The 115,343-nt window shown below is 48.6% G+C and carries 106 protein-coding genes and 3 tRNA genes (1 of these 109 only partly in view); 53 read left to right on the top strand and 56 right to left on the bottom strand.

From position 1 onward, the window contains the following. Positions 1 to 542 carry the 5' portion of a LacI family DNA-binding transcriptional regulator gene (locus BFP76_RS05075; protein WP_099592112.1) on the bottom strand. It extends 466 nt beyond the left edge of the window, so 542 of the gene's 1,008 nt are visible here — the first part of the coding sequence; the start codon lies at positions 540 to 542; its stop codon lies off the left edge, out of view. Positions 543 to 677: 135 nt separating this feature from the next. Between BFP76_RS05075 and BFP76_RS05070 the strand changes: the two genes are divergently transcribed. The 5 genes from BFP76_RS05070 to BFP76_RS05050 are packed head-to-tail and all read left to right on the top strand — an operon-like array spanning position 678 to position 6,373. After that, entirely contained in the window at positions 678 to 1,733 is a 1,056-nt protein-coding gene (locus BFP76_RS05070; RefSeq protein WP_099592111.1) for a sugar phosphate isomerase/epimerase family protein, read from the top strand. After that, entirely contained in the window at positions 1,733 to 2,893 is a 1,161-nt protein-coding gene (locus tag BFP76_RS05065) for a Gfo/Idh/MocA family protein (protein ID WP_099592091.1), read from the top strand. The genes BFP76_RS05070 and BFP76_RS05065 overlap by 1 nt, the downstream gene beginning before the upstream one ends. Further along, positions 2,890 to 4,392 (top strand): sugar ABC transporter ATP-binding protein, encoded by a 1,503-nt coding sequence (locus BFP76_RS05060; protein ID WP_099592090.1) that lies wholly within the window; start codon positions 2,890 to 2,892, stop codon positions 4,390 to 4,392. Before BFP76_RS05065 ends, BFP76_RS05060 begins: the two co-directional genes overlap by 4 nt. Then, on the top strand, positions 4,389 to 5,390 hold the full coding sequence (locus tag BFP76_RS05055; protein ID WP_099592089.1) for an ABC transporter permease: 1,002 nt from the start codon (positions 4,389 to 4,391) through the stop codon (positions 5,388 to 5,390). Before BFP76_RS05060 ends, BFP76_RS05055 begins: the two co-directional genes overlap by 4 nt. 23 nt (positions 5,391 to 5,413) lie before the next feature. After that, positions 5,414 to 6,373 (top strand): ABC transporter substrate-binding protein, encoded by a 960-nt coding sequence (locus tag BFP76_RS05050; RefSeq protein WP_099592088.1) that lies wholly within the window; start codon positions 5,414 to 5,416, stop codon positions 6,371 to 6,373. Positions 6,374 to 6,412: 39 nt separating this feature from the next. Here BFP76_RS05050 and choV read toward each other — a convergent pair whose 3' ends face one another. The 3 genes from choV to BFP76_RS05035 all read right to left on the bottom strand — a co-directional run bounded on the left by choV (position 6,413) and on the right by BFP76_RS05035 (position 9,283). Then, positions 6,413 to 7,447 carry a choline ABC transporter ATP-binding protein gene (gene choV / locus BFP76_RS05045; RefSeq protein WP_099592087.1) on the bottom strand — a complete coding sequence of 345 codons (1,035 nt, stop codon included), beginning with the start codon at positions 7,445 to 7,447 and terminating at the stop codon, positions 6,413 to 6,415. Continuing rightward, a complete protein-coding gene (choW, locus tag BFP76_RS05040) occupies positions 7,444 to 8,283 on the bottom strand; it encodes a choline ABC transporter permease subunit (RefSeq protein ID WP_099592110.1) in 840 nt (279 codons plus the stop codon). The genes choV and choW overlap by 4 nt, the downstream gene beginning before the upstream one ends. A 73-nt stretch (positions 8,284 to 8,356) precedes the next feature. Then, positions 8,357 to 9,283 carry a choline ABC transporter substrate-binding protein gene (locus BFP76_RS05035; RefSeq protein WP_099592086.1) on the bottom strand — a complete coding sequence of 309 codons (927 nt, stop codon included), beginning with the start codon at positions 9,281 to 9,283 and terminating at the stop codon, positions 8,357 to 8,359. 276 nt (positions 9,284 to 9,559) lie between these two features. On the opposite strand from BFP76_RS05035, the gene BFP76_RS05025 reads away from it, so the two are divergent. From BFP76_RS05025 to BFP76_RS05010, 4 genes are all read left to right on the top strand, one after another. Then, positions 9,560 to 9,838 (top strand): hypothetical protein, encoded by a 279-nt coding sequence (locus BFP76_RS05025; RefSeq protein ID WP_133117390.1) that lies wholly within the window; start codon positions 9,560 to 9,562, stop codon positions 9,836 to 9,838. Between the two features lie 348 nt (positions 9,839 to 10,186). After that, the gene (locus BFP76_RS05020) at positions 10,187 to 11,146 is read left to right on the top strand and encodes a glycosyltransferase family 2 protein (RefSeq protein WP_165775665.1); all 960 of its coding nucleotides are present in this window, start codon (positions 10,187 to 10,189) and stop codon (positions 11,144 to 11,146) included. Beyond that, complete coding sequence (locus BFP76_RS05015) at positions 11,147 to 11,878, top strand: class I SAM-dependent methyltransferase (protein ID WP_099592082.1); 732 nt, start codon at positions 11,147 to 11,149, stop codon at positions 11,876 to 11,878. A 4-nt stretch (positions 11,879 to 11,882) separates the two neighbouring features. Continuing rightward, complete coding sequence (locus BFP76_RS05010; protein ID WP_099592081.1) at positions 11,883 to 13,754, top strand: GtrA family protein; 1,872 nt, start codon at positions 11,883 to 11,885, stop codon at positions 13,752 to 13,754. Positions 13,755 to 13,891: 137 nt separating this feature from the next. Here BFP76_RS05010 and BFP76_RS05005 read toward each other — a convergent pair whose 3' ends face one another. The 6 genes from BFP76_RS05005 to BFP76_RS04980 form a co-directional block, all read right to left on the bottom strand. Further along, on the bottom strand, positions 13,892 to 14,797 hold the full coding sequence (locus tag BFP76_RS05005) for a hypothetical protein (RefSeq protein ID WP_099592080.1): 906 nt from the start codon (positions 14,795 to 14,797) through the stop codon (positions 13,892 to 13,894). Then, on the bottom strand, positions 14,787 to 15,278 hold the full coding sequence (locus BFP76_RS05000) for an RNase H family protein (RefSeq protein ID WP_099592079.1): 492 nt from the start codon (positions 15,276 to 15,278) through the stop codon (positions 14,787 to 14,789). The genes BFP76_RS05005 and BFP76_RS05000 overlap by 11 nt, the downstream gene beginning before the upstream one ends. Positions 15,279 to 15,520: 242 nt before the next feature. Then, positions 15,521 to 16,153 (bottom strand): recombinase family protein, encoded by a 633-nt coding sequence (locus BFP76_RS04995; RefSeq protein ID WP_099592078.1) that lies wholly within the window; start codon positions 16,151 to 16,153, stop codon positions 15,521 to 15,523. 721 nt (positions 16,154 to 16,874) lie between these two features. Beyond that, positions 16,875 to 18,716 carry a site-specific integrase gene (locus tag BFP76_RS04990; RefSeq protein WP_133117389.1) on the bottom strand — a complete coding sequence of 614 codons (1,842 nt, stop codon included), beginning with the start codon at positions 18,714 to 18,716 and terminating at the stop codon, positions 16,875 to 16,877. An 81-nt stretch (positions 18,717 to 18,797) separates the two neighbouring features. Further along, positions 18,798 to 18,873, bottom strand: a tRNA-Ala gene (locus tag BFP76_RS04985). A gap of 73 nt (positions 18,874 to 18,946) precedes the next feature. Continuing rightward, positions 18,947 to 19,285: a TIGR02300 family protein gene (locus tag BFP76_RS04980; RefSeq protein ID WP_099592109.1), complete on the bottom strand. Its 339-nt coding sequence runs from the start codon at positions 19,283 to 19,285 to the stop codon at positions 18,947 to 18,949. Between the two features lie 139 nt (positions 19,286 to 19,424). Between BFP76_RS04980 and BFP76_RS04975 the strand changes: the two genes are divergently transcribed. Together BFP76_RS04975 and BFP76_RS04970 are read left to right on the top strand one after the other, a co-directional pair. After that, complete coding sequence (locus tag BFP76_RS04975; protein WP_240513982.1) at positions 19,425 to 20,120, top strand: M48 family metallopeptidase; 696 nt, start codon at positions 19,425 to 19,427, stop codon at positions 20,118 to 20,120. Positions 20,121 to 20,156: 36 nt separating this feature from the next. After that, positions 20,157 to 20,810 carry a GntR family transcriptional regulator gene (locus BFP76_RS04970; RefSeq protein WP_099592076.1) on the top strand — a complete coding sequence of 218 codons (654 nt, stop codon included), beginning with the start codon at positions 20,157 to 20,159 and terminating at the stop codon, positions 20,808 to 20,810. 172 nt (positions 20,811 to 20,982) lie between these two features. Here the strand turns inward: BFP76_RS04970 and lpdA are convergent, their stop codons facing one another. From lpdA to BFP76_RS04925, 8 genes are all read right to left on the bottom strand, one after another. Beyond that, positions 20,983 to 22,371: a dihydrolipoyl dehydrogenase gene (gene lpdA, locus BFP76_RS04965; protein WP_099592075.1), complete on the bottom strand. Its 1,389-nt coding sequence runs from the start codon at positions 22,369 to 22,371 to the stop codon at positions 20,983 to 20,985. A gap of 121 nt (positions 22,372 to 22,492) precedes the next feature. After that, complete coding sequence (locus BFP76_RS04960) at positions 22,493 to 22,888, bottom strand: MAPEG family protein (protein WP_099592074.1); 396 nt, start codon at positions 22,886 to 22,888, stop codon at positions 22,493 to 22,495. Positions 22,889 to 22,946: 58 nt separating this feature from the next. Beyond that, a complete protein-coding gene (gene odhB, locus BFP76_RS04955) occupies positions 22,947 to 24,155 on the bottom strand; it encodes a 2-oxoglutarate dehydrogenase complex dihydrolipoyllysine-residue succinyltransferase (RefSeq protein ID WP_099592073.1) in 1,209 nt (402 codons plus the stop codon). 4 nt (positions 24,156 to 24,159) lie between these two features. Then, a complete protein-coding gene (locus BFP76_RS04950; protein WP_099592072.1) occupies positions 24,160 to 27,111 on the bottom strand; it encodes a 2-oxoglutarate dehydrogenase E1 component in 2,952 nt (983 codons plus the stop codon). A 200-nt stretch (positions 27,112 to 27,311) separates the two neighbouring features. Continuing rightward, on the bottom strand, positions 27,312 to 28,211 hold the full coding sequence (gene sucD / locus BFP76_RS04940) for a succinate--CoA ligase subunit alpha (RefSeq protein ID WP_099592070.1): 900 nt from the start codon (positions 28,209 to 28,211) through the stop codon (positions 27,312 to 27,314). A 6-nt stretch (positions 28,212 to 28,217) separates the two neighbouring features. Further along, a complete protein-coding gene (sucC, locus tag BFP76_RS04935) occupies positions 28,218 to 29,411 on the bottom strand; it encodes an ADP-forming succinate--CoA ligase subunit beta (RefSeq protein WP_099592069.1) in 1,194 nt (397 codons plus the stop codon). A gap of 199 nt (positions 29,412 to 29,610) precedes the next feature. Continuing rightward, positions 29,611 to 30,573 (bottom strand): malate dehydrogenase, encoded by a 963-nt coding sequence (gene mdh, locus BFP76_RS04930; protein WP_099592068.1) that lies wholly within the window; start codon positions 30,571 to 30,573, stop codon positions 29,611 to 29,613. Positions 30,574 to 30,828: 255 nt separating this feature from the next. Further along, complete coding sequence (locus BFP76_RS04925; RefSeq protein WP_099592067.1) at positions 30,829 to 31,140, bottom strand: hypothetical protein; 312 nt, start codon at positions 31,138 to 31,140, stop codon at positions 30,829 to 30,831. Between the two features lie 174 nt (positions 31,141 to 31,314). Between BFP76_RS04925 and BFP76_RS04920 the strand changes: the two genes are divergently transcribed. The 14 genes from BFP76_RS04920 to BFP76_RS04855 all read left to right on the top strand — a co-directional run bounded on the left by BFP76_RS04920 (position 31,315) and on the right by BFP76_RS04855 (position 42,317). After that, positions 31,315 to 32,172: an HpcH/HpaI aldolase/citrate lyase family protein gene (locus BFP76_RS04920; RefSeq protein ID WP_099592066.1), complete on the top strand. Its 858-nt coding sequence runs from the start codon at positions 31,315 to 31,317 to the stop codon at positions 32,170 to 32,172. Further along, the gene (locus BFP76_RS04915; RefSeq protein ID WP_099592065.1) at positions 32,173 to 32,745 is read left to right on the top strand and encodes an NnrU family protein; all 573 of its coding nucleotides are present in this window, start codon (positions 32,173 to 32,175) and stop codon (positions 32,743 to 32,745) included. Next, the gene (locus BFP76_RS04910) at positions 32,745 to 32,948 is read left to right on the top strand and encodes a DUF1737 domain-containing protein (protein ID WP_099592064.1); all 204 of its coding nucleotides are present in this window, start codon (positions 32,745 to 32,747) and stop codon (positions 32,946 to 32,948) included. Before BFP76_RS04915 ends, BFP76_RS04910 begins: the two co-directional genes overlap by 1 nt. A 28-nt stretch (positions 32,949 to 32,976) precedes the next feature. After that, positions 32,977 to 34,362: an aspartate aminotransferase family protein gene (locus tag BFP76_RS04905; RefSeq protein WP_099592063.1), complete on the top strand. Its 1,386-nt coding sequence runs from the start codon at positions 32,977 to 32,979 to the stop codon at positions 34,360 to 34,362. Between the two features lie 203 nt (positions 34,363 to 34,565). After that, positions 34,566 to 34,961 (top strand): succinate dehydrogenase, cytochrome b556 subunit, encoded by a 396-nt coding sequence (gene sdhC / locus BFP76_RS04900; RefSeq protein WP_099592062.1) that lies wholly within the window; start codon positions 34,566 to 34,568, stop codon positions 34,959 to 34,961. Further along, the gene (gene sdhD / locus BFP76_RS04895; RefSeq protein WP_099592061.1) at positions 34,958 to 35,338 is read left to right on the top strand and encodes a succinate dehydrogenase, hydrophobic membrane anchor protein; all 381 of its coding nucleotides are present in this window, start codon (positions 34,958 to 34,960) and stop codon (positions 35,336 to 35,338) included. The genes sdhC and sdhD overlap by 4 nt, the downstream gene beginning before the upstream one ends. A 16-nt stretch (positions 35,339 to 35,354) precedes the next feature. Continuing rightward, the gene (gene sdhA / locus BFP76_RS04890) at positions 35,355 to 37,175 is read left to right on the top strand and encodes a succinate dehydrogenase flavoprotein subunit (RefSeq protein WP_099592060.1); all 1,821 of its coding nucleotides are present in this window, start codon (positions 35,355 to 35,357) and stop codon (positions 37,173 to 37,175) included. A 52-nt stretch (positions 37,176 to 37,227) separates the two neighbouring features. After that, on the top strand, positions 37,228 to 37,593 hold the full coding sequence (locus tag BFP76_RS04885) for a hypothetical protein (RefSeq protein ID WP_099592059.1): 366 nt from the start codon (positions 37,228 to 37,230) through the stop codon (positions 37,591 to 37,593). A gap of 8 nt (positions 37,594 to 37,601) precedes the next feature. Further along, positions 37,602 to 37,901: a hypothetical protein gene (locus tag BFP76_RS04880; RefSeq protein ID WP_099592058.1), complete on the top strand. Its 300-nt coding sequence runs from the start codon at positions 37,602 to 37,604 to the stop codon at positions 37,899 to 37,901. Then, complete coding sequence (locus BFP76_RS04875) at positions 37,898 to 38,377, top strand: hypothetical protein (RefSeq protein ID WP_099592057.1); 480 nt, start codon at positions 37,898 to 37,900, stop codon at positions 38,375 to 38,377. Before BFP76_RS04880 ends, BFP76_RS04875 begins: the two co-directional genes overlap by 4 nt. A 33-nt stretch (positions 38,378 to 38,410) precedes the next feature. Continuing rightward, on the top strand, positions 38,411 to 39,190 hold the full coding sequence (locus BFP76_RS04870; protein WP_099592056.1) for a succinate dehydrogenase iron-sulfur subunit: 780 nt from the start codon (positions 38,411 to 38,413) through the stop codon (positions 39,188 to 39,190). A 144-nt stretch (positions 39,191 to 39,334) separates the two neighbouring features. Further along, complete coding sequence (gene creD / locus BFP76_RS04865; protein ID WP_099592055.1) at positions 39,335 to 40,738, top strand: cell envelope integrity protein CreD; 1,404 nt, start codon at positions 39,335 to 39,337, stop codon at positions 40,736 to 40,738. A 32-nt stretch (positions 40,739 to 40,770) separates the two neighbouring features. After that, complete coding sequence (locus BFP76_RS04860; RefSeq protein WP_165775664.1) at positions 40,771 to 41,514, top strand: hypothetical protein; 744 nt, start codon at positions 40,771 to 40,773, stop codon at positions 41,512 to 41,514. A 44-nt stretch (positions 41,515 to 41,558) separates the two neighbouring features. Beyond that, on the top strand, positions 41,559 to 42,317 hold the full coding sequence (locus BFP76_RS04855; protein ID WP_099592053.1) for a hypothetical protein: 759 nt from the start codon (positions 41,559 to 41,561) through the stop codon (positions 42,315 to 42,317). Here the strand turns inward: BFP76_RS04855 and BFP76_RS04850 are convergent. Both BFP76_RS04850 and BFP76_RS04845 read right to left on the bottom strand, forming a co-directional pair. Beyond that, on the bottom strand, positions 42,314 to 43,144 hold the full coding sequence (locus BFP76_RS04850; RefSeq protein WP_165775663.1) for a sulfotransferase: 831 nt from the start codon (positions 43,142 to 43,144) through the stop codon (positions 42,314 to 42,316). The two genes, BFP76_RS04855 and BFP76_RS04850, sit on opposite strands and share 4 nt — an antisense overlap. Positions 43,145 to 43,187: 43 nt before the next feature. Beyond that, positions 43,188 to 44,171 (bottom strand): aldo/keto reductase, encoded by a 984-nt coding sequence (locus BFP76_RS04845; RefSeq protein ID WP_099592051.1) that lies wholly within the window; start codon positions 44,169 to 44,171, stop codon positions 43,188 to 43,190. 103 nt (positions 44,172 to 44,274) lie between these two features. Here BFP76_RS04845 and BFP76_RS04840 point away from each other — a divergent pair, with 103 nt between their 5' ends. The 5 genes from BFP76_RS04840 to BFP76_RS04820 all read left to right on the top strand — a co-directional run bounded on the left by BFP76_RS04840 (position 44,275) and on the right by BFP76_RS04820 (position 50,038). After that, positions 44,275 to 45,654: a 1-acyl-sn-glycerol-3-phosphate acyltransferase gene (locus tag BFP76_RS04840; RefSeq protein ID WP_099592050.1), complete on the top strand. Its 1,380-nt coding sequence runs from the start codon at positions 44,275 to 44,277 to the stop codon at positions 45,652 to 45,654. 89 nt (positions 45,655 to 45,743) lie between these two features. Beyond that, positions 45,744 to 46,658 carry a manganese-dependent inorganic pyrophosphatase gene (locus tag BFP76_RS04835; protein WP_099592049.1) on the top strand — a complete coding sequence of 305 codons (915 nt, stop codon included), beginning with the start codon at positions 45,744 to 45,746 and terminating at the stop codon, positions 46,656 to 46,658. A gap of 289 nt (positions 46,659 to 46,947) precedes the next feature. Next, positions 46,948 to 47,718, top strand: coding sequence for a helix-turn-helix transcriptional regulator (locus tag BFP76_RS04830; RefSeq protein WP_099592048.1), 771 nt, complete (start codon positions 46,948 to 46,950; stop codon positions 47,716 to 47,718). 106 nt (positions 47,719 to 47,824) lie between these two features. After that, positions 47,825 to 48,457 carry an acyl-homoserine-lactone synthase gene (locus BFP76_RS04825; protein ID WP_099592047.1) on the top strand — a complete coding sequence of 211 codons (633 nt, stop codon included), beginning with the start codon at positions 47,825 to 47,827 and terminating at the stop codon, positions 48,455 to 48,457. Positions 48,458 to 48,520: 63 nt separating this feature from the next. Next, positions 48,521 to 50,038 (top strand): ATP-dependent DNA helicase, encoded by a 1,518-nt coding sequence (locus tag BFP76_RS04820; RefSeq protein WP_099592046.1) that lies wholly within the window; start codon positions 48,521 to 48,523, stop codon positions 50,036 to 50,038. 232 nt (positions 50,039 to 50,270) lie between these two features. On the opposite strand, the gene BFP76_RS04815 is transcribed toward BFP76_RS04820, so the two are convergent. The 13 genes from BFP76_RS04815 to trpA all read right to left on the bottom strand — a co-directional run bounded on the left by BFP76_RS04815 (position 50,271) and on the right by trpA (position 61,090). After that, a complete protein-coding gene (locus tag BFP76_RS04815; protein WP_099592045.1) occupies positions 50,271 to 52,154 on the bottom strand; it encodes an SLC13 family permease in 1,884 nt (627 codons plus the stop codon). A gap of 168 nt (positions 52,155 to 52,322) precedes the next feature. Further along, entirely contained in the window at positions 52,323 to 52,739 is a 417-nt protein-coding gene (rimI, locus tag BFP76_RS04810; RefSeq protein ID WP_099592044.1) for a ribosomal protein S18-alanine N-acetyltransferase, read from the bottom strand. Further along, positions 52,739 to 53,380 (bottom strand): tRNA (adenosine(37)-N6)-threonylcarbamoyltransferase complex dimerization subunit type 1 TsaB, encoded by a 642-nt coding sequence (tsaB, locus tag BFP76_RS04805; RefSeq protein WP_099592043.1) that lies wholly within the window; start codon positions 53,378 to 53,380, stop codon positions 52,739 to 52,741. The genes rimI and tsaB overlap by 1 nt, the downstream gene beginning before the upstream one ends. Continuing rightward, complete coding sequence (locus BFP76_RS04800) at positions 53,370 to 53,936, bottom strand: NifU family protein (protein WP_099592042.1); 567 nt, start codon at positions 53,934 to 53,936, stop codon at positions 53,370 to 53,372. The genes tsaB and BFP76_RS04800 overlap by 11 nt, the downstream gene beginning before the upstream one ends. 108 nt (positions 53,937 to 54,044) lie before the next feature. Further along, the gene (locus BFP76_RS04795) at positions 54,045 to 54,734 is read right to left on the bottom strand and encodes a DUF4336 domain-containing protein (RefSeq protein ID WP_099592041.1); all 690 of its coding nucleotides are present in this window, start codon (positions 54,732 to 54,734) and stop codon (positions 54,045 to 54,047) included. Then, positions 54,724 to 55,941, bottom strand: a complete 1,218-nt coding sequence (locus tag BFP76_RS04790) for a serine hydrolase domain-containing protein (RefSeq protein ID WP_099592040.1) — start codon at positions 55,939 to 55,941, stop codon at positions 54,724 to 54,726. Before BFP76_RS04790 ends, BFP76_RS04795 begins: the two co-directional genes overlap by 11 nt. Before the next feature lie 5 nt (positions 55,942 to 55,946). Further along, positions 55,947 to 56,645 carry an aminoacyl-tRNA hydrolase gene (gene pth, locus BFP76_RS04785; protein ID WP_099592039.1) on the bottom strand — a complete coding sequence of 233 codons (699 nt, stop codon included), beginning with the start codon at positions 56,643 to 56,645 and terminating at the stop codon, positions 55,947 to 55,949. A 74-nt stretch (positions 56,646 to 56,719) separates the two neighbouring features. Then, positions 56,720 to 57,385 carry a 50S ribosomal protein L25/general stress protein Ctc gene (locus BFP76_RS04780; RefSeq protein WP_099592038.1) on the bottom strand — a complete coding sequence of 222 codons (666 nt, stop codon included), beginning with the start codon at positions 57,383 to 57,385 and terminating at the stop codon, positions 56,720 to 56,722. A 92-nt stretch (positions 57,386 to 57,477) separates the two neighbouring features. Next, entirely contained in the window at positions 57,478 to 57,666 is a 189-nt protein-coding gene (locus BFP76_RS04775; protein WP_099592037.1) for a hypothetical protein, read from the bottom strand. 82 nt (positions 57,667 to 57,748) lie between these two features. Next, positions 57,749 to 58,507: a hypothetical protein gene (locus BFP76_RS04770; RefSeq protein WP_099592036.1), complete on the bottom strand. Its 759-nt coding sequence runs from the start codon at positions 58,505 to 58,507 to the stop codon at positions 57,749 to 57,751. Continuing rightward, entirely contained in the window at positions 58,491 to 59,657 is a 1,167-nt protein-coding gene (locus tag BFP76_RS04765) for an alpha-hydroxy acid oxidase (RefSeq protein ID WP_099592035.1), read from the bottom strand. The genes BFP76_RS04770 and BFP76_RS04765 overlap by 17 nt, the downstream gene beginning before the upstream one ends. A gap of 169 nt (positions 59,658 to 59,826) precedes the next feature. Then, positions 59,827 to 60,141: a hypothetical protein gene (locus tag BFP76_RS04760; RefSeq protein ID WP_099592034.1), complete on the bottom strand. Its 315-nt coding sequence runs from the start codon at positions 60,139 to 60,141 to the stop codon at positions 59,827 to 59,829. A 157-nt stretch (positions 60,142 to 60,298) separates the two neighbouring features. Beyond that, positions 60,299 to 61,090, bottom strand: a complete 792-nt coding sequence (gene trpA, locus BFP76_RS04755) for a tryptophan synthase subunit alpha (protein WP_099592033.1) — start codon at positions 61,088 to 61,090, stop codon at positions 60,299 to 60,301. A 283-nt stretch (positions 61,091 to 61,373) separates the two neighbouring features. On the opposite strand from trpA, the gene BFP76_RS04750 reads away from it, so the two are divergent. From BFP76_RS04750 to BFP76_RS14630, 3 genes are all read left to right on the top strand, one after another. Continuing rightward, a complete protein-coding gene (locus BFP76_RS04750; RefSeq protein WP_099592107.1) occupies positions 61,374 to 63,206 on the top strand; it encodes an ABC transporter ATP-binding protein in 1,833 nt (610 codons plus the stop codon). 85 nt (positions 63,207 to 63,291) lie between these two features. Then, a complete protein-coding gene (gene ychF, locus BFP76_RS04745) occupies positions 63,292 to 64,389 on the top strand; it encodes a redox-regulated ATPase YchF (RefSeq protein WP_099592106.1) in 1,098 nt (365 codons plus the stop codon). A 103-nt stretch (positions 64,390 to 64,492) separates the two neighbouring features. Then, positions 64,493 to 65,989, top strand: a complete 1,497-nt coding sequence (locus BFP76_RS14630) for a calcium-binding protein (protein ID WP_165775662.1) — start codon at positions 64,493 to 64,495, stop codon at positions 65,987 to 65,989. Here the strand turns inward: BFP76_RS14630 and BFP76_RS04735 are convergent. Then, positions 65,986 to 67,275 (bottom strand): cytochrome-c peroxidase, encoded by a 1,290-nt coding sequence (locus BFP76_RS04735; RefSeq protein ID WP_240513983.1) that lies wholly within the window; start codon positions 67,273 to 67,275, stop codon positions 65,986 to 65,988. The two genes, BFP76_RS14630 and BFP76_RS04735, sit on opposite strands and share 4 nt — an antisense overlap. 6 nt (positions 67,276 to 67,281) lie before the next feature. On the opposite strand from BFP76_RS04735, the gene BFP76_RS04730 reads away from it, so the two are divergent. Next, positions 67,282 to 67,767, top strand: a complete 486-nt coding sequence (locus BFP76_RS04730) for a tetratricopeptide repeat protein (RefSeq protein ID WP_099592032.1) — start codon at positions 67,282 to 67,284, stop codon at positions 67,765 to 67,767. A 47-nt stretch (positions 67,768 to 67,814) separates the two neighbouring features. Here BFP76_RS04730 and BFP76_RS04725 read toward each other — a convergent pair whose 3' ends face one another. The 6 genes from BFP76_RS04725 to BFP76_RS04700 are packed head-to-tail and all read right to left on the bottom strand — an operon-like array spanning position 67,815 to position 73,389. Then, on the bottom strand, positions 67,815 to 68,873 hold the full coding sequence (locus tag BFP76_RS04725) for a TRAP transporter substrate-binding protein (protein WP_099592031.1): 1,059 nt from the start codon (positions 68,871 to 68,873) through the stop codon (positions 67,815 to 67,817). Between the two features lie 30 nt (positions 68,874 to 68,903). Further along, entirely contained in the window at positions 68,904 to 70,193 is a 1,290-nt protein-coding gene (locus BFP76_RS04720) for a TRAP transporter large permease (RefSeq protein ID WP_099592030.1), read from the bottom strand. Beyond that, entirely contained in the window at positions 70,193 to 70,783 is a 591-nt protein-coding gene (locus BFP76_RS04715; protein WP_099592029.1) for a TRAP transporter small permease, read from the bottom strand. Before BFP76_RS04715 ends, BFP76_RS04720 begins: the two co-directional genes overlap by 1 nt. A gap of 41 nt (positions 70,784 to 70,824) precedes the next feature. Continuing rightward, on the bottom strand, positions 70,825 to 71,343 hold the full coding sequence (locus tag BFP76_RS04710; protein WP_099592028.1) for a flavin reductase family protein: 519 nt from the start codon (positions 71,341 to 71,343) through the stop codon (positions 70,825 to 70,827). Then, positions 71,343 to 72,233, bottom strand: coding sequence for an aldo/keto reductase (locus BFP76_RS04705; protein WP_099592027.1), 891 nt, complete (start codon positions 72,231 to 72,233; stop codon positions 71,343 to 71,345). The genes BFP76_RS04710 and BFP76_RS04705 overlap by 1 nt, the downstream gene beginning before the upstream one ends. A 1-nt stretch (position 72,234) precedes the next feature. Beyond that, positions 72,235 to 73,389, bottom strand: coding sequence for an LLM class flavin-dependent oxidoreductase (locus BFP76_RS04700; protein ID WP_099592026.1), 1,155 nt, complete (start codon positions 73,387 to 73,389; stop codon positions 72,235 to 72,237). Between the two features lie 101 nt (positions 73,390 to 73,490). Here BFP76_RS04700 and BFP76_RS04695 point away from each other — a divergent pair, with 101 nt between their 5' ends. The 4 genes from BFP76_RS04695 (at position 73,491) to BFP76_RS04680 (ending at position 76,599) form a co-directional block, all read left to right on the top strand. Beyond that, on the top strand, positions 73,491 to 74,201 hold the full coding sequence (locus tag BFP76_RS04695) for a GntR family transcriptional regulator (RefSeq protein WP_099592025.1): 711 nt from the start codon (positions 73,491 to 73,493) through the stop codon (positions 74,199 to 74,201). A gap of 8 nt (positions 74,202 to 74,209) precedes the next feature. After that, complete coding sequence (locus BFP76_RS04690; RefSeq protein ID WP_099592104.1) at positions 74,210 to 75,331, top strand: Gfo/Idh/MocA family protein; 1,122 nt, start codon at positions 74,210 to 74,212, stop codon at positions 75,329 to 75,331. Positions 75,332 to 75,395: 64 nt separating this feature from the next. Then, a complete protein-coding gene (locus tag BFP76_RS04685) occupies positions 75,396 to 76,037 on the top strand; it encodes a PEBP family protein (RefSeq protein ID WP_099592024.1) in 642 nt (213 codons plus the stop codon). A gap of 34 nt (positions 76,038 to 76,071) precedes the next feature. Beyond that, on the top strand, positions 76,072 to 76,599 hold the full coding sequence (locus tag BFP76_RS04680) for a ricin-type beta-trefoil lectin domain protein (RefSeq protein WP_099592023.1): 528 nt from the start codon (positions 76,072 to 76,074) through the stop codon (positions 76,597 to 76,599). 73 nt (positions 76,600 to 76,672) lie between these two features. Here BFP76_RS04680 and BFP76_RS04675 read toward each other — a convergent pair whose 3' ends face one another. Beyond that, positions 76,673 to 78,448: an acyl-CoA dehydrogenase C-terminal domain-containing protein gene (locus BFP76_RS04675; protein ID WP_099592022.1), complete on the bottom strand. Its 1,776-nt coding sequence runs from the start codon at positions 78,446 to 78,448 to the stop codon at positions 76,673 to 76,675. Between the two features lie 297 nt (positions 78,449 to 78,745). Between BFP76_RS04675 and BFP76_RS04670 the strand changes: the two genes are divergently transcribed. Beyond that, positions 78,746 to 79,180, top strand: coding sequence for a hypothetical protein (locus BFP76_RS04670; RefSeq protein ID WP_099592021.1), 435 nt, complete (start codon positions 78,746 to 78,748; stop codon positions 79,178 to 79,180). 25 nt (positions 79,181 to 79,205) lie between these two features. On the opposite strand, the gene BFP76_RS04665 is transcribed toward BFP76_RS04670, so the two are convergent. Both BFP76_RS04665 and BFP76_RS04660 read right to left on the bottom strand, forming a co-directional pair. Then, positions 79,206 to 79,282 (bottom strand) — tRNA-Arg (locus BFP76_RS04665). Between the two features lie 48 nt (positions 79,283 to 79,330). Beyond that, on the bottom strand, positions 79,331 to 80,083 hold the full coding sequence (locus tag BFP76_RS04660) for a FadR/GntR family transcriptional regulator (RefSeq protein ID WP_099592020.1): 753 nt from the start codon (positions 80,081 to 80,083) through the stop codon (positions 79,331 to 79,333). Between the two features lie 117 nt (positions 80,084 to 80,200). Here BFP76_RS04660 and acuI point away from each other — a divergent pair, with 117 nt between their 5' ends. Further along, positions 80,201 to 81,193, top strand: coding sequence for an acryloyl-CoA reductase (gene acuI, locus BFP76_RS04655; RefSeq protein ID WP_099592019.1), 993 nt, complete (start codon positions 80,201 to 80,203; stop codon positions 81,191 to 81,193). A 61-nt stretch (positions 81,194 to 81,254) separates the two neighbouring features. On the opposite strand, the gene BFP76_RS04650 is transcribed toward acuI, so the two are convergent. Further along, positions 81,255 to 83,063: a BCCT family transporter gene (locus BFP76_RS04650; RefSeq protein WP_099592018.1), complete on the bottom strand. Its 1,809-nt coding sequence runs from the start codon at positions 83,061 to 83,063 to the stop codon at positions 81,255 to 81,257. A gap of 269 nt (positions 83,064 to 83,332) precedes the next feature. Here BFP76_RS04650 and BFP76_RS04640 point away from each other — a divergent pair, with 269 nt between their 5' ends. From BFP76_RS04640 to BFP76_RS04585, 12 genes are all read left to right on the top strand, one after another. Then, positions 83,333 to 84,553 carry an aminotransferase class V-fold PLP-dependent enzyme gene (locus BFP76_RS04640; RefSeq protein WP_099592016.1) on the top strand — a complete coding sequence of 407 codons (1,221 nt, stop codon included), beginning with the start codon at positions 83,333 to 83,335 and terminating at the stop codon, positions 84,551 to 84,553. A gap of 30 nt (positions 84,554 to 84,583) precedes the next feature. Beyond that, entirely contained in the window at positions 84,584 to 85,999 is a 1,416-nt protein-coding gene (locus tag BFP76_RS04635; RefSeq protein ID WP_099592015.1) for a cryptochrome/photolyase family protein, read from the top strand. 58 nt (positions 86,000 to 86,057) lie between these two features. After that, on the top strand, positions 86,058 to 87,272 hold the full coding sequence (locus tag BFP76_RS04630) for an SAM-dependent methyltransferase (protein ID WP_099592014.1): 1,215 nt from the start codon (positions 86,058 to 86,060) through the stop codon (positions 87,270 to 87,272). A gap of 4 nt (positions 87,273 to 87,276) precedes the next feature. Further along, on the top strand, positions 87,277 to 87,720 hold the full coding sequence (locus BFP76_RS04625; protein WP_099592013.1) for a TrgA family protein: 444 nt from the start codon (positions 87,277 to 87,279) through the stop codon (positions 87,718 to 87,720). A gap of 78 nt (positions 87,721 to 87,798) precedes the next feature. Next, the gene (locus BFP76_RS04620; protein WP_099592012.1) at positions 87,799 to 88,833 is read left to right on the top strand and encodes a cysteine synthase A; all 1,035 of its coding nucleotides are present in this window, start codon (positions 87,799 to 87,801) and stop codon (positions 88,831 to 88,833) included. 9 nt (positions 88,834 to 88,842) lie between these two features. Then, positions 88,843 to 91,239 carry a DUF3772 domain-containing protein gene (locus BFP76_RS04615; RefSeq protein ID WP_099592011.1) on the top strand — a complete coding sequence of 799 codons (2,397 nt, stop codon included), beginning with the start codon at positions 88,843 to 88,845 and terminating at the stop codon, positions 91,237 to 91,239. A gap of 56 nt (positions 91,240 to 91,295) precedes the next feature. Then, a tRNA-Ser gene (locus BFP76_RS04610) sits at positions 91,296 to 91,385 on the top strand. A gap of 253 nt (positions 91,386 to 91,638) precedes the next feature. Continuing rightward, positions 91,639 to 91,989 (top strand): helix-turn-helix transcriptional regulator, encoded by a 351-nt coding sequence (locus tag BFP76_RS14570; protein ID WP_114365321.1) that lies wholly within the window; start codon positions 91,639 to 91,641, stop codon positions 91,987 to 91,989. Beyond that, entirely contained in the window at positions 91,982 to 93,595 is a 1,614-nt protein-coding gene (locus BFP76_RS04600; RefSeq protein ID WP_165775661.1) for a tyrosine-type recombinase/integrase, read from the top strand. Before BFP76_RS14570 ends, BFP76_RS04600 begins: the two co-directional genes overlap by 8 nt. Positions 93,596 to 93,913: 318 nt before the next feature. Then, positions 93,914 to 95,470, top strand: coding sequence for a type I restriction-modification system subunit M (locus BFP76_RS04595; protein ID WP_099592009.1), 1,557 nt, complete (start codon positions 93,914 to 93,916; stop codon positions 95,468 to 95,470). Beyond that, the gene (locus tag BFP76_RS04590; RefSeq protein ID WP_099592008.1) at positions 95,467 to 96,678 is read left to right on the top strand and encodes a restriction endonuclease subunit S; all 1,212 of its coding nucleotides are present in this window, start codon (positions 95,467 to 95,469) and stop codon (positions 96,676 to 96,678) included. Before BFP76_RS04595 ends, BFP76_RS04590 begins: the two co-directional genes overlap by 4 nt. A gap of 45 nt (positions 96,679 to 96,723) precedes the next feature. Then, positions 96,724 to 99,591 (top strand): type I restriction endonuclease subunit R, encoded by a 2,868-nt coding sequence (locus tag BFP76_RS04585; RefSeq protein WP_099592007.1) that lies wholly within the window; start codon positions 96,724 to 96,726, stop codon positions 99,589 to 99,591. 203 nt (positions 99,592 to 99,794) lie between these two features. On the opposite strand, the gene BFP76_RS04580 is transcribed toward BFP76_RS04585, so the two are convergent. From BFP76_RS04580 to chvE, 7 genes are all read right to left on the bottom strand, one after another. After that, positions 99,795 to 101,324: an aldehyde dehydrogenase (NADP(+)) gene (locus tag BFP76_RS04580; RefSeq protein ID WP_099592006.1), complete on the bottom strand. Its 1,530-nt coding sequence runs from the start codon at positions 101,322 to 101,324 to the stop codon at positions 99,795 to 99,797. A gap of 22 nt (positions 101,325 to 101,346) precedes the next feature. Then, positions 101,347 to 102,282, bottom strand: a complete 936-nt coding sequence (locus tag BFP76_RS04575; RefSeq protein ID WP_099592005.1) for a Gfo/Idh/MocA family protein — start codon at positions 102,280 to 102,282, stop codon at positions 101,347 to 101,349. After that, a complete protein-coding gene (araD, locus tag BFP76_RS04570; protein WP_099592004.1) occupies positions 102,282 to 104,024 on the bottom strand; it encodes an L-arabinonate dehydratase in 1,743 nt (580 codons plus the stop codon). The genes BFP76_RS04575 and araD overlap by 1 nt, the downstream gene beginning before the upstream one ends. A gap of 9 nt (positions 104,025 to 104,033) precedes the next feature. After that, positions 104,034 to 105,029, bottom strand: coding sequence for an AraD1 family protein (gene araD1, locus BFP76_RS04565; RefSeq protein WP_099592003.1), 996 nt, complete (start codon positions 105,027 to 105,029; stop codon positions 104,034 to 104,036). A 5-nt stretch (positions 105,030 to 105,034) separates the two neighbouring features. Then, positions 105,035 to 106,222 (bottom strand): multiple monosaccharide ABC transporter permease, encoded by a 1,188-nt coding sequence (gene mmsB, locus BFP76_RS04560; protein ID WP_099592002.1) that lies wholly within the window; start codon positions 106,220 to 106,222, stop codon positions 105,035 to 105,037. Between the two features lie 10 nt (positions 106,223 to 106,232). Further along, a complete protein-coding gene (mmsA, locus tag BFP76_RS04555; RefSeq protein ID WP_099592001.1) occupies positions 106,233 to 107,753 on the bottom strand; it encodes a multiple monosaccharide ABC transporter ATP-binding protein in 1,521 nt (506 codons plus the stop codon). 75 nt (positions 107,754 to 107,828) lie between these two features. Continuing rightward, complete coding sequence (gene chvE / locus BFP76_RS04550) at positions 107,829 to 108,854, bottom strand: multiple monosaccharide ABC transporter substrate-binding protein (RefSeq protein ID WP_420818655.1); 1,026 nt, start codon at positions 108,852 to 108,854, stop codon at positions 107,829 to 107,831. 159 nt (positions 108,855 to 109,013) lie between these two features. On the opposite strand from chvE, the gene BFP76_RS04545 reads away from it, so the two are divergent. Then, positions 109,014 to 109,967: a LysR family transcriptional regulator gene (locus BFP76_RS04545; protein WP_099591999.1), complete on the top strand. Its 954-nt coding sequence runs from the start codon at positions 109,014 to 109,016 to the stop codon at positions 109,965 to 109,967. Positions 109,968 to 109,976: 9 nt separating this feature from the next. On the opposite strand, the gene BFP76_RS04540 is transcribed toward BFP76_RS04545, so the two are convergent. From BFP76_RS04540 to ytfQ, 5 genes are all read right to left on the bottom strand, one after another. Further along, the gene (locus BFP76_RS04540) at positions 109,977 to 110,708 is read right to left on the bottom strand and encodes a FadR/GntR family transcriptional regulator (RefSeq protein ID WP_099591998.1); all 732 of its coding nucleotides are present in this window, start codon (positions 110,706 to 110,708) and stop codon (positions 109,977 to 109,979) included. Further along, positions 110,705 to 111,697: a galactofuranose ABC transporter, permease protein YjfF gene (gene yjfF / locus BFP76_RS04535; protein WP_205661377.1), complete on the bottom strand. Its 993-nt coding sequence runs from the start codon at positions 111,695 to 111,697 to the stop codon at positions 110,705 to 110,707. Before yjfF ends, BFP76_RS04540 begins: the two co-directional genes overlap by 4 nt. Further along, positions 111,694 to 112,728: an ABC transporter permease gene (locus BFP76_RS04530; RefSeq protein WP_099591997.1), complete on the bottom strand. Its 1,035-nt coding sequence runs from the start codon at positions 112,726 to 112,728 to the stop codon at positions 111,694 to 111,696. Before BFP76_RS04530 ends, yjfF begins: the two co-directional genes overlap by 4 nt. Next, positions 112,725 to 114,164: a sugar ABC transporter ATP-binding protein gene (locus tag BFP76_RS04525; protein WP_240513981.1), complete on the bottom strand. Its 1,440-nt coding sequence runs from the start codon at positions 114,162 to 114,164 to the stop codon at positions 112,725 to 112,727. Before BFP76_RS04525 ends, BFP76_RS04530 begins: the two co-directional genes overlap by 4 nt. A gap of 176 nt (positions 114,165 to 114,340) precedes the next feature. Then, positions 114,341 to 115,294: a galactofuranose ABC transporter, galactofuranose-binding protein YtfQ gene (gene ytfQ, locus BFP76_RS04520; RefSeq protein ID WP_099591995.1), complete on the bottom strand. Its 954-nt coding sequence runs from the start codon at positions 115,292 to 115,294 to the stop codon at positions 114,341 to 114,343. Positions 115,295 to 115,343: the final 49 nt, after the last annotated feature.

The raw sequence follows: 115,343 nt of genomic DNA, 5'->3' as shown, positions 1-115,343 counted from the left end.
CCGATTTGGCGATGCCCAAGATCATAGAGATGTTGAATGGCGATTTGTGCACCTTTGGCGTTATCAACGCGCACAGATGGCAAATCAAAGTCAACCCATTCACAGGCCAGCACAATGGGTGGATGTTGTGCTGGTAACAACTCTTGTTTGGGCAAGTTGCCGTCAAAAATCACGATCCCGTCCGCCAAACCATTTTGAATGAAATGGCGCAACCGTTCCTGTGGATCATTGTCGGTCTGTGTATCTGCAATTAACAGACCATATCCAGCGGGTGACAAAACGGATGAAAGCCCTGCCAAGATTTGTGAAAAGAATGGATTGGCCAAATTGGGGACAAGCGCGAGGATACTGCCGCTGCGTTGACGGCGTAAATTTCGCGCGGTGTGATTGATGCGATAACCCGATTCTGCAACGGCATCCATCACAGCATTGCGTGTTGATTCCGCGACAAGATCGGGATTGGATAACGCACGGCTAACGGTGGCAGTTGACACACCCGCAATACGCGCAACGTCTTGAATTTTCGCTGTTTTTGCCTGCACGAACCCGTCCAATTTAATTGCATTCTTTTGCCATATCAAAAAATGCTTGTAAACGATTACATTTGAATTATGGTTCCATGTAAACGATTACATTGCAAGTTTTCGCAACGTTTTTGTGTCTTGGAGGAGACCACATTGAAAAAAATTAAAGGTCCTGCGCTATTCTTGGCGCAATTTGCGGGTGATGACGCGCCGTTCAATTCTTGGGATGATATTACCAAATGGGCGGCGGATTGCGGTTATGCGGGCGTACAGGTTCCATCGTGGGATGCACGCTTGATTGATCTTGATTTGGCGGCATCGTCCAAAGATTATTGCGATACATTTGTTGGCCAAGCACTGGACAATGGTGTGGATGTGACCGAGCTTTCCACCCATCTACAAGGGCAGTTGGTTGCAGTGCATCCTGCCTATGATTTGCAAATGGATGGGTTCGCCGCACCAAGTGTGCATGGTGATCCAAAGGCGCGCCAAGAATGGGCCGTCGATCAGGTGAAAAAGGCGCTAAAAGCATCGCAAAACATGGGAATCGGTGCCATGGCATCTTTTTCTGGTGCGTTGGCTTGGCCTTATGTTTACCCATGGCCACAACGCCCCGCCGGACTGGTTGAGGCGGCGTTTGACGAATTGGCAAAACGCTGGCGCCCAATTTTGGATTACGCAGATGATTGCGGGGTTGATATTTGTTACGAAATTCACCCGGGCGAAGATTTGCACGATGGTGTCACCTTTGAAATGTTCTTGGAACGCGTTGATAATCACGCGCGGTGCAACATGTTGTACGATCCATCGCATTACGTTCTGCAATGTCTGGATTATCTGGACAATATCGACATTTACGCCGATCGCATTCGCATGTTCCATGTGAAAGATGCGGAATTCAATCCAACAGGACGCCAAGGCGTTTATGGCGGATATCAATCTTGGGTCAATCGCGCAGGTCGGTTCCGAAGCCTTGGCGATGGTCAGGTTGATTTTGGCGCCGTGTTTTCAAAATTAACTGCAAATGATTTTGACGGCTGGGCGGTTGTTGAATGGGAATGTGCGTTGAAACATCCCGAAGATGGCGCACGCGAAGGTTCCGCATTTGTGCGCGATCACATCATTCGCGTGACCGACAAAGCATTCGATGATTTTGCCGATGGCGGTACGGATGATGTTCAAAACCGCAAAATGTTGGGGTTGGATTGATGGGCAAGTTCGAAAACCGCACGGGTAAAATCCGTCTTGGCATGGTTGGCGGGGGCAGTGGTGCCTTTATCGGTGGCGTGCATCGCATCGCCAGCCGTATTGACGATAAATATGAATTGGTCGCGGGCGCATTGTCATCAACACCTGAAAAAGCAGCAGCATCAGCCCAAGAAATTGGATTACCTGCTGATCGCAGCTATGCCAGTTATGTGGAAATGGCCAAACGTGAAGCACGCCTAAAAGATGGAATCGAGGCGGTTTCAATCGTCACGCCCAACCACATGCATTTCCCCGTGGCGCGCGAATTTTTAAAACGCGGCATCCATGTGATTTGTGACAAACCGCTTACGTCTACTTTGGCTGATGCCAAAAAAATGGCGGCGGTGGTTGATAAATCCAATGCACTGTTTGTGCTGACACATAATTACACCGCATATCCAATGATGCGCCAAGCGCGTGCAATGGTGCGTGATGGAACGCTTGGGAAAATTCGTGTGGTACAGGTGGAATATCCCCAAGATTGGATGACCGAACCCGCCGATGCCGATAACAAACAGGCCGATTGGCGCAACGATCCCGAACGAAGCGGCGCAGGTGGTGCAACAGGTGACATCGGCACCCATGCATATAACCTTGCGCGGTTTGTCACGGGGTTGGAACTGGAAAGTCTTGCCGCCGATTTGCAATATTTCGTTGAAGGGCGTCTGACCGATGACAATGCGCATGTGATGCTACGATTTAATGGCGGTGCGCGGGGCATGTTATGGTGTAGCCAGGTTGCCCCTGGCAATGAAAACGGGTTGCGCATTCGTGTGTTTGGCGAAAAGGGCGGGTTGGAATGGGCGCAAGAAAACCCAACCAATTTGTGGTTCACGCCAAATGGTGATCATAAACGCCTGATCACGCGAAATGGCGTTGGTAATCATGGTGATGCAATGCGTGTTTCACGCACACCTGCGGGCCACCCCGAAGGATTTTTCGAAGCTTTCGCCACGATTTATAGCGAGGCCGCACGTGCCATCATCGCCCATCGCACAGGTGATACCCCGCCCAGCGATGTGACATACCCAACCATTCATGACGGAGTCGAAGGTATGGCATTTATTGATGCCTGTGTGCGTTCATCCAAACGTAATGCCGCGTGGGTTTCAATCAAATGACCTCCCCCGTATTAGAAATACAAAATGTTTCGCGCAGCTTTGGACCAGTTCAGGTGCTGCATAACATAGATTTTGCGCTTCACGCTGGACAAGTCCACGCATTAATCGGTGAAAACGGTGCGGGAAAATCCACGACGATGAAAATTCTGGCGGGATATTTGCAGCCAAGCGCGGGGCAGGTGTTGTTGGATGGAATGCCTGTGCATTTTGCATCATCACAAGTCGCAGAAGATGCAGGCGTGATTATGATTCATCAGGAATTTAATCTGGCTCAACAACTTAGCGTGGCAGAAAATATATTCCTTGGGCGTGAAATTAAACGCGGGTTGTTGCTGGATCACACCGCCATGCATGATCAAAGCAAGGCATTGTTGGAACGCCTCAACTGTCCCGTTGATCCACGTGCGAAAATTTCGGAAATTTCAGTACCTAATCGTCAAATGGTCGAAATAGCCAAGGCATTGGGGCGTAAGGCGCGTGTGTTGATTATGGATGAACCCACCGCCGTACTAACCAGCCGAGAAACCGATATATTGTTGGAACAAATTGATCGGCTTCGCGAACAAGGCACTGCGATTTTATATACATCGCATAAGCTGGATGAAATCGCGCATATCGCCGATTACGTTACCGTTTTGCGCGATGGACATCAGGTGTTCGCAGATATCGCGGATGGGTTAAGCGAAGACCAAATGGCCGAAACAATGGTTGGGCGTGAACTGTCAAATCTGTTCCCTCCGTTACAAACACCCCAAGATGAAACCGTGTTAAGCGTTGATAATCTGTCCGTTGATGGCTGGGTTGAAAACGTTTCCTTTACCCTGAAAAAGGGCGAGGTTTTGGGCATCGCGGGGTTGGTTGGATCTGGGCGCACCGAAATGATGGAAGGTGTGGTTGGATTGCGCGCCGCCACAGGGCGGGTTGCAATTAACAACAATCCCCTAAAATCCAATTCCGTTTTGGCGGCACGTCAGGCGGGCATGGTTTATTTGACCGAAGATCGCAAAGAAAAGGGTTTGTTGCTACAGAAAAATCTGCGCGAAAACCTCACGCTTTTGGCGCTGGATAAATTGTCAGGTGTGTTCATCAATCGTCTTGGCGAAGAACAGGCACTGGACAACGCCATTGCCGAATTTGATATTCGCGCAGGGGATCGCGAAATGAATGCGGGCAACCTATCGGGTGGGAACCAGCAAAAATTATTGCTGGCAAAAACCATGCTGGCGGAACCTGATATTGTCATCATCGATGAACCCACGCGTGGCATCGATATTGGTACCAAGCAACAAATTTACGAATTCATCAATCAACTGGCCGCCAGCGGTAAATCCGTGATCGTGATTTCATCCGAAATGTCAGAGGTGATCGGTTTATCCAACCGCGTGATCGTGATGGCATCGGGGCGCGTCGCAGGTGAATTAACAGGCAAAGACATAAACGAGGGCACGATTGTACGTCTTGCCATGGGCATGACACAAAACAAGGCAACAGCAGCATGACAGATATAACAACCAGCGCACCACAGGCACAAAAACGCAAATTGAATTTTCATCTGCTTGGCCCCTTATTTGCGCTAATCGCGTTGATCATTTTGGGTGCATGTTTGAATTCAAACTTCTTAAGCTATGGCAATGTCACCAATGTTTTGGCGCGCTCTGCATTCATTGGCATCATCGCGGTTGGCATGACATTCGTGATTACATCGGGGGGCATTGATTTGTCCGTTGGATCAATGGCCGCGTTTATTGCGGGTGTGATGATCCTATCGATGAATTCATTAATCCCGATCATGGGGGTTGGGGTGCCGGTGATTATCATGGGCATGTTGATTGCCGCAATTTCAGGGTTTGCTGCAGGTTGGTTGAATGGATTTCTGATTGCAAAGGTCAGGATCGAGGCATTCATTGTTACCCTTGGCACTATGGGGATTTATCGATCATTGGTGACATGGCTTGCCGATGGTGGCACGCTATCGCTCAGCTTTGATTTGCGCGGTATTTACCGCCCCGTATATTACGATGGAATTTTTGGCATCAGTTGGCCGATCATCGTTTTTGCCGCGGTGGCGATTATCGGTGAAATCACCATGCGCCACACTCGTTTTGGCCGCCATTGTTCTGCCATTGGTGCAAACCAACAAGTCGCCGTTTATTCCGCGATCAAGGTAAACCGTGTACGCATCGCAACCTACGCCTTGCTGGGTGTTTTGGTTGGTCTTGCCACGATCATGTATGTGCCACGCCTTGGTTCAGCATCAGGATCAACGGGTGTTCTTTGGGAACTAGAGGCCATCGCCGCCGTGATCATCGGGGGCACTGCGCTCAAGGGTGGCACAGGGCGCGTTTGGGGCACCGTGATTGGTGTTCTGATCCTTAGCCTCATTGATAATATTTTAAACCTCGCGTCGATCGTATCCCCGTATTTGAACGGCACGATCCAAGGCGTGATTGTCATTCTCGCTGTTGTTTTACAGCGCGAAAAAAAGACCGCTGACTAGCGGTAAACCATGGGAGAAGAAAAATGAAACGCAGAGAATTCCTGACAACGGCTGCTGTTGCGGGTGCGGTTGGCACAGTTGCCAAAACCGCGAGCGCACAAGAGGTAACGCATCGCATCGGTGTGGCGATCCCTTCGGCCACACACGGGTTTATGGGTGGGTTGAATTTCCACGCCCAAGACACAATCAACCGTGTCAAAGAAACCTATCCACAGCTTGATTTTGTACTGGCCACGGCGGGTGATGCATCCAAAATGGTGAATGACATCGAAGATATGGTTGCCACGCGCGACATTGATGCGCTGGTTGTTTTGCCATTTGAAAGCGAACCACTAACATCACCGGTTCAGGCCGTGGCGGAACAAGGTATCTGGGTTACGGTTGTTGATCGTGGCCTGTCTGTTCCAGGCATCGAGGATTTATACGTTGCTGGTGACAATCCTGGATTTGGCCGTGTCGCGGGTGAATATTTCCGCGAAAATCTAACGTCGGGTCAAAAAATCGTTGTTTTGCGCGGCATTCCAACCACGCTTGATAATGAGCGCGTGGATGCATTCACCGCCGCGCTGGATGGGTCTGGTGTTGAAATTTTGGACATGCAGCACGGCAATTGGAACCGCGATGATGCGTTCAACGTGATGCAAGATTTCTTGTCGAAATACAGCGAAATCGACGCGGTCTGGGCAGCGGATGATGATATGGCCATTGGCGTGATGGAGGCCATCGCACAAGCCGGACGCACCGAAGAAATGTGGATTGTTGGCGGTGCCGGCATGAAAGAGATCATTGGGCGCATCCGTGATGGTGATCCACAGTTGCCTGTGAACGTGACATACCCACCTGCGCAAATTTCATCGGCGATTGAAATGACCGCACTTGGGTTGGTTTCAGCGACACCGGTTTCAGGGCGGTTTATTATCGGGTCACAATTGGTGACACCTGAAAATGCTGCGGATTTCTATTTCCCAGACAGCCCGTTTTAATTTGAAAAAGGGTGTGGCGGTTTTCGCCACACCCGTTCACTATCCGTTGCTTTTGGGATCAAGCAATGCGCCAAGCGCGTCTTGTGCGGTTATCTCACCAATCAATTCCGACCCATCACTGACACAAACACAATCAACACCGCTGGATAATTGCGCCATCACATCGCGCACGGGGGTTTTGCTATCTACTGTATCTTTGGACGTTTTGCGTTTTGTCGGTTGCATAATATCCGACGCACGCAACACACCCATTGGGTTCATATGGGCCACAAAATCGGCCACATATTCATCCGCAGGATTGGCGACGATTTCTTGGGGTGTGCCACATTGCACGATGCGCCCACCTTCCATAATCGCGATGCGATCACCGATTTTGAAGGCTTCGTCCAAATCATGGCTAACAAATATAATCGTGCGTTTCAGTGTTGCTTGCAATTCCAGCAATTCATCCTGCAACCGTGTGCGGATCAATGGATCAAGCGCGGAAAACGGTTCGTCCATCAATAAAATCGGTGCCTCGGTTGCGAATGCACGGGCCAGACCAACACGTTGTTGCATACCACCAGATAATTCGCCAACCTTGCGATCGGCCCAATCCGACAGGCCAACCAGATCAAGCTGGTTTTTCACCCTCGTTGCCATTTCGGATTTATCCATCCCGTCCATTTCCAAGCCAAAACCAACGTTTTGCGCAACCGTGCGCCATGGCAACAGACCAAATTGTTGAAACACCATCGCCACACGATGCAAACGGATTTGGCGCAATGTCGCCTTGTCGGTTTTTGTGACATCGATCATTTCATCACCGTTGTTCACATGCACCGCACCGCGCACCACAGGATTCAACCCATTCACTGCGCGCAACAACGTGGATTTACCAGAACCCGACAAACCCATCAGAACCAAAATTTCACCTGTTCCAACGGTCAGCGAACAGTTGTGCACACCCAACACTTGGGCGGTTTGGTCTTGGATTTCAGAACGTGATAATCCTTGATCCATCAATGGAAGGGCCGTTTTTGGTTTGCCACCAAACACGATATTTACATTGTCGAAAATGACTGCATCGCTCATTTTTTCGGCTCCTCTACGCGCAACATACGATCAAGCATGATTGCGACCACAACAATGATAAATCCGCTTTCAAATCCAAGTGCGGTGTTTACCGTGTTCAATGCACGCACCACTGGCACGCCCAATCCATCGGCACCAACCAATGCAGCAATAACAACCATCGAAAGCGAGAGCATAATCGTTTGGTTCAACCCCGCCATGATCTGGGGCAGGGCATAGGGCAATTCAACTTTGAACAGCTTTTGTCGCGGCGTTGCGCCAAAACTTTCGGCGGATTCCAATAATGCAGCGGGGGTTGATGAAACACCAAGATGGGTCAAACGGATGGGGGCGGGCAGAACAAAAATCACCGTTGCCATTAATCCGGGCACCATGCCGATGCCAAAAAACACAATCGCAGGGATTAGGTAAACGAACGTGGGAAGGGTCTGCATCAAATCCAAAACGGGGCGTGCCCATGCGTATAATTTGGGACGATGCGCCATGGCGATCCCAATGGGAACACCAACAGCCATACAGACCACACATGCCGAGAGAACCAAGGTTAAACTCTCGGTGGTTTCTTCCCAATAATCTTGGTTCAAGATGAATAGAAAACCCAGCAAAACCAATAAACAAGTTTTCCAAGATCGCTGAAAAACCCATGTCAGCCCCACAAATGCCAATACCACCAACAACGGGTGGGGCGTTTGTAAAACCCATAAAATACCGTCAATCAATCCTTCGAGCGTGATTGATAAGAAATCGAAAAACCATTCAAGGTTTACCTGCAACCAGTCGAAAACCGCGCTGGCGGTTTTTCCAACTGGGATTTTATTGTCTGTAAGCCATTCCATGGCGCCACCCCCGCGTGGTTTGCCAAAAACAAACCCCGCCAACATGGGCGGGGTTTGAAATTAGTGTGGTCAATTATTGAAGCGCTGCTTTCACCGCTGCCATCGCATCGCCACCGTCCATGGTGGTAACACCGTCCAGCCAACCGTCCAACACGCCTGCATTCGCGCTTAGCCATGCTGTTGCAGCCTCAGCTGGGTCAGTGCCATCATTCAAAATCGCACCCATGATTTCGTTTTCCATGGCCAGCGTGAATGTCAGGTTGTTCAACAACGCGCCAACGTTTTTGCATTCATCAACGTAACCCGCACGTGTGTTTGTAAACACATTCGCACCACCCAAATTCGGGCCAAAGAAATCATCACCACCTGTCAGGTATGACATATCAAAATTGGCGTTCATTGGGTGTGGTTCCCAACCCAAAAATACGATTGGCTCGTCTTTTTTATCTGCCCGTGCAACCTGTGCCAACATGCCTTGCTCAGAGCTTTCTGCAACTTCGAAATCTTTCAGATCGAACGCGTTGTCATCGATCATGGATTGGATCAAACGGTTGCCGTCATTCCCTGGTTCGATCCCGTAAATTTTGCCACCCAACGCATCGGCATGTGCCGCGATATCGCCAAACCCTTTGATGCCCAGATCAGATGCAGCCTTGTTCACCGCCAATGTATATTTTGCACCCTCAAGGTTCATACCAACCGTATCAACGGTGCCGGCCTCGCGATATGATGCGATATCGCCTTCCATTGTTGGCATCCAGTTGCCAAGGAAAATATCGATGTCACCCTTAGCCAATGACGCATAGGTCACAGGAACGGACAAAACCTTGATATCCGTGTCATAACCAAGCGCATCCAACACAACCGTTGTCGCCGCCGTTGTTGCAGTGATGTCGGTCCAGCCAACGTCGGAAAATGAAACGCTGCCACAATCGGCCTGTGCCATGCTTGCCGTAGCTGTCAGTGCAACCGCACTGATGGATGTTTTGAATAGATTCATGATGATCTCCCTGTTTGTTATATTTGCCTTATGTGAACACAGGCAAAATTTTCATGCCATAACAAAACATGTGCAGCGGATGAATGATAGGGGGAAATTCGGCACAATTGCGCCCGTGGCGACATTTGCTGCTACCTAGGGGTGAATCGAATGGATGAATTAGGATAATTAGAAAACCGAGCCACCCTTGGGTGTAAAGATTTTTCAACGGGTTTTTGTTGCAATTGGGCTCGTGCTTGATCATGCTCAAACGTGAAAGATCTGAAAGGATGCCGCGTGTTCCAAAAAACCATTTTGACCGGATTGATTTGCGGTCTTGCTGCTTGTGCCGCTGATACTGGTGTCGTGGGTTCGGGTAAAAACCTATATTTCATCGAGAAACAACAAGCCACTGGTTTCCCCGGATTGGGCAATCTAAAGGCCGAAGTTTTTAACGAAGCCAATTCTTTTTGCACAAAAAAGGGAGGTCAATTCGAAGTATCAAAATCCTCAGAAACACAACCACCATACTTGCTTGGTAACTATCCAAGAGTATCACTAGAATTTCGTTGTTAGGATATTTTGGTGGAGCCTAGGAGGAACACGATACAAGAGTTGGTTTCTTTTAAAATCAATAGCTTAGGTTGTGATAGTTTTCAAGGCTGTAACAGCTCACTGTAACACTTTTTGTTCATTTTGATGAGTAAAGTATTGGTCTACATGTAGAAATTGCTCAATGTTTCTTATAGTTGATTTTGTACGATCAAACGTTGGTATAACTATTAGAGCTTCGTTAGACCGGGGGCGTCAGGAGATACTTTGATGGAAAGTCAAAATTCTCGGTCTTCGAGGTAAACGTTTCTTTTCGTGTTTTTTTGTCCTATTGAATTGCGAGAAGAATAAACTTTTTTTGTGGAGAATGTGTTGAAAGCGAATACGATAACACTGGTGGTTCCTGTTTTTAATGAAGAGAAGGCGATACCATTGTTTGTCGAACAATTGGAAACCTCGCTGTTCGAAATCAACTTAAAGAACTCTCGCAAATTTAAGTTTCAAATTTTGTTTGTTAATGACGGCTCCACAGATGCGAGCGAGTTTATTATTCGCAATGCAAAGATGACTAACGCAGAAATACAATTAGTAAGTTTATCCCGAAATTTTGGTAAGGAACGAGCCTTGTTTGCAGGGTTAACCTACGCACTTGGGGATGCTGTCATACCAATGGATGTTGATTTACAAGACCCACCAGAAGTTATCGAACAAATGTTAAACAAGTGGTCAGATGGTGCTTCGATTGTGAACGCAAAGAGAATATCACGTTCAGAAGATAGTTGGATGAAACGAACAACGGCGACAGCATTCTATCGTATTTTTAACTTTTTTGCTGAGCGGCCGATTCCTGAAAATGTTGGTGATTTTAGATTGCTTGATCGTCAAGTTGTTGATGCTGTTGTTCAAGTCGGGGATAAAATGCGTTTCAACAAAGAAGTGTTCTCTTGGGTTGGGTTTACGTCTGAACAGGTTGAATTTGAACGCCCGAAAAGATCGGACGGCACTGGCAAGTGGTCGGTCTGGAAATTGTGGAACTTGGCATTGGACGGAATCTTTTCATCAAGCACCATGCCGCTTCGATTGTGGGGGTACTTGGGTTTTTTGTTTTCTCTACTCGCGTTTGTTTATGTGATTTTCGTCATCGTTTTTACGGTCGTTTTTGGTCGCTCTGTTCCTGGTTATAGTTCAACTATTGTAATGATCCTGTTCTTTGGCGGTTTGAATCTGTTGTCCTTGGGTGTCTTGGGGGAATATATCGGACGCATATTTACCGAAGTGCGCGAACGACCCACGTTTATCGTTAAGTCAACGTTTGGTTTAGAGGAAGAGTAAATGGATACAGCAGCATATGCTCGTATGGGAGAGCAAGAGCACAAACATTGGTGGTTCGCTGCACGAAGAGAAATCATCGCCAAACTGATTACTTCTTCATGCGACTTACCAAAAAATGCTCGCTTGCTCGAAGCTGGATGTGGTACGGGTGGAAATTTATCGCTTCTTAGCGGATTTGGAAAGTTGGATGCTTTTGAATTTGACGAAACGTCGCGAACCACAGCACAGCTTAAGTCAGGCATGGATATTCCATTTGGTGCCCTCCCTGATGATGCGCCTTTTGCAGGAGAGGCATATGATTTGATTGCGCTATTAGATGTGCTGGAACACATCGAACATGATACAGCGTCGCTGACAGCTCTGGGCGAGAGATTGGATAAAAACGGGAGGATTTTGATTACTGTTCCCGCAATGCCGTGGCTTTGGTCAAAACACGATGTCGTTCACCATCATTTCCGCCGATATACACGTAATTCATTAAAACGCGCAGTCGAAAATGCAGGTTTAGAAGTTGAGGCTATTAGTTATTTCAACTGCTTTCTGTTTCCCTTTGCGTTGATGAAACGAGGGTTTGATAAACTTACGGGTTCATCTGCACCAGATGATGAAATTCCATCAGACTGGATGAACAAATTATTCTTTAGAATTTTTAGGGCTGAGCGCCACTTGGTAAGCCGCACATCATTGCCTTGGGGGCTGTCCCTGTACGCAATCGTCAAATTGAAAAAATAAAAATATGATCGGACAAATTGGGCGCTTTGGTGTGGTTGGGATTGTTGCTACACTTTTACACATTAGCGCGGCACTCATTTCTAAAGAAGTTTTTGGCCTTATTGCACAAACTGCAAATTTGATCGGCTTTGGCGTCGCATTCCTTTTTTCATTTGCAGGACACTTTCGTTTTACTTTTGCGGCTACCGGCTCTATTGAAGCTCACTTTACCAGATTTGCTTGCCTATCCATAGTTGCGTTTTTTCTGAGTTCCACAATCGTCTATTCGACCACATCGCATTTAAATTGGCCGTTTTGGGCATCAATATTAGTTGTTGGTTTAACCATACCCTTCGTTTCGTTTTTTATCTCAAAATATTGGGCTTTTGAAGATGCCGCACATCTGGAAAAAAGCACAATTTCTTATCAGGTGGTTATCCTTCTCGGCGTTCAATTGATTGCATATTATTATTGGATGTCTCTTGGGGATGTTAATCATGATACTGGTTGGTATCTGGTTGCGACACAAAAATGGCTTTCTGGTGCACAACTTTATGTGGATATAGTAGAGGTTAATCCTCCTTGGAATTTCTATCTAACGGTCCCCGTTATTTGGCTTTCAAAGCTTACAGGGCTGACTCCATCCAGTTCACATTTTGCATTTACGGGTTTCCTAACTTTAGTAAGTTTGACGTGGGTAAATAAGCTCCTGAGGCGATCAGGCGGTATGGCTAAAATCCCCGCGCTGATCACCACCCAATGCGCATTGATGGCGATACTTATCACTACGATTAACCAGCCAGGACAAAGAGAGCACATTTTTGTGCTATTCATTTTGCCATTGTTGTTTGGCGTTTACTGTCAAGTCTCGGGCGATTTAGTATCAAGAAAGGAACGCATATATCTCGCAATCTTTGCGGTGTTGGGAATTTGTATCAAACCGCATTTTACTTTGGTTCCGCTGTTCATTGCGATTTCAAATTCACTGATTCAAAAATCGTTTCGACCAATTTTCCAGATCGAAAACTGGATCATGTTTGCGGGCTGTTTATTTTATCTCATATTTGCGCGCTTGGTTCATCCTGAATTTTTTGCGGAATTGTTACCTGTAACTTTTGCTGTTTATGGAGAGTTCGGTTTCGGGATAAGCAGAGTTATAAGTCGAATACCTATTTACATCATCCTTTTACTATTTCTGTGTTGTATTAGCGTCGCTAGAAATGGCAAAATCTCGCAGGGGCCATTGATATTTGCTGCCGCTGTATTCTCAAGCTACGTAATTTATTGGGTGCAGGCGACTGGTTTCAATTATCAATCGTACCCGTTTTTTATATTTTCACTGATTTTTTGTGTCGTTGCTGTATTAAATGGGGCCAGCAACGCGCAAAAAATACTGTTTGCTTTGGCTGCCTTAGTTATGGCTTGGTCAATCCCCATAAAAGTTCGCTATAGCAACGGCTTTAAGTTTGAAGTTCGTCAACACCTAACGGGTATTCCCCAAGCTAGTTCAGTTTTATTTTTGTCCACCAATGTTAGCGCAGGCTTTCCCATCGTTATGCAAGAAAATTTAAACTGGGCGAGTCGTTTTCCTGCACAATGGTTCTTGCCTGGAGCTTTGAGCAAACTTGTTGGTGTCGACTGCACAAAAGAAACGGATCACTGTGCACAAATGAATGCGATTTTGGATCAAAACCGAGAGGCGAATACCAATGATCTGATAAACTCAAACGCAGAAATAATCATTGTAGATAATCGACAACGTAAGAGCTACATCAAAGGAACGAACTTTGATTATATCGATTTTATGTCTGCGGATAAAAGGTTCGTCAAAGAGTTCCAGAATTTTGAATTATTTCTTGAAACCAAACGTCTAAAATCATGGCGACGTAAGCATTAAATGAAGAGATTAACGGGGAAGTCTCAATCGGCTTCTTGGATATGGGGATTTCATGAGTTGTTATGGGGTATCCATATTAGACACTATAGTTATGGATACCCCTAAACGTTATCTTGAACGGTGATTTAACAGCTGTCTCAGTCCTCCCATTCTTCGACAAAACCTCCGTGATCATTAAGAATGCGTTCGATAATCTGATTATGCAGCTGAGAAGAATACCGATCCAATCCCAAGAGAAAGGTTTCAGGGTCAGACACAAGGCTCTTGCCAAAAGTAGCACCCATCCGCTTAGCAATGTCGATAGCCTTAATCTCTTGCTCATCGGGGGTAAAATCTCTTACCACTCTTCCTCCATTTGCGAACTCTAATGCTTCCGTCCAAGTTAGATCGATGGGCTTTGAGTTAAAAAGGATATTGGCGTTTGAAATCTTAAGATAAGCACTCCTCATTTTTGCAACTTGAGCCTCGCTTACTGTCACCCGCTTGGCCAACTCCTTCTTGGATATCTGCCATGAATTATCCTCAAGCGCATCAAGGCAAACTCGTCGCCAAGCAGCATTACTTCGTTCACTAGCGGTGAGAGGTTCAGAGATTTTCTTATTTGCTGATAAAGAGAGATCGAAGGCATCCTCAAAAGTACCCATGAAGACCTTAACAGGGACATAGAAGTTATCTGCTGTTTCACCTTCTTCTCCTATGTATCGTAGGTAGGCGGCGTATCGATGATGTCCATCTAGAATTGTCCACCGTCTGCCCGTAAACCAGATGATAATCGGGTCTAACCTACAATCTGTTTCAGCCCTCAAGTTCCTTAAAAGATTGTCAACGTGATACGTTACAGTTCCCGCGAGGTCTCGCCCTGCAAGCTCCCTTTGTTGAAATACTTGATATTCTATCGCGAGTTCACTTAAGGGCAACTTTCGGGGTTTGCGGAGTGGGGTAATACCAGAGGACAGCTCTCGCTTAATTCGCTCAAATGCTTCGTCTTTAGTTTCCGATATTTCATCAAAATCGAAGTGATCTATCGGTGTATTATCTCGCATTGTTTAGCTCCTCTTCGCTAGTGACACCGTTCTCGAACTTTCCGCTAACGGCGTTTTTTGCCAACTCGCTTGTTTGATCAAAAAGGCCGCCTTTGACGTGCTTAGTTTCACAAGTCATTTGTACCGTTCTGTTTTCACTCAATGCGTTTAGATTTTTCCATTGCTCCTTGTTGGTTATTGGCTTCCCATCTGTCTTCTTCCAGCCATTCATCCGCCACCGAGAGAGGAGTTTACTAAAACTCTCATGGAGGCTCTTGTTGTTTGTGATTATTGTTATCTCGCTTCCCTCTGGGACGCTTTGAAGACCATAGATAACGGCGTTTAGTAATCCTTCGTGTATACTTGAGGTTTTGTACCGTGCGGATTTACGTGTTTCGTTTAGTAAACTGCCTTCGTTGTGATCTTGACGGATTAGTGCAACACCACATTTACGGGCATCTACATTACATGATGCGGCAACAAAGAGTTTAGTAGATTTCATTGGTTTTGTTCTTTCTAATATTTTGATTGAACAAACGAAAAGAACCCACAGAGTGACCTGAGAGTTCTTTGATTACGTTTGCGATTTGGGTCGTATTTAAGAACTTGAGGCGTTCTAATAATACTCCTGTGCAACCTAATTATTATTGTAGAAATTGGATTGTTTGTCGTACTTAACGCTCATCAAAATTTTGCGGCTCGATAGTTAGCAATCAAAAAAACAAATAAGAAACACGACCCCAACTACATCCCCCATCTTAGTAAAGCAGCCTCACATCCTTGAGGGTCTCCCACAATCCTCAACACGGTCTGTCGGGTCAATCCTGTAGCCTTAGCAATCTGTGAAGTTCCTGCACCTGTACCATTCATATCCTGAACCTTTGTAAAAGCCTCACGGTTATAGCTGGGCTTCTTCCCTCGGTATTTGCTCACATCACCCTTAGCAGCCTCTATACCCGCTCTCTGAGCTTCTTTGGTGGCTTCTGCTTGCGCCTGTGCTGTTGCAGCCATAAAGGCGATCAGTGCGTCTCTAACGGCCTCTTGCATGGGGTCTTTGGTGGCTCCGTCAAAGGTCATGTTGTTGATCACGGTGCGGATGATTACACCTTGGCGCATGAAGTGCCTGATGGTGTCTGTTACGTCCTGATAATTACGCCCTAGGCGATCCACCCAACGCACCACAAGGGTATCCCCTGATCTAAGCTTATCAAACAACCTCTTGCCCTCTGTACGGTCTTTGAGCTTCGTGCCAATGCCAGAGATACCATGATCGGCAACCACGTCATCAATCGTAAACCCTGCATTCTCTGCTTGGGTCTTTTGATGAGCGATATTCTGATCGGTAGTTGAAACACGTGCGTAGAGTATGGTTGCCATTTGATCTTCCTTTGGGTGTCCGTTAGGGTATTGACCATTTGATATAGTGTACGATTAAAAATGTAAACCCTTACGGATAAAAAATAGAATACCTTTTCAGTGACCATTGAAGTATACCCTAATGGACAAAAGCTAAATGCGCTGGGCTTGTTCTAGTTGTACCCCACGGTCATTCTAAATCTCAGTTTTAAACCCCTAGGCTACTCACGAAGTTCTTTCGGGATGTTGTGAATGAAGGGCTAGGGGGACGGGGGGGATTTGTGGAAGGCTGCTAACCATATACCATTTCAAATTTATGACCCAAAAATACTCTGACCCTATTTCATAAAAGGGATGATGAAGATGAGATCAGGTCAAAAGGGCTTGGCAATGAACTTCATCCCTAAGTAAACTTAACAGTGTCTAAGTGAGTTTCTATGTTCAATTGACCATGAGCCTAGACAATTAGCTGATCATCTTTCATCTGATTAAATTAAATGAACTGAGGTTCGCTTCAAGTGCTAACTGATAAGTATAAGTTAAAGAGAACTTATAAGTTAGGGGGAATAGGATGAGGATAGGTAATACTTTAAAGCTAACTCTTAGAGTAACTCTTAAAGTAACTTTGAGAGTTTCATTTCCTTCTCCTGTGCAACTTAATTATTTCACCTTTATTAGATGACAATGACTGCCTGTAACTTGATGCAGCTTCGAGATGATTTTGTTGGTCAATTGGGTCTACTCAGTCAAGTTTTCCTGAAAAGAGGTGACGTAAGTTCAGCCCTTCATATTCAATTGCGTGTATTGCTTTTTGTAGCGTTTTTAGCTGGATATCACGTGAACCATACCTTGCTCTCATTCCTGTCGAGCTACGCCCAGTGATCGCGTCTTTCGTGTCAATGTGTAGCTGTGCATTGCCACACGCATCTTCGAAGTTGTGTCTAAAGCTATGAAAGTTAGTTTTTGCGGTCTTGGCATCACATAGCTTCAAGAACCTGCTAAAGTGCTTTGAGAAATGATCAGAGTAACTACCATCCGCGCCAATCTTGATGGATGGGAAAAGCCGTGTTTCTCCTGATTGTTTCATTTCTCTTACAAATTTCAAAAAACCGATGTCGATCAATGTCGGGTGGATCGGAATCTTTCGTTGGGCATTTGGTGACTTAATTCCTTTATCACCCACGTTGCGCTCGTTCGCTAATTTACCATTGATGTCGAGGTAGGGAATTTTATCTGCTTCTTTGATGTCATCAATTTCAAGTTGGCATAGTTCGCTTAAACGTCCACCTGAAAATAACCCGAGTAGGGGTATCCAGAACTTAGGACTCCCTTTTATCAGTTGCGTTCCTGACCGTGACCAGTGCGTTTCTGAAAGGCACCCTGTGAATACTGGCGCGTTAAATATCTTTTCGAGTTGTTCATTGGAAAACGGGTCTCGGGCTTCGCGAGGGTTGCTTCGAATGTTGTATTTGAGACCTCTCAATGGTTGAGGCGCATTATCATCGAAGTAATGGGCATCTACCCAATTCCAAAACAAGCTAACTTTGCCGATTCCTTTGTTGATGTTTTCGAAACTCATCGGCTCAAGCTGCAATTCGGACGCCCTTGCAGAAGCCTTGTGAATATCAAGATGTTTGAGTTCTTTTCGAATGCGCCAGCTTGGAGGAAGGCGACTAAAGGTTTCCTTGAACAGCCGCCCATCAGCTTTGTTGTACTGATCTAGATGTTTGTCACCACAAACCTCAAGGAAGTTATTTACCCAAGATAAATTGCTCCGTTTCGTTTTGTCACTCCAGCCATGTTCTACGGCTTTAACCCACTGAGCCACGGCTTCACTTAGGTTGGGATGCTCAGAGGCCGTCAGCGCTTCAACCTGAGTCAGTGAGTCCACCTTGGGGGTATCGACTATGTTCCCCTCATTTCTAGCTTGTTTCGCCTTGGAGACCCTTAGGGATGCCTTGTTCAATTCGTGGTAAAGTAGCTTTCGGCTTGGAGAATCTGGAGCTAACCGATGTTCTAGTCCTGCTCGCTTAAGTAAATCTTCTGCTTCTTCGATAATGTGCTCGTCAAAAATACCTCTTGCGAGATCGTGTTTGATCATGTCTTCGACGCATTTTTCAATTTCAACGCTTTCTTCAAAAGATAAGCGCGTTAGATATTTAAAACTTGTGCTGTCGTAAGGCGCATTTTCGGCCTCTTGGAATTCTGCGTATGTCATCGTTGACGGCGTTTCTTCGGTGTCCACGCGAAAACCTTCTATTCGGTAGTCCTCATCTCGTGCTAATCGGGTAGCAGCATAGACTTGTCCCAAGTGGTTTATTTGTTCTTCTGAAAGTTCCTCAAAATCCTGAATGGTGTTTCTAGAAAGTGCTCTGCGATGAGCGTCAAAACGTTCGTCAACTTCGACAGCTTTGATCCTGACTAACCTTAAGGCTTCGGCGCTGTCTTTTGTTCTAAGCGAGAAGGTTTCTTCTTTTTTACCATAGGTCTTTGCGATGTCCTTGGGGACAGTTGCACGGTGATAATAAGTCGCGTTTCTGCGGTAGAGTCGGGTATGTCCAGTCATCTTTTCAAGGTTGCTCACTGTAACACTCCAATGTAGCAGTTCTCTCAAAAAGCACTTATTTTACAGTAACTTGCTGATATGTCAGAAGAAAAAATAAGTTGGTGGAGCCTAGGAGGATCGAACTCCTGACCTCTTCGCTGCCAGCGAAGCGCTCTCCCAGCTGAGCTAAGGCCCCACGATGTTCGGTTCAAACCACCGAACAAGGGTTATCTATGAAACTGCGCTTGGGCTTGCAAGCGCAAAATCAATTATTCGTCGTCGCCTGTAGAAACGTCTTTGATTTCTTCGAGCGGAACGGTGTCATCGTCATCGTCTTCCAACACGTCATCGCCCAAATCTACATCGATATCTGTATCGTCATCATCCAATACATCGACATCATCTGCCAGATCATCCTCGGTGGCTGCCTTAACGGATTCTTTATCCGCTTTGTCCGTCATGGATGTTTTGGATTTGTCATAGGCAAAAAATGACACGGGGTATTCTTCGCCTGTGTATGGGCTTACGATTGGGTCTTTGCCCAAATCATAGAATCGTTTTCCAGTTTCTGGGCAAACGCGCTTTACGCCCCATTCTTCTTTGGCCATTGGGTTATCCTTGGGTGAATTTTGCAAATTTCTGACGCCAATTGCCATAACACGGGGGGCTTGTCAAAGGGGATTCGATCACAGTTTGCACAAGCACCGTGTGATTTCGCCAATTGCGCTTGGGCTTGGATTTGATAAAATGCGGTTAATGACAGAAACCATCCGCATTGGCGATCCGCCGATTACTATATTTTTGCGTCACAACACGCGTGCGAAACGCTATTCGCTGCGCATCGCGAACAAGGATGGCAAGGTGAGTCTGACCATGCCACGTTGGTCCAATCTGCGCGATGCAACCAAATTCGCCCAAGAACAAGAAGGCTGGCTTCGCAAGCATCTTTCAAAGCGTGTGCAACCCATTGTGCCGGTATTTGGCGGCAAGATCATGTTTGATGGGTTTAATGCGCCAATCGAACACGGGAGCGGGCGCTCTGTGCGGTTTGAGGATGGTATTTTATATGTGCCCGGGCGCGACGAACAATTGATTGGCAAGCTTAAAGGTTATTTCAAAACCGTGGCGCGTGAACGTCTTGTTCATGCATCGGAATATTACGCTGGCAAGCTTGGGCGTACAATTGGGAGCGTTTCAATCCGCGATACTCGTTCGCGTTGGGGATCGTGTTCATCCGAGGGTAATTTGATGTATTCATGGCGCTTGGTCATGGCCCCGCGCGAGGTTCAGGTTTACGTTGCCGCGCACGAGGCTTGTCATTTGATCGAGATGAACCATTCGGATGCCTATTGGGCCTTGGTTGAAAAGGTTTACCCAGATTATAAGCCACAGCGCCAATGGCTTAAGCGCAATGGTGCCTTGCTGCATAGCTATCAGTTGTAGCTTGACGCGATGCTTAAACGTGATCACAAACATCACATGACAACACCAGAACCCCGCCGCGAAAACGTGACCCCATCCCATGAATTGGTTTATCGCAGTTTGCGATCATCCATCATGCACGGCGAAATGGCACCTGCGCAATCTGTCACGATCCGTGGCATTGCGGATACCTATGGGGTGAGCATGACGCCTGCACGCGAAGCGGTGCGTCGTCTAAGCGCCGAAGGAGCGTTGCAAATATCGTCAACAGGGCGGGTGTCCACGCCCGCGCTCACCAACGAGCGGATCGAAGAACTCGCATCCATTCGCGCGCTAATGGAACCCGAAATGGCCAGCCGTGCCTTGCCCCGTGTGCATCTGAATTTGATTGAACGTTTAGGGCGGATCAACAATCTGATTGATCAGGCGATTGTTAAGGATGACGCGATCACATATGTGCGCACCAATTTGGAATTTCACCGCACATTATATCTGCGCGCCCAAGCGCCTGCGATGCTGGCGATTGTGGAAACAGTTTGGTTGCAATTGGGGCCAACGATGCAGGCGCTTTATGCCCGTTTGCAACGGCGCGAGGCATCGAACCACCACCGCACCGCGCTGGCGGCGATGAAGGCGGGGGATGAACCATCGCTGCGCCTTGCCATCCGTGCGGATGTGACACAAGGGTTGCGCATGTTGGCCAACGAATAAATTTCGAAAATCTGCGACGGAATGGTTTTGCTGGTGCGTATTACTTGATGAATACGCTAACCCCTTGGCGTATTTATCTGCCTCTCTTACCCCTTGCGAGGCAAAAATAACTCCCTCTGGCGATGGATGAGCAAGCGTCGCCAGAGGGTTTTTTATTGCATTAAATCAACGCCTAAGCGTGGATTGCCCCATCGCCACAGGCCAATGCTGCTTCGCGCATGGCTTCTGAAAATGTGGGGTGGGCGTGGCATGTCATGGCAACGTCTTGGGCGGATGCGCCAAATTCCATTGCGACACAAATTTCATGGATTAAATCACCCGCAGATGGGCCGATCAAATGACAGCCCAAAATCCGGTCTGTTTTGGCGTCCACCAACAGTTTTACAAAACCTTCGCCTTGGAACACGGCCTTGGCGCGGCCATTGCCCATGAATGTGAATTTTCCGACCTTGAAATCAACGCCTTCGTCTTTCAATTCTTCTTGGGTTTTGCCCACGGATGCGACCTCTGGCGTGGTGTAGATCACACCGGGGATCACGCCGTAATTCACATGGCCATGTTTGCCTGCGATCACCTCGGCGACGGCCATGCCTTCGTCCTCTGCCTTATGCGCCAACATGGGGCCTTCGATTACGTCACCAATTGCGAAAATGCCATCAACATTTGTGCGCCATTGATCGTCGGTTTTGATTTGCCCACGTTCGGTCAATTCACCGCCCAGACCATCAAAGCCAAGGTTATCCATGAATGGTTTGCGCCCCGTTGCCACCAAAACAACATCGGCATCAATGCTGGCATCTGATTCATCTTTGCGCAGTTTGTAATTCACTGTGGCCTTGGTTTTCTTCGCGTCAACCGATTGCACGGCCGCGCCCAAAACAAAGTTAAGTCCTTGTTTTTTCAGGGTTCGTTGCAAGGTTTTCGCAACCTCTGCGTCCATGCCAGGGGTGATGTGATCCAAGAATTCAACAACCGTCACCTCTGTGCCAAGGCGGGCATATACGCTGCCCATTTCAAGGCCAATGACGCCTGCGCCAATCACAACCATTGATTTTGGAACCTTTGGCAATTCCAATGCGCCCGTGGATGTCACAACGACCTTTTCGTCGATTTCGATACCGGGCAATGACGATGGTTCGGACCCTGATGCGATGACGATATTTTTCGCTTTATGCACGTCTTTGCCAACGGTGACTTCGCCTTTGGCGGTGATTTTTCCCCAGCCTTTCAGCCAGTCAATTTTATTTTTCTTCATCAAGAATTCAACGCCAGATGTGTTCTGTGCGATCACGCCTGATTTATATTCTTGCATGGTTTTAAAATCGACGGATGGGGATTTGCCCATCAGACCCATTTTGGTGAAATTATGGGTGGCTTCGTGATACATATGTGATGCATGAAGCAATGCTTTGGATGGGATACAGCCCACGTTCAAACAGGTGCCGCCAAGGGTTTCGCGCCCCTCGACAATTGCGGTTTTCAGCCCCAGTTGCGCACAGCGAATTGCACAGACATAGCCGCCCGGGCCTGAACCGATTACGATGACATCATATTCTGACATGGATGTTAACCTTTCGTCGAATTGCCGCAAATACGGCGTATGGAATCCGTGTGACATGTGGCGGACAAGCGTAGGACACGCGTCGGACACATTCGGATTGTGGTGTTTAGTGTAAGTTTAATCATACCAATGCTGCGATCAACATGATTGTGGTGGCAATAACCCCTGTCAGCCAAATGTATGACCGCCATGGTGTCAGCCCGTAAACATAGGCGGGGATATATAAAACTCGCGCGGCCAAGAATACCCAAGCACAGGTCGCCGTCAGCGGTGTTGATTGTCCGCTGATTGCAATGATGCCTGCGGCAATGCCAAACAACATCAGATTTTCAAGCGAGTTGTTATAGGTGCGATAAACCCGCGCCGTTTTCCCCGTGATCTGATCGGAAAAATCCGTATCCCGTTTGCCCATGGTCATATAGCGGGGCAATTGCACATTGGCACAAATCACCAAAAGGGTCAGCGTGCCAACGTGTAGCAATGCAGCAAGGGTAAGGGCGGTGATTTCTGGGGTCATTTACGCGGCCTTAAAACGGGCGCGGCCCGACGTTGCCGTCGAGCGTTGCGTTATTTGATTACAGATCCATCAACAAACGGCGGGGATCTTCCAATGCTTCTTTGACGCGCACAAGGAATGTGACCGCACCTTTGCCATCAACGATGCGGTGATCGTATGACAGGGCCAGATACATCATCGGGCGGATCACGATTTCATCGTTCACCACAACTGCGCGTTTTTGGATGCTGTGCATGCCCAAGATACCCGATTGTGGCGGGTTCAAAATTGGCGATGACATCAGGCTGCCGTAAACACCACCATTTGAAATGGTGAATGAACCACCTTGCATTTCATCCATGCCCAATTTGCCATCGCGCGCGCGTGCACCTTTTTCGGCAATTGCTTTTTCGATTTGTGCAAATGACAGGCTGTCTGCATCACGGATCACGGGCACAACCAAACCTGTTGGCGTACCTGTGGCGATGCCCATGTTGACGTAGTTTTTATACACAACATCGGTGCCATCGATTTCGGCGTTTACCTCTGGAATTTCCTTGAGCGCGTGGCAACATGCCTTGGTGAAAAAGGACATAAAGCCCAATTTCACGCCGTGCTTTTTCATGAACAACTCTTTGTATTCATTGCGCAAATCCATCACCGCTGACATGTCCACCTCGTTATAGGTGGTCAACATTGCGGCGGTGTTTTGGCTTTCTTTTAGGCGGCGCGCAATGGTTTGGCGCAGACGTGTCATTTTCACTCGTTCTTCGCGATCCGCATTGTCATCGCTGCGCGGTGCGCTAGCGGCTTTGGGTGCGGATGCGACAACGGGTTGTGGGTTGTTCATGGCGGACAAAACATCGCCCTTCATCACGCGCCCATCGCGCCCTGATCCCGCAACGTTCGCGATATCAACATTGTTGTCGGCGGCCAGTTTTTCCGCAGATGGTGCGTTTTTCGCATCTGTTTCTGGCGCTTGTTCAGATGGTTTTTCTGGCGTTGGTTTTTCCGCGGTCGGTGCAGGGCCAGCGGCGGGGGCGTCTGCGGTTGCACCTTCGGTTATGGATGCAAGCAGGGCATCAACGCCAACGGTTTCGCCTTCTGCTGCGACGATTTCGGACAGAACACCAGCAACGGGCGAGGGGACCTCTACCGTGACCTTGTCTGTTTCCAATTCGCACAGCATTTCATCAACTGCCACAGCATCGCCTGGTTGTTTGAACCATGTTGCGACGGTTGCTTCGGTAACACTTTCGCCAAGTGTGGGGACGCGTACTTCGGTCATTGAATTATCCTTTGAGCGTTAGCGCATCGTTCACGAGTGCGGCTTGTTGTTTTTTGTGTTGGCTGGCCAAACCTGTGGCCGGTGCAGCGGCAGATGGACGGCCAACATATTTTGGTCGGTTGTTTTTCATGCCAAGGTCGACCAAGGTTTCTTCGATCCGTGGATTGATGAAATCCCAATAGCCTTGGTTTTTCGGTTCTTCCTGACACCAGATGAATTCTGCGTTTTTAAACCGTTTCAATTCCACCTTTGCGGCGGCATCGTGATAGGGGTACAGCTGTTCAAAACGCAGCAGATAAATATCATCAATCCCGCGTGCATCGCGTTCTTCTAACAGGTCATAATAAACCTTGCCCGAACAGATCACGACGCGTTTGATGTCTTTGTCCGCTTTCAGTTTGGTATCGGAATTGCCCAACTGCGCATCATCCCACAACACACGGTGAAAGCTGCTATCACCCGTAAAGTCATCAATCGTTGATACGGCCAATTTATGGCGCAGCAATGATTTTGGCGTCATAATCACCAATGGTTTGCGATAGGTACGGTGCAATTGGCGGCGCAGGATGTGGAAATAGTTTGCCGGCGTTGTCACATTGGCAATCACCCAGTTATCCTCGGCGCACATTTGCAAGAAACGCTCTGGGCGTGCAGATGAATGTTCTGGCCCTTGGCCTTCCATGCCGTGGGGCAGCAACATCACAAGACCCGACATGCGCAACCATTTGCTTTCGCCTGATGAAATGAACTGATCAAACATGATCTGTGCACCATTGGCGAAATCGCCAAATTGCGCTTCCCATAATGTCAGCGCATTTGGTTCGGCCAGTGAATAGCCGTATTCATAACCCAGCACCGCATATTCGGATAACATGCTGTCGATGACTTCGTAATGGCCTTCTTGATCATCGCGGATGTTGTTCAGCGGGTAAAATTTTTCACCCGTGTTTTGATCCAAAATGCCCGAATGGCGGTGGCTGAATGTGCCGCGGGTACAATCCTGACCAGACAGGCGCACGGGGAAACCTTCGACCTGAAGCGTGCCAAATGCGAGCGCTTCGCCAGTGGCCCAATCAATGCCTTTGCCCGATTTAATCATTTCCGCCTTGGCATCCAAAATTCGCTGGATCGTGCGATGCGGCGTCCATTTTTCGGGCAGGCGGGTTAAAGCCTCGCCCACCTCTTTGAAGCGTTTTTTGGAAATATGGGTTTTGCCACGCTGATATTCGGGGTCTTTGCTTTTCATATGTGACCAGCGCCCATCAAGCCAATCAGCCTTGTTGGGTTTGTAAACTTTGCCTGCCTCGAATTCTTCGTTCAGACGCATCTGAAACGCAGTTTTCATATCCTCGATTTCACCCTCTGGGATCAAACCTTCGCGCACCAGTCGTTCGGTATAGATCGTCAGCGAAGTTTTATGCGCCTTGATCTTTTTATACATGGTTGGCTGGGTGAACATCGGCTCATCGCCTTCGTTATGGCCAAAGCGGCGATAACAGAAAATGTCCAACACAACATCCTTGCGGAATTTTTGACGGAATTCGGTGGCGATTTTGGCGGCATGTACCACGGCCTCTGGATCGTCACCGTTCACATGGAAAATCGGCGCTTCGACCATCATCGCGATATCGGTGGGATAGGGCGATGAACGGCTGTCATGAGGGGATGTAGTGAATCCGATTTGGTTATTCACAACGATATGCATCGTGCCACCCGTGATATGCCCCTTCAGACCTGAAAGGCCAAAACATTCCGCAACCACACCTTGGCCCGCGAATGCTGCATCACCGTGTAACAATACGGGCAATACCGCACCACGATCGCGCCCCAATTGATCACCCTTGGCGCGTGCTTTGCCCAAGACAACTGGGTTTACAGCCTCTAGGTGTGACGGGTTGGCGGTGAGCGAGAGGTGAACAGAATTTCCGTCAAATTCACGATCTGCGGATGCGCCAAGGTGATATTTCACATCGCCCGAACCTTCGACATCGTCTGGTTTGTATGACCCGCCCAAAAATTCGTTGAAAATCGCGCGATATGGTTTTGACATCACGTTACACAATACGTTCAAACGGCCACGGTGGGGCATGCCAACGATGATGTCTTTTACACCCAACGCACCACCGCGTTTGATGATTTGTTCCATGGCGGGGATCAATGCCTCGCCACCATCAAGACCAAAACGTTTGGTGCCCGAATATTTCACGTGACAGAATTTTTCAAACCCTTCGGCCTCGACCATTTTGTTCAAAATGGCGCGGCGCCCTTGGGTGGTGAAAAAACTTTCGTGCTCGTACCCTTCGATGCGTTCTTTGAGCCAGCCTGCCTCTTCTGGATCGGACAGGTGCATGTATTGCAGAGCAAATGTCCCGCAATAGGTTTTGCGCAGTTTCGCCAAAATTTGGCGCATGGATGCGGTTTCCATCCCCAACACTTTATCAAGGAAAATAGGGCGATCCATGTCGGTTTCTTGGAAACCATAAAATTTTGGATCAAGCTCTGGGTGGGGTTCTTTGGATCGCATATCCAATGGATCAAGTGCTGCGATCAAATGGCCACGGATACGATAGGCACGGATAATCATCAGCGCGCGCATGGAATCCAACACGGCCTTTTGTACATCGGCATCAGACAAGGTTACACCCTTGCCAGCCGCCGCTGATTTGATCTTTTCACCTGCCTTTTGCGGGTCTTCGCCCCATTGCCCATCGAGGGCTGCGATCAATTCATCGTTTGGTGCTGGTGGCCAATCGGGGCGTTTCCATGTGGCACCTGTTGCCTCTGCGGTGACGGCATCAACATCATCGCCAAGTTCGGCAAAGAACGCCTGCCAACTGGCATCAACCGACGATGGGTTGGCCACATATTGCGCATAAAGCTGTTCAATATATTCCGCGTTATGCCCTTGTAAAAATGACAGCGCGTGGAACTGATCGTTGGATGGTTGTTCGTTCATGATGTTACCTCATGCGTTGGAAAGAGCGCGGACAAATGGGCAGTGTCTGGATTTGTCGGCATGGTTGAGGTCAATTGGCGAAACGCATCGCCAATTGAAGTGTTAGACTTGGATATGGGCGAGGAGGGCGCATTCATTCCCATGCCAGATGCCAATGGCATCGACATTTTTGGATATGTATATCGCCCATCTGCCATCAATTATCCAATCGCCTGTACGACAGCTTCGCCAAGTTTTGCTGGGCTTTCAGCCACAACAATACCAGCAGATTTCATCGCTTCGATTTTAGAGCCAGCGTCACCTTTGCCGCCCGCAACAATCGCACCCGCATGGCCCATACGACGACCCGGAGGTGCTGTTACACCCGCGATAAAGCCAGCAACTGGTTTTTTGCGGCCTTTTTTCGCTTCATCAATCAAGAATTGCGCGGCGTCTTCTTCGGCACTTCCGCCGATTTCACCGATCATGATGATGGATTGTGTTTCATCGTCGGCAAGGAACAATTCCAACACATCGATGAATTCTGTACCCTTGATCGGATCACCACCGATACCCACGGCGGTGGATTGGCCAAGACCCGCATTTGTTGTTTGGAACACGGCCTCATATGTCAATGTACCTGAACGCGATAACACGCCAACGGAACCTTTTTTGAAAATCGAACCGGGCATAATGCCGATTTTACATTCATCGGGTGTCAACAAACCAGGGCAGTTACCACCGATCAAACGTGATGATGAATTGTCCAATTTATGTTTCACGCGCACCATATCCATCACTGGGATACCCTCGGTGATACATGTGATCAGATCAATGCCCGCATCGATTGCTTCTTCGATTGCGGCGGCCGCACCTGCTGGTGGGACGTAGATCACGGATGCGGTTGCACCTGTTGCGTCTTTCGCCTCTGCAACGGATGCAAAGATTGGCAATTCCTGCCCGCTGGCCGCGGCCCAATTTGTGCCACCCTTTTTGGGATGTGTACCCGCAACCATTTGTGTGCCGTGATATGCAAGCGCTTGTTCGGTGTGGAAAGTACCTGTTTTACCTGTCAGGCCCTGCACGATGATTTTAGTGTCTTTGTTAATAAGAATTGACATGGGGGCTTAACCTTTCACCGCTTTAACGATTTTTTCTGCGGCATCATCCAGATCATCCGCAGCGATCACATCCAGCGGGCTGTTGTTGATGATGTCTTTACCTTCTTGAACTTTGGTGCCTTCTAGGCGGACAACCAATGGCACTTGCAGGCCGACTTCTTTCACCGCTTGCACAACGCCCTCGGCGATCACATCACAACGCATGATGCCACCAAAGATGTTGACCAAGATGCCTTTGACATTTGGATCGGACGTGATGATTTTAAACGCTGCTGTCACCTTTTCGGTTGTCGCGCCACCACCAACATCAAGGAAGTTGGCAGGTTCTGCACCCTTCAATTTGATGATGTCCATTGTGGCCATCGCCAGACCCGCGCCATTCACCATACAGCCGATTTCGCCATCAAGCGCGATATAGCTCAGATCATATTTTGATGCTTCCAGCTCTTTGTCGTCTTCTTCTGTTTCATCGCGAAGTGCGAGGATATCAGGCTGGCGGAACAATGCGTTCCCATCGAAACCCATTTTCGCATCCAGACATTTCAAACCACCGTTTTCCATTACGATCAATGGGTTGATTTCCAGCATGTCCATGTCTTTTTCAACGAACATACGATACAGGTTTGACGTCAGCTCAACACATTGATCAACCTCGGCACCTGTCAATTTCAACGCATCGGCAACGGCTTTGCCATTTTCGGGCGTGAAACCAGTCGCTGGGTCGATTGTCAGGGTGACGATTTTTTCTGGTGTTTCTTCGGCAACCGCTTCGATGTCCATGCCACCCTCGGTAGAGGCCACGAATGAAACGCGTGATGTGACGCGATCCAACAAAACCGCCAGATACAATTCGCGATCAATGTCGGAACCATCTTCGATATAGATACGGTTCACTTGTTTGCCATCAGGGCCTGTTTGATGAGTGACCAATGTGTTGCCCAGCATTGCTTTGGCTTCTGCGGCGGCTTCGGCCACGGATTTTGTCAAACGCACACCACCTTTTTCGCCGGCTGCGGCCTCTTTGAAGGTGCCTTTACCGCGACCACCAGCGTGGATTTGTGCTTTTACCACCCACAACGGGCCGTCCATTTCCGCTGCGGCGGCTTCGGCCTCTGATGCATTTAATACGGCGCGGCCATCTGATACGGGGCAGCCGTATTGCTTTAACAGCTGTTTGGCTTGGTATTCGTGGATGTTCATTGAAGACTCCCTTTAAGGTCAAACTTTGCAAGGAGACAATCACAGATTCGAAACCGTCAAAAGAGTATTTTGCGGAAAATGCGGATTCTAGCGATAAAAGTGACTTTTGTGATCACATGATTATTTTTTGTGATCACAACAAAGAAAGGCGCATCTTTCGACACGCCTTTTTCGATAATTTATGACAATTTAATGTGGCTTATGCCAATGAACCGTCAATCTCTTTACATGCTGCAACCAAACCAGCAACCGCTTCGACAGAGTTGTCGAACATCGCTTGCTCTTCTTTGTTCAGGCTGATTTCAACGATTTTTTCGATGCCATCTGCGCCAATCACGGTTGGTACGCCAACGTAAATGTCTTTCACGCCAAACGCATCTTCAACATATGCCGCACAAGGCAACACGCGTTTTTGGTCTTTCAAATATGCAATCGCCATTTCAATCGCAGATGATGCAGGTGCATAATATGCAGACCCCGTTTTCAACAAACCAACGATTTCAGCGCCGCCATCACGTGTCCGTTGAACAATCGCATCCAGCTTGTCTTGTGTTGTCCAGCCCATATCCACCAGATCAGGCAATGGAATACCTGCAACCGTTGAATAACGCTGCAATGGAACCATGGTATCGCCGTGGCCGCCCAATACGAATGTGTTGATATCTTTGACAGATACGTCGAATTCTTCGGCCAAGAAGTGGCTGAAACGTGCGCTGTCTAAAACGCCTGCCATGCCGCAAACTTTGTTTGCTGGCAGACCGCTGAATTTTTGCAATGCCCAAACCATCGCATCCAGCGGGTTTGTGATACAAATAACAAATGCGTTTGGCGCGTGTGCTTTGATGCCTTCGCCAACGGATTTCATAACCTTTAGGTTAATGCCCAACAAATCATCGCGGCTCATGCCAGGTTTACGTGCAACACCCGCGGTTACGATACAAACATCTGCATCTGCGATATCGGCGTAATCTGTTGTGCCTTTCAACTTGGCATCATATTTTTCAACGGGGCCAGCTTCGGCCATATCAAGGCTTTTACCTTGTGGAATACCATCTGCGATATCGAACAAAACAACATCACCCAATTCCTTTAATGCTGCCAAATGTGCCAGCGTGCCGCCGATCATGCCTGCGCCGATTAACGCGATTTTTGCCCTAGCCATGTTTTCTCTCCACATGAAATGAAACTCATGCAGTTGCTAGCGCTGTCGCAACCAAAGGGCAAGTGTCAAGCGCGGTAATTCACGAATAAGATTATATTTCAACGTGTTAAGGGGGCAATTCGCTGGTGCAAATCAGGGATGGAACGTGATCACGAATCTATGGTAGCGCAACCAAACAGGAACAATAACTGTTCCCGTGGCCATTTTCTCTATTCCAAATGTTTCAAATATCCTCGCCGAAGGCATTAAATCAAATTATGTCGGTGCCCCGCGTTGCAGGGCGTCGCTCGTAAATTCAAATGCATCACCCGCGGCCATTAAACAGGACATACCATTGGGCAACGTCACCAATATTGTCCAAGTCCCCGTATTGTCAGATGCAAAAAGCTCTACCACACCATTGTTTTGCCCAAGCCCAATGCTGCGCCGTGTTTCGCCATATTGATCGTTCAGGCTTTGAACAACCTTGCCCCGTGCCGCACAATTGGTGGGCTCTGCGTTGCCATGTTGTGCCATCATTATAATAACGCCAAACCCAAGCGATAGCGCGAAGAGAAATTTTTGCATGGTGGACCCTTTCCAAAGGTGTCAGATAAACAGGCTGCTCTCCGTTGGGGTAAACCCTTGTCCTGTGATAATGTCAGCTTGAACAAAATTTCCCAAAATCTGGTTAAGGTTGCGCACGGTTGTAAACGCGAAACTCCACTTGCTCAGCGTTCTGCCATGTGATTGGAATAACAAATGGATATTTCACCGCTTTATCGCTCGTTTCTGTTTGTTCCCGGTGCCAATGAACGCGCCGTGGCAAAGGCATCTCAACTACCAGCTGATCGCATTATTTTTGATCTCGAAGATGCTGTTGCATCAGATGCAAAACCTGCGGCGCTTACTCGTGTTTGCTCTGCCATATCCGATCCGGATCTGGCGTCACGCGCATTGGTGCGGGTCAATGGTTTGGACAGTGCTTATATCGCGGCCGATCTGCGTGCGCTAAACACTGCCACCCCCGCCGCATTGGTGTTCCCCAAGATCGAAAAAGTTGATCATGTGTTACAGATTGATGCGCTGTTGCAGGTGTTCAAAGGTTTTCAAAATACCCAAGTCTGGGTGATGATTGAAACACCGCTTGGTGTATTGAACGTCGCTCAGATCATGGCGCATCCACGCGTTACGGGCTTGATCTTTGGCCCCAATGATCTGCGCAAATCATTATCTGCGCAAACCAGCGAAAACCGGGATGCCTTGCAAACCAGCCTATCGCTTTGCGTTTTGGCGGTGCGTGCACATGATAAATACTGCATTGATGGTGTTTATAATAACTTCAACGACAACGACGGTTTGATGCGCGAATGTGAACAGGGGCGTATGCTTGGCTTTGATGGCAAAAGCTTGATCCACCCCAATCAAATTGCCACAACCAATCAGATTTTTGCACCGAGCATTGCCGAAATCACCCATGCAGAAAATGTCATCTCCGCATTTCAATCTGCAATCGATGGCTTGGCTACCTTGAATGGAGAAATGATCGAAGAATTACATGTGCAACAGGCCAAGGCGCTGTTAAAACAGGCGCAAATTATAAAACAACAGGAGAGTTAAATGTTCTGGTTAATCCTTGGAATTATCATCTGGTGCGATGTGCATTTTTTCAAACGCATTCTTCCCGCAGGACGCGTGGCGATGGATGAAAAACTGGGCGTTGGACCCGCCAAAGGCGTGATCGCATTGCTCTTGGTGATATCCGTTATCTTTATGATCATCGGTTATCGCAGCATGGATCACTTGCCCGTTTATACACCAATCGCAGGGATCGGACACCTTAATAACCTGTTGATGCTGATTGCCGTTGCGCTGATGGGGCTCGGCGCATCCAAAGGTCGCGCACGAAGCTGGCTGCGTCATCCGATGTTAACGGGTGTGATTGTTTGGGGCGTGGCGCATTTGCTGGTGAATGGTGATTTGGCCTCGATTTTTCTGTTTGGTGGCATGATTTTATGGGCCATTGGCGAAATGGTGTTGATTAACCGCAGCGAAGGTGCTTGGCTGCGACCAGAACCAGGCCCTGCATCTGGCGATATCAGATTGGCAATCATCACCATTGTGCTGTTTGCGATTATCGCGGGTGTTCACACGGCGCTGGGCTATAACCCATTTTTAGGAACTTATGGCTGATGCAAGCATATCGTTTTATTACCAATGATGACACATCTGAATTTTGCCACCGTGTAACCGAAGCCTTGTCAAAAGGCTGGGAATTGCATGGTGATCCGCAATATTCATATGATGAAAAGCGCGGCGTCATGCGCTGTGGTCAGGCCGTTACAAAACACAGCGATGAAACCTATTCCAAAGACTTAAAATTGGGCCAACTTTAATTCACCTTAAATTCAAACGGGGCACATCATGACCATTCGACCAAACTCGATCGAGGCACGCGACACAGCATTTCATCTGCATGGTTATACAAACCCTGCCGCGCATCTGGAAATCGGCCCACTGGTGATTGAACGCGGTGATGGTGTGCATGTGTTTGATAACCAAGGCAATAAATATATCGAGGCCATGGCGGGGCTTTGGTCTGCGGCCCTTGGGTTTTCCGAAACCCGATTGGTGGATGCCGCAACCAAACAAATGAAAGCGTTGCCATATTATCATTCGTTTGCACATCGTGGGCATACACCTGCGGCGGAATTGGCGGATACATTGGTGAACATGGCGCCGGGCAATATGTCCAAAGCATTCTTTACCAATTCCGGGTCAGAGGCGATTGATACCGCAATCAAATTGATTTGGTATCGTTCAAACGCGCTGGGCAAGCCCGAGAAAAAGAAAATCCTTGTGCGCAATCGCGCCTATCACGGGGTTACGGTCGCCGCCGCCGCGCTCACGGGATTGCCTGCCAACCACGCATCATTTGATCAGATTGTGCCGACATTACGCTTGACTTGCCCACATTACTGGCGCGAAGGGTTGGATGGCGAAACCGAAGAACAATTCACCAATCGCTTGGCCGAAGAATTGGAAAACATGATTGTGGCCGAGGGCCCCGAAACAATCGCGGCATTCTTTGGTGAACCTGTGCTTGGGGCAGGGGGTGTTGTAACCCCACCCAAAGGGTATTGGGCCGCTGTGCAAAAAATCTTGAAAAAATATGACATCCTTTTGGTCGCGGACGAGGTGATCTGTGGCTTTGGGCGCACGGGGCAAATGTTTGGCTGTAACACTTATGACATCACCCCAGATATGATGACGCTTTCAAAACAGCTTTCTTCATCCTACATGCCCTCATCGGCACTGTTGATGAACGAACGTGTCTTTGAGCCTTTGATGAACGAGGCAAACAAAATCGGCACGCTTGGTCATGGCTACACGGGGTCTGGGCATCCCGTTGCCTGTGCTGTGGCCAATGAAACCATCCGTATCATTCGCGAAGATAACCTTGTCGAACATGCAGCAGCGATGGGCGAACACCTGCGCGCAGGGTTGAATAATCTGTCTGACCATCCGCTGGTTGGCGAAGTGCGCGGCGTTGGCCTGATCGCGGCCGTGGAACTTGTGACAAACAAAGAAACCAAAACCGCGCTGGAAAAACCAGGCAAACTGGGTTTGCAAACCAATGCTCTGGCCATTGAAAATGGTTTCTTTAGCCGCCCGATGATGGATGCAATGGCATTTTGCCCGCCCTTAATCATTCAAACGCATGAAATCGACGATCTGTTGGGACGCTTTGAAAAAACGCTCGATCAATCGCTGGCTCAATTGCAAAAAGACGGGCATCAAATCGGTTAACCCGTTCTCCATTTTGTTCAAATATCCAAATCCCAGCATTCTTGCTGGGCGCTGAGCGCGATCTTTGGTCTAAAACGCGCAAAAAACAGCGACCGTTATCGCTAACTGCGGCGATTTATTTGCAAAAATCGACTTATCGCTCTGTGCCTTTGAAAAAATATGGTCTAATAAACAGTTAAACGACGACCACCATGGGGAGACACATGGCAGACCAAAATCGTGGCAACCGCCCATTATCACCGCATTTGACGATCTATCGTCCTCAAATGTCCTCAATGACCTCTATCTTTGTTCGCTTGACAGGTATCGCACTGACCCTTGGGTTTGTGATGATCATCTGGTGGCTGATCGCGGCGGCCTCGGGGCCGGCGTATTTTGATCGCATCAATGGGCTGATGACGGGATGGTTTTCCATGCTGATCTGGATCGCATCGATTTGGGCGCTTTGGTATCATTTCTTGGGCGGTGTGCGCCATTTGATCTGGGATATGGGCTATGGCTTTGATCTCAAAACTGCCGATTTGATGGGCTATATCATGATTGGCGGCAGCTTTGTGATGACCATTCTGACATTTATCATGATCGGAGTATGCTCATGAGCTTTAAAACAGATTTCCAACGCGTCGCGGGACTTGGCAGCGCAAAATCAGGTGCGCATCACTGGTTTGGTGAACGGCTCAAGGCCGTTGCACTTATCCCGCTAACGCTTGCGTTTTTGTGCATTGTTGCCCCTTTAGTGGGGGCAAGCCACGCTGATGTGGTTGCCGCATTCCAAAACCCGATCAAAGCAATTGCCGTGATCTTGTTTTTCCTCGTCACATTCAAACATCTCGAAGAAGGTTTGCAAGTTGTGATCGAGGATTACATCCACGGCAAAGCAGCATTGTTAACATTGCTGATCGGTACGAAATTATTCTGCTGGGCATTTGGCCTCGCGGGCGTCTTTGCAGTCGCCAAAATCGCCTTTGGCGGCTGAGACAAGGAAGAAAATTATGTCATCTTACGAATATACAGATCACGAATATGATGTTGTTGTTGTCGGTGCTGGTGGTGCGGGGTTGCGCGCCACTTTGGGCATGGCTGAACAAGGGTTGAAAACCGCCTGTGTGTCCAAGGTTTTCCCAACACGTTCCCACACGGTTGCCGCACAGGGTGGCATCGCGGCCAGCCTTGGTAACATGGACGTTGGCACCGAAATGAATGACCACTGGCAGTGGCATTTGTATGACACGGTCAAAGGTTCCGATTGGCTCGGTGATACGGACGCAATGGAATATTTGGTCCGCGAAGCACCCAAAGCGGTGTATGAACTGGAACATTACGGCGTTCCGTTTTCACGCACCGAAGATGGTAAAATTTACCAACGCCCCTTTGGTGGTCACACCACCGAATTTGGCGAAGGCCCGCCCGTGCAACGCACATGTGCCGCCGCAGATCGTACCGGCCACGCCATATTACACACGCTTTACGGCCAGTCGTTGAAAAACAACGCAGAATTTTACATCGAATATTTCGTCACCGACCTGATCATGACTGAAGATGGGCGTTGTCAGGGCGTGATTGCATGGAAATTGGACGATGGCACCATTCACCGCTTTAATGCGAAAATGGTTGTGTTGGCGACGGGCGGCTATGGCCGTGCATATTTCAGCGCGACATCTGCCCATACCTGTACGGGTGATGGCGGCGGTATGGTTGCCCGCCAAGGGCTGGCACTCCAAGATATGGAATTCGTGCAATTCCACCCCACAGGGATCTATGGCTCTGGCTGTTTGATCACAGAGGGTGCGCGCGGCGAGGGTGGTTATTTGACCAACTCCGAAGGCGAACGTTTCATGGAACGCTACGCCCCCACTTACAAGGATTTGGCATCGCGCGATGTTGTATCGCGCTGCATGACCATGGAAATTCGCGAGGGTCGCGGTATTGGCGCCGAAGGCGATCATATCCATTTGCACCTTAACCACTTGCCCCCTGAAACACTGGCGGAACGCCTTCCCGGTATTTCAGAATCCGCACGGATTTTCGCAGGTGTTGATGTGAACAAGGAACCCATCCCCGTATTGCCAACCGTGCATTACAACATGGGCGGTATTCCGACCAATTATTGGGGAGAGGTTTTGGACCCAACTGCCAAAGATCACGATCGCATCCTGCCCGGCCTGATGGCCGTGGGTGAAGCGGGCTGTGCATCTGTGCATGGTGCGAACCGTTTGGGTTCAAACAGCCTGATCGATTTGGTTGTGTTTGGCCGCGCGGCGGCGATCAAGGCGGCAGAAGTCGTTGATCCAAAGGCACCAAATGAACCGCTTAACGAAAAATCCGTGGAAAAATCCATGGCTCGTTTTGATGCGATGCGTCATGCGGATGGGGCGATTTCAACCGCAGATTTGCGTCTGGAAATGCAAAAAACAATGCAGGCAGACGCGGCCGTTTTCCGCACGGATAAAACATTGGCCGAAGGCGTTGAAAAAATGACCGCCGTTGCCAAGAAAATGACCGATATCAAGGTCACAGATCGCAGCCTGATCTGGAATTCGGATTTGATGGAAAGCTTGGAATTATCCAACCTGATGCCAAATGCGATGGCAACAATTGTGGGTGCCGAAGCACGCAAAGAAAGCCGCGGCGCACATGCCCACGAAGATTACCCAGATCGCGACGATAAAAACTGGCGCAAGCACAGCTTGGCCCGTGTCACCGATCACAAGGTAAAGCTATCCTATCGTGATGTGCATCTTGACCCGCTGACAAAACAAGAAGACGGTGGTATTGATATTAAAAAGATCGCGCCAAAAGCGCGGGTATATTAAGTATTTCCGCACCCCGTATTTTTGGGGTGCGGTCAGTATTTGAGGGGAGAATATGAATAACATTTTTAAACTGTCATCTGTTTGTGTTGCTATTTTTGCAACCGCCTGTGCGCAAACGGGTGTTGATAATTCTATGATTACAACTGATGAACCAAGCATGAAGCTGGCCAAATATTCGCCATCGAACACCGATGTTCCAAATATTACACGGTTTTCGCACCCAAAAGGTGAAAGCGAAACTTGGAAAACGGCATATGCTGAATGTGCACGTGATGCGGGGATCACGGGGAACATTGATTTGATAATTCGCGAATATGGCACCTACAACACCGTTGATTTATCGCAAAACCAAGACATATCAGATGCGGAATTTACTGCTGCGTTCTGGTGCATGTCCAAATTCGCACAAACGGCATAGGTGATATCATGCGCAGCATTGTTTCAATTATGATCCTTTCAATTGGCATCGCGGGCTGTACGCCGGCAAAACCAACGATGAGCGTCGAAGACGCAATGCTCGCCTGTCGCGCCAAAGTGTCCAAACCAGTATCCACACGCGTTGGTGTTGGGGTTGGTATCGGATCGGGTGGCAAGGTCCGCCCACATGGTGGCGTATCGGTTGGGGTTGATCTATCATCCTTGATGGACCCAGATAAAACCTACAACGATTGCGTAAAACGAAATTCGGGTGAATGGCCCACAGATATGAAAGGTTCATCATCATGAGCATCGTAAAATCAGTGATCGGTTTGGGATGTGTTGTGGCGCTTACTGGCTGCGATCAGGCACATATCGACGAGGGTAACATTCTGATGCGGGGCAATGATTACAACGTGGATTACACCACCTTTCATGCACCCCAAACTGTTGCAAAACCTGCGCGCAAGATGGTGAAAACTGAAACCACAACACCGATTGCGACATCAGCAGGGCAAACATTGCCAAGTGGAACATTTGTGGTGGATAGCGTTAATTCCGCAAATTATCGCGCGGCCTATGGCAAATGCGTGCAAAATGCGGGGATTAACGGCAACGTCACCATCCGCCAGAAACCTTATAACCAACGCATCACGTTGGGATTGGTCAAGACAAGCAATATCAGCGCTGCGCAATATAAACGTGCATCCGATTGTATGTCCGCTTATCACAGCGCGAACCAGCCCAAAGTTGTGAAAAAAGTAAGCTCATCGACACCGTTGTAAACGGGGATAGACAGGAAGAAGATTGGATAAATCATGGTTGAATTGACCCTGCCAAAAAATTCGCGAATGACCGCGGGTAAAACGTGGCCCAAGCCGACGGGCGCTACCAATGTACGCGCATTTCGCATTTACCGATTTGATCCTGATACGGGTGAAAACCCGCGTGTTGATACATATCACGTGGATATGGATAAATGTGGTCCGATGATTTTGGATGCGTTGATCAAAATCAAAAACGAAATTGATCCAACACTTACGTTCCGCCGTTCTTGCCGCGAAGGTATCTGTGGATCATGCGCGATGAACATTGACGGGATCAACACATTGGCCTGTATCTATGGCCTGGACGAAGTAAAGGGCGATGTCAAAATCTATCCTCTGCCACATATGCCAGTGGTCAAGGATTTGATCCCAGACCTCACCCATTTTTACGCCCAACACGCCAGCATCATGCCGTGGTTGGAAACCAAAACTAACAAACCAGCCAAAGAATGGCGTCAATCCATTGATGATCGTAAAAAACTGGACGGTTTGTATGAATGTGTGATGTGTGCATGTTGTTCCACATCCTGCCCATCATATTGGTGGAATGGTGATCGTTACCTTGGGCCAGCGGCATTGCTGCACGCCTATCGCTGGATCATCGATTCACGTGACGAAGCAACGGGAGAGCGTTTGGATGAATTGCAAGATCCGTTCAAATTGTACCGCTGTCACACCATCATGAACTGTGCCAAAACCTGCCCCAAGGGTTTGAACCCGGCCAAGGCAATTGCAGAGATCAAGAAAAAAATGGTCGAGCGCACGATGTAATCGCGCCAACATATCAAAAATTCAAAAGGGGGCGTTTCGCCTCCTTTTTTTGCGAAAATCCGCAAAAATTGCACATCTTGCGCGCCAGTTTCTGCGCATCACTCCGCTAGGTCTGTTTTATCAAAACACCAAAAGGGGAATGATATGTTTAAATCCAAAGGTTTCCGATTTTTCGTGGTCGGGTTTATGGCGCTTCTGATGGCGATTCCGCTGATTTTTGTCAGTGAAATTGTGAATGACCGCGCCAATTATAATCGTCAGACCATCCAATCGCTCAGCAAAGAATGGGGTGGGGCGCAAACGCTTAATGGGCCAATGTTGCAAATTCCTGTGACCAAACGGGTCAAAGTTACACGCAAAAAATCGATCAAGGATCCGTTGACGGGAATTGTTAAAACCACCGACAAAGGTGAGGTAATTTACGAAGAATTCGAAGAAGAAATCACGCAACACTCCAATCCCATTTATGTCTTGCCAGAGATATTCAATCAATCCATCAACACCACCACCGAAATCCGCAAGCGTGGGATATTTAACGTGCCTGTGTATCGCGCAAATTCAGAACAAAAAATCACATACGATCTGTCTGAATTATCACGCCATGTGAAATCCAATGAAACAATTCACTGGGATAAAACCACGTTTATTCTGGGTGTAAGCCAGAACAAAGCATTGCGTGGTGCGGCAAATCTAACCTTGGATGGGAAGGTTGCGAAATTGGAACCACGCAATACCACGGCGGGGCTTTATGCCGAAATCGGTGATCCACGCAAAGTGAAACAATATGAAATGACCCTTGGCTTTTTGGGGGCACAGCATTTGTATACCACCGCGGCGGGGCGCGAAAATACGGTTTCGATGATGTCTGACTGGCCACATCCCAGCTTTGCCGGGGCGTTTTTGCCCGATCAACGTGATATTTCCGATGCTGGGTTTAACGCAAGCTGGGAAATCCCACATTTTGCACGATCCGTTGCGCAAATTTCACGCGAAAACCCAGAAAAGAAGCTAAGCCAAACAGCAACATTGGGGCTACAGTTTTACCAACCCAATGACTTTTACCAAAAGGCATATCGCGCCGGTCAATATGGCCTGATGTTTATCGCACTGACATTCCTAACAATTTTATTGTTGGAAAAAACCGATGGCCGCCCTGTGCACCCCATTCAATATGTTCTGATCGGGCTGGTACAGGCCGTGTTTGTTTTGTTGATGGTCTCATTCGCTGAACAAATCGGATTTAACGCCGCCTATATCGTGGCCAGTTTTGCGACGATCACGCTATTAACATTATATGCGATTGTCGGATTGAAACTGGGCAATTCATCATGGATTGTTTGTGCTGCTTTATCTGCATTATATGCCGTGCTTTTCTTGATCCTTACTTCGGTTGATTACGCACTTTTGGCAGGTTCCAGCCTATGTTTCCTTGCAATCGCAGGAACAATGTTGGCAACGCGCAACGAAGATTGGTATGGTCGCATTGCAGATTTGACACCGACAACAATCAAAAACCCGTTTCAAAAAACGGTAACAGAAAAAACATGAGTGTCAGTGTGCCTCCAAATATGGGGGCGCATTTGAATACAGGCAATTTGGATAAATACATGAAATTCTGGATGACACTTGCAATGATCTTTTGCGCCACCACCGCTGTGGCGCAATATTGCGTTATGCCAAGCAAAAACCTGATTGCATGGGATTGCACCCCAATGGACAGTGTGGCGCTTCATGTGGTGGCAAAGGATGGTAACATCTGGGATCGCCGCCCCGCGCCCAATTTGGCGGTCACAGGAACCTATTCCAGCGCAGATCGCTTCGGGATCGAAGGTTTGGCGATACGAAACGGCGAAATCATTTCGCACCGCTTTCAATCTTGGGACGGTGTGTTCATGATCCATCGCGGGAAACCGCAGATTTTTAACAGCACATCGGTGCAGCTTTTGGGGCGCAAATTTAACCTCAAAAACAAATCAAGCCGCGATGCATTCATCGCATTGGCCAAGCGTCAATCCGTTGATTTGATCCAATCGCATTTATTGATCAACAATGGTCGCATTGATGTGCGCGATCAACCCAACCAACCCAAATTCAAACGCCGATTGTTGGTGCAAACCGATGCGGGCTATGGTTTGTATGAAACCGATCGGCCCAAAACCCTGTTTGAAACTGCGCGTGATATGGCAGCGGAATTTGCCCCACACATGGCGCTAAACTTGGATATGGGGGCGTATGATTATTGTATGAAGGGTGCGGTGAACTGTGGCAAATTGTTTGTGGATGTGGAAAAGCTGACAAATTTTGTGTTTTTTGAAACGCGCTGATTTCACCACTTGTTCAAGCTGATGCGCAAGGTTAGCGTGCAAATATGCCAAGCTTTACCCCGATAAATTTCCAATCCAGTGAAACACCCAATATCAACGAGTTTTTTGTCTTTGGTGAACGCAATTCTGGTACCAATTTTGTTGATGCATTACTGCGTAATAACTTTCCGCAATTGGGGCAGAGCGCGAATGATCGCATCACCAAATTTGGATTTCGATATGGGTGGAAACACGGCTTTCCACAAATGATCGCGGCACCTGATACAACGCTTGCTGTTGTGATGTTTCGCAGCCCAGAACGCTGGGCGCAAAGCATGCATCGCCAACCGTGGCACAGCGCAAAATATCTGCGCGATATTTCGTTTTCCGATTTTATCCGTGCGCCGTGGCAATCCATTGTTGATGAAAAAAACTTTGGCATTACATCGGGTGCGGATGCGCGTGCGCATGTTGAATTGCAATGGGATCGCCACCCGTTGACGGGGGCGGGGTTTGACAATGTTATTCAGCTTCGCAATGCCAAAACGATGGGTTTTCTGTCATTGAAAAACCGATTTCAGAATGTCATTTTTGCCCGCTACGAAGATGTGGCAAATGCACCAGATGCGTTCATCGCGTTGATTTCAAAAACTTACGGATTGTCCGCGAGTTCAAATTTTATCCCTGTCGATCAACAACGTGGGCGCAAAATTGATGGTGATTTCGTGCCTCACAAATATGATGATCTATCCCGCGCGGATCATGATTTCATCTGGTCAGAGCTGGATAAAAAACAAGAGAAAATATTGGGTTATGCCCCTTAACCCATAAAATGGTTTTGCCAACGCGCTGGCAAGGTTCCAAATCGTTCGAAAATCGCGCGATATTCGCCCTGATAACGCTCCATCAAAGCGGAGCGAATGTGTTCGGGCATTGGGCTGTCGATACCTTCAAAGATGCGCTTTTGTGGGTTAATTTTCTGAGAGGTCAGCCCGATGAATGTATAAACTTCATCCATCGTGTTTTGTTCAAACAGATTTTCGTAAAATGTGATGTTGAGTGAACCCGACAAACCCGCATTCGCGATTGCATTTATTGTTTGATCGTAATTTCCGTGCTGATCCAAATATGGCATTTTCCCCGCCAAAAGGCGCGACAACATATTATCCATTTTGGCCATATCAATCTGTTGGGTCGCATTATGGCGATGGTACAACATGCGTATGTGTGACCACGCACGATCCACCGGATCGCGCAGCAAATATAGAAAACGTGACCTTGCAAATGCATCCGACATCGCCGCAAAATCTTTTGAACCAAGTGTCGCATATGCAGGTGTGAAATCGCCAACAACCTTGGCCGATCCAGCGCCGCGCAGAATAAATTTTTTGTAAGAACGATGATCGTCTTGCTCCGCGCACAATGCCTTGGCATATGCGCGATGATTCAAATATTTGACAGGATTGATTGCCAGCTTCACGCGATGTTTTGGCGAAAATTTTGCACGTTGCAATCGTTTCGCCATGGGCCATTCGCGGCTGTTAAAATAGTGGATTTCTTTGATGAATTGAAAATGTGTATCGGGATGATTGTTCAATGTATGATGCAACCAAGTCGTACCCGCCTTGGCCGCGCCAATACAATATACCATTATGGGATTACTAAATTCGCCCATCAATCGAAATAAATCCCTATTAGCAAAACCGCTCTGGCCCCACCGATTGCGCATCGTTGTATCGATCACCATATGCCCAACCTGCGGGCAGGATGGTTTCGATTTCGGCCATGTCATCGGCGCTAAATGAAATGTCGGCGGCATTTGCCCATTGTGCAAGGTTTTCGCCATATCGTGTTGCTGGGATCGGGATCAAATGATCCCCGCGATGCAACAACCATGCCAATGCCGCGGCAGATGTGGTTAATCCACGATCATTTGCCCAGTCGCTAAATTTTGCGATCATTGCGCGATTGTCGGAAAAATTTGGCTCAACAAATCGCGGATTGGTGCGGCGAAAATCTGTGTCACGCATGGTTGCGGGATTGGGTTGTGCATCGGTCAGCATCCCACGCGCCACAGGTGAAAATGGCACGAATGCCACGCCAAGTTCTGCACAGGTTCGGATCAATCCCAAATCGGGCAGGCGGGTCCATAATGAATATTCGTTTTGCACTGCCGTACAAGGGTGCACTGCATGCGCACGGCGCAACGTGGTTGGCGATATTTCGGACAGGCCATAGCCCCCGATTTTTCCCGCATCAATAAACCCTTTGAGCGTTTCAACCACCTCTTCAATCGGGCGATCTTGTTCGCGCCGATGGATATAATAGAGATCGATGTAATCCACGCCCAGACGTTTCATTGATCCATCAAGCGCGTTTTCCAGATAGGCGCGTGAATTATCAAACCGACGTTCAGGTTTAATCACAATTCCGCCCTTGGTGGCGAGTTTGAATGCATTGGGTTTTTGTTTCAAAAAACTTCCGATGATATTTTCAGACAGGCCCATGCCATACAATTCCGCCGTGTCCAAAAAATCAATACCGTGATCAAGTGCAGCGTCCAAACAGCGATGGCTGGTGGCTTCGTCCGTTTCACCAAAGAACCCCGCGAATGACATACAGCCAAGCCCAATTGCACTTACCTTTGGGCCGTTTTTTCCAAGCTTGCGATATTTCATGTGCAATTCCTTTCGTTTGTTTGAAACCTAACGTTTCAATACGCGCTGTCCACCTGCAATTTCGCTTGACCAATGGAACGCGAACAGCACAAGATGCGCGACAATGTTTGAAACGATTGAAATACCCGTCTGGGCCGTATGGCTTGCTGGAATATTGGCGTTAATTGCGGTGTTGGATCGTATTTTGATGCCTACCGTGCAATGGTATTTTCATCGCCGATTGAACCGCACGGTCGAGGTGTTGAACGAACGCCTACAGCTGAAAATCCCAAAATTCAAACTGACCGATCGCCATGTGATGGTGGATCGTCTGGTGAATGACCCATTGGTTGTCGAAGCGATATTAGAAGAATCCAGAAGCGAAGAAACACCATTGGCGGTGATGGAACGCCGTGCACGCAAATATGCGCGTGAAATCGTACCATCCTTTTCCGCGATCAGTTATTTTGGCTTTGCCTTTCGCGCAACGCGTTGGTTATCAACGCTGCTTTATAATGTACATGTCAGCTATCAAGACGAAACCGCGCTCAAGGATATTGATGCAGAGGCCCGCGTTGTTTTCGTGATGAACCATCGATCCAACATGGATTATATCCTTGTGACCTATCTGTCCGCGTCACGTTCAGCACTGTCATATGCGGTGGGGGAATGGGCGCGTGTATGGCCGCTGAAACAAATTATCCGATCAACGGGTGCGTATTTTATCCGCCGTAAATCGCGTGGTGATCTCTATCGTCGTGTGCTTGCGCGCTATGTGCAAATGGCAACAGAGGGCGGCGTGGCACAGGCGATTTTCCCAGAGGGTGGGTTAACCCGCACGGGTGCGCTGCAACCTGCCAAATTGGGATTGCTCAATTACATTGTGTCTGATTTTGATCCTGCAACCCATCGCGACATCCTGTTTGTGCCCGTTGGCGTAAATTATGATCGCGTGATCGAGGATCGCGTGATGTTGGACGCAGGACAGGGCAAACGCGTGTCATTGTTTGGCAAGCTTGCCGCGATTTTTCATGCGGTGAAATGGTATTTCTGGCTTCGTTTTGTGACCAAATTCAAACGCTTTGGCCATGCGGGTGTATCCTTTGGTAAACCCGTATCGCTGGTGGAATTTCTGGGTAAATCCAAGGGGCGCGTGACGGATCGCACCATTGGGCGCTTGGGCAGAGAATTATTGGCAAAGGTCGGGGATATCGTACCTGTGGTTCCCATGGCGCTGGTGGCGCGGGTGTTTTTGCGCAACGCGACAACGGGGCTCACACTTGCAGAAATCATCACTGAATCACAAATTGAATTGGGTCTGTTGCGTGACAAGGGCGCGTTGATTGGTTTAACAGACGCCGAAATGGAACAGGGCATTACGTTTGGTATTCAAATGCTTAAACGTCGTCATATCCTCGCGCAAAGTGGGGATAAATTTGCGTTGATCCCCGATCAGGCGGAAATCATGCAATATTACGCCAACTCGCTGGCGGATGTGGGTTAAACATCGCGACAAATTGCCAAAAGGGATCGCGTGACTCTGGTTTCAACGCTCGGTATAAGGCGCCAAAATCAACCCATACGAGACGTAAAATGATCAAAGTATTTGGCCACAAGGCACCCGACACAGACGCAACTGGTTCTGCCATTATCTGGGCATGGTACCAAACACAAAAAGGCAACGCCGCCACACCATATGTATTGGGTGAACCCAACACAGAGGCTGCATTTGTTTTGAAAAAATGGGGATATGAACGCCCTGCGATTTTGGAAAATGTTGGCGCGGGTGATAATGTGATCATCGTTGATACAAACAACCCTGCTGAATTGCCCGATGGCGTGAATGATGCCAGCATCGTTGAAATCATCGACCACCATTTGTTAGTGGGTGGTTTGAAAACCAACCAGCCGATCAACATCACCATCAAACCTGTTGCGTCCACGGCCACAATCATGGCCGGCATGATGGGCGATGATCTGGCATCCGCACCAACAGGTATCAAAGGTTTGATCCTGTCTTGTATCCTGTCTGATACATTGGAATTTCGTAGCCCAACAACAACAGATGTTGACGTGGCATTGGCAAAATCGCTGGCGTCTGATCTGGATTTGGACATTGCAATATATGCTGGTGAAATGTTCGCCGCAAAATCAGACGTATCGCATTTTTCAGATGCTGAATTGTTGCGCCTTGACAGTAAACAATACGACGTGGCCGATAAATCATTTCGTGTTTCTGTGCTGGAAACAACCAGCCCGGCTACCGTTTTGGCACGCAAAGACAGCCTGATGGAAACAATGGTGCCTGTTGCCGCCGAGGATGGCGTTGATCAGGTGTTGTTATTCGTTGTTGATATCTTGAAAGAAGAAGCAACATTGCTCGTGCCAAACGATCTTGTCAAAAATCTTGCCGTTGCATCATTTGATGCCACTGTCAGCGGTGACAGCGTTGTATTACCAGGGATTGTTTCACGCAAAAAACAAATCATTCCAAACCTGAAAATGTAATCGACTTGTGGTTGCATAACTTGGCGGTTTAATATCGGATCGCCAAGTTATGAACCATTTAAAATCAATAACTTAAATGCGCATACCCCGCTTTTTTGGGGTATTTTTTTTCGCCTTACGATGGGTCATAGTAGAGAGATAAGAAGACTGCGTTAACGTTCCGTTAACCTTTGTAAAAGAGGCTACAAAATGAACCACGACTGGATGCTAGATGTGCTAGAGGATCTGAAATCGTTTGCGAATACGCACGAATTGGATCGCCTTGCGCAACAACTGGATAGCACGTTGAATGTCGCGGCTTCTGATTTGGCCAGCTTTGGTGGCGCTACAGGGGTGCAAAAACGGAATGGATCAAGACTTGTTGGCATTCATCCAACGCGTCGAACGTGCTGATACGATCGACGCATTATTTGATCGCGTCAAAGAAGTGCGCGCATTATTTCAAGTAAACCACGCAATTTATCATTCCATTCAATGGCACGGCGAAACATTCGCCTTGGCGACGTATTCTGCTGAATGGCATGAATATTACGGCGGTAACCAAATGTATTTGATTGATCCGGTTGTGATCAATGCGTTTAAAAAGTTTAACCCATATAATTGGAAATCGCTGGATTGGGATACGCGCAAAGGGCGCAAATTATTGCAAGACGCAATCGAAATGGGTGTGGGGAACCAGGGATTGTCTTTCCCCATTCGTGGCCCAAATGGCGAACTTGCATTATTTTCCATCAGCCACAGCGCCGATGATGATACTTGGCAAAAATTTATCGAAACCCATAGTGCAGATTTGATGTTGATCGGCCATTATTTTCACGAGGCAGCGCGGCGATTGGTTCTGTCACGCGATCTGGGCGATCCAGTTGCCCTATCCCCAAGAGAGGTTGAAACGCTCACACTGCTTGGTCTTGGACTTAGCCGTGCAAATATCGCGCAAAACTTGCAAATCTCTGAACACACTTTGCGCGGATATATTGAATCATCGCGCATCAAACTTTGTGCGAATAACACAACCCACGCAGTGACCAGCGCGATGGCACGCGGGTTAATATCCATTTAACTCATTCAATTTAAATAAAAATTTCGCCAAAAAGCCAAAGCAGCGAACGCTATGGTTAACGGACGTTAACTATGACGGCGTTAGCACCTCCTTATGGAGGATTATCATGCTAACTTATCTTTTCGCTGACCAACTGATCAATAAACCCAAACTTTACAATTCAATGTTCCAAGACCGCGCGTGGCAATTTCAAGAGCGTCTGAAATGGGATGTGGATGTGGATGACACAGGGTTTGAACGTGATGAATATGACGACATGAACCCGCTTTATGCGATTTGGCAAAAACCCGATGGCACGCATGGTGGATCAATGCGGGCCATGCCCACATCGGGGCGGTGCATGGTCAATGAACATTTTGCCAATATCACGGGGCGCAAAATCAGCGATCCCAAAATTTGGGAAAGCACGCGGTTTTGTCTCTCGCCTGATCTGGGTGAACAGGCAGGGCGCATTTCCGCGGCTTTGATGTTGGCAGGGTGCGAAATTGGCCTTGGGTTTAATCTTGACCGTGCGGTGGGTGTGTTTGATCCGCGCATGGTGCGCATTTATCGCCGCCTTGGCTGGCCGCCTGAAATTTTGGGTGCAACGGGCAAAGGGCGCGATAAAATCTTTGTCGGGCTTTGGGATTTTTCCCAAACCGTGCGCCACGCGCTTGCGCTCAATGCAGGGGTTTCACCACAGGTATCGACTCTTTGGTTTGATCGCGCCTTTGGCGGGGTAAAAACCATCGCCGCATAACGCTTGGTGCTGGTGCATTTCCAATCGGCGGGTTAGGTTGGCGAAAAACAACAGGACCCGCCAATGCAATATTCCGACGACCAAGCCGCCGCATTTGACGCGGTGACAACGGCACTTTTGGCCGCGGGCGTTGATATCGAAAACGAGGTCCTGTTGCCCGAAGCCTCCGCAGGGTTTCAAATGATGGCAATTTTGGGCAAGGCGGGGTCGGGTAAAACCCTTTTGCTCTCTAAATTGGCAGAGGCTTTGAACGCCGCAGGTGTCGATACCATTTCGGGCGATTACGAGGGTAAATCGCGCAAAGATCGGCGCACATTGGCGATCCTTGCCCCCACGAATAAGGCCGCATCGGTGTTGCGCAATCGCGGCGTTGCTGCCACCACGATCCATCGCATTTTATATACACCCGTTTACGATCCCGAATATGAAAAAATCGCCGAATGGCTGGAAGGGCGGGGCGAACGCCCCCAGATCGAAGGCTTAACCGATGCCGCCCTTGATCGCGCCGCTGCATTTTATGCACTTAACAAATCCATACCGGGTGCGATGGCCACGGCGGGTTTGCGCGGGTCTGATTTCATCACGGGCTGGAAACGGCGCGAAGACCCGCTTGATATCGGTTTCATCGACGAAAGCTCGATGTTGGACGATAAACAAATGGATGACCTCAAGGAAATTTTCACCACACTTGTTCTGTTCGGCGATCCCGCACAGCTCGCCCCTGTGGGGCAGAGCGGGTCGATGGCGTTCGAAGGCATTCGCGACAGCCGCAAAATGCACCTGAACCGTATTCACCGACAGGCCGATGATAACCCGATCCTTGATCTCGCCCACGCTCTTGGCGATGAAAGCCTTACGTTCGATCAGTTTGAACGTATGATCGAAACCGCTGCGGCCAAGGATGATCGTGTCGTGCTCGCCCCCAGTGTTCAGGCAAGCTTGATGGCGCGATCCCCCGTGTTGGTTTGGCGCAATGCCACGCGCATTCGTCTGATCCATGCGTTTCGCAATGCATATGGCGCACCACCTGATATGTTGCTGGAAGGCGAGCCTTTGATTTGCGATGGGATCGAGCTTCCTGCAAAACACCGCAAAAAACGCATTGATCTGGAGGCGCGCGGTTTAATCAAAGGGGCGCAATGTGTGTACCTTGGCGCAGGGAAAAAGGTTGGGTTTTCCCGCCTGCATGTGATTGGCGCAGAGGACCCACAAGTATCCGCCGCCACCATCATCAAAATCGAAATGCCTGACGAAGATGAACCATTCATTCCATCCGCCGCACGTATGGGAGCCGCATTCGTTCATGGTGCGGCCTGTACCATACACAAGGCACAGGGTTCACAGTGGGATGATGTGCAAGTCTTCGCCCCTGATATTTACGCCGCCAGCCGTGCTGGGCGCATGGAGGCGGGGATTCCATTGTGGAAACGCTTGGCCTATGTCGCAATCACACGCGCATCAGAGCGATTGTTCTGGGTGAAACGATACCGTCTTGCACGCCCCGATACGCCGCTGACGGTGGCTGATCTGCGCCAAACAACACCCGCTGAATTGGTGTTACAAGCGCCCGATGCGGATTAGCGAACGCATACATAACGCAATTCTAACCCCAATCGGGGTATAACATCCCCGACGTCAAAACGTGGTTCGATCCTGCACATGCGGGATTTTCCGATTATCACTGGTGAGTGGGATTAAAACCCCAATGGAAACAGGTTCGACAGACCTGACACATAAAACCACAATGGTGGGCCCGCCTTTTATCATTACGATCACAAACCCCGCCGCCAAATTGGGCCGCGGGGCGTTTGTGCTAGAACACGATATTCATCATCACCATGGAGACGATCAAAAACAGAATGGTCATCATCCCGCCTGTGCGCAAGAAATCCGTTACCTTGTAACCACCCGGTCCCATGATCAACGCGTTCACCTGATGCGTTGGGATCAGGAATGAATTGGATGTGGAAATCGCCACCGTCAGCGCAAAAATCGCTGGATCACCACCCGCCGCCATGGCGATGCTAACGGCCAAGGGCACCAACAACACCGTCGCGCCCACGTTGGACATCACCAATGTGAATATGGTGGCCAACACCGCCACACCCACCTGTAACCCCCATATCGGCCAACCATCCAACAGGAACAATACCTGTTGCGCGATCCATTCCGCCGTTCCTGTGGTTTGCACGGCCTGTCCCAGCGGGATCAAACTTGCCAGCAAAAACACGGTGTTCCAGCCAACGGCATTATAGGCCTCGTCAATATTCAAAACCTTGGTTGTGATCATGCCAACGGCACCCACCAGCAAACACAAGGATAAGCGCACATCACTAAACAGGATCAAACCCAGCGCAATCAGGAAAAATACCAATGCCCAGCCAACCTTGTGCGGGCGCAGCTCTTCTTGTGGGTAATCGGATGTAACGATCACAAAGTTTTTGTCATCCTTTAGGCGTGTCAGGCTTTCCCATTCAGTATGGACAACCAATGTGTCACCCACCTGAAATGGGATCGTGCCGATACGCGTGGATTCATGTTCTTGGGTTTCTACATGGCTAAATGTTTCTTCACCGCGATGAATGGCAAGCAAGCTAATCCCAAGGGTGGCGCGAAAACGACGTTCACGCGCGGTGGTGCCAATGATGTTGGAATCGGGCGGGATAACCAATTCCGCCACACCTGATTTTGTCGCGGCAACGTCTTCGGCAAATACCTCCAATTTGTCCAACAGGTTCAATCCATAAGTGTCGCACATCTCTTGGATCACCTTGCGCCGCCCCAAAATCGCCAAACGACAGGGCGTTTCAATTGGGTTGGTCAACACGGGTGGAAAAACCTTGTTGCCGTTGTGATAATAACCAATCACATACAGATGATGCGCATCGCAAATATCGCCCAAAGCTTCGCCAACCAACAGATTGCCCTTGGGGATTTCCACCTCGCATATATCGGCCTTCAACCCATAAACACGTTTCATATATTCCTTCATGGATTGGCCAGATGCACCATTTGCACGCGTGGGTTTATTGGGCAATACCCAACGTCCAAACAATACGAAATACAAAATCCCCGTCAAAACCAACGACGCGCCAACGGGCGTGACTGCGAACAAGCCAAATGGTTCCATCTGCGCGCTGCTGGGCAGATCTTTGTTCGCGGTTACGATCAAATCGTTAAGCAGGATCAACGGTGATGATCCAACCATCGTCATCGTGCCACCTAAAATCGCACAAAACCCCATGGGCATTAACAATCGGCTCATCGGCACTTCTGTGCGTGCGGAAATGCGGCTAACCACTGGTACAAACAGCGCCGCTGCTCCGACATTTTGCAAGAAACTGGAAATAAACCCAACCGTGCCAGAAATCACAGGGATAATGCGTTTTTCCGTGCTGCCACCATATTTTAAAATCGTTGATGCCACCTTGGACATCAATCCGGTTTTATCCAGCCCCGCGCCAATAATCATCACCGCAATAATCGAAATCACCGCATTGGATGCAAACCCATCAAACAAATGCGTCACATCGGCCAAGTTTTGCAACCCAGGCAGGTAACTTAACCCACCAAGCAAAACCATGATCATAATCGCCGCCAGATCAACGCGCACAATTTCAGAGATAAACAGAAAAACAGTAAACCCAATGATACACAAAACGGCAATCATTTCAGTGGTGAGCGTGATGGTATCCATGACTTCTCGCAGTTTTATTCATTACCCTTCCACCTATAGGACAGCGCAGGAAACGGGGCAAGAAATTGCTGGAAGTTTATGCGCCAAACCGCTTCATTCTCCAAATGTTTGAAATATCCGCGCCGCAGGCATATCGCAGCTTGCGCGCATCTCTTGGCGCTTTGCGCCTCAATTAGACTGGTGTTTAACCATGACCAAGGCATCCGCTTTTTTGCGTTCAGGTGTTGAATAATATCCGTGGCGCAAACCGGCCTGCTCAAATCCAAACTTGTGATATAGTGCAATGGCCGCGGCATTTTCTGCACTCACTTCCAAAAACACGCGCCCAACATTGCCATCGCTCACCTGTGTTTCGAATGCTTGCATCAATTGTGATCCAATGCCGTTTCGCTGTGCTTTGGGTAACACCGCGATGGTCAACAGCTCGGCTTCATCGGCGACGATACGCCCCATGATAAACCCATCGGGCTTTTGACAAATAAACACCGCTTTGCTGGCAAGCAGGGCATCAAATTCCACCGCTGACCATGGACGCGGGGTCTCAAAGCAAGCGGCGTGAATTTCTGCCAGACGCGCCGTATCCATTATAATATCGTGGGCAATGGTTCAGATGAAACCGCTGCATCCGCATCGCGCAGATATAATGGTGCTGGTCGGGGGTGATCATGATCAATTGTATCACATGCGATCAGCGCTGTTGCCAATGCGATGCTTTGAACGGGTCGCTGTGCCATTTTGTATTGTTCAATAAAATCAGCGTCTTCTGGTGCGATGATAATCTGACCTTTGTTCATATCAATGTCTTCGATGGCAATCATTTTGGGCGCATCTTCGGCCGTGCCATTGTCAAAATATTGCATATAAACCCGCCCACGGCGTGCATCCAAAACCGTAGTGGTTAATCCAGTCGCACCATGCGCCATGGCGTGAAGACGCGAAACACCAATCGCAGGGATCCCGCGCGCCAATGCCAAACCACGCGCTGCGGATACCGATATGCGCACACCTGTAAAGTTACCCGGTCCCACACCCACGCCAACCGCATCTAGGTCGTCGTAACTATAACCTGCATCCGCCAAAACCTGTTCGATCAGGGGAAACAAACGTTCGGCCTGTCCCTTGGTCATTGGCTCGGCCACATCGGCCAAAACCCGATCGCCCAAAACCAAAGCGACCGCGCAATGCGCGGCCGATGTATCAAATGCCAAAACGAGCTTAGGCGGCAACGGGGCGTACCTCTGTCACTTCTGGGATGTAATGGCGCAACAGGTTTTCAATCCCCATTTTCAACGTGATGGTTGATGATGGGCAACCTGCACAGGCACCTTGCATGTGCAAATAAACAACGCCGCGATCAAACCCATGAAATGTGATGTCACCACCGTCTTGTGCCACTGCGGGGCGCACACGTGTATCCAACAATTCTTTGATCTGATCGACAATGTCAGAATCTTCGCCGCTATGATCGGCATGACCACCCGCGGCGGCACTGTCCGCGCCATCCATAACAGGTGCGCCCGATTGGAAATGTTCCATAATCGCGCCAAGGATTGCAGGTTTGATATGATCCCATTCGGTTGCATCGGTTTTTGTAACGGTCACAAAATCAGGGCCAAAAAACACACCAGACACACCATCCACCGCGAATACGCGCTGTGCAAGTGGCGAGCTGTGCGCCGCATCTGCGGATGGAAAATCCGCCGTTCCCGCAGCCATAACCGTTTGACCGGGCAAAAATTTCAGCGTCGCTGGGTTCGGAGTCGATTCCGTTTGAATGAACATGACCACATATCCTTGTTTGGTTTGGATGGAATATGCGCCGATAGGGTGGGGAAGTCAAGATTTAGAATGATTCTAATTTATGATCTCACGGCGGTGTGAAACACGGCGTTAATCGCGCAACAACCATGCAAATGCACGGCGTAAATATAATGGTGCATCGGATGTAACGGGATTGCCATGCGCCATTAAAACAGATTGCGCAGGCCATGCGTAAATCTTGCGCATCACTTTGCGCGCCGCCGTGCGTTTTACAAAGCTGATCCGAAATTTGCGTGGCACGCTTGGCTCTTTACAAACCATCAGATCAAGGCGGGCAACCACGCGGCGCCATCCGCTGTGCCAATCATTTGGAAATTGTTGCAACAGGTCGGTGAAAATCACCGTACCACTGGCGATATGAAAAAACACCACTTCGGTGGTGATTGCGCATTGTAAAACCACCTGATCAATCTGCCCGTCCCACGCAGGATTGGGTATTTCAGACAGCTCATCATCAAATGCGATATCTTTGCGTTTTTGCGCCAATTTTGGTGCGCCGTGGATTTTGGCATCGGGATATGCGGTGATCCAATCGGGCAAAAACAAATGATGAAGCGTGTTGGGTGCAACAATATGGGCAACCTTGCCGATGGTATCTACCGCTTGTCGTAATTCATCGCTCAGCGCGACCGGCGACCAGATAAACAATGTCCCATCGGCAAGCCGTATCACCGCCATGCGCGTGGGATATCGAAAACCAATGACGCTGACAATCTGGCCATCGGCGATCCAAATATCGGTGCCAAATTTAGTGAGCATCGTTCAAATGCCGCGCAATGGTGCGAAACATCGCAATATTTTCCAACGCGGGTGCGCCATTGCCGTCTTTGAAATTCACATCCGTCGAATTGATCGCAACCACCAGATTTTCATTTGGGTTGATGTAAATGAACTGACCATAAATGCCGATGGCAAAACATTCACCAACAGCGGCATCGGGTGGCAGCCACCATTGATATCCATATCCCAATTCCCCCTCTGGTGTGCCGATTTTTTCGGGCAGGGGTGGTGGTGCGGATTGGGTGGTGGATTGTGTGATCCAATCCTTGGACACAACCCGTACACCATCAACCATGCCACCATTTGCAATCAACAACCCGATACGCGCAAAATCGCGTGTGGTCATATTTAAACCACCCAAAACAAATGGTTCGCCCTTGCTATCGGTCATGAAATAGGGCGGGGTTTCAAGGCGCAACGGGTCAAAAATATGGGTGATAAACAGCGGTAAAATTTCGGATTTCATCAAGGCACGAATGGCCATGCCGATCACATGTGTGTCGATAGAAACGTAATGATTATATGTATTGGGCGCGAACTCGGTGGTCAGGCTCTTGGCAAATTCATCCATCGACCCGCCCAATGCCAACACCCGCCCCATGCGGTTAATGTCGGAATTGTAATCCAGATAATCCTCGTTAAATGCCACGCCACTGGCCATGTTCAACACATTGCGCAACGTGGCGTCATGATATCCAGTGCCTGCCAATTGTGGAACGATATCGGAGATTTTGCGATCAAGTGCAGATGGATCAACTAAGCCTTTGTCGATCAACGCGCCCAGCAATAATGACGTTACACTTTTGCACATCGACCATGAAATGCGCTGATCTTCGGGGGCGGTGCCTTGGAAATAATCCTCATGCACGATGGTGCCATCTTTGATAACCACAATTGCTGTTAAGGCGCGCCGCTTGATCCAATCATCAAATGAAATGTTTTCGCCCAGATGGGTCATGCCATCGGGCATATCGCGGGGCTGTTTGGGCAGGGGGCTAGGGTTGGATGTGTCTGTGCGAATATCTGTGAAATACAACAGATTGGTCATATTGCTAAAATTATGAACGATCTTGTCCGGTGCAAACAGCGTGTTCACCCGCCCCAACCGTTTGATCCCTGCAAAATCCAGCCGCAACAGATGGCGCAGGATAAGATTTGCCGTATCAAACAATTGTGCCAGTGCCATATGATTTACCTGTTAAATTTATCCAGCAATTTTTGCATCGCGCTGCGATTATCCACGGGCGGGGGTGTTTCAACCTTGGCCGCTTTTTGCGCAGGCTTTTTTGTGGGTTTGGTTGTTTCTTTGGGCGCAGCATGATTTGGATTCACCCTCAACGCCACCGCGTTCATGAATTTGCCATTGTCACCATCGGCCAGATACGGCGCACCATCACCACAACCGCGTAGCACATCATCCAGCCAATCTGCATCCGCCTTGGCAAAATCATGCAAAACATAAGCCGCAACACGGTCTTTGTGCCCGGGATGCCCGATGCCCATGCGCACGCGTTGATAGTCCGCGCCAATATGTTGGTGGATGGACCGCAGCCCATTATGCCCCGCATGGCCACCACCCATTTTGACGCGGCATTTCGCAGGTGCCAGATCCAATTCATCGTGAAACACCGTCACATCGTTGGGGGCAATTTTGTAAAACTGCATCGCGGCATTTACCGATTGCCCAGACAGGTTCATAAATGTTTCGGGTTTTAATAACGCCACCTTTTGCCCGCCCAAACGGCCATCGGCGATTTGGCCTTGGAATTTGGCCCGCCACGGGGAAAACCCGTGATCGCGCGCAATTTCATCCATCGCCATAAACCCGATGTTATGACGGTTTTGCGCATATTTTGCGCCGGGGTTACCAAGACCAACAAATAATTTCATACGCTCACTGATATGCGCAAATAAAAACGCCCGCAAGTGATGCGGGCGTTTCAAATTTAACAAAGAAGAAGAATTTATTCTTCTGCAGCGTCTTCTGCTGCTGGTGCTTCTTCTGCACCTTCTTCTGTTGTGCCTTCTTCTGTCTCGTCCTCGTCATCAGATTTCAACGCAGATGGGGCAGATACGTTCGCGATTACGAAATCACGATCGGTGATAACTGGGCGTGTGCCTTCTGGCAATGTCACGTCAGAGATGCTGATTGAATCGCCGATTTCCATGTTTTCAACATCGACAACGATTTGTTCAGGGATATCACCCGCGGTCACAACCAATTCGATTTCTGGACGTACAGCGTTAAATGTACCACCAGCTTTCAGACCAACACATGTTTCCATGTTGATGAATTCAACGTGGATGTTCATGTTGATGCGGCTGTCGCGTTTCAGACGCAACAGGTCAAGGTGTGTTGGCAAATCTTTGACAACATCACGTTGAACACCACGACATACGCAACGCACGTCTTCTTGGCCTTCGATTTTTAGGTTGAATAGGGTGGACATAAAGCCACCGTCTTTCAATTTTTTCAACAGAATGTTGAACGGGATTGCAATCGCTTGTGGCTCTGCGCCACCGCCATATACAACACCAGGTACAAGCCCTTCACGGCGTGCAGATCGGGCGGCCCCCTTGCCTGTCCCCGTACGCGCCATGACTTCTAGATCAGGAATTTTCCCAGCCATAGTAATTCTCCTAAGGTTATGCGGCCTCCTCCAAGGGTGCAGTGCCGCGTGAAGCGCTGCATATAGGATGGATTGCGCCCAAAGGAAAGTGGTTATTTACCCGAAGATTGCACAATTCGCGGGTTAAATTGCACCTTTGGTTGTTCTGGTGGCTCAAAACTATCGAAATCGGATGAAATCACGTGATGAACAAAGTTTTCGAGCGAGCCGAAAGCCTTTTCCTCTGATTTGTGATAGCGTTTTACAATTGAATCTGGAATCGTATCTTTAATGATGCGCATTCTCCCCCCTACAGAAGTTATGCATTGCGTGTTGTGTGTCCCTAGTACATCCACCTTAGGGGTGATTCTGATAGATTGCAATCTATGGTTGCATGTTTTTCAACATTTCATCAAACGCAGATAAATTGGGCGGTAGTTTTTCAATATCGGCGCGATGTTTATTGGGATCGATATTCATCAAACGTTTCAAATGGGGCGCATCGGGTGCACATTCCATGCCCAAACGGTTTGCCAGATCAATCGCGTTTTGCGCCAGTGTTTCGGGGCGATAAAAATCTTCGTAAAAGATGCGTATCGGGGACAAGCCGATATGTTCGATATGCGCCAATGTTTGCGCCTTTAATTCCATGAAATGTATCAAACGGCTGGCGACTTTTTCCAAATTGATCGGCTTGGCCGTGACTTCGCCGGACTTTAATTTTTGCACGCGCGTGTTGAAAATTTTCGGGCGATTGCGAAACCACAGCTTGGTTGATTTTGCGATCATCAAGCTGCGAAAACGCGCGATTTCATCATGGCGCATCAACATAATCACGGGGCGGTTTAATTCCTGTGCCAAATCCAACAGGATATTGGTGATGTCGGGATGCGCGGTGCAAATACAATGTTTGATATTTTCTCGTTTCTTCAGAACAGATCCCAGATCATCCTTCAGCCGATCAACATCTGGATTTTCGCGATGGCGCTGTGTTGTGAAACCATATTGGCGCGAACGCAAGAACGGTTCGTCTTGGGCGGTGTCATGGGGCGAACAGGCATCCAAAAACTGTGACAGGCTGGTGCCGCCACAGCGTTGCATGGTGATAATTAACCACGGTTCTGGATCAGTCGGTGAATTCATCGCGAAACCCTTTTGGGATCAACAGGTTATCACGTGACATATTGGTAATCAAACGTTCACCGCACAGCGCCATTGTTGTGTCCAATTCCTTGTGAATGACATTTAATGCAGCCGTAACGCCCTTTTCGCCCATCGCGCCAAGACCATAAATAAAGCTTCGCCCGATATAGGTTGATTTTGCCCCTAGCGCCACGGCCTTAAGCACATCTTGGCCAGATCGAATGCCGCTGTCCATGTGGATTTCGATATCCTTACCCACCGCATCAACGATGTCTGGCAACATGCGGATGGATGACAATGCCCCGTCCAACTGGCGCCCGCCGTGGTTGGATACGATCAACGCATCTGCACCGCTATCGACCGAACGGCGTGCATCGTCCACATCCAAAATACCCTTCAGGATCAACGGCCCACCCCAGCGTTCCTTGATCCAAGCGATATCATCCCAATTGAGCGCAGGGTCAAACTGTTCCGCCGTCCATGATGAAAGGGATGATAAATCCCCAACACCCTTGGCATGCCCGACAATATTGCCAAAGCTGTGCCGTTTTGTGCCCAGCATCCCCCAAGCCCAACGTTGGCGCTGGGCAATATCAATCATATTGCGAATGGTCAGCTTGGGCGGGGCAGACAGGCCATTTTTAATGTCCTTGTGGCGTTGTCCCAAAATTTGCAGATCGAATGTCAGGACAAGCGCGGAACAGCCCGCCGCCTTGGCCCGATCAATTAGGCGTTCGATAAAATCGCGATCTTTCATCACATAAAGCTGAAACCAGAATGGTTTTGTGGTGTGGGCGGCGACATCTTCGATTGAACAGATCGACATGGTGGACAGGGTGAATGGCACCCCGAATTTTTCCGCAGCGCGCGCGGCCTTAATTTCCCCATCTGGGTGTTGCATCCCCGTTAATCCAACGGGGGCAAGGGCGACAGGCATCGCCACATCTTGGCCAACCATCGTGGTGGCCGTTGATCGGTTGGTCATATCCACCGCCACCTTTTGGCGCAGACGGATTTTTTCAAAATCCGAAACATTTTCGCGAAATGTTTGCTCGCTCCACGATCCGCTTTCGGCGTAATCATAAAACATCGTTGGCACACGGCGTTTGTAAATGGTTTTGAGATCGTCAATCGTAGTGATCGGTGGCATATGCGCGGCCCTTGTCGTTGTGATGCCGCCATTGTTTCAAGGTTTTTGCAAATTGGCAATATTTTCTTACCAATTTGTGAAGTCATTCGGTTGGATGTTGAAAAACGCTAAACATGCGTGTTTTATGTGGTTTATAGTGAGTGGTGGCTTTGAGCCCAGTTTGACACCATTACATCTGTGTCAAAATTCCAACTATAAACCAAATCGCACAAACCACGAAAGCCGCCAGACAAACTTTCTTTGAGCCAATATAATATTCGACTAATATAACCATAAGTGAGCACACTGCCCAAAAGCCAACCACGACACGAGGAAACTCAAAATCTCCAAGAATGTTTAGAAAGCTGGCGATCGAGATGAAAGCTCCAAGAAAAGCAACTGTTCGAACGCTATTTCTCCAAAACGGATGTCTTGGATTTTCTTCAGAGCCATAAATAGTCCAACCCAAAAAAGTCACGATTATTTCTGCTATAATCTCGATCATAACTCTCCATTTTGTAATCGACTTATCGATGCCTCTGTATTTTTTGAATGTGGATAAATTTGTCCATACAAATTACTGGGAAGGGCTGTTCCGCCCCATACCTGCCGTTCGGCTCACACTGCCGCACAAAATATCAATCAGACAGAGTTGATTCAAATTACGCGCTATGCGCGCCATCTGCCAAATCTTTGACGAAATCCAACACGGTTTCAACGCTGTCGCCGTCGGCTAGTTTTTGTACGATTGCGGAACCCACAACCGCGCCATCGGCGACGGCGGCCATTGCGGCGGCGTCTTGCGGGGTTTTGATCCCAAAGCCAACGCAGACGGGTAAATCGGTGCTTTGTTTAATGCGTGCAACTTCGCGCCCAACGGTTTCTGGGCTGGCAGAACCAGATCCCGTGATCCCCGTGATCGCCACGTAATAGATAAAGCCAGATGTGTTTGGCAAAACCGTTGGCAGGCGGCGTTCATCGGTGGTGGGGGTTGTCAGGCGAATGAAATCAATGCCCGCTTTGCCCGCAGGAATGCACAGCTCGCTGTCTTCTTCGGGGGGCAGGTCCACGACGATCAACCCATCAACACCCGCCGCTTTGGCATCCACCAGAAACGCATCAACGCCGTGGCTGTAAATCGGGTTATAATATCCCATCAACACAATCGGTGTGGTGTCATCGGTTTTGCGAAATTCAGTGACCAGTTGCAGCGTCTTTTTCAACGTCATGCCACCGTCAAGTGCGCGTTGACCCGCCAATTGAATGGTGGGGCCATCGGCCATGGGATCGGTAAACGGTGCGCCAAGTTCGATGATATCAACACCCGCGCCTGGCAATCCGTTCATCACCGCAAGGGTGGTATCATAATCGGGATCACCCGCCATGATATAAGACACAAAGGCAGATTTCCCCTGCGATTTCAGATCAGCAAATTTTGCAGCAATACGAGTCATAACCACCCCTTGAAAACCGTTTGGTGTGGTTTGCTGGAAATATTTCAGAAAATCAATGGCAAAGCGACGAACGGGTTCAGTCCAGCTAGATTTCCCAAGACACCAGAGTTGACTTTGAAAGCATCTGGAAATAATTAAGACCCACGAAACACATCGGAGGATTGTTGATGAACTATATTTGGACCCCGCCACTGCGCTGAACGCTGGTCCAATTGGGCTGTCGTTTTGGATGCGCCCAGAGTTAATCACAATTCCTATTTTTGCCCGTAGAAAGGCACCCCCGATGTTTCGTAAATTTGAAAACCTTATCCGTCCCTTTGAAAACGTGCCCGCTGGTACGCCGCCTGCGAAATTGTGGCCCTATATGGTGCAACAATTAGCGCCGTTTAAAAAATGGTTGCCTTGGATGGCGATCACCGGCGTTTTGGTGGCGCTGATGGAAAGTGGGCTGATTTTTTATTCTGGGCGCATCATTGATTTGATGGGAGCAAGCAGCCCAGATGCGTTTTGGGCACAGCATGGGTTTGAATTGATCCTTGTGATTATTTTCATCCTGTTTTTGCGCCCTGTGATAATCACGTTGAATCATTTCTTTTTGGAACAAACGCTTGCGTCGAATTTGCAAGATCAAACCCGTTGGCGTGCGCATAAACATATGTTGGGGCAATCATCATCGTTTTTCCAAAACGATTTTGCAGGGCGTTTGACCAACCGCGTGATGCAGCTTGGCCCTGCGGTGGAGGATTCCACCTATATGGCGTTCGAGGGCATTTGGTACGCCACCACATATGTGTTGGGTGCGATTTTGATTTTGACACAGATTGATATTCGCCTTGGCGCACCTTTGGCGATTTGGCTGGTGTTATACATATTATATGTACGCCGCATTGCGGTGCGTGTGTCCGTTGCATCGGAAAAATGGTCGGCGGCGCGATCATTGGTGACGGGGCGGGTTGTTGATGCCTATTCCAACATCGAAACGGTGAAATTATTCGCACATGGTGCGAGCGAAGAGGCATATGCATTATCCGCGCTGCGCCGATTGCGGCTACGGTTCCAGAGGTTTTTGCGTCTGATGACGGAAATGTCGTTTGGTCTGAACCTGCTCAATGGGGCGTTGATGGTGGGGGTTGTTGGCCCTGCGATTTGGTTATGGATGAATGGCCATGTGACCATTGGCGAGGTGGCGGCGGCATCTGCGCTGACCATCCGATTAAACGGGATGAGCGGCTGGATCATGTGGGTTACCATTCGCCTGTTTGAACATGCAGGTGTGATCCGCGAAGGATTGGAATCCATCGCCAAACCACAGGCCGTGGTGGATGCACCGCGTGCCCCCGAAATGGTTGTCGAAGAGGGTGCGATCCATATCAAGGGATTGAGCCATCATTACGGCAAGGATCAAGGTGGATTGAACGGTATTGATCTGCATATCCCCGCGGGGCAACGCGTTGGTTTGATCGGGCGTTCTGGTGCTGGGAAATCCAGTCTTGTGAATCTGTTGTTGCGGTTTCGTGATGCGGAGCAGGGCGAAATCACCATTGATGGGCAAAACGTGTCCGATGTGACCCAAGACAGCCTGCGCCGCCAAATCGGTATGGTAACCCAAGACAGTTCGCTGTTGCACCGATCCGTGCGTGCCAATCTGTTATATGGTCGCCCCGATGCAAGCGAGGATGAAATGATTGCAGCGGCGCAAAAGGCCGAAGCGCATGAATTCATACTTGATCTGGAAGACCCAAAAGGGCGCAAAGGGTATAGCGCCCACGTGGGCGAGCGCGGCGTGAAATTATCGGGCGGGCAACGCCAACGTGTGGCGATTGCGCGCGTGATTTTAAAGGATGCACCGATCCTGATTTTGGACGAGGCAACATCGGCATTGGACAGCCAAGTCGAGGCCGCCATTCAAGATACGCTGTTTGACATCATGGAAAATAAAACCGTGATCGCCATTGCGCACCGCCTGTCCACCATCGCACAGATGGATCGCATTGTGGTGCTGGATGATGGCGCGGTGGTCGAGGATGGCAGCCATGAAGAATTGCTGGCAAGTGGCGGGATTTACGCAGAACTTTGGGCGCGACAATCAGGCGGGTTTCTGGGCGTTGATCAATAACGAAAACTTGGCGGGGCTTGTGTTTTCACCCCGCCAAGGCTAGATGCTGCAAAACGGATTATTGCATAGCATCGGAGCATCCAAAATGGGTTTTAAAACTGGTATTGTTGGCCTGCCAAACGTAGGTAAATCGACATTGTTCAACGCGCTGACCCGCACCGCGGCGGCACAGGCGGCGAATTTCCCATTTTGCACCATCGAACCCAATGTGGGCGAGGTATCCGTGCCCGATGAACGTCTGGATAAATTGGCGGCCATTGCCAGTTCAAAACAAATCTTGCCTGCGCGTATGACATTTGTGGATATCGCCGGTTTGGTCAAAGGCGCATCCAAGGGCGAAGGGCTCGGCAACCAATTCTTGGCCAACATTCGTGAATGTGATGCGATTGCCCATGTTCTGCGTTGTTTCGAGGATGATGATGTGACCCATGTTGATGGGCGCGTAAACCCGATTGAAGATGCGGAAACCATCGAAACGGAATTGATGTTGGCCGATTTGGAAAGCATTGAAAAACGTCTGCAAAATCTGGTGCGCAAAATCAAAGGCGGCGACAAAGAAGCCGTTGCCACCAAAGATTTGTTGGACAAGGCCAAGGCGGCCATTGAATCGGGCAAACCTGCACGCACAGTTGAGGTTGCCGAAGACGAACGTAAATTGTGGAACAGCCTGACATTGCTGTCGTCCAAACCCGTTTTGTACGTGTGTAACGTTGAAGAGGAAAACGCAGCCAAAGGCAACGCGCATTCCGATGCGGTGGCGAAACTGGCCGCAGAACAAGGTGCAGCATCTGTTGTTGTGTCCGCTGCGATCGAAGAAGAGATCAGCCAATTGGATGATGAGGGCGCGGAAATGTTCCTAGAAGAACTGGGTCTGAAAGAGGCGGGTTTGAACCGCGTCATTCGCGCAGGCTATGATTTGTTAAAATTGCAAACATATTTCACCGTCGGCCCCAAAGAAACCCGCGCATGGACAATCAAGGTTGGCACCAGCGCGCCACAGGCCGCAGGCGTTATTCATGGTGATTTTGAACGTGGATTTATCCGTGCAGAAACAATCGCTTATGATGATTATATTGCCAATAACGGCGAACAAGGTTCCAAAGAGGCGGGCAAAATGCGCGCCGAAGGGAAATCCTATATCGTGTCTGACGGCGATGTGTTGCATTTTCTGTTTAATACCTAAGCCCCGTTAACACCCGCTAAGCATTTATTACGCATCCTGCCACTGGGATAAGTGGTGGGACAATATGTTGCCATCCTTTGCATCGGCTATGGGGTGATGGCAAATGACGCTGAGCGTGGTGTCGACAGTGTTTCGACAAGGCAATAGCAATTTGGTCGGGGTGAATGATTTCGCAGTGTTCTTTTCCGGCAGTCGCGTATTTTTGATCACGGGGAGCGAGGCGCAGGGCAATTTTGGAATCTATTACATTTATTCCGATGCTGCTCCACGTCGTCGTGGTGGTCTTGCACAAGGGGATGAAACCGGTTCAAACACCCTGAACGGGTTTGAATTGATCACGCATAATGGTGAAACCTTTTTGCTCACGTCGGGGCGCTATGACGATAGTGCCGCGTTGGTTCCCATTGATAGCACGGGAAAGCTTGATAATGAATTTAACATTACTGGCGATACAACAGATTATGGGCATTTTGCGCTGACCCATACGGTGCAACTGGATGGGAAAACATTCACATTCGTTATTCGCAATGGGCAATCGGGGATCGAAAGCTATCGCATTATGAATGATCTGAGCTTTCGCGAAAAACGCGGATATGATGATACGAATGATACGCATCTGGGCGATGTCACAGCGATGGACAGTGTCACCATCGGGGATCGCACGTTTTTGATTACGGTTTCGGGAATTGATGCGGGTATTCAAACCTATGTCGTGGGGCGCCATGGCAATTTACGTGCACGTGATACGATTTCACCCGATCACGGGGCGGGATTGGCGTTGTCAACGGACGTTGATATTGTTGCGGTTGGGGAAATGCATTTTGCGGTTCTCACATCCGCAGGCACAAACAGTGTAACCGTCTATCATATCAATAATCATGGGCACCTGACACAAACCGATCATGTGTTAGATGGGCGCGATACGCGGTTTCAGGATGCCAGCATCGTTGAAACCATTGCCCATCATGGGCGTGCATATGTTTTTGTGGCCGGATCGGATGATGGGATCACGGTGTTTGAATTAACGTCCGATGGGCAATTGCAATTGCGCGAAGTCTTGGCCGATGATTTTGAAACGGCGCTGAATAATATCAGCACAATGGAACTGGTGATTTTGGATGATACAATCCAATTATTCGTGGGCAGTAGCAGCGAACACGCCATGACCCAATTCACCTACACCCCGCAAAACACAGGCTATGTGATCAATGGTGCGGGGGATGCGGATAACCTGATTGGCAGTACAGATAATGACATTATGTTTGGCGCTGGCAATGGCGATCAGATCAATGGGCGTGCTGGGGATGATATGATTGATGGCGGCGCAGGGCGCGATATTCTGACAGGTGGAACAGGAAATGACACCTTTGTTTTTGCACCCGATGGGCGGCGCGATATCATCACCGATTTTCAACTGGGCAAAGATGTGATTGATCTGTCGCAATTTGAACTGGTCGGGCATGTGGATAGTCTGGACATCAGAAGCCGATCATTTGGTGCGGTCATTGTGATTGGTGGTGAAACAATTCGCATCGAAAATCACCGCGAAGAAAGATTTTATGCGGATGATTTTAGCAATGAAGACTTCATTTTCATCTAGTCCAACGGCAAACCGCTGGGCACGGACTTGGGAATGCCCAACCGTTGGCGTGTATCGCTTGTCAGCGCGTGCATAAACGCGATGAGCTGATCAATTTCCATATCGTCCAAATCAACGGGTTTGATATCTAATGCGCGCGCTTGGCGTGCCATTTCACGCGTATCTTGTTGGACGATAAAATCAATTTCCGCCAACCACGGCGCATCGGGCAGGGCGGCCATCTCTGGGCGCCAGTTTTCGCGTGATTTTTCAGGGTTCAAATGATGTTCGATAATCCCGCGCAAATCGGGATATGCGCCGTTATGCCCATAGGGCGCGGTGAGCGCGACATTGCGCAACATTGGTGTGCGAAACCGATAGGCATCATTCAAGTCATCGCTATGCCCCATTTTGCCGACATCGCGTGCGATGAAATCGAATACACGCGTGCGCCCCGGCCCAAATGCGGGCAGGCCAAGCGCATAGAATTTATGATCACTAAACAGCGGTTCAACGTGACAGGCCGCACAATTTCCCCGCCCCATAAACAATTCCATTCCCGCGATCTGATCCGGTGTCATCGCGGTATCATCGCCCATTAGATAGGCATCAAACGGGCTGTCCATGCTGCGCCATTCGAATGACATGAAACTGGCCAGTGCATTGGCGATATCGGCGATTGTCACCTGTTCTGGTGTCTGGATATGGGCATAAGCCTCGACAAATCGTTGCCCGTATTCAGGGATCACACGCACGCGTTTGGCCAATATTGGCCACGCGGCATCAATGCGATCATGCACAGCCCCCGCAATTTCATTTTCGCTGGGATTGCCCGCCATTTCAAATTGCGCGACCAGTGGGAAAATCGCCTGTGCTGCAAGCAGGGATGTTAACCCATCAGGCAGCCATTCTTGGGCGGGTGAATCAAGGCCATTGCCATAGACATCTGAAAACGACAAACGCCCATCGTGGAACATCACCTGTAATTCTTTGGCGCCCAGATTCCACAACGCAGGCGCATTGCGCGGGATGCGTTTTTTGATACGGCTGTCACCCGTGCCCGCGTGGCGATTGGGGCCAAGCCCAACGCCGCCTTCGCCAATGCCAAGCGATAAACCATCGCCTGTGCCAAAATCGGGGTGATGACAGGTGGAACAGGCAATATTTTTATTGCCCGACAAGATTTTATCGTAAAATAACAATTGTCCCAATGCCGCCTGTTTTGCATCATGGGGCAGAAAATCATTGGGGTCGTCATATGGGGTTTCCCCCGCAAATGCCGACACGCCCAGACCAGAACAAAGGATCACAATATGCGCAAATTTTTTCGCGTTTTTCTGTTGGCGACAACATCCGTTTTTCCCCAAGGCGCATTGGCGGATGTGGAAACGGGGCGTGATTTGATGGAAGCGGGGCAATTTGAACAGGCGATGGCCGAATTTTGGCCCGCTGCGCGATCTGGCAATGCGGACGCCGAAGAATTGATTGGCGTCATGTACGCCATGGGCCAAGGCGTTGAACGCGACGATCAACGCGCGTTTGAATGGTATCTGCGCGCCGCAATGAAAGGGCACGCAGGCGCACAATCTGGTGTTGGTTGGTATTATGAGGTGGGGCGCGGATTGCCCGCGGTGGATTTGATACGCGCCTATATGTGGTACACGCTCAGCGCGATTGGCGGCGATCCCGATGCGGCGATTTCGCTGGAAGAGGTCGTGAAAAAAATGACCAAAGCTGAAATTGAAAAGGCGCATATTCTGGTCGATGATTACAAGGTGTGGATGTATCCGTTTCGATAATCCAAAAAAATATGGGGCGCGAGGTTTCCCACGCACCCCTGGGAGGATTAGTTTACATCCGCGGCACGTGCTGCGTTCACGTCGGCATTTGCCGCATCTACGGCCTCTGTCAATGCGTTGAACACTTCTTCACCGCGACCAACGTTTGATTTGAACCAATCGTAAACGGGTGTTGCTGCGGCTGCGAAAGCGGCCTTTTGTTCTGGTGTTGGCACATAAAGATCACCACCACCTGCTACGAATTCTTCGTATGCTGCGATGGATTTGCGTTTTGGTGATGCAAATGTCGCCTGTTGCAGGGCATAGAACCCATCAACCACGACGGCACGCATATCTTCTGGCATGTCCATGAATGTTTTGTTCGACATCCACCACAACGCACCCATATACGCATGGCCATCAAGCGTTACATATTGCAGACCCGCATCTGGGAATTTCATCCCCATGATATCGGTGATGCCGTTTTTGGAACCTTCCACAACACCGGTTTGGAATGATGTGAACAATTCAGGCCATGGGATCGGCGTTGGGGATGCACCCAGTGATTTTACCAATTCCTGCGGTAGGTCGGCAACCACGGTGCGAATTTTCAAGCCTTCCATGTCTTTTGGTTCTGCAACACGACGTTTTGTGTTGGCAAAGTTGCGCCAGCCACCTGTGTTACCAATGGTCATCAACCGGATCGCATCGCCGGAATCCTCCAGCGCCATTGCGCGCATTTTGCGGGTGAAATCACCAGACAAAACATGTTCTGCGATACGGTCATCCGCCATCAAATACGGCAGGTCGAGAACCTGAACATATGGGAAAATGCCAGACGCACCGCCCGATGTGGAAATATAAACATCAACCGTACCATCGGCGACACCTTGTAAACATTCTGCACCGTTTGAACAAAGCTGTGTACCGATGAACAATTCCACCTCGATCGCACCATTTGATGCGGCCTCGACGTAGTTTTTGAACACGACCAGACCATCATAGTCTTCGTCGTTTTCGTTTGAATTGGCGGTCGCGCGGATTTTGTAATCTGCGGCTGTTGCGCTGATGGCGGTGCCGGCCAAAATGGCAGCAAGTGCCAGTGTTTTAAACGTTTGTTTGAGCATTATGTTTCCTCCGAATACTCTGTTGGGTGGTTAGTTCGCAAACCCTGTTAAACGCGGGATTGTCATTGAAATGGCAGGAATATAGGTGATTAAAAATATCACCAAAATTTCAACCAAAAGGAAAGGGATGATCGCCTTTGCGATGGCTTCAACCCGTTCGCCCGACACGGCAGATGCTACGAATAGCACAAGCCCCATCGGTGGTGTCGCCAAACCCACGGTCAGGTTCACCGACATGATGATTGCAAAATGGATAGGATCAACGCCAAGGCTGGTGAATATCGGCCCCAAAATCGGGCCAAGGATAATAATCGCAGGGCCTGCATCCAAGAACATGCCAACGATAAACAGCAACAAGTTGATCAAGAACAACAGGATCAGCGGGTTTTCCGATAGCGTTAGAATAAACGCGGCAAGCTGTTCTGGCGCGTGCGACAGGCTGACCACGGTTTTAAAGGCCATGGCAGCGCCCACCAGCAACAACACCACAGCGGATGTGAGGCCAGAGCGTGCAAGCACATCAGGCAGATCACCGATTTTAAGGGTGCGCAACACAAACAACCCGATGATCAATGCATAGGCGACGGCGACGGCTGCGGCCTCTGTCGGGGTGAAAACACCGGCCAAAATCCCACCCAAAATGATCACAGGGGTGAGCAGGGGAAAGAATGCTTTCAGGCTGGCCTGACCACGTTCACCCCATGTGTGTTTGCGAGTGGCGACGGGAAAATCATATTTATCGGCCAAGAATTTGACCATAATCATCAAACCGATGCCCACCATTGCACCCGGCACAATTCCCGCAAGGAATAGCGCCGCGACGCTTTCGCCCATGACATATGCGTAAATAATCATGATGCCAGATGGGGGGATAATTGGCCCGATGACAGAGCTGGCCGCGGTGATGGCGGCGGCAAATTTGCGGGTGTATCCCTGTTTTTCCATCGCAGGGATCAACATCGACCCCAATGCGGATGTGTCCGCCACGGCAGAGCCTGATAACCCAGCAAATAACATGGATGACATCACGTTTACATGGGCAAGCCCACCGCGCAGATGCCCCATGAATGCCTGTGAAAATTCAACAAGACGCATGGTGATCCCACCACGGTTCATCAATTCCCCCGCGAGCATGAAAAACGGAATGGCCATCAATGGAAAGCTGTCCATGCCATTGTAAACATTGCGATATAGCAGCGTGATGTCTTTTTCCTGACCATTCAAATACAGCAATATGCCAGGGGCGGCGAGCAGGCCGAAAAACACCGGCAGGCCGATCATTAGGAACAAGAGGAAAAGTGGTAAAAACCATATCAACATTATTCTGTCCCCACTGTATCAGCGTTGCGAATTTCGGGCATTGCGGATGCGCCGCCAAACATTGTGATGACGCTGCGCATGATCAATTCAACGTTGACCGCGAGCAATAAAATCACACCCACCAGCAAGGATGCCATCATCCAAGAGCGGGGAATGCGAAACCATTCGTCAAACGAAAATGATGTGGGCAGATAAAGCGATGCTGTAGCGAAACGACCGCCAAATCCCGTGACCTCTGACCAACCGATTTTCACAGCAACGACCAAAACCAACATGGACACACATAGCAAGAATAGCGACAGGCCAGCACCAATCATGCGCGGCAAAAACCGCACCACCATATCAATGGCGACGAACCCGCCACGGCGAAATGCGGTGGGGGCCATTAATCCCGTCATCCACAACATGCAAAAACGCGCGGCCTCATCAGGCCACGGCAATGCGTTGTTAAGGATATAGCGGAAAAATACCTGAATTAGGATAGCGATTACCATCATGGCAATTGCAAAAACGCCAATGGCGCGTCCACATCGCAATATGAACGCGTTCAACATGCTAACTGGCGTTAGCAATGCCAATAATGTGACCATCTATTCCTCCCTTTGTGCGCGTGGCCTCCACCCTTGCGCGTTTAGACGTGTTGAGGCAATCCCCCCATGCGTCCTGCGTAAAATGCAAGCGCATCACCATCGCGCATTTCGGCATTGGTGACTTGCCCCAAAATGATTTCATGATCGCCACCGTCGTAATTATTGACCCGCGTACATTCAAAACGCGCAAGACAGTTTTCAATCAACGGCACGTTATGTGCGTTCACAATATAATCCAGCCCGTCAAAAGCATGCGCGGATTTAACGAATCCGTTGCAAATGTCGGCCTGTTCAACATCAAGTATATGGATTGCGTAATGCTGCGCAGCAGAAAAATAGGCAAAACGACGCGATGATTTTGCGGGTGCCCATAAAACCAGCGCAGGATCGAGTGATACGGATGAAAAGCTATTCGCGGTGATGCCCACAGGGCCATCCACGCCATCACATGTGATCACCGTTACACCGGTTGCAAACCGCCCAAATGCGTTGCGCAACAGGCGCGTGTTTTCGGGATCTGGTGTGAAACGTGTTGTCATGTTGCCGCCGCCATCTGCCATTATGCCACCTCGTGTCCTAATGCTGCTGTGTAAAGTTTGAACCATGTGATGCGATCCATATTCACTTTGGTCGCATCGGAAATGGATGTGATGCGTTTCAGATTATTCGTACCCATCACCGGCAGGATTTTGGCAGGATGCGCCAATAACCAAGCAACAGCCACCGCCGCGCGATCAACGCCGTTGTCATAGGCAACCACATCCATCGCCTTGGCCAATTCACCGCTGCCTGTCATCAAATCACCACCGCCAAGGGGTGACCATGCCATCATCGCGGTGTCATGTTGTTGGTGAAATGCCACATCGCCATTGGTGAATCCGTCGTGGCACCCCAGCGATAATTCAATCTGGTTGGTGACCAATTTGTTTTTCATACCCGATTGCAACAGATTCCAATCCCAAGGGCGGAAATTGGAAACGCCCACCGCGCCAACCTTGCCCGATGCCACCAGTGCATCCAATGCGCCACCGGTTTCCATGTGATCCATCATCGGATCAGGGCGGTGGATCAGTATCAGATCGATGTGATCAATTTGCATATTGGCAAGGGATGCATCAACGGATGCATTAATATGTGCCGCCGATGTGTCGTAATATTTTACGGGCACATCTGCGTATTTGCCACAGGGGGCAACGATATCGCATTTGGTGACGATCTGCATCTGATCTCGCAAGGATGGGTTTTCACCCAATGCCGCGCCCAAAACAGCCTCGGCACCATAATCACCGTAAATATCGGCCTGATCGAATGTGGTGATGCCCTGTTCCAAACAGGCGTCGATTTTCGCGCGCACATGTTTGGTGGATGTATCGCTGTCATCCGCAACGCGCCACATGCCATAAACGATGCGGCTGAATTCAAGTGTATCAGTAAGTTGGATGCGTTGCATATTAACGGCGCTCTCCTGTGCCAAGCGGTGTTGAGGGGGTGGAAATGGGAACGCGGCCATATACCTCTGGCAGGGACACGTTTTTTAAATGCGGCATGACGCGTGAACCAAAATGTTCTGCTTCGTCGATATGGGGATATCCAGAAAAGATAAACGCACGGATGCCCATTTTTTGATATTCTTCGATTTTTGATAAAACCTGATCGGTTGATCCAACCAATGCCGCGCCACAGCCCGAACGCGCACGACCAACGCCTGTCCACAGGTTGGGTTCGATATAACCAAATTTATCCGCCAGTTCGCGGTTTTTCGCCTGATGTGAAACCCCAAGGGATGTTGAATCCAGCGCACGTTCGCGGATCATGCGACCATATTCATCATCCAGTTTCGATGTGATGTAATCGGCGTATTCGCGTGCCTCTTGTTCGGTGTCGCGCACGATCATATGCACACGTAATCCGTAATCCAGCGTGCGGTTGTATTTTTCAGCAACCGCGTTCACGGCCTTCATCCGTCCTGCCAGTTCATCCATTTTTTCAGGCCACATCAGATATACATCGCAATGTTGCCCACATAATTCCAAGGCAGATGGGGAATAACCGCCAAAATACAACAGTGGCCCACCGGTTTGATAGGGGCGTACGGGATCGGTTGTTAATCCTTTGAAATCATAGACTTCACCAGTGTAGTTGATTTCATCTTGTGTCCAAGCCTGTTTCAAGATTTCCACAACTTCGCGCGAACGTTGATAGCGATAATCGCTGTCCTCTTTTTGACCTGGGAAATCAGAGCTGATGATATTTACAGTCAGGCGACCCTGTAACATATGATCAAGCGTTGCGATGGTGCGCGCCAACATGATGGGTTGCATTTCGCCACAACGCACCGCCGCCAATAGGTTGATTTTTTCGGTGATCGGGGCACAACCCGCCACGAAGGACAATGTGTCCTGTCCAACCTGATAGGATGATGGGCAAAGAATGTTGCGAAATCCCTGAGCCTCGGCCGTTTTGACGATGTTGGAACAATGATCCCAGCTTGATCGCAGATCGCCATCGGGCACGCCCAAGAACTGATAATCATCTGAACACAGTGCCGAAAACCAAGAAACCTCTGCGCCATCCAAATCAGCGGATGTGACCGGAACGATTGTCATCGTTATCCTCCCAAGACCGAAACAATTTCCACTTGCTTAGCATTGAAAAACGTGTAGATCAATGGTGTATCAATTTTAGATTTGGAGGAGTCTAATCGCTGATGTCATCGCCTGATCAAAATCCCAATGACCTGCCCAAATATGTTCAGATCAGCGAATTGTTGATCCGCGATATTGCCGCGGGTCGCTTGTTGGATGGGGAACGATTGCCCCCCGAACGCGATATGGCAGAAAATTTGCATACATCCGTTGGGACATTGCGAAAATCGCTTAAAATTCTTGAACAAAAGGGCATGTTGCAGCGCATTCACGGGTCTGGCAATTACATTCGCCATGGCGTGAAAGACGACAGTTATTATGCGATGTTTCGCATTGAATTGCTGGATGGTGGCGGGTTGCCGCGTGCGGATGTGCTGGATGTATCCATCATGGATAAACCCGATGATTTGCCCCAATTTGGCACATCACCACGTGGATCACGCGTTCGTCGATTGCGCTATTTGAATGATACAATTATCGCAGTCGAGGAAATTTGGTTGGATGCAGGGGCTGGTTTGGTGGATAAAAATGCGCTTTCAGATTCGCTCTATCACTATTATCAGAAAAAGCTGGGGTTTTGGATTCACCGCGCCGAAGATCGCGTGACCATCGCGAATGTTCCTGATTGGGCGCCAGAAAAATTTACATTGTGTGCGGGTGCGACAACCGCGTTTATCGAAAGGTTTAGCTGGTCAGATGCGCCCGCACCAATCGAATATTCCCGCACATGGTTTGACACAACACGCGCACATTATGTGCAACGATTAAAATAGGAATGAATATGGGCAAGTTAGTAAATTATGGCGTCATCGGATGCGGCATGATGGGACAGGAACATCTGCGCAATATCGCATTGCTGCCTGACACAAAGGTTGGCGCGATTTATGAACCCGATGCGGATATGGCGAAACTGGCACAAGGTTTCGCACCCGATGCGGTGATGGTGGACAGCTTGGATGCATTATTGGACATCGCACAATTGGATTGTTTATTGATCGTAAGCCCCAATTTTTGCCATGTGGATCAACTGGAACAGATTGCCGCCAAACGCACATTGCCGATCTTGGTGGAAAAGCCGCTGTTTACCGATCCTGCGGATGTTGCACGGCTAGAGAAATTTCGCAAAAATTACGCAGCACCCGTTTGGGTGGCGATGGAATATCGGTTCATGCCGCCCATCACGGCGCTGCGCGATGGGGTTGATGATGCCACAGGCGGGATCAAAATGTTGACGATCCGCGAACATCGTTTTCCGTTTTTGCCAAAGGTGAATGATTGGAACCGTTTTAATCGGTATTCCGGTGGCACATTCGTTGAAAAATGTTGTCATTTTTTCGATCTGATGCGCCTGTTGGTGAAATCCGAACCGATCCGCGTGATGGCCAGTGCGGGGCAGGATGTGAACCATTTGGATGAAACATATAACGGCGAGGTCCCTGATATTTTGGACAATGGTTATGTGATCGTTGATTTTGAAAACGGTGCACGTGCGATGTTGGAATTGTGCATGTTTGCCGAAGGTTCGCGTTACCAAGAAGAAATTTCTGCCGTGGGTGGGTCAGGCAAGATCGAAGCCTTGGTTCCAGGCCCCGGGCGTTTTTGGCCAGAACATTTGGGCGATGCGCCGATCCCACAAGTGATCGTCAGCCCGCGCGACCCCAAGGGGCCAGAATTGCGCGAAATCCCCGTTGATCCAGAATTGCTGGATGCGGGTGATCACAACGGTTCAACGTTTTATCAGCATCGTGGGTTTGTCGCATTGGTGCGCGGCGAACGCGATGCGCCCGATGTCACGCTAGAGGATGGTTGGAAAGCGGTGGCCATGGGCATGGCCGCACAAGAATCCGTGCGCACAGGACAGGCGATTGATCTGCGCAAGGGCGGATATCTGCCAGAAATGTGAATTGTCGCGACAGAAGTTTGTTGTGGTCACGTATCAGCTATGCTGATCACAACAAGGAGCTGTCATGCGTATCATTATTCCAACCCTTATTGCCGCGACAATGATCCCTGCAATATCCAGTGCAGAAACCTATTCAGTGGATGTTTGGGCCGATAACTGGTTCGAAATGCGTATTAACGGTGTGCAGGTCGCAGAGGATAGCGTGCCCATTACAACCGAGCGTTCGTTTAACGCCGAAAGTTTCACATTTGAGGCAGACGCCCCATTTGTGATCGGTGTTGTGGCCAAGGATTTCAAAGAAAACGATACGGGGCTGGAATATATCGGAAGCCGTCGCCAACAGATGGGCGATGGTGGTTTGATCGTTCAGGTGAAAAATAGTGCCGGCGAAACCGTGGTTGTCAGCGATGAAAGCTGGCAATGCGCAGTGATTCATACCGCGCCATTGGATAAATCTTGCGAAAAATCCGATGACCCTGTCGCGGGCGAGGGTGTGTGTTTGTTCGAAGCCGCCGATGAACCGCAAGGTTGGGATCACGCAGATTTTGATGCATCCGACTGGCCCGCCGCCAGCGTGTATAGCGCCGCCGCCGTTGATCCAAAAATGGGGTATAATGACATCAATTGGGATGATCGCGCCGCATTTATTTGGGGCCCTGATCTGGAACAAAGCAATACGGTGTTATGCCGTGTCAGCGTTGAATAATCTCTCTTTCACTCACTTAACATAGGACAATAATATGTTGAAACCCACCGCAACCGTTATCGCACTTGGTCTGTTTTCTGGCATCGCACAGGCGGATAATGTCGAAGTTTATGTGGTTGATATGCTCGATAATATCCAAAACGGATATTGTTTGGATATCGCCAAAGGGCAGGGCGCAAATGCCAACCCAGATGACGGGCTTCAGGCGCATACTTGTTACAGCCCATCGGGCGAAATTTTTGTTGATCAGGCGTTTGATTCAGAACGTTTCGATGAAGGCGTGATGTATATGCCCGAATTTGACGTCTGCATGGCCGCGACAGGAAACGAGGCAGGCGACACAGTTGCGCTGGCCAGTTGTGACGGTTCAGCCGAGCAAAGCTGGGTTTTTGATGGTCAGGGCACGATTGCCCCCACAGCAAACCCCGAAATTTGCATCACCCTTGGCGATGAAACCCGCACAGGGCGCAGCAAAGAAAACCAGATGAAAGCGTTGACGTTGGAAACCTGTTCAGATGAATTAGCCACCGTTCAAACATGGGATACGCGCACAGCAGAATAGTGGTGATATGCACACAAAAAAACGCGGCACCCCGTTTGGAGTGCCGCGCTTAAATATTAGGTTTTAAACCTGATTAGAAATGATCGGCGTCCAGTGCCATCATTGTTTCGGCACCTGCCATTGCACGTGCTTTGTGCATTTTGACAGCGGGCAGAACACGATCCATGTAGTATTTACCAGTGGTGATCTTGTTCTTGTAGAAATCTTGATCACCTTCGCCAGATGCCATGCCTGCCAATGCGGCCTTGGCCATTTGTGCCCACATCAAACCAAGGCTGACGTGACCAAACAGGTGCAATGCATCCGTAGAACCAGCAAGGGCAGAGTTTGGATCCTTCATGCCGTTTTGCATGAAATACATCATCACTTCTTGCAGATCTTTTGACGCATCTTTCAATGGGTTCAAGAAATCGGCCAGCTCTTCGTTATCTTTGTTTTCAGAGATGAACGTTTTGATCATGTCGAAATAGGCCATGACGTGCTTGCCGCCATCCTGTGCCATTTTACGACCAACCAGATCAAGCGCCTGAACACCGTTCGCACCCTCATAGATCATCGCGATACGTGCATCACGGGCGAATTGGGACATGCCCCATTCTTCGATGTAACCATGGCCACCGTATACTTGTTGCGCCTGAACCGTCATGTCGAAACCAACGTCGGTTAGGAACCCCTTCAACACTGGTGTAAGCAGGGAAATCAAACCAAGCGCGTCTTTGTCATCATTGTGATGCGCTTTGTCCAACATCATTGCGCCCCACATCATGAATGCGCGCGCACCTTCATTGAATGATTTCATATTCATCAACATGCGGCGAATATCAGGGTGAACGATCAACGGATCAGCAGGGCCGTTCGGGTTTTTCACGCCAGTAACATCACGCCCTTGCAGACGATCCTTGGCATAGATCACCGCGTTTTGATACGCAGCCTCTGATTGTGACAAGCCTTGCAATGCCACGCCAAGACGCGCTTCGTTCATCATGGTGAACATGGCGCGCATGCCTTTGTTTTCTTCGCCAAGCAAGTAACCTGTTGCATCGTCATAGTTCATCACACAGGTCGCATTGCCGTGGATGCCCATTTTTTCTTCGATGTTGCCAACAGAAACGCCATTGCGTTCGCCAATGTTGCCTTCGTCATCAACCATGAATTTTGGAACGATGAACAAGGACACACCTTTGATGCCCTCTGGGCCACCTGGGATTTTTGCCAGAACAAGGTGGATCACGTTATCCGACAGATCATGATCACCCGCAGAGATAAAGATTTTCTGACCAGAGATTTTATATGAACCATCACCTTGTGGTTCCGCCTTGGTGCGCATCAAGCCCAAATCCGTACCACAATGTGGCTCGGTCAGGTTCATTGTACCTGTCCATTCCAGATCGGCCATTTTTGGCAACCATTTGGATTTTTGATCGTCTGTACCGTGGGCGTGGATCGCAGAATACGCACCATGAGTCAGACCGCCATACATCACAAACGCCATGTTTGCGCCAGAAAAACTCTCGCCAACTGCGGTGGCCAATGTATATGGCATACCTTGGCCGCCATATTCAGGATCAAGATCCAAACCGTTCCAACCACCAGCGCGATATTCTTCAAACGCTTCTTTGAAACCTTTTGGTGTGCGTACAACACCATTTTCAAAGGTACAGCCATCGTGATCGCCAACCGCGTTCAATGGTTGCAACAGGTTGGTTGCGATTTTGCTGGCCTCTTCCAGAACGGCGGATGTGAAATCAGCGCTCAGTTCTTCGAAACCTGGGATTTGTGCGTCTTGCACCTTTAGCAATTCATGCAAAATGAATGCTGCGTCTTTTGTTGGGGCGGTATAACTTGGCATCAAAGCCTCCTGCAAAGTTAGTAAACTGTGGTTGTTTGTGTTGGCGTTAAACTATCGTTCAAATGTTGCGCTGCACAGTACCTTTTTCGCGTTGGACGTGACGTAAACGTCAGCAAAACGCCTTGTGACGTGTGGGAAATTGGCGAAATATATGCACATCATATCCCAGCGCGGGGTTTCTTAAATGAAATGCCAATCGAAGATATTTGGCACACCCGTCAGGATTCGAACCTTAGTTGCAAAAAGCAATTTAGCATGTAAGTTAAAATCGTTGGCGTTCGCATCAGGACAGTATTCATGAAAGATTGTTGGGACAAGTTTGAAATATTTGGCAAAGTACTGCTACCAGTGGTTGTGGCAATAGCAGCTCTGTTTTTGAATAATCAGGTAAGCCAAAGAAACCTTACTGGAACCAAATTACAGATTGCAGTTGGTGTCCTTACTGGAGAGCCGAAGGATGATACCAAGGCACTTCGTGATTGGGCGATCAATGTTCTGCAACATCCTGATCGTGATCATTCGTTAAGCGAAGAAGCTGCTCTTGAGCTTCGTAAACAAGCGTTACCAAATCGATTAAGAGAAATTTCAAACTGGGGTGGTTTTGGGTATGCGGACCTTTTTCAATCGCTGGAATGCCAAGATAAAGAAGCTGAGGGCTACAATGAAACTCTCTGTTCTCATTATAGAGATTGGCAATCACCACAGCCATGGTTGATAATTCCAAGAGAATGAAAATTACCTAACCCATTGAAATCATTGGCGCACCCGACAGGATTCGAACCTGTGGCCTCTGCCTTCGGAGGGCAGCGCTCTATCCAGCTGAGCTACGGGTGCTTGTGGGTCGTATAGGGGATTGAACGGGTGGGTTCAATCTTGATTTTGTCATCTCACCGCGTTTGCCGATTGGCGCAGTTTCTCGCGTTTGGCGCGGAATTGATCTGCCAAGGTTGCGGTGTATATGGCCAAGTCGGCCAAGGCGGTTTCGGCGCGTTTGGCATCTTGGGCTTCGATCGCATCGGCGATATCGCTATGAAATTGGATGATTGTCGCACGATCGCGTTCGCTGAATGTGATCATGTTCATCAAAGGTTGCATGGATTCAATCGCGCTGACCAATTGATAGGATAATACCGCATTGCCTGCACCATCGACCAAGGCACGGTGAAAGGCGACATCGGATGCACAGAAACTTTCGTCGCTCAGCCCAGCTTGTTTTTGGCGATGAATTTCGGCGCGCATGGCGGCCAGATGATCGGGCTGACACCGCTGTGCGGCCAAGGGGATACAGGCGCGTTCGGCGGCGTATCGCGCCTCGCATGCGGTTTCGAATGATACATCATTCATCGAGAGCAGCAATGTTGATGTCGTGATTTGCTGGGGATAGGCGTCTTCAAAGCTGATCCGGTTGATGAATGCGCCACCACTGGCACCGCGTTGCGTGCGGATCAGGTTTTTCGCCGCCAAACGTTTCAAGGCTTCGCGCACTGTTGAGCGTGCCACGCCAAAGCGTTCGCCCAGTTCGGATTCAGAAGGCAGGCGTTCATCGACCAGCAATGTGCCCGCAACAATTGCATCTTGAATCGCCAATGCGATTTGGGCCGAAAGTTCACCGTTTGGTTTCAACGTGTATTTCATCGCGGATAAATATTCCAATTGTCAGACATTTAAAACATTGCTAGACATTGCCCTGAATCAGCGCCGCAATCAAGAGCATTTGCAGCGTGTTTTGGAAAAACCGTGAAAGGATAACGCATGTCATTTAACGCATTGATGGTTGAAAAAGACGACGAGGGTAAAACCCACGCTGCGGTGACGCAGATCGAGTTGGATCAACTGCCCGACGGGAATGTGACCGTGGCGGTCGAATATTCCACGGTGAATTACAAGGATGGGTTATGCATCGGGCCAGGGGGCGGGTTGGTGCGCAACTATCCCCATATTCCCGGGATTGATATGGCGGGTGTTGTCGAGTCTTCGGATGATCCGCGATATGCGAAGGGTGACAAGGTTTTGTTGACAGGCTGGCGTTATGGCGAGGTGCATTGGGGCGGTTATGCGCAAAAAACCCGTGTGAATGCCGATTGGTTGGTGGCCTTGCCCGATGGGTTATCTACGCGCCAAGCAATGGCCGTGGGCACGGCTGGGTTTACCGCGATGCAATCGGTGATGGCACTGGAAGCGCATGGATTAAAACCCGCAAACGGCCCTGTTTTGGTGACAGGGGCGGCAGGTGGTGTTGGATCAGTGGCCACCGCGATATTGGCAAATCTGGGATATGAGGTTGCCGGAGTGACTGGGCGCCCAGAAACGGCGGATTATCTGAAATCTCTTGGGGCGAGCCAGATTGTGGCGCGTGAAGAGATTAACGAAACCGTTAAACGCCCGTTGGAATCTGAAATGTGGGCGGGGTGCATTGATGCCGTGGGCGGTGCCATGTTGGCACGTGTGTTGGGGCAAATGAAATATGGTGCATCGGTGGCCTCTGTTGGGTTGGCTGGTGGGGCAGGATTGCCCGCCACGGTTATTCCATTTTTGTTGCGCGGGGTTAATCTGCTTGGGATCGACAGTGTGATGCATCCATATGAAAACCGCGTTGCCGTGTGGAAACGTGTGGCAACCGATTTACCGATGGATAAATTGGAAGACATGGTTGTGCCTGCCACCCTGTCCGATTTGCCAAAATTGGGTGCTGACATTCTGAAAGGTCAGGTCAAAGGGCGCGTTGTTGTTGATGTGAATGCATAACACGTTACCCCAATAAAAAACGGCGCCACATTGGGCGCCGTTTTCGTTTGTGAAGTGCAAATTATGCTTTGTCGCGAATACCATCACGATAAAGCGCCTTGGCCAGCGAAATCATCATCAAAACCATGATGAAGGTAAACGGCAATGCGGCAATGATCATTGCGTTTTTCAACGCATCCATACCGCCACCACCCGCAAGCAATAGCGTACCAATCACAAGGGTTAGCAAGATGCCCCAGATGATGCGGTGCTTGATGCCCGTTTCCTGTGCGCCACCCGACATGATCGTGTTCATCACCAAGATGCCAGAGTCAGCAGATGTAACCAAGAATGTCATAATCAGGATTACGCACATCACGGTAATGATCTGCAACAATCCACCCGATAACATGTTTTGCAATGTCACGAATAATTTGGCCGTGTTGGATGCACCGATGATGGATCCGTTTGCTCCACCGGTTAATTCCAGATCAATCGCTGTGGCGCCAAGGATTGTCATCCATGCAAAACAGACCAATGATGGGGCAACAACCGCACCAAGGACGAATTCGCGAATGCTGCGACCCTTGGAAATACGTGCCAAGAACAAGCCAACAAATGGCGCAAATGCAATCCACCAAGCCCAGTAAAATGTTGTCCAAGCAGCTTGCCAAGCAAATTGGCGCCCGCGTGCCGCATTGTCATACATGGTGGCAATCACGCTATCGGAATTTTCCAAGGCGGTGACGGATGCAGGCACGGATTCTGCGAACCCTGCCAACGATCCCCAAGGCCCCGTTGCACCCGCGTGCAATGCCGCGATTTCATCGGCAGGCAATGATTTGACGGCATCGGGTAATGCGGCAGTAAATTCAGCCACATCCATTGGTGCATAGGCGCTGAATGAGAGCGAAAAGAAATGCACGATATAGTCAAACAACGCGGTTGCATATGTTGTCATTGCAAACAGGAATGATCCAAAAATCACAAAGACCAACAAAAGGATCAGCGACAATACTAGGTTCAAGTTAGACAGGTATTTAACACCGCGTCCCACACCAGAAACCGCCGACACAATCGACATGCCCATGATGATGACCAATGCCACGATCAGGCCAACCTTGCTGGGTGCGGGGGCTTCTGCTCCATTCATCAACCATTGCGCACCTGTGATCGCATAAACACCATCAACAAGTTGGCTGACACCAAACCCAATAGTGACGGATACGCCCAGAATTGTTGCAACCACACCCAAGACATCAACGATATGCCCGATGGGGCCATTTGCGATGGATCCCAACAATGGTGTCAGCGCAGAGCGGATGGTCAATGGCATATCACGCGTATAGGCGAAATAGGCCAGCGACAGACCCGTTAACACATAAATGGCCCATGCGTGGAAACCGTAATGGGCAAATGTATAACGATAGGCGGATTTTAATGCCTCTTGCGTGTTGCCCTCTACTTCGCCTGCGACAACGATTGGGTTTGATCCCCACAGGCCAAGCGGTTCAGCGGTGGCGAATGTCATCAAACCCACGCCCAAACCCGCACCAAACATCATGGAAAACCACGAGAAATTGGAAAATTCAGGCTTTTCACCAGGCAAACCCAATGTACGCCGCCCAATCGATGGGATCAGCGCAATGATAAAACAAAAACAGGCAAACAGCCCGACCGCGATGATATAAAATGAATTGAACCCAACCAATAGGTTGGTGTTCCACGCGGCCAATTTGCCATTCGCACTGAGCGGCCAAATCAAGGCCCAAAGCACCAGTAATGTCATGCTGATCTTACTGATCAACGCGATCGGAAGGCTGTAGCCTTCGTAAAAACCGTTATCCGCGGTTTTTATCTCTAGATCCGTAAACGGTTCGTTGATACTCATTTTTGTCCCTCTTTTATTGTTGATTTATTTGCCCGTGCAGATTGGATTTGATGATCCACAGGTGTGGCAAACGACTCCCTTGTCACAGAAACGTTACCCGATTGGGTGTGAAAAAACTGCAAAATTCGACGTTGCTGCGCCGTGTTTGCGACAGGAATGGATATTTTTGCACATTTTTTAATCAAAGTGCGAACGGGCGTTGTTGCTTGCATCGGATCGCAAATTGCGAAACCTTGCAGGGAAAATCTTACCGCATCACAGGAAATAAAATGACCCAAGATATTGAATTTGTCCGCGCACAGTTCCCTGCATTTGAACAGGCCGCGTTAAATGGCCAAGCGTTTTTTGAAAATGCAGGTGGGTCATATACCTGTGGTCAGGTGATCAAACGGCTGGAACGGTTTTATCACGAACGCAAGGTGCAACCTTATGGCCCCTATGATGCATCGCGTTTGGGTGGCGAAGAAATGGACGAGGCACGCACGCGTCTTGCGGCAATCATGGGGGTTGATACGGATGAATTATCCTTTGGGCCGTCCACGACGCAAAATACCTATGTTCTGGCACAGGCATTTGCGAGCCATCTGAAATCGGGGGATGCGATAATCGTCACAAACCAGGATCACGAGGCAAACAGCGGCCCGTGGCGGCGATTGGCGGATCGTGGCATTGAAATTCGTGAATGGAAAATGGATCCAGAAACGGGGCATTTGGATATCTTGGATTTGGCGAACCTGTTGGATGAACGGGCAAAATTGCTGTGTTTTCCGCATTGCTCGAACGTGGTTGGTGAAATCAACGATGTGGCAGCGATTTGTGAATTGGCGCGAAAGGCGGGCGTTTATACATGTGTAGATGGGGTTAGCTATGCCCCCCATGGAATTCCCGATGTTGGTGCGCTGGGCGCGGATATCTATCTGTTTTCCGCCTACAAGGTTTATGGCCCACACCAAGGCATCATGGCAATCCGTCGCAAATTGGGTGAAACGCTGCCCAATCAAGGGCATTATTTCAATGGTGACAGTTTGTATAAACGGTTCACGCCAGCGGGCCCCGATCATGCGCAGGTTGCGGCCTGTGCGGGCATGGCTGATTACGTTGATGATTACGCGACGCATCATGGTGGCACGGGTGAAGCACGCGCACGCGGTGCATTTGTGCATGATATGATGCGCGCGCATGAAATCAAATTGTTGCAACCATTTTTGGATTACTTGGGCAACAAAAATTCCGTGCAATTGATCGGCCCACGTGATGCAAATCAAAAGGCGCCCACCGTGGCTATGCGTTTGAACATGCCCGGCGCCAAGGCCGCAGAGCAGTTGGCAGCCAAAGGAATTATGACAGGTGGCGGAGATTTTTACGGGCTGCGCTGTTTAGAGGGGCAAAATATTGATCCAAACCACGGCGTCCTGCGTATTAGTTTTGTTCATTACACAACACAGGATGAAATGGCCAAGATGATGAACGCGTTGGATGAAATTTTATAATAAATAACAAGGCATTGTGACGTAAACTTCATGACAAATCCGATCATCATATGGTTTCGCCGCGATTTGCGCATTTCTGATCACGTGGCATTAAGTAAGGCCATCGAAACCGGGCGTCCGATTATCCCTGTGTTCATTTGTGATCCGATAATGGAGGCGCTGGGCGCGGCACCCAAATGGCGATTTGGGTTGGGTGTGGAACATTTCGCCAAAACGCTCGCGGCACTTGGCAGCCGCCTGATATTGCGCCGCGGTGAACCATTGGCCGAATTACGTGACCTGATCCGCGAGACTGGCGCGGATACGGTTTATTGGTCGCGAGCATATGATACCGATGCAATCGCGCGTGATCGCGTGGTTAAGGCGGGATTGCAAAACGATGGCATCGATGCACAAAGCCATCAGGGTCATGTGTTATTTGAACCTTGGAGCGTGGCCAATAAATCGGGTGGTTATTTCAAGGTTTACACTCCGTTTTGGAAAACCGTGCGCGGGCGCCAAGTGGATGCCTGTTTACCCGCGCCCAAATCCCTGTCCCCACCAAGTGAATGGCCCGAAAGTGATACGCTAACCGATTGGCAATTGGGACGGGACATGCGGCGTGGGGCCGATGTGGTGTCGCGTTATATCTGTGTTGGTGAAACAAACGCGCAGGCGCGATTGGATGCGTTTTTGGATGATGCGATTGGTGATTATCAACGTGAGCGCGATTTTCCAAACAAGCCCTCCACATCGCGGTTATCCGAAAACCTGACATACGGTGAAATATCCCCACGCATGATTTGGCATTCAGCATATGTTGCGATGCAAAAGGGTGCACAGGGGGGCGAACATTTCCTAAAGGAATTGGTTTGGCGCGAATATGCATATCATCTGATGTATCATTTTCCCGCACTGGCCGATCAAAACTGGCGTAGCGAATGGGATACGTTTCACTGGCTGCCCGACAATGAAAATGCAGAGCGCTGGCGCCGTGGCATGACGGGCGAACCCATGGTCGATGCCGCCATGCGCGAATTATATATAACAGGCACAATGCATAATCGGATGCGCATGATTGCGGCGTCATATTTAACCAAACATCTGCGCACCGATTGGCGCGTGGGGCGCGATTGGTTTGCAGATTGTTTGATCGATTGGGACCCTGCGGCCAATGCGATGGGGTGGCAATGGGTTGCGGGGTGCGGCCCCGATGCATCGCCGTATTTTCGTATCTTTAACCCCGCCACACAGGGTGAAAAATTCGATAAACAGCAATTGTATCGCAAACGGTTTTTGTTGGATGATACCAGGGCCGAATATCGTGCATTTTTCGCCGCAATCCCAAAATCATGGCACATAACACCATCCACACCATACCCCGAACCCGCGATTTCGCTGGCCGATGGGCGCAAGGCGGCCTTGGATGCCTATGCCGCGATGCGTGGTGGTGTCGGGGAAATTTGATTGCAAGGTGACACAAAATCGTTACGCTTAACCAAGGGGGGCGTGAAGGGAGTGTGTTATGAACAAATTGACTTCGACGCAGGGCCAAACAAACCTGCCACGCTATTTTAAACAAACATTTGCGTTGCTGGGGGCGATGAAATCCGGCGCGATTGAAATTTCACTGCCTGATGGGCGCGTATTTTTGGCACAAGGCCAATCGGCAGGGCCTGTGGCGCGCCTTGATGTGATCAATCCAGACAGCTTTGCCCGCCTGATCCGCGAGGGTGATTTAGGGTTTTCAGATGCCTATTTGGATGGCTGGTGGACCACGCCCGATCTGCAATTATTGCTGGACGTGGTGTATATGAATATTAACGAGGTCGGGTATAGCTTTCCCGGTGCTGGCTTGGTGCGCATGTATGAACGCATGCGCCACTGGATGCGGGGGAATACCATCGCACAGGCGCGCAAAAACATTTCATATCATTACGATTTGGGCAATGCGTTTTACGCCAAATGGTTGGATGAAACCATGACCTATTCTTCGGCTCTGTTTAAAACGGGACAAGAGGATCTGGCCAAGGCGCAAATCCAAAAATATGCGAATCTCTGTGATGATTTAGGGGTCAAAGAGGGCGATCATTTGCTTGAAATCGGCTGTGGTTGGGGTGGATTTGCGGAATATGCGGCGGCGCAACGGGGTGCGCGATTGAAATGTTTAACAATTTCGCAAGAACAGCATGATTTCGCGAAACAACGCATTTTCAACGCTGGGTTGTCAGATCGGGTTGAGATTGTCATGCAGGACTATCGCGAAGAGCGAGGAAAATATGACGGGGTCGCATCCATTGAAATGTTCGAAGCAGTGGGTGAAAAATACTGGCCAGTTTATTTTGAAACTGTGAATAACTGTTTGAAAACAAATGGTAAGGCAACATTGCAAATCATCACCATTGCGGATGAAAAGTTTGACGCGTATCGAAAATCCGTGGATTTTATCCAAAAATACATCTTTCCAGGTGGCATGTTGCCCAGTCCAAGCGCATTGCGCCGCGAAATTGAACGTGCTGGGCTGGAATTTCAAAAATCCGTGGAGTTTGGCAAAAGTTATTCACTGACTTTGCGTCGATGGTTTGAATCGTTTAACAACAAATGGGAAGATATTGCACCGCTTGGGTTTGATCAGCGTTTCAAAAACATGTGGGATTTTTATTTAGCAGGATGCGCATCGAGTTTTCAGCACGAATTAACGGATGTAACTCAGGTCACGATGCGCAAAGTAGGAGTATAATTAAATGCCAACAGGAGCAAAATTGGTTGCCGCAATTACGTTGATGATTGTTGCGTATATCGCATCAGCAGTATTCATGCAAAGCCGCGTAACCGAGCTTAATTTAATGTCGTCCCTGTTAACGGGATCGGCGGTGATTGGGTTTGTCACAGGATGGATCGTTTTGGGCAATGAACCAGGATATGGCGGAATAGATTCCATTGCCGCAGGGTGGCGCGCAATTATCGTGGGCGTTGTTGTCGCTTGTTTTGTCTATGGTTTGGTGGTTGTGACGGGCACAATGGCGGATGGTGGTTTTTCTGAACCCCTTAACGCGGTTATCGCATGGATCCGTATTTCGCTTACGATGATGTTGCGCAGCTTTGATCCCTTTGTCTGGGTCATCTTATTTTTAGGTGGAGCGATTGCAGGGCGCTTGACGGGGATTGCCAACAAACGTTGGATATGATTGCCTCCAAGCGTGGCTTGCAGCGCGGTCGCGTTGCGCGTATCACGGTATTGAAATACTAACACTGGGATTCCCTTAATGAACGTCTATTCCGATCTTCCAAGCGCCGTTGGCAATACACCACTTATCCGTCTGAAAAAGGCGTCAGAGATTACAGGGTGTGAAATTCTAGGCAAAGCGGAATTTTTGAATCCAGGGCAATCCATCAAGGATCGCGCAGCACTCAGCATCATCCAAGACGCGGTGAAATCTGGCAAATTGTCCCCCGGTGGTACGATTGTTGAGGGCACAGCGGGCAATACGGGCATTGGTTTGGCGCTTGTGGGTAATGCGATGGGGTTCAAAACCGTAATCGTGATCCCTGAAACCCAAAGCCAAGAGAAAAAAGATATGCTGCGCCTTGCGGGCGCAGAATTGGTAGAGGTTCCTGCAAAACCTTACAAAGACCCAAATAACTACGTTAAATATTCGGCGCGGTTGGCGGAAAAGCTGGCCAAGACCGAACCAAATGGTGCGATCTGGGCAAACCAGTTTGATAATGTGGCCAACAAGGCTGCGCATTTTAACGCAACCGCACCTGAAATCTGGGTGCAAACGGATGGCAAAGTGGATGGTTTCATCTGTTCCGTTGGCTCTGGTGGAACATTGGCGGGGGTTGCCGATGGTCTGCGTGATCGTAACAAGGACGTTAAAATTGGTATCGCAGATCCCGATGGTGCAGCGTTGTATAATTACTATGCCAATGGCGAATTGAAATCGGACGGAAGTTCGATTACCGAAGGCATCGGGCAGGGGCGTATCACCGCCAATCTGGAAGGATTGAAAGTGGATTTGCCATATAACATTTCAGACAAAGAGGCGTTGCCGATTGTGTTTGATTTGTTGCAGGACGAGGGTCTGTGCATGGGTGGATCAACAGGGATCAATATCGCAGGCGCCATCCGTATGGCGCGTGACATGGGCCCTGGGCATACGATCGTCACCGTGTTGTGCGATTTCGGGAGCCGTTATCAATCCAAACTGTTTAACCCGACTTTCCTAAAGGCGAATGATCTGCCAGCACCAGCATGGTTGGATCGTAAAGCTCGCGCCATTCCTACAGTTTTTGAATAAGGTTTAGGCATGCGCCGCACCATCACGGGAATATTCGCGTTCATCACATTTGTGATGCTAAGCGCGAGCGTATTTGCACAAAACGCACCTGTTACTTTCGATCTTGAAAAATTTCGAGAGGTTGCAACGCGTGCGGAAACGATCATCCAAGATAGCGACACCCCCAATGAGGCATTGGAAGAAATGCGTACAACGCTTTCGACCTTTCGTTCACAATCATTGGCGGAACAGGAAACACGAGCGAAACGTGTTTCTACCGTGCGCGAACAGCTTGCGCTGTTAGGTGATCCCCCCGCAGAAGGCGAACCCGCAGAAACAGCAGAGGTCGCAACGCGGCGCGATGAACTGAATGGACAACTTGCCGAATTCCAAGCCCCGTTGATTGTCGCACAAGAGGCTTATCGCCGTGCAGGATCGTTGATTGATCAAATCGATTCAACCATTCGCACACGCCAATCCGACACGTTATTGCAATTGGGGCCATCCCCATTGAACCCAAAACATTGGGCAACCGCAACAGTTGCGGAATTGGATTATTTCAAAGGCGTTTACGGTGAACTAACCGAAGCATTTAGCGATGAACGACGTTCAAAATCACGCCTGTCAAACGCCCCTGCAACCATTGTGTTGGTTTTGTTAGGATTGCTGTTAATATTCCCTGCATCCCGTTGGGTTTCACGCAAACTTGCCGATACCACCGCCAAAGAGCGCAATCCGCGCCGTGCATTTTCTGCATTTATTTTGTCACTTGGGTTGTTGATTGCGCCAATGATCGGGTTTTTCCTGTTTGTGCGCGGTGTTGAGCTGGCGGATATTCTGGGTGCACGTGGAGATGCGTTAAAGGGTTATTTACCCTATATTGGCCTGACCATCTTTGGCGCCATTTGGATTGCGCGAAACTTGTTTGTTGCCGGTGGCCCCGGTGCGCAATTGCTGAATATCGATCAATCACGCCTGACGGGTGGCAAGCGTACGGTTTATGCCTTGGCAGCTGTGTTTGGGCTCAACTATCTGATTGATGCTGGGCGCCAAACCGAAGATTGGCCCGCCGAAGTTCCCGCCGTGATGCAATTCCCGTTGATCGTGCTGGGCGCGCTTGGGCTGTATATATTAGCGCGGAAATTTCGCAATTATCGCGCGGGCATGACGCCAGAGGATTTGGCCGCGGCGAATGAAACTCTGTCGGGGCGAATATCGCGACTGTTGACGGGGTTTTGTACCGTTGTGGCCTTTGTCGGCCCAGTGGTTGCTGCGATTGGTTACATCAATCTTGGCGCAAATATCGTGTTTTCAACACTGTTATCGCTGGCGTTGATTGCAACCTTGTTTTTGCTGTTTGCGCTGTTGGTCAATATTCTTGAAACCTTTCAACGCAAACCTGCTGCACTGGCCGAAGGTGAAGAAGGCCAAAACACAGGATCCGCAGGTGGGTTGTATAAATCCGCTGTCGGCTTTGCCCTGATCTGTTTGGCCTTGCCCATCTTGGCAATCATCTGGGGAGCACGTGTCAGCGATATTAGCGATCTTTGGATACAGCTTCGCGAAGGTATTTCAATCGGCGATACACGGTTTTCAATTTCCGATTTCCTGTCCTTTGTTCTGATTTTTTCCATCGGTTATACGTTAACGCGGTTGTTGCAATCTGCGCTACGCACTAGTGTTTTACCCAACACCACGATTGATGATGGCGCGCAAAATGCGCTTGTCACCGGGCTTGGCTATATCGGGATATTCTTGGCGGCGTTGCTTGCGATTATGTCAACAGGGCTTGATCTATCTAACCTTGCAATTGTTGCTGGTGCGTTATCAGTTGGTATCGGTTTTGGCCTGCAAACGATTGTGTCAAACTTTGTGTCTGGCATCATTTTGTTGATCGAACGTCCGATCAAACTGGGCGATTGGGTCGAGGTGGGCGCGTTTTCAGGTTATGTGCGCAAAATATCCGTCCGCTCTACCAGTGTTGAAACCTTTGATCGTGCCACGGTAATCATCCCGAATGCGGATTTGATTGGGGGAACGGTTACCAACTGGACCCACGGCAATAAACATGGTCGCGTGATTGTTCCCATCGGTGTTGGATACGGCAGCGATCCCCGAAAGATCGAAAAGATTTTGTTCGAATTGGTCAAAGATCACCCGATGATTTTGAAATACCCAGCGCCCAATGTTCTGTTCCGCCGTTTTGGTGCAGATTCACTGGATTTCGAAATTCGAGCGATTTTGCGCGACGTGAACAATATGCTGGCGGTCACGTCTGATCTGAACTTTGCCATCGCGCAGCGGTTCAAAGACGAAGGTATCGAAATTCCGTTTGCGCAACGCGATATTACGATCAAGAACCTTAGCGATTTGAACAAATCCGAACCTGCAAAACGCAGTAGCAAAAAGACACCACCCAAGGCGTGATCCTTGGGTGATTTGGGGTTGATCACTGGTTTTTGACAGTGTACATCACCCCTCACGGACAGGTGGCCGAGTGGTCGAAGGCGCACGCCTGGAAAGTGTGTAGGCGGGTGACCGTCTCCAGGGTTCGAATCCCTGTCTGTCCGCCATAAAATACATCTATATTATTGATTTTAAACAATTATTATTTTCTAAAGACGTTCTAGCCCCACATCTAGCCCCACATTTGTATTGCGTGGTTAGGCTAAACAACTAGCTCTAGAAAAACCTGTTGCAATGCGCTGCAAACTGTAGCAGGTTGTGTCTTGTCGTCATATTGAACGGCATTCGTAAGTCGAAGCGCAAGATGTGCTTCCCTTCTTTTTTCAAAAAAGAGCCCACGTCGTGGGAAGGGAAACATCTATGTCTAAGACACCAAACACCCCAGATCTGTTTGAGTATAATAATTCTGCAGCTGTTAAGCCGTGTGCTGCTTCTGGCGAAAAAACTTCTACACCTTTGGAAAGCTCACACCAGCCGTTAGCTACAAAATCAATTCAATCGCCAGTTAATGATCGTATTTATTTGCGCGTCGAGGATGTTGCGGCGCGTTACGACGTGTCTATTGCAACGATTTGGCGTTGGGCGAGTGAAACAGCGAATGCGTTTCCAAAGCCCATTCAGTTGAGCAGGGGGACAACGCGATGGTTGCTTGGTGAGTTGGAAAATTATGATGCGCAGGTGAAAGCGGATCGGGATGGTTCCAATGGCTAAAAGAAACATGAAGAGATTGTTTAAAGCCAATCGTGTTTATAGCGTCAAGCAAGTCTGTGAAATATGTGGCGTGACCAAAAATACCGTATCGGGGTGGGTAAAAGTTGGATTACATCCATCAGATGTAACCAAACCATATGTGTTCCAAGGCTCGTCGCTCATAGCGTTTATTGAAGCGCAGTCGAGACGAGACAAGAGAAGCTTACGATTAGGTGAATTCAAATGTTTCTCTTGCCGCGGGGTCTTTTGGCCAGATGCGGTTGCGATCGAATATATGTTTTCAACGAAATATAGAAATGTGCAGGTAAGGGCCAATTGTGACAGCTGCAAAACCTGCGCCACAAAGTTATTGAATGCGACGCAATGGGACAGCGTTCAAAAATGCAAAAACACGGGCGCTAGCCTAGATACAATAGACGAAGGAAAAGCAGGTTTTAAGGCTAAAACAGGCATAAAACAGATCACTAGCGAGAATATTTTCTACTATTCGAATGATAGATTGCTGCATGGGTACATCGTTTTTATGGGCAAGTATGCGACGAAAACGATAGATGCGCATCTTATTGCGATCCGAGAATTCGAACGATTTAGCAAGGGTGTCGTGTTCAAACAGATCACTCCGCAACTTGTTGCGCAATATCGAGAAGACCTTATTCAACGCGGGAGTGAACTTAGCGAAGACGCCATCAGCAATTCTACGATCGGACATCGCGCATCACAACTGCGCTTATTCCTCACTTGGTTGCTTAAGCAAAAAGGGTATCGCAGCCTTGATCAGACTTTGCCAGAATATCTGGACCTTCCCAAAGCGCAGATGGCCAAAGTCAAGCCAGCAAAGGAGAAGGTTTATCCAACGCTATCGGAAGCAGAAGAGATGCTTCGATCCATGCCCAAGGCAACGCGGTTGGATCGCCGTCAACGCGCCGTTTTTGCCTGTGCTTTTTTAACAGGATTGCGTGCAAACGCATTGGCAGGTTTGCGGCATCGCGATGTGGATTTGCAGAAAAGTATCTTTGTTCAAGATGGCACCAATGGGCGCGCAAAAAACGGCAAGAGCTACCGCGGACGGTTTTTCCCAGTTCCAGAAACATTTCTGAGTGTGTTCACGGAATGGGTCAATGAAATGGAAACATTAGGAGCACGTCGTGATGATGCTGTGTTTCCAACAGAGCAATCACTTATTCAAAATCGATCCCCTGGTGTTCAACCGCGCAAACCTTTTGAACCTCTAAAAGGTGCAGATGTGGTTCGACAAGCATTCGCTGTGGCCAGCAAGAATACCAAACATAGCTATCATCCACACAGCGCGCGTCACTGCTTGGCAGCGTTTGGTGTTGAATTGTGCCGGAGCGAAAAAGAATTCAAGGCATGGTCTCTATGCTTGGGTCATGAAGATATTAAAATCACCCGTCGTCATTATGGACATATGGACGAGGAAACTTGTTTTGAAGTCATGGAGATAATTGAAACGGAGAGAAACGAAACGGGTGATGAGAAAGATTTGATACTAGAGTTCGCACTGCAAGAATTGCACCCACGCGATCCAGAATATGAAAAAGCGAAAGCTCTGTACAACGCTCGAATTGGAAAGCCTAGTAAAAGGTAGAAAAGGGGGAGGGGGAACTCATCCAACAATCGTTTCCTTGTTCACCGCTTAGAAAGTTACCCTTTGCCATGTCGCATAACTGGATTGATCATTCCATGGAACAACCAATAGCCATAGAATTTCTGAATAAGCGAAAATTACAAAGATCAATTGTTCCATAAACCTAAGTTCTTGTTGCTGAATTGCGCGACGCAAGGAATTGTAAAACTCGAATTTTGCAATCACGGCAAAGTTAGTTTTGCAAGAAAGCAGAATGAGCTTTCCTCAAACGCGTCTATCCATCATAAATCTAACAACAGATTAATTTGAAGGAAATTCATGACCGAAGAACAAAAAAAGAAGCTTGAACAAAAGCTCTGGGATATCGCCAATACATTGCGGGGAAAAATGAATGCGGATGAATTTCGCGATTACATCTTAGGTTTCATTTTCTACAAATACCTGTCCGAACGCCTGTATCTTTATGCCAATTCGATCTTGTCCGAGGATGGCATTGATTTCAACGATATTGTTGAGAATACCGCAGAGGGCAAAGAAATCCTTGATGCGGTGGCAGAGGCGGCGATTGATGAATTGGGCTATTTCCTCAAACCGTCCGAGCTGTTCAGCGCTGTTGCCAAACGAGGCAGTACGGCGGGAAATTTTATCCTCGAAGACCTTTCCGCGATCCTCAACAATATCGAACGTTCAACAATGGGTAGCGAGTCTGAGGATGATTTTGATGATCTTTTCTCTGACATGGATCTTACGTCCAACAAGCTGGGCCGCACCGAAGAGGCCAAGAACACCCTGATCGCCAAGGTGCTTACCCATCTTGATGAAATCGACTTTGAGCTTGAAAACATCGAAAGCGACGTGTTGGGCGATGCCTATGAATATTTGATCGGGCAATTCGCCAGCGGGGCAGGAAAGAAGGCGGGGGAATTTTATACCCCGCAAGAGGTGTCGACCATTCTGGCGCGGATCGTCACCACGGGCAAAACGCGGATCAAGTCGGTCTATGATCCGACCTGTGGTTCTGGCTCGTTGTTGCTGCGTGTCGCCAAAGAGGTTGAGGTGGGCGATTTTAATGGTCAGGAAATGAACCGCACCACCTATAACCTTGCGCGGATGAACATGATCCTGCACGGGGTGCATTACCGCAACTTTGATCTGAAACAAGAGGACACGTTGGAACACCCCCAGCATGTCGATAAACGGTTCGAGGCCGTGGTGGCCAACCCGCCGTTTTCGGCCAAATGGTCGTCCAATCCGCTGTTGCTGAATGATGATCGTTATAGCCAATATGGCCGTCTTGCGCCCGCGTCCAAGGCCGATTTTGCATTCGTCCAACATATGCTGCACCAATTGCATGAAAACGGCACCATGGCGGTGATCCTGCCCCATGGCGTGCTGTTTCGCGGCGCGGCAGAGGGGCATATCCGCGAATATATCATCAAGGAACGCAACTGGCTGGATGCGGTGATTGGCCTGCCAGCCAATATCTTTTACGGCACGTCGATCCCGACCTGTATTCTGGTGTTCAAGAAATGCCGCGAACAGCCAGAGGATATTTTGTTTGTCGATGCCTCCACCTGTTTTGAAAAGGCGAAGAACCAGAATTACCTACGGCCCGAAGATATTGCCAAGATCGTCGATACCTATCAGGGCAGGGTGGTGGAGGATAAATTCTCGCACCGCGCCAAACTGTCAGAAGTGGCGGAGAACGATTATAACCTCAACATCCCGCGCTATGTGGATACGTTCGAAGAGGAAGAGCCGATTGATCTGGCCGCTGTTGCTGCCGAGTTGAAAGCGGGCGCCGCAGGCATGGCCGAACTGGATGCGCAGATCAAAGGGTTTTGTGATGAGCTTGGGATTGAGGCGCCGTTATGAGTGTCGCGGATATAGTGCCAGTGCTGCGGTTCCCTGAGTTTTCGGGGGATTGGGAGGGGATCAGGCTTGGTGAAATTGTTAGTCAGAGTTATCAAGGAGTAAATACAGCTGCTGATCAAGTGCAATATGTGAGTAGTGGTGCGCCGATTATTCAGGCGAAACATATTACTTCTGGGGAGCTTGATTTTTCAGAAGCGCGTTCGATTGGCTCCGCTGACTACAAGACGTATTGTTCGAAGTTTAATCCCGTTTTGAATGACATTCTGGTTTCAAACATTGGGACCTTGGGAAAGGTCATAATTGTAAATGAGGATCAAAAATTTCTAATTGCTTGGAATATTTTTCTCGTGAGACTAGCAGCAGAACAAACCTTTCCCAGGTTTGTGTTTCACGTCCTCAAGAACACCGCAAGCGGTGGCTATTTCGAGCGCATGAAGTCTGGAAATGCAACTAAGTTTGTCAATAAAACCGATATGTTGGCTATTCGATTTGGCCTACCCTCACTCCCCGAACAAAAGAAAATCGCGGCGTTTTTGGGGGTGGTGGATGCGAAATTCGCGGGGTTGAAAGCGCGGCAAGAGGGGTTGGAGCGCTATAAACGCGGGTTGATGCAAGCCCTGTTCAGCCAACGCCTCCGCTTCACCAAATCTGACGGCACCGCCTTTCCCGATTGGGAAGAGAAGCGGTTGGGGGATGTCTTATCCGTCGAAATGGGCCAATCGCCGAGCTCATCCAGTTACAACGACCAGAAAGAGGGTTTGCCGCTAATTCAGGGTAATGCAGATGTGAAATTTCGACTTAGCGCGCCACGGCGTTATACCTCAGAAATTACAAAAATTTGTGAGATCGATGACATTCTTTTGTCTGTCCGCGCACCCGTAGGAGAAACTTCCAAGGCCATTCATCGCGCATGTATTGGTAGGGGAATTGCCGCGTTAAGAGCGAACAAACCTCAACATCAGGAATTTTGGCACCAGTTTTTGTTACGTTACGAACCCAAATGGGCAGCCTTAGAGCAAGGGAGCACTTTCGCTGCGATAAGCGGCCCTGACATAAGATCCCTGAAGGTCAAAGCCCCTCACCCAGACGAACAACAAAAAATCGCGGATGCTTTGTCCGCTATGGACGCCAAAATCGCCGCTGTGGCGGGGCAGGTGGCAAAGATGCAAGAATTTAAAAAAGGTCTGTTGCAACAGATGTTTGTGTAAGGGCCAGCGGCCTTAGCGAAGGTATTTAAAAGTTAGGTTTAACATATGGCAGGGTATCAATCCGAAGCGCAATTGGAAGAGGGGCTTGTCAAACGTCTGATCGGGCTTGGCTATGCCCCTGTGACGCTGCCCGATATGGCGGCGATGCGTGAAAACCTACGGCTGCAGTTGGGCAAACACAATGGTGTCACGCTTTCGGACAGCGAATTTGCCAAGGTGATTAACCATCTGGACAAGGGCAATGTGTTTGACAAAGCCAAGACATTGCGCGGGCGTATGCAGTTGACACGCGATGATGGCACGCCGCTTTACCTGCGGTTTATGAATACCCAAGAATGGTGCCAGAACGAATATCAGGTCACCACGCAGGTGACGGTAACGGGGCATCACAAAACACGCTTTGACGTGACGCTGTTGGTCAACGGTCTGCCCTTGGTCCAGATCGAGCTGAAACGGCGCGGGATGGAGCTTAAGGAAGCATTCAACCAAATCAACCGCTATCAACGCCACAGCTATTGGGCCGAAAACGGTTTATTCCAATATGTGCAGATATTTGTAATTTCAAACGGGGTGAACACCAAATATTACGCCAATAACCGCAAACAGGATTTCAAACAGACGTTTTTCTGGGCCGAGGAAGATAACACGCTGATCACGCAGTTGGATGCATTTGCCGATGCGTTTTTGGAAAAATGTCACGTGTCCAAGATGATCAGCAAATATATCGTTCTACACGAAAGCCATAAGATCCTGATGGTGCTGCGCCCCTATCAATATTACGCGGTCGAGGCGATTGACGCGCGGGTCAAGGCAGGGCGCAAGAACGGGTATATCTGGCACACGACGGGGTCGGGCAAGACGCTGACATCGTTTAAGGCCGCGCAGGTGTTGATTGAAAACCCCAAAGTGGACAAGGTCGTGTTCGTCGTGGATCGCGCCGATCTGGATTATCAGACGACGAAAGAGTTCAACCATTTTTCTGACGGGTCTGTGGATGGAACAGACAATACGAAAGCGCTGGTAGGGCAGCTTGGGGGCGATACGAAACTGATCGTAACCACCATACAAAAGCTCAACACAGCGATCACGCGGGATCGTTATGAAGGTGTGTTGGAAGGGGTCAAAGATCAACGCGTGGTATTCATTTTTGACGAATGCCACCGCTCGCAATTTGGCGAGACCCACAAGCGGATTGTGTCGTTTTTTAGCAAGGCGCAGATGTTCGGTTTCACCGGCACACCGATTTTTGCAGACAACGCCGTGGGCAAACAAACCACCAAGGATTTGTTCACGCAATGCTTGCATAAATATGTGATCACCGATGCGATTGCGGATGACAATGTTCTGAAGTTTTCAATCGAATATTGGGGGAAGCTTAAGCGCAAAGACGGCAGTTTGATCGACGAGGATGTGCCGTCGATTAACGTCAAAGAGTTCTACGACAGCCCAGAACGGATTGAGGGTGTTGTTGATTGGATCATTCAAAACCACGATCGCAAAACGCATAATAAACAGTTTAGTGCGATGCTCTGTGTAAGCTCCGTGGATGCGTTGATTGAGTATTACGAGGCATTTAAGCGCAAGCGCGATGCGGGTGAGCATCATTTGCGCGTTGCCACGATCTTTACCTATGGACCAAATGAAGCGGATCCAGATGCAGATGGGTTGATTGGTGATCCTGATTTGAACGTCGCGGATTTGCCGGTGGATGTGCACAAAAGGGATCGGCTAGAAAGCTTTGTTGCAGATTACAACGCGATGTATCAAACCAGTGAGACCGTGAAGGATAGCAAGGGATTTTACACGTACTACAATCACCTGAGTAAACGTCTGAAAGATCGCGATACAGAAGCTGCATTAGATAAGGACCGGCTTGATATCTTGCTAGTCGTGAACATGTTCCTGACCGGATTTGATGCAAAAAAATTGAACACGCTTTATGTTGATAAGAACCTTAAATATCACGGGTTAATTCAGGCTTTTTCACGGACGAACCGCATTCTGGGGCAGGTGAAATCCCAGGGCAATGTGGTATGTTTTCGTAACCTCAAGCCCGCAACGGATGATGCAATTACGTTGTTTTCCAACAAGGAGGCGATCGAGGAAATCCTGATTGCTCCTTATGAAGATTACCTTACGCAGTTTAACGAAGCTGTTGAGTTGTTGCGATCCGTCGCGCCCGATCCTGAGAGCGTTAATGAACTGAAATCAGAGGATGACAAGCTCGCCTTTGTGAAGGCCTTTCGCAACCTGATGCGATTGAAAAATGTTTTACGCAGTTTCACAGAGTACGACGAAGGTGATCTGGTTCTCAGCGCGCAAGAGTTCGAGGATTATTCCAGCAAATATCAGGATATAGGAGACGCCGTTAAGACCGACAAGCCAGATGATGGCGCGTCAATTTTGAACGAAGTGGATTTCGAACTTGAACTCATCCACCGTGACGAAATCAATGTGGCGTATATTCTGGCGTTGTTATCTGAAGCTTTGGCGGGCGAAGATAGTCTTGATCCTAAAATTCGCGATGCATCTAAGGCCAAAAAGAAGAGTGTCTTTGACTTGTTGGGGTCAGAGCGTCAGTTGCGTAGCAAGCGGGAGCTAATCGAGAAATTCATCGAACAGTACATGCCAACTGTTACGGGCGAGACGACCATCGAGAGTGCATTTGACGCATTCTGGAACGCTGAAAGAAGTAAGGCGACAGTCGAACTTTGTGAGGTAGAAGGGTTAAAGCCTGATGCCTTTGCAGCGTTGATAGAAGAGTATCATTTTTCTGGAAAAGTCCCATTGCAACGAAACGTGGTCGAAGCGTTAGAAAAAAAACCAACAATTCTTGAACGTAAATCAGCGGTCTCAAGAGTTATTGATAAGCTTTTGAAACTTGTCTCGACGTTTGATGAGGGCCTTGGGTAGATATCAATTGTAATTCCGATGTAGATGAATTTTCGCGTATGGAAAGCGTAACGATTTGATAGAGTTTGTGTTTAAGAACGAAGCCCAGATATTAATGTGCATTCGTATTCAATCCCTCCAAGGATCAGAATGAGCGAAAAACTCTAGCTTAGCATAATATTTCGTGATGTCTCAAAGGTGTTGAAGGGGCACAGTGGCACCAGTTATTTTGTCAAATCGGAAGGAAGCAATTCAGCAGGAATATTTTGAAAACATACTGGGCGTAAAAAACGTCGTATGGCCATTGTGCCTACGGATGTCGCGCCAAAATTGGTGGATGCGGGGTAGGGGCCACCGTGCACCATTGTGTCGCTTACCTCGACACCTGTTGGGAAACCGTTGGCCAATACACGCCCAGCTTTGCGGGTAAGGATAGGTAGCAAAATGTGTGCAGTATCTGTATCAGCTTCGTCCATATGCAAAGTGCAGGTAAGCTGCCCTTGCAAGCTTTCCACAACTTCTAACATTTGCGCCGTGTCATTTGTTTGAACGATAATACCAACTGGGCCAAACACTTCTTCGCCTAAGTTAGCATTAGCTAACCATTCGTTACCCGTGGTGATAAACAGATTTGGCCTTGCACTACGATCTTTGTCCGTTGTCTTGTATAGTTCTTGGACCCCATTGCTTTGGGTTAAATTTTGCGTGCCGCCACGATAAGCATTCGCGATACCATCAGTTAACATGAATTGTGGTTCAATGCTGCGCAATGCCGAAACCGTAAATTGTGCAAACGCATCTGCATCCGCCCCTTTTATGAGCACGGCAACTCCTGGGTTGGTGCAAAATTGCCCGGCTCCCATTGATAGTGACGCGGCCCAGCCATTTGCAATTTCTTCTGTGCGATTTTCCAGAGCATTTGCCAAAATAAACATCGGATTCACAGAACCAAGCTCACCAAAGAAAGGTATTGGTGTCGGTCGCGCTGCACACATGTCAAACAAGATACGACCCGCGCGCAAAGATCCTGTGAAACCGACGGCGGTGATGAGTGGGTGTTTAACCAATGCGGCGGCTGTTTCGTTTTGGTTTGTCTGCAGGAATGAGAAAATACCTGAATCCATGCCAGTTTTGGTGATCGCCGCACTGATGGCCTCTGCGATTATTTCGCTTGTACCTGGGTGGGCAGGGTGGCCTTTGACAATCACCGGACAACCTGCAGCAAATGCTGCTGCGGTGTCTCCGCCAGCAACAGAAAATGCCAATGGAAAATTGGATGCGCCAAAAACTGCAACGGGTCCGATGGGGTGTTGCATCATAAGTAATTCGGGTCGTGGTGCAGGTTCGCGATCTGGCAGAGCTGGATCGTGACGAATGTCTAAGTAGTCACCTTGTAATATGTGTTGAGCGAACAAGCGTAATTGCCCCGTTGTTCGTCCACGTTCGCCTTGTAATCGCGCCGCAGGCAGTCCTGTTTCAGAAGTGCCGATTTGTGTGATAAATTCTGCGCGGCTTTCTATTTCATCCGCGATGGTGTTTAAGAATGCGGCACGCTCTTTTCGGGTTGTGTTACTATAGTTCGAAAATGCGCGTTCTGCCGATTTGCATGCCAAATCAACCTGTTGAGTTGTTGCATTGAAAAATTCAAACACCGTGCCAGAAATGGGTGCGTTTTTAAATGTAGATTCGGCCTCGAGCCAATTCCCATCAATTAGTATTTTTCCATGCGGGTGGTATGTCAAAGGTTGCGCCATGATGTTTCCTATCAATGGAGGTCTATTCGATAAATGCGTCGGTCATTTCGCGATTGCCAAGTGTGAAGGCGTCTAGGATCAATGTCATCGGGCGCAAATCGACGTCAGAAGCAGAATTTGCGATCAATTGGAACATGTTTTGATACAAACGAGGATATTCGCCAGACAATGGATTTGTGTGTTTTATTGACAGACGCTCATCATCAACAAACAGCTTTGCTCCTCCATCAATCAAACGCATGACACCCGCATCTGTTGTGGCCTTGATTTCCCAAATCTGTTCTTCAGGCTGTCTAAAGTCAAATTCTGCGCGCACGGTTGCTCCCGACGGGTGGCTAAAATCTAGGTCTGCGGCAATCGGAGTTTGTTTGTTCTTAGGGATCACAAGATTTGCAGATCGAAGATGTATGGGGTCAGGCAATATTTCAGTTACAATTGATAGCGCATTGATCCCAGGGTCAAAAACGCCCATGCCCGCTGGTTGCCAAATCCATTCTTGTCCAGGATGCCATCGGCGCACATCTTCTTTCCAAGTGATAGTTAAATCATGCAGTTTTTTGTCGGATAGCCATTGTTTCGCCGCGGCGACATCTGCTGCTTCGCGGGAATGCCACGTTGCGTAAAGGCTGATGCCAGCATCATTTGCCAAGTCTTGTAAAATTTGCACCTCTGATAATGAGGCGCCGGGTGGTTTTTCCAACATAACGTGACGACCCGCTGCGATAGCAGATTTAGCGTATTCATATCGCGGGGCAGGTGGAATACTTAGTGATACCACTGGGATATCAGGGCGCTGTTTTAACATCGCATCCATATCGGTGTAATTTTCGACATCTTTTACAGTGTTGTTGCGCGATACCGTTGCCGCCAGTTCCCAATCTGGTGACGCCATAATTGCAGGAATATGTTGATCAATGGCGATTTTACCAATGCCAACCAATGCGATATTTGTTGTCATTAATGTGAATCCTTACCAACGGCAGAACCACGACCACCTTTTAGGAAATCAAGATCGGCACCTGTGTCCGCACCTTCAACGTGCATATGATGGAGCCAAGCATATCCCGATGTAGGATGTTCAATATTTGGTTTCCAAGCAGCCAAACGCGATGCGAGTTCAGCGTCGCTTATATCCAGGTGTAAATGACGGTTTGGCACATCCACTGCAATCATGTCGCCATTTTGCACAACGGCGAGCGGCCCACCCGCCGCCGCTTCTGGTGAAGTATGAAGGATCACTGTTCCATAGGCTGTCCCAGACATACGAGCGTCCGAAATGCGTATCATGTCTGTGATACCTTTGCGTAAAATCTTGGGAGGTAGACCCATATTCCCTACCTCTGCCATGCCCGGATATCCCTTGGGGCCACAGTTTTTCAGAACCATGATGCAAGTTTCATCAATGTCCAAATTTTCATCATTTATTTTTGCTTTGTAATCATCAATGTCTTCAAAAACCACAGCACGCCCGCGATGGATGAGCAATTCCTCACTCGCCGCAGAGGGTTTTAAAACCGCACCTTTGGGTGCCAAATTACCTTTCAGCACAGCAATGCCGCCTTGGCTGGTCAATGCGTTTTGAACAGGTAGAATTACATCTTCGTTATGATTGACAACATTTTTCACTTGATCCCACTGTGTTTCCCCCGACACCGTAAGCGCATCTTTGTGCAACAAACCAGCTTCGCCAAGTCGTTTTAGAACAACTGGTAATCCGCCTGCATAGAAAAATTCTTCCATGAGATATTTTCCTGATGGCATCAGGTTCACAATGGTTGCAACGTCTTTTCCGCATCGATCCCAATCGTCGAGTGTGACATCGATTTTCAAGCGTCCCGCAATCGCCAGTAAGTGCACGACCGCGTTGGTTGAACCGCCAATCGCTCCGTTGGTTCGGATCGCATTTTCAAAGGCTTTCTTGGTCATAACATCGGATGGTTTTAAATCATCCTTAACCATCTGAACAATTCGTCTTCCCGTTAATTGTGCCATCACACGTCGACGGCTGTCGACGGCGGGGATGGCGGCGTTACCAGATAGTGCCATACCCAATGCCTCTGCCATGCTGGCCATGGTAGATGCGGTACCCATGGTATTACACGACCCTGGAGATCGAGACATTGATGACTCTGCTTCTGCAAATTCATCTGCGCTCATTTTGCCTGCTTTCACAGCCTCGGAAAATTTCCATAAATGCGTGCCAGAGCCAACACGTTCATTCTGGAAATACCCATTTAACATTGGCCCTCCCGTCACAACGATTGATGGTAAATCGGTTGATGCCGCAGCCATCAACAATGATGGTGTGGTTTTATCACAGCCCACCAACAGGACACAGCCATCCATAGGTTGACCGCGCATTGCTTCTTCGACAGCAAGTGCTGCAAGATTGCGATACATCATTGCCGTTGGACGGAATGAACTTTCGGCTGCGGAAAAAACGGGAACTTCGACGGGGAAACCACCAGCCTCGTAAATTCCGTGTTTAACCCGTTCGGCTAAATCACGCAGATGTGCATTACATGGGGTGAGTTCAGACCAAGTATTTAATATGCCAATAACAGGTCTGCCATCGAATAAATCATGCGGGAAACCTTGGTTTTTCATCCATCCCCGATGATAGATGGTATCGCGACTATTTCCACCAAACCATTCTTGAGAACGTAATTTTCGTGGCCATTCTTTTGGTTTAAATGTCATTCGTTTTCCTTAAAGGGCTGTGACAGGGCAAACATCTGGTTCTGATGTTGAAACGGTGAGTGGGTTTCGTAGCGCGATGCCAAGTTGCGGAGCATCAATTTCGAAAATGTCACCTTCTCTAGTTTGAATTTCATCGGCAAAAGAAAGAGTTGCTGTCCCAAAAAAATGCACATGCAAATCACCAGGTTGGCGAAATAAATCATATTTGAAATGATGGTGTTCCAAATTTTCGATGGAGTGGGACATGTTATCTATGCCCGACAAAAATGATTTCTCCCAGAGCGTTTCATCACCGCGCAATATTCGACTGGTACCGCGAATATCGTGGGGTAAATCACCTATCAGAATTTCAGGGCCAAAGCTGGCTTGGCGTAGTTTGGAATGTGCCAACCATAAATAATTGCCCCGTTCAGTAATGTGATCAGAAAATTCATTGGCGAGCGAATATCCGATACGATACGGTGTGCCAGTGTCTGATATAATGTAGATTCCAGCAATTTCGGGCTCTTCGCCTGCGTCCAAAGCAAAACTTGGTTTGGTTAATGGGGATTCTGGTGCCACTGCTGCGTTACCGTTCCCTTTGTAAAACCATTCTGGCTGTGCGCCAATTTTACCTGCTTCAGGTTTCCCGTTTTCAACGCCATCTTGGAAAATGCGCATGGAATCTGTGATGGGGGTGTTTGCATTGTCTGTTTGGGTATGCATTGCATTGCGCGTTGCTGCAGATCCCAGATGGGTTAATCCCGTACCTGTCATATGCAAATGTGCAGGATCATGATGGTGAACTGGTAACACTATCCGGTTTTGGTTGATCGCCTGAAGCAAATCAACCGAAGAGCCAAGCCCGAGTTCTTCAATCATATCTATAAGTGATTTGTCCGCCTTGATTGCGCGCGTTGCAAGTTCATAGGTGTTGTTCACCATATTCACCACCCGGGCATCCTCACCGTCTCGCATAATGACTTGGACATCTCCATCCAAAGATTTTATTTGTGAGAGAAACATACCGCTTATCCTTGTTTGCTTTTATTGTAGACGTCGAAAAATACAGCGGCCAAAAGAACCAAACCTTTAATGATTTGCTGGTAATCAATACCGATGCCAAGGATCGACATGCCATTGTTCATCACACCCATTATGAATGCACCAACTACAGCGCCAATGATTTTGCCTGATCCACCAGACATGGATGCACCGCCAATAAACACGGCCGCGATCACATCCAACTCAACCGACAAACCAGCCTTTGGTGTCGCGGTGTTCAAACGAGCAGCAAAAATTAACCCTGCTAATGCAGCTAAAACCCCCATATTTACAAAGGCCAGGAATGTCATTTTTTCGGTTTTGATACCTGATAGTTTTGATGCTTTTTCGTTGCCGCCCAGTGCATAAATGCGGCGGCCTAAAACTGTGTTTTCTGTGATGAATGCATAAACAACCGTAAGGATCGCCATTGTAATCAATACATTTGGTAATCCACGGAATGTAGATAATTTATATGTAATAAACAGCAACGCTCCCGCGATGATAATATTGCGTATGATGAACAACGCCTGCGGTTCACCAATAATACCATAGCTTTTATCACGCGCTCGTGCGCGCATCCCCATCCACACGATCAAACATACAGTAATAACGCCAGCAGCCAATGCGGTACCGTTGGGACGATTGATGCCAAAAACGTCGGGGATGAAACCAGTGGATAATGATTGAAATGACTTAGGGAAGGGGCCAATTGATTGTCCTTCTAACAACCAAAGCGATAGCCCACGAAACACTAACATTCCCGCAAGCGTGACAATGAAGGATGGTATTTTCCAGTAGGCAACCCAGTACCCCTGTGCCGCGCCAATGAGTGCGCCCATTATCAAACATATCGGAAGGGCAGCGGCGACTGACAATCCATGTGAAACGATCAATACAGCTGCAAATGCCCCGACAAATCCCATTACGGAACCAACCGATAAATCGATATTGCCGGTTACGATGATCAGCAACATGCCAAGTGCCATGATTATGATGTAACTGTTTTGCAAAAAAAGATTGGTAATGTTGACAGGACGCAGCAAAATACCCCCAGTCATGATTTGAAAAAATGCCATGATAGCGATCAATGCGAACAACAGACCATATTCACGTAAATGATTACTTAGATAGGTGCGCAATTGCCCTGACGCGTTTGTTTTAGAGTTGCTCATTTGGTTCCCTTTAGTCCGTCACAATCAGTGACATAATGCTTTCTTGGCTGGCATCTTTGGCCGCAAGTTCACCCACAAACGTACCTTCGTTCATGACATAAATACGATCACACATACCCAGTAGTTCTGGCATTTCGGATGAAATGAACACGATGCCTTTGCCCTGTGCGGCCAGATTGTTAATTATGCCGTAAATTTCAAATTTTGCGCCCACATCAATCCCGCGCGTTGGTTCATCTAGAATTAGAACTTCAGGATCAGTGAATAACCATTTCGACAGAACCACCTTTTGTTGGTTTCCACCTGACAAATTGCCTACGGTTTGAAAAACGGATGGTGTGCGTACGTTCATAGTAGAGCGATAATGTTCGGCAACTTTAGTTTCTTCTGCCTCTACAATTACACCAGCCTTGGATACGTTTCCCAAATTGGCCAATGTAATGTTGCGTTGGATATTATCGTCTAATATCAGTCCAAGAGATTTGCGATCTTCGGTTACATAGGCAAGACCGGTGCTGATTGCCTTGCCAACGGATGAAACATCTATGGGTTTGCCGTGCATCTTTACTGAGCCGGAAATATTTCGGCCATAGCTCTTGCCAAACAAACTCATTGCAAGCTCAGTGCGCCCTGCACCCATGACCCCAGCAATGCCAACCACTTCGCCAGCGCGAACAGACATATTAATGTTTTTAATGACTTGGCGTTCGGATTGCTCTGGATGCCACACAGACCAATCATTGATTTCCAACAATGGTTCGCCCAACTTCGTTTCACGAGAAGGGTAACGTGCACCCATTTCGCGCCCGACCATATCACGTACAATGATATCTTCGGTGACTGTTTCTACCTTGGTGTTCATTGTCGAGACCGTGACGCCATCACGAATGACGGTGACGCTGTCGGCGACCTTGCGCACTTCGTTCAATTTATGACTGATAATAATGCAGGTCACGCCTTTGGATTTTAGCTCCAGCATCAAATCCAGCAATACTTGGCTATCCGCCTCAGAAAGAGCAGCAGTGGGTTCGTCCAATATTAACAATCGCACGTCTTTTGATAATGCTTTTGCAATTTCAACTAATTGTTGTTTGCCAACTCCCAAGGTATCAAGTCGTGTTGAGGGCGCTTCAGATAATCCGACCTTAGCCAATAACGTTTCAGTGCCACTGAATGTTTTGCGCCAATTCACAATACCTTTGTTCGCCTGTTCATTTCCCAAAAAAATATTTTCAGCGATGGATAATTGAGGGATCAACGCAAGTTCTTGATGAATGATGATTATGCCTTGGTTTTCACTATCAGAAATGTTGCGAAAGGCAGCAAGATTGCCATCATAGTGGATTTCACCGTCATAACTCCCGGCGGGATAAACACCTGACAATACTTTCATAAGTGTAGATTTGCCCGCACCATTTTCACCGCAAATGGCGTGAATTTCGCCTTCTTCTACTGTGATGCTTACGTCGTCCAACGCCTTGACGCCTGGAAACTTTTTGGTAATGGATCGCATTTCCAGCAAAGTCGACATGCAACATATCCTTTTGGTAGGGTGCCCGCCCCATGATTATTCGCAAGGGCGGGAGTTCAGAATTGGTTCAGGGGATTATTTGATTTGATCCATCGTGTAGTAACCAGACCCAATAACGATCTCTTCCCAATTGCTGGCGTCAACGGAAACAGGTTCCAACAGATAGCTTTCCACAACTTTTATGCCGTTATCATATGTTGTTGTGTCATTTATTTCTGGTGATGAACCGCTGATCACCGCATTTACCATTCCAACTGTAACACGTGCCAATTCGCGGGTATCTTTGAATACCGTTGAATATTGTTCGCCAGCTAAAATCGATTTTATCGATTGAACTTCTGCATCTTGGCCAGACACAATTGGCATTTCCAACCCGCCAGTTCCGTAACCGACACCTTTAAGTGATGAAAGAATACCAATCGATAGTCCGTCGTAAGGTGACAGTACGCCATTTACTCGGGCATCAGTGTAATGTGCAGACAGCAAGTTATCCATGCGCGCCTGTGCAACCGCACCATCCCAGCGCAATGTGCCAACCTTTTCCATACCCATTTGTCCAGATACGATATTGATTGTGCCGTCATCAATTAAGGGTTGGAGAACTGACATCGCGCCATCATAAAAGAAATAAGCATTGTTATCATCCGGTGATCCGCCAAATAATTCAACGTTGTACGGGCCATTTCCAAAACGCTCACCAAGCCCCGCAACCAGGCTTGAAGCCTGTTGAACTCCGACCTTGAAATTATCGAATGTCGCATAATAGTCGACATTTTCGCTGTTTTTAATCAAGCGATCATACGCAATTACACGAATGCCAGCGGCGGATGCATTTTCCAGTGCATTTGACAAGGTGGTGCCGTCAATCGCCGCAATCACCAATACATCAACACCTTTTGAAATCATATTTTCAATTTGTGCTAATTGGTTTGGAATATCATCTTCGGCGTATTGTAAATCGGTTTCGTACCCAGCATCTGCAAACTGTTTTACCATGGAGTCGCCATCGGAAATCCAACGTGCTGAGGATTTTGTTGGCATTGAAATTCCGACAGTTTCGGCAATTGCCGTCGTCGAAAACCCAATTGCATATGTGCACATCGAAAGCGCTGTGACGAGTGTTCTAATTTTCATGTTCTTCTCCCAATTTTCCGTAACAAACAGTGACAGCGTGCTACGTTCCTCCGAAACTTGCCCGAATCGAGCTGAAACCAAGGTTAGTGAGATTTATCATGCTTTGATAATAATAGATTTGTTGATATGCATAACAAAAAAGGTATGTATATGTTGCGGATCAAAGCCCTCAAACTTAAACCGATTCAGCTTCGTCTAGTGGTCGCATTGGCCGAAACTGGGAAATTACAATCAGCAGCGGATAGTTTGGGTATTGCTCAGCCCGCCGCATCGCGTGCGTTGGCAGAGATCGAAAAACTGGCTGGAACTCCGTTGTTTGCACGCCATCCCAAAGGCATGCGCATTACATTAGAAGGAAAAATTATTGCGAACAAAGCCCATGCAATTCTGCGCGAAGCATATGAACTGGAAGACAGTTTAACCAATATCAAACAGGGTAAAGCGGGCAAAATTCGCATTGGTGCGGTGACGGGACCGGCTGTAAAATTTGTGGTTCCAGCAATCAGAGAAATCAAAAAGCAATCTGTTAATTTGGAAATTACCGTTGCAATTGCCCCATCGCGTCAGTTGTTGCACGAATTGGTTAGTGGGCGGTTGGATCTGATTATGGCGAGGCTTTTGCCAGAATTTGATAGCCGTGAATTTGAAGTAACGCCAGTGGGTGACGAACAAGTGGTGTTGCTGGTTCGCAAAAATCACCCGCTAGCGGCGCAGGGGAATTTGAAATTGCAAGATCTTCAAGATCAAGAATGGATAGTACAAGAAAAAGATAATCCAATACGAGAAGCGGTCAGTGCGGCATTTCATATGGAAGGAATATCAGAGCCAACAAACATAATCGGTTCGTCTTCGTTTTTGTTTGCGATGGGTTATTTGTCGGAAACAGATGCAATCGTTGCTGTTACACAAGAAGTAGCGCAGTTACTGATCGATGAACCGATAAAAGCAAATTTTTCAAAACTTAAACTGAACCAGCCAATAGGTATGACGCCGTATTTTTTGGTGCGTTTCAAGAGTCATTCCGTGTCCCCCGCTACCCAATTGTTGACCGATTTTATAGTGGCACAATCAACGTTATAATGTGAGACATTACACAGTTTGCGCACGTAACCTAGTTCTGTTGAAGCTTTCGTTAATCACGTCTGTCATTGCTTTTTTCGCAACCATTGCGTCACCAGAGGTGATCGCAGTTGCAATTTTCCTGTGCTGAAGTGCCACGTCTGTTTTGCTATCGGGAAATGCGTCGTCCGCTTCGGTCATAAACAAGGAATACAGTGCTGTTTGGACAATATCACCAAGAGAATGCAAAAAACGATTTTGGGATAGTTTGAGAATTTGTTTATGAAATTCATAGTCAGCTACTGCAAAACTGGCGCGATCGGTGGCATTTTCCATGTCATCACACAATTGCGCCAGATGTGCGCTGTCTATTGAATTGGTAAGAGTGGCCGCCTTTGCTGCAGCTGCGGGTTCGAAGATTAATCGGATTTCAAACAATTCTTCATAAAATTCCGATGGGTTCTTTTGAGAAGCATGCCACAATAGCACATCTTCGTCGAACATATTCCAATCATTAGGCGAACGCACATGCGTTCCAACCTTGGCCTTGGATTGAATTAAACCTTTGGCGATCAGAGTTTTTTTCGCTTCTCGAACCACTGTACGCGATACACCGAACATTTCACATATGTCAGGATCAAGCGGGATCATTGTGCGTGCGGGATATTCGCCTGAAACAATTGATCGTCCCAGTTGGTTTACGACAAATGTGGTGTGGTTCGAAGCCTTGTCAACACTTGAACCGGAATGAATGAAGCTCATGATTGCGTGTCTAAGCCAATCACTGCCTTTTTGCGTTTTGTCGATGCCCAAGTTAGCCCCTTTTGCAATAAAATGAATGCGAATAGTAATCCACCGATGACGATCTTTGTCCACCAACTGGAAAGGGTTCCATCAAACACGATGTATGTTTGTATCAGACCCATAATCAGGATACCAAAGAAAGTTCCCGCAATAAATCCATAGCCTCCAGTTAGCAAAGTACCACCGATGACGACAGCAGCAATTGCGTCAAGTTCAACACCAACAGTGGCAAGTGAATAACCCGCAGAAGTATATAGCGAGAATACAATCCCAGACAAGCCCGCGAGCCCTCCAGATATTGCATAGATTTTAATTGTTGTTGATGCTACGGGTACTCCCATTAATCGCGCCGTCGTCGCGCCACCACCCAATGCATAGACGTTTTGCCCAAATTTGGTACGATGGGCGATAATTGCGGCAACAATAAACGTCAAAATCATAATCCCACCTATTATTCGAAACCGTCCACCACCAGCCGATTTCCAGTAGAGCGATTGCAATACGTCGTAAAATTCATGTGTTATCGGGATTGAATCCGTGGACATAACATACGCGGCACCGCGTGCCAAAAACATACCAGCGAGAGTCACAATAAACGGAGGCATTTCAAGATAATGAATGGTTGCTCCCATCGCAGCGCCAAATGCGGATGTGATAAATAAAACCAGAGCAAACGCCATCATAGGGGGTATGGAAGTGTCGCGTAAAACAACTGCAAGAAACACGCCTGTAAATGCGATCACAGACCCGACAGAAAGATCAATACCACCAGACAGAATGACAAAGGTCATGCCAACGGCAACAATCCCCAAGAACGCATTATCGGTCAACAAGTTTGCCACGACACGTGTCGATAACATTGCGGGAAATTGCCATGCACAAAGCGCATAGGCCAACAAGAAAGTGAATAGCGTTGCAATCAGCGGAAGATGTGTCGAGCGGATCATCTGTTGGATTCCTTTGCGGGCGTAAGCGGATCAGATTTTATGGGAGGGGATGATGCACGCATAATATAAATCAAGTGACCCACGCGTGGTGATTGTATTACCAATATTGCCAGGATGAGTAATGCTTTGATCACAAGGTTAAATTCTGGCGGCATGCCAGATAGCAAAATTAGTGAATTAACAGATTGAATTATTATGGCGCCAAGCAATGATGCCACTATCGAAAAACGCCCACCCAACAACGAATTTCCACCAATCACGACTGCAAGGATGGCATCCAGTTCCAGCCAAAGCCCTGCATTATTTGCATCTGCGCCTTGGATATCAGCTGCTACAATTACACCTGCAACTGCGGCACAGATTCCTGAAACGACATAAACGCAGATTAACAGAATGCGTGAATTGATTCCTGCGAGACGCGAGGATGCCTCGTTAATGCCAATAGATTCAATCAACATTCCAAGCGCCGTTCTTCGCACAAAAAATGCGGCAAGCCCGCCAAGGAAAATCCAAATTAAAACAGGGGTTGGAATTCCAAATACAGTGCCAGCGCCTAGATGTATCAGGCCTTCATCTAGAAATGTTAGGATGGTTCCTTCGGTTATCAGCTGTGCAACACCGCGTCCCGCAACCATTAATACCAGTGTTGCAACAATGGGTTGTATGCGTAAAATCGCCACCAAAAAACCATTCCAAAGCCCGCAAATTGCACCCACCGTCAATGCGCCAATAACGGCGGTCAACCAATAATGACCATCAACAACAAGTGAAGCGGCCGTTGCTCCCGCGATCGCCATGACCGCGCCAACAGATAAATCAATTCCCTTTGTGGCGATTACAAGTGTCATCCCAATACAAAGCAAAGCTGTGGGTGCTCCGCGATTTAAAACATCAATCACGTTGCCAAATAAACGACCATTTTGAAATTCAATCACGAAAAAATCGGGAAAAACCAGAAGGTTAAGAAATAGAACCACGCCAAGAATGATCATTTGTGGCATGATACGTTTAAAAAAATTGTAACTGATCATGCGATGCCCTCATGTTCGGTCTCCGCTGCAATAGCGCGAATAATGTTGTTTGAAGTAATTTCTGCACCCGTTAATTCGCCAACCTGTTTATGATCGCGTAAAACGATGACACGGTTGGCATATGTGACTAGTTCTTCCATTTCAGAAGATGCAACAAGCAATGCCATTCCATCTTTTTGTAACTGCCCGATCAAGGCGATGATTTCGCTATGAGCACCGATATCAATGCCACGCGTTGGTTCATCCAAAATTAAAAAGTCTGGATCGGTGGCAAGCCATCGCGCTAACAAAACCTTTTGTTGATTGCCCCCGGACAACAGCCGAATAGGCATTTCAAGATTTGCGAGACGGATATCTAGTGTGCGCACATAGTGTTGAGCTATTTCATCAACCTTGCGTCTGGATATTGGACGAAGCCATCCTTGTCGTGCTTGTAATGCCAAAATAATGTTTTCTCGGACACTAAGATCTCCGACGATCCCTTCCGTTTTGCGATCCTCTGGGCAAAGAGCAAATCCATGCGCTACCGCATCACGTGGATTGTTGATTTGAATATGTTTGTTGTGCAATTTCAATTGCCCAAAATCGGCCTTTACAGCGCCAAAAATAAGATTTGCGGTTTCGGTTCTCCCTGAGCCCAATAAACCAGCAAGACCAACAACTTCACCTTTATGAATATTGAGGTTGAATGGGGCTAGCATACCGCTTTTGCCAAGCTCTTTTATCTGAAGCAAAAGCGTGCCACTTGATTTTGGTTTTGGCTCTTGCAAGCGGGCCTCAAGTTGACGTCCTAACATCAAGCTAATGATGTCGGTTTGGCTAACTTGATTGAGTTCACGAGTACCAACGACTTGCCCATTTCGCAAAACCGTAGCGCGATCACAAATTTCAAAAACTTGATCCAAAAAATGTGTGATGAAAACTACTGCAATCCCACGCGCTTTCAATTGCCGTATAACCGAAAAAAGAAGCTTCACTTCGTCTAAATCAAGACTTGCAGTTGGTTCATCAAGGATCAAAACCTTGCCGGACATTTCAACTGCACGCGCAATTGCAACAATTTGTTGAATGGCAACCGGATAATCTGACAAGGGCTGCGCTGGATCAATGTCGATCCCAAATTCAAGCAATGATTTTTTTGCCGCTGCGTTCATTGCTCTACGTGCAACAAACGGTCCATACATTGGCTGGCGACCAAGATGGAGATTTTCTGCGACGGTTAGATTCGGAAGCAAGTTTACTTCTTGATAAACTGTACCAATCCCCAGAATTTGACTGTGATTGGTTGATTGCGGATTAACATGTTTACCGTCCAGAGTGATTTCGCCACCGTCTCGGCGATAAACACCTGTTAGGCATTTAATCAACGTCGATTTACCCGCACCATTTTCTCCAAGCAGTGCATGGATTTCACCCCGATTTAGCGTTATTTCCACGTCATCCAGCGCAATCGTGCCAGGAAAAAATTTGGAAATGCCCGTTGCGTGCAACATTGGAGTAGGGTCGTTAGTCAATCTTGAATCCTCACTGGCGAAAAATACAGGCCGCCCCGCGTACGATGTACGCGGAGCTTATTGTGAGCGATGAAGCTCAGGGTGTAAAGTTAGGTGAATTAGTACCCGAGCCCTTTTTTCATTTCGTAAATTGCCTGATTGTCGTCGGCGGCTGTAAACAATTTGGATTCAGTTTGGATCCATTTTGGCGGCATTGTGCCACTGTTGATATAGGCATCAAGCGCATCGAGGGCAGGGCCTGCCATATTCGGTGTTAACTCGATTGTTGCGTTCATTTCACCGTTTGCAATTGCAAGATGTGCATCTGGCACAGCATCAATTGCGACGATTTTTATATCTTTGCCAGGATTTAATCCCGCTTCTTTGATGGCTTGGATCGCACCAACGGCCATGTCATCGTTATGGGCATAAAGCGCACAGATATTTTCACCGCCTTCAGCCTTTAGAAAACTTTCCATCACGACTTTACCTTGTGATCGGGTGAAGTCTCCTGTTTGCGAGCGCACAATTTCAAGGTTTGAATGGTCGGAAATAGCATTTTCAAAACCTGTTTTGCGGTCAATAGCAGGTGATGAACCTGTCGTACCCTGTAATTCAACAATCCGACAATCAGCGCCAGCCATTTCATCAACAAGCCATTGCCCAGCGACACTTCCTTCGTGAACCAAATCGGATGTTACAGCAGTTAAATAGAGTTCTTCTGGTGCATCAACTGTGCGATCCAATAAAACAACTGGTATGTCTGAATCTTGTGCCTCTTCCAGCACCTCGTCCCATCCCGTGGCAACGACTGGTGCGATCAATATTGCATCAACACCTTGCGCTATAAATGATCGCAATGCGGAAATTTGATTTTCCTGTTTTTGTTGGGCATCAGCGAACTTTAAAGTAATTCCACGTGCTTCTGCTTCTTGTTTGGTGACTGTGGTTTCAGCAGCACGCCACCCAGATTCTGAACCGATTTGTGAAAAGCCAATAGTGAGATCACTTGCTACGACAGCAATTGGCATTAAAGTGATAGCGCTCGCAAAGAGCGTTGCTTTTATATTCATGAGTTCCTCCCAAAACTAAATGTGCAGCCATTAAGTAATACTTTATTAC

This window comes from Paramylibacter kogurei (assembly GCF_002742285.1).
Classification (GTDB): Bacteria; Pseudomonadota; Alphaproteobacteria; order Rhodobacterales; family Rhodobacteraceae; genus Amylibacter; species Amylibacter kogurei.
This window is presented reverse-complemented; position numbering and strand designations above follow the sequence as displayed.

Excerpts from the sequence above, each read along its gene's own strand:
- BFP76_RS04715 (WP_099592029.1), bottom strand. The coding sequence starts at position 70,783 with ATGGTCACATTATTGGCATTGCTAACGCCAGTTAGCATGTTGAACGCG.
- ytfQ (WP_099591995.1), bottom strand. The coding sequence starts at position 115,294 with ATGAATATAAAAGCAACGCTCTTTGCGAGCGCTATCACTTTAATGCCA.
- BFP76_RS04815 (WP_099592045.1), bottom strand. The coding sequence starts at position 52,154 with ATGGATACCATCACGCTCACCACTGAAATGATTGCCGTTTTGTGTATC.
- BFP76_RS04980 (WP_099592109.1), bottom strand. The coding sequence starts at position 19,285 with ATGGCCAAAGAAGAATGGGGCGTAAAGCGCGTTTGCCCAGAAACTGGA.
- BFP76_RS04700 (WP_099592026.1), bottom strand. The coding sequence starts at position 73,389 with ATGACAATCGTTCCGGTCACATCCGCTGATTTGGATGGCGCAGAGGTT.
- BFP76_RS04780 (WP_099592038.1), bottom strand. The coding sequence starts at position 57,385 with ATGGCTGGGAAAATTCCTGATCTAGAAGTCATGGCGCGTACGGGGACA.
- BFP76_RS04825 (WP_099592047.1), top strand. The coding sequence starts at position 47,825 with ATGCTAACTTATCTTTTCGCTGACCAACTGATCAATAAACCCAAACTT.
- BFP76_RS04790 (WP_099592040.1), bottom strand. The coding sequence starts at position 55,941 with ATGGCACTGGCACAATTGTTTGATACGGCAAATCTTATCCTGCGCCAT.
- BFP76_RS04615 (WP_099592011.1), top strand. The coding sequence starts at position 88,843 with ATGCGCCGCACCATCACGGGAATATTCGCGTTCATCACATTTGTGATG.
- acuI (WP_099592019.1), top strand. The coding sequence starts at position 80,201 with ATGTCATTTAACGCATTGATGGTTGAAAAAGACGACGAGGGTAAAACC.
- BFP76_RS04830 (WP_099592048.1), top strand. The coding sequence starts at position 46,948 with ATGTCGCGGCTTCTGATTTGGCCAGCTTTGGTGGCGCTACAGGGGTGC.
- BFP76_RS04695 (WP_099592025.1), top strand. The coding sequence starts at position 73,491 with ATGTCATCGCCTGATCAAAATCCCAATGACCTGCCCAAATATGTTCAG.
- BFP76_RS04925 (WP_099592067.1), bottom strand. The coding sequence starts at position 31,140 with ATGCAAAAATTTCTCTTCGCGCTATCGCTTGGGTTTGGCGTTATTATA.
- odhB (WP_099592073.1), bottom strand. The coding sequence starts at position 24,155 with ATGACCGAAGTACGCGTCCCCACACTTGGCGAAAGTGTTACCGAAGCA.
- BFP76_RS04575 (WP_099592005.1), bottom strand. The coding sequence starts at position 102,282 with ATGACAACAAATATCGCATTGGTTGGCATTGGTAAAATCGCCATTGAT.
- yjfF (WP_205661377.1), bottom strand. The coding sequence starts at position 111,697 with ATGATCCGCTCGACACATCTTCCGCTGATTGCAACGCTATTCACTTTC.
- sdhD (WP_099592061.1), top strand. The coding sequence starts at position 34,958 with ATGAGCTTTAAAACAGATTTCCAACGCGTCGCGGGACTTGGCAGCGCA.
- BFP76_RS04820 (WP_099592046.1), top strand. The coding sequence starts at position 48,521 with ATGCAATATTCCGACGACCAAGCCGCCGCATTTGACGCGGTGACAACG.
- araD1 (WP_099592003.1), bottom strand. The coding sequence starts at position 105,029 with ATGTTTCTCTCACAAATAAAATCTTTGGATGGAGATGTCCAAGTCATT.
- BFP76_RS04590 (WP_099592008.1), top strand. The coding sequence starts at position 95,467 with ATGAGTGTCGCGGATATAGTGCCAGTGCTGCGGTTCCCTGAGTTTTCG.
- trpA (WP_099592033.1), bottom strand. The coding sequence starts at position 61,090 with ATGACTCGTATTGCTGCAAAATTTGCTGATCTGAAATCGCAGGGGAAA.
- BFP76_RS04995 (WP_099592078.1), bottom strand. The coding sequence starts at position 16,153 with ATGGCAACCATACTCTACGCACGTGTTTCAACTACCGATCAGAATATC.
- BFP76_RS04540 (WP_099591998.1), bottom strand. The coding sequence starts at position 110,708 with ATGAGCTTCATTCATTCCGGTTCAAGTGTTGACAAGGCTTCGAACCAC.
- BFP76_RS05005 (WP_099592080.1), bottom strand. The coding sequence starts at position 14,797 with ATGCGAGATAATACACCGATAGATCACTTCGATTTTGATGAAATATCG.
- BFP76_RS04880 (WP_099592058.1), top strand. The coding sequence starts at position 37,602 with ATGCGCAGCATTGTTTCAATTATGATCCTTTCAATTGGCATCGCGGGC.
- BFP76_RS05060 (WP_099592090.1), top strand. The coding sequence starts at position 2,890 with ATGACCTCCCCCGTATTAGAAATACAAAATGTTTCGCGCAGCTTTGGA.
- BFP76_RS04635 (WP_099592015.1), top strand. The coding sequence starts at position 84,584 with ATGACAAATCCGATCATCATATGGTTTCGCCGCGATTTGCGCATTTCT.
- BFP76_RS04800 (WP_099592042.1), bottom strand. The coding sequence starts at position 53,936 with ATGTTCATTCAAACGGAATCGACTCCGAACCCAGCGACGCTGAAATTT.
- BFP76_RS04580 (WP_099592006.1), bottom strand. The coding sequence starts at position 101,324 with ATGGCGCAACCTTTGACATACCACCCGCATGGAAAAATACTAATTGAT.
- rimI (WP_099592044.1), bottom strand. The coding sequence starts at position 52,739 with ATGGATACGGCGCGTCTGGCAGAAATTCACGCCGCTTGCTTTGAGACC.
- BFP76_RS05055 (WP_099592089.1), top strand. The coding sequence starts at position 4,389 with ATGACAGATATAACAACCAGCGCACCACAGGCACAAAAACGCAAATTG.
- BFP76_RS04950 (WP_099592072.1), bottom strand. The coding sequence starts at position 27,111 with ATGAACGAACAACCATCCAACGATCAGTTCCACGCGCTGTCATTTTTA.
- BFP76_RS05050 (WP_099592088.1), top strand. The coding sequence starts at position 5,414 with ATGAAACGCAGAGAATTCCTGACAACGGCTGCTGTTGCGGGTGCGGTT.
- BFP76_RS04910 (WP_099592064.1), top strand. The coding sequence starts at position 32,745 with ATGCAAGCATATCGTTTTATTACCAATGATGACACATCTGAATTTTGC.
- BFP76_RS04975 (WP_240513982.1), top strand. The coding sequence starts at position 19,425 with ATGCGGTTAATGACAGAAACCATCCGCATTGGCGATCCGCCGATTACT.
- BFP76_RS05000 (WP_099592079.1), bottom strand. The coding sequence starts at position 15,278 with ATGAAATCTACTAAACTCTTTGTTGCCGCATCATGTAATGTAGATGCC.
- BFP76_RS04710 (WP_099592028.1), bottom strand. The coding sequence starts at position 71,343 with ATGGCAGATGGCGGCGGCAACATGACAACACGTTTCACACCAGATCCC.
- BFP76_RS04795 (WP_099592041.1), bottom strand. The coding sequence starts at position 54,734 with ATGCTCACTAAATTTGGCACCGATATTTGGATCGCCGATGGCCAGATT.
- BFP76_RS04750 (WP_099592107.1), top strand. The coding sequence starts at position 61,374 with ATGTTTCGTAAATTTGAAAACCTTATCCGTCCCTTTGAAAACGTGCCC.
- BFP76_RS04875 (WP_099592057.1), top strand. The coding sequence starts at position 37,898 with ATGAGCATCGTAAAATCAGTGATCGGTTTGGGATGTGTTGTGGCGCTT.
- BFP76_RS04545 (WP_099591999.1), top strand. The coding sequence starts at position 109,014 with ATGCATAACAAAAAAGGTATGTATATGTTGCGGATCAAAGCCCTCAAA.
- sdhA (WP_099592060.1), top strand. The coding sequence starts at position 35,355 with ATGTCATCTTACGAATATACAGATCACGAATATGATGTTGTTGTTGTC.
- BFP76_RS04620 (WP_099592012.1), top strand. The coding sequence starts at position 87,799 with ATGAACGTCTATTCCGATCTTCCAAGCGCCGTTGGCAATACACCACTT.
- BFP76_RS04760 (WP_099592034.1), bottom strand. The coding sequence starts at position 60,141 with ATGATCGAGATTATAGCAGAAATAATCGTGACTTTTTTGGGTTGGACT.
- lpdA (WP_099592075.1), bottom strand. The coding sequence starts at position 22,371 with ATGTCAGAATATGATGTCATCGTAATCGGTTCAGGCCCGGGCGGCTAT.
- BFP76_RS04885 (WP_099592059.1), top strand. The coding sequence starts at position 37,228 with ATGAATAACATTTTTAAACTGTCATCTGTTTGTGTTGCTATTTTTGCA.
- BFP76_RS04660 (WP_099592020.1), bottom strand. The coding sequence starts at position 80,083 with ATGAAATACACGTTGAAACCAAACGGTGAACTTTCGGCCCAAATCGCA.
- BFP76_RS04720 (WP_099592030.1), bottom strand. The coding sequence starts at position 70,193 with ATGTTGATATGGTTTTTACCACTTTTCCTCTTGTTCCTAATGATCGGC.
- mmsB (WP_099592002.1), bottom strand. The coding sequence starts at position 106,222 with ATGAGCAACTCTAAAACAAACGCGTCAGGGCAATTGCGCACCTATCTA.
- BFP76_RS04585 (WP_099592007.1), top strand. The coding sequence starts at position 96,724 with ATGGCAGGGTATCAATCCGAAGCGCAATTGGAAGAGGGGCTTGTCAAA.
- sdhC (WP_099592062.1), top strand. The coding sequence starts at position 34,566 with ATGGCAGACCAAAATCGTGGCAACCGCCCATTATCACCGCATTTGACG.
- BFP76_RS14630 (WP_165775662.1), top strand. The coding sequence starts at position 64,493 with ATGACGCTGAGCGTGGTGTCGACAGTGTTTCGACAAGGCAATAGCAAT.
- BFP76_RS04840 (WP_099592050.1), top strand. The coding sequence starts at position 44,275 with ATGTTTGAAACGATTGAAATACCCGTCTGGGCCGTATGGCTTGCTGGA.
- BFP76_RS05035 (WP_099592086.1), bottom strand. The coding sequence starts at position 9,283 with ATGAATCTATTCAAAACATCCATCAGTGCGGTTGCACTGACAGCTACG.
- chvE (WP_420818655.1), bottom strand. The coding sequence starts at position 108,854 with ATGTGCACATATGCAATTGGGTTTTCGACGACGGCAATTGCCGAAACT.
- BFP76_RS04630 (WP_099592014.1), top strand. The coding sequence starts at position 86,058 with ATGAACAAATTGACTTCGACGCAGGGCCAAACAAACCTGCCACGCTAT.
- BFP76_RS04725 (WP_099592031.1), bottom strand. The coding sequence starts at position 68,873 with ATGCTCAAACAAACGTTTAAAACACTGGCACTTGCTGCCATTTTGGCC.
- araD (WP_099592004.1), bottom strand. The coding sequence starts at position 104,024 with ATGACATTTAAACCAAAAGAATGGCCACGAAAATTACGTTCTCAAGAA.
- BFP76_RS04835 (WP_099592049.1), top strand. The coding sequence starts at position 45,744 with ATGATCAAAGTATTTGGCCACAAGGCACCCGACACAGACGCAACTGGT.
- BFP76_RS05065 (WP_099592091.1), top strand. The coding sequence starts at position 1,733 with ATGGGCAAGTTCGAAAACCGCACGGGTAAAATCCGTCTTGGCATGGTT.
- BFP76_RS04855 (WP_099592053.1), top strand. The coding sequence starts at position 41,559 with ATGCCAAGCTTTACCCCGATAAATTTCCAATCCAGTGAAACACCCAAT.
- BFP76_RS04685 (WP_099592024.1), top strand. The coding sequence starts at position 75,396 with ATGCGTATCATTATTCCAACCCTTATTGCCGCGACAATGATCCCTGCA.
- BFP76_RS04670 (WP_099592021.1), top strand. The coding sequence starts at position 78,746 with ATGAAAGATTGTTGGGACAAGTTTGAAATATTTGGCAAAGTACTGCTA.
- pth (WP_099592039.1), bottom strand. The coding sequence starts at position 56,645 with ATGAAATTATTTGTTGGTCTTGGTAACCCCGGCGCAAAATATGCGCAA.
- BFP76_RS05010 (WP_099592081.1), top strand. The coding sequence starts at position 11,883 with ATGATCGGACAAATTGGGCGCTTTGGTGTGGTTGGGATTGTTGCTACA.
- BFP76_RS04870 (WP_099592056.1), top strand. The coding sequence starts at position 38,411 with ATGGTTGAATTGACCCTGCCAAAAAATTCGCGAATGACCGCGGGTAAA.
- BFP76_RS04850 (WP_165775663.1), bottom strand. The coding sequence starts at position 43,144 with ATGGTATATTGTATTGGCGCGGCCAAGGCGGGTACGACTTGGTTGCAT.
- ychF (WP_099592106.1), top strand. The coding sequence starts at position 63,292 with ATGGGTTTTAAAACTGGTATTGTTGGCCTGCCAAACGTAGGTAAATCG.
- creD (WP_099592055.1), top strand. The coding sequence starts at position 39,335 with ATGTTTAAATCCAAAGGTTTCCGATTTTTCGTGGTCGGGTTTATGGCG.
- BFP76_RS14570 (WP_114365321.1), top strand. The coding sequence starts at position 91,639 with ATGTCTAAGACACCAAACACCCCAGATCTGTTTGAGTATAATAATTCT.
- BFP76_RS04765 (WP_099592035.1), bottom strand. The coding sequence starts at position 59,657 with ATGCCACCGATCACTACGATTGACGATCTCAAAACCATTTACAAACGC.
- BFP76_RS04960 (WP_099592074.1), bottom strand. The coding sequence starts at position 22,888 with ATGACCCCAGAAATCACCGCCCTTACCCTTGCTGCATTGCTACACGTT.
- BFP76_RS04730 (WP_099592032.1), top strand. The coding sequence starts at position 67,282 with ATGCGCAAATTTTTTCGCGTTTTTCTGTTGGCGACAACATCCGTTTTT.
- sucD (WP_099592070.1), bottom strand. The coding sequence starts at position 28,211 with ATGTCAATTCTTATTAACAAAGACACTAAAATCATCGTGCAGGGCCTG.
- BFP76_RS04970 (WP_099592076.1), top strand. The coding sequence starts at position 20,157 with ATGACAACACCAGAACCCCGCCGCGAAAACGTGACCCCATCCCATGAA.
- BFP76_RS04915 (WP_099592065.1), top strand. The coding sequence starts at position 32,173 with ATGTTCTGGTTAATCCTTGGAATTATCATCTGGTGCGATGTGCATTTT.
- BFP76_RS04625 (WP_099592013.1), top strand. The coding sequence starts at position 87,277 with ATGCCAACAGGAGCAAAATTGGTTGCCGCAATTACGTTGATGATTGTT.
- BFP76_RS05015 (WP_099592082.1), top strand. The coding sequence starts at position 11,147 with ATGGATACAGCAGCATATGCTCGTATGGGAGAGCAAGAGCACAAACAT.
- BFP76_RS04640 (WP_099592016.1), top strand. The coding sequence starts at position 83,333 with ATGACCCAAGATATTGAATTTGTCCGCGCACAGTTCCCTGCATTTGAA.
- BFP76_RS04690 (WP_099592104.1), top strand. The coding sequence starts at position 74,210 with ATGGGCAAGTTAGTAAATTATGGCGTCATCGGATGCGGCATGATGGGA.
- BFP76_RS04920 (WP_099592066.1), top strand. The coding sequence starts at position 31,315 with ATGGATATTTCACCGCTTTATCGCTCGTTTCTGTTTGTTCCCGGTGCC.
- choW (WP_099592110.1), bottom strand. The coding sequence starts at position 8,283 with ATGGAATGGCTTACAGACAATAAAATCCCAGTTGGAAAAACCGCCAGC.
- BFP76_RS04770 (WP_099592036.1), bottom strand. The coding sequence starts at position 58,507 with ATGAATTCACCGACTGATCCAGAACCGTGGTTAATTATCACCATGCAA.
- BFP76_RS04650 (WP_099592018.1), bottom strand. The coding sequence starts at position 83,063 with ATGAGTATCAACGAACCGTTTACGGATCTAGAGATAAAAACCGCGGAT.
- BFP76_RS04905 (WP_099592063.1), top strand. The coding sequence starts at position 32,977 with ATGACCATTCGACCAAACTCGATCGAGGCACGCGACACAGCATTTCAT.
- choV (WP_099592087.1), bottom strand. The coding sequence starts at position 7,447 with ATGAGCGATGCAGTCATTTTCGACAATGTAAATATCGTGTTTGGTGGC.
- mdh (WP_099592068.1), bottom strand. The coding sequence starts at position 30,573 with ATGGCTAGGGCAAAAATCGCGTTAATCGGCGCAGGCATGATCGGCGGC.
- sucC (WP_099592069.1), bottom strand. The coding sequence starts at position 29,411 with ATGAACATCCACGAATACCAAGCCAAACAGCTGTTAAAGCAATACGGC.
- BFP76_RS04675 (WP_099592022.1), bottom strand. The coding sequence starts at position 78,448 with ATGCCAAGTTATACCGCCCCAACAAAAGACGCAGCATTCATTTTGCAT.
- BFP76_RS04530 (WP_099591997.1), bottom strand. The coding sequence starts at position 112,728 with ATGATCAGTTACAATTTTTTTAAACGTATCATGCCACAAATGATCATT.
- BFP76_RS04775 (WP_099592037.1), bottom strand. The coding sequence starts at position 57,666 with ATGCGCATCATTAAAGATACGATTCCAGATTCAATTGTAAAACGCTAT.
- BFP76_RS04845 (WP_099592051.1), bottom strand. The coding sequence starts at position 44,171 with ATGAAATATCGCAAGCTTGGAAAAAACGGCCCAAAGGTAAGTGCAATT.
- BFP76_RS04705 (WP_099592027.1), bottom strand. The coding sequence starts at position 72,233 with ATGCAACGCATCCAACTTACTGATACACTTGAATTCAGCCGCATCGTT.
- BFP76_RS04680 (WP_099592023.1), top strand. The coding sequence starts at position 76,072 with ATGTTGAAACCCACCGCAACCGTTATCGCACTTGGTCTGTTTTCTGGC.
- BFP76_RS04600 (WP_165775661.1), top strand. The coding sequence starts at position 91,982 with ATGGCTAAAAGAAACATGAAGAGATTGTTTAAAGCCAATCGTGTTTAT.
- mmsA (WP_099592001.1), bottom strand. The coding sequence starts at position 107,753 with ATGTCGACTTTGCTGGAAATGCGATCCATTACCAAAAAGTTTCCAGGC.
- BFP76_RS04595 (WP_099592009.1), top strand. The coding sequence starts at position 93,914 with ATGACCGAAGAACAAAAAAAGAAGCTTGAACAAAAGCTCTGGGATATC.